Here is a 113208-nt window from a genome sequence, read left to right as displayed (position 1 = left end):
AGGCGAGGGGCAGGGTGAGGTCGACGGTCAGGCCGCGACCGGTCTGCGGGTCGGTGGGCCGGCAGGCGAGGTCGCCGCCCATCCGCTCTATCAGGTATGCCGCGATGAACAGCCCCAGCCCGCGGCCGGGTTTGCCGTCGGCGTTGGTGCCGCGGATGCCGCGGCCGGTGAGCAGGTCGAGTTCGCGGGCGGCGACCCCCGGGCCGGTGTCGGCGATGGCGAGACGCAGCATCCCGCCGGCCGCGGGGAAGGTGGCGGTCACGACGACGGGCGTGCCGGCATACTTGGCGGCGTTGGCGAGGATGTTGTCGAGGATCTGCTGCATCCGGCGGGCGTCATAGCCGAGCAGGCAGGCGGGCAGGTCGATCCGGGCGACGCGGCCATCGGTGTCGACCAACCGGATGAGTGCCTCGAGTGCGCCGCTTGAGTGTTCGGCGACCGTCACCGGGAGGGCCTGGAGTTCGTCGGCGCTGGCGTCGAAGAGTTCGGTGACGAGGGAGTCGAGCTGGGCGCACTTGGCGAGGATCTGCTCCAGCCGCCGACGGCGGTCGGTGGCCGGTTCACCGAGCGCGAGCACCTCGGTGGCGGCGGTGATCGACGCGAGCGGGCTGCGGATGTCGTGGCTGAGCTGGGCGAGCAGTTCCTTCTTGCTCTCCTGGGCCACGCGTTCACGCTCCCGGGCCGCGGCCAGCTCGGTCCGCATCAGATCAAAGCTCTCCGAGAACGCGCCGAACGCATTGCCGCGGTCCATCGCCAGCGGGACCGCGAGATCGCCGCCGGCGACCCGGCGAGCGAAGTGTTCGAGCGTGCGGAAGGGGCGCAGCATCCGGCGCTCGACCCAGGCGAGGACGAGGGCGGCGCCGGCCAGAACGGCGGCCAGCGCGAGGCCGGTCGCCCACAGGGCGGTGCGGCCGCGTTCGGCGACGCGGGCGGGGGTGTCGGGGGCGAGATAGAGCCGGCCGACGCCGCGGCCGGCGACCCGCAGGTCGAGCGCGGAAGCGCCGGCGCGCAGCGCGGCGAGCTCACTCGTGGCGTCCAGGTCGTGGGCGGCGAGGACCCGGCCGGTGGCGTCGACCACCGCCGCCCGCCCGTATGCCGCGAGCTCCCCCTCGCCGATCGCGCTCCCCCACGTGTCCTCCAGCCGGCGTTGCAGCGCGTGTGCGGCGACGACGTCCGGCGGTGGGAGCGGCCGGGTCACGGCGAACGCGAGAGCGCCCCAGGTCAGTGCGGCGAGCACGGCAAGGGCGGCGAAGACGCGCCAGGGCCTCACCCGAGGGCGTCCTCGAAGAGGTAGCCGCGGCCCCAGACGGTGCGGATGTAGCGGGGGTGGTCGGGGTCGGGCTCGATGCGTGTGCGCAGCCGGGAGACGTGCACGGTCAGCGTGCCGTCGCCGGTGATCGCCTCCTCCCAGACGTCCCGGAAGAGTTCGGCCTTGGTCAGCACCCGGCCGCGATGCTCGACGAGGTAGCGCAGCAGCCGGTGCTCCAGCGCGGGCAGGCTCACCTCGGCGCCGTCGACGTAGACGCGGTCGTTCGCGGCGTCGATCCGCAGGTGCCCGTCGTCGTAGTCGGCCTCCCGGCGGGGCGCGGCACTCGCGCGTTCGAGGACCCGTCGGACCTTGGCCAGCAGGACGCTGAGCGAATAGGGCTTGCGGATGTAGTCGTCGCCGCCGAGAGTCAGGCCGAGGATTTGGTCGTCGTCGCTGCCGCGGGCGCTGACAAACAGGATCGGCAGGTCGGATTCGGCGCGCAACCGGCGGCACAGGTCGAAGCCGCTGCCGTCGGGCAGGTTGACGTCGAGCAGCACGAGGTCGACGTCGTGGCGCTCGAGGAAGGCCGCCGCCGAGGCGGCGGTGGCCACGTGGGCGGCGGTAATGCCGAAGTAGCCGAGGTACTCGGTCGTGCTGCGGGCCAGCTCGTCCTCGTCGTCGACCAGCAGGACCTGCACGCCCACCCCGCTCAGACCTCGGCGGCCGCGGCGACCAGGGCGGCATTGTCGGGGGCGAGCGCGCCGTCGGGCAGCCGCAGCGTGTCCTCCAGCCCGATGCGCGTGTCCAGGCCGAGGCGCCGGGCCAGGCGCAGCGCCGGCCAGGTGCTTTCGCCCTCGCCGTGCAGCAGGACCGGCACGACATCGCGGGCCTCGCGCAGCCGGCCGAGCAGGTGGCCGCTCAGCCGCTCGGTGACCTCGGCATCGCGGTCGGGCAGTTCGAGCAGCACGCGCAGGCAGCGCCCGCGCAGACCGGAACGCAACCACGAGTCGAGCGCCGTGGGGGTCCACAGGCCCGCCTCGACCCCGATCCCCCGCTCGAGCAGCGCGGCAGCGACCTGCTCGGCACCGTCCTCGTGCCAGTTGACCGAGGCATGGTCGGGCAGCGCCGACCAGGTGGAGATGTTGGCGAGCCGGGCCTCGACGTCGGGCTGGGCCCAGGCGCCGGTCGTCACCCCGACGGGCAGCCCGGGCGCGGCCCGCCGGATGGCTTCCAGAGTCGCGGCGAGCGGCCGGGCGGCGAAGGTGTCGGTGCCGGCGGCGGACTTGACGTGCACGTGCAGCGCGGCGGCCCCCGCGGCCTGCGCGGCAGCCGCGTCGGCCGCGAGCGCGGCCGGGGTCACCGGCAGCCGGGGATGCTCGCCCGGCATACGGGCACCGTTGAGGCACGCCTGGAGCACGCTCCCGACGCTACCGCGCGCGGGTGGCCGCGGCATACCAGCGGCAGGACCCGCCTGCCGAAGATGTGCGACTCAGCCACAGCTGAAGTGGCCCCGTGCCCGCGAAACGGCCCCCTAGCGCACCTTCGTGAAGGTCCCGATAGGCAGCACGGTGGTGGCCATCAAGGAAACCCTGCTAGCAGAAGTTGCACGGAGTACGCGGGTGGTGGACGGAGATCTCGCCCTCAGCGGACAAGGACGGTGCGGCCCATCGGCATCAGATTGCGGGCCCAGATCATGTCCATGGCGGCGTTGGAGACGCGGGCGCACCCGTGCGAGGCGGGATAGCCGGGGACGCTGGCCGAGCCGTGGACGGCGATGCCGCCGACGAAGTACTTCGGCCGCCACAGGTCCCCGAGCGGGCCCTCGTCGAGGCCGTCGATCTGCATGATCACCGAGAACGTCCCGCGCGGGGTGATCGCGGTCCGGGTCTCGCCCTCGTTGACGTACTGCTGGCCGCTGCCGGTGCTGGTGTTGAGGATGGCGACGATCGCGCCGTTCTCGACGATCGTCAGCACCTGGGTCGCCAGGTTGATTTGGACGGCGTTGCCGCTGACGTACAGCGTCGGCCGCACGCCCTTGGCCAGGGCCGCCCGGGTGGCCGGGCCATACACGCCGTCGCGCCCGAGGCCAGCGGTCTTTTGCAGGGCCATGACCGCCTGGCTGGTCTGGTAGCCGTAGGTCCCGTCGGGTGTGCCGAGCCAATAGCCGAGATCACTGAGCCGCTGCTGCATCCGTTGCACGGCCGGGCCCGTGGAGCCGACCTTCATCATGCTGGTGTCGGTCAGGGGAGGTGGCGTCGCGGTCGTGCTCGACGGCGTCGTCGGCTTCGCCGTGGTGGACGCCGAGCGCGATGCCGTGGGTGGGCGGGTGGTCGAGGAGGAGTTGGGGCCGCCCGTGCCGGTTGGGCCGGAACCGCCCGGTGTCATCGAACCGCCCGGTGTCGTCGAACTGCCGGAGGCGCCAGTCGCCGTCGAGGTGCTCGGCGAGGTCGCGCGCGATCCGGAGCTACCCGTGCCGGTGTCGCTCCCGCTGCCGGCCGAGCACCCGGCCAGGGCCCCGGCCGCCAGGGTCCCGGCGGCCACCACCGTCGCGATCCGTCGGCCCAGCGTGGTCATCGATCCGTCTCCTTTGCTGCCGGTCGCCTGACGGTCGGCTTTCACCGAGACTGACGCGCCGGGAGCGCGTCCGGTTGTGTCCGCGCAGATAACGGCCTCGTCACACCACAGCCCGGAATCGCCGGCAAACCGCCATCTGCCGGTCCGTGGGCCCGAAGCGCGGAATTCCCCTCAAACGATGTAGCGTTATCCCCACGACACGACACATTCCCGGGACCGCTCCGCGCCACCGGTGACGGCCAGGGTGCCGCAACCGGTCAGCGATGCCGTCCCGCTGACGACACAAGGGGGTCACGCCATGGGGCGCGGCCGGGCCAAAGCCAAGCAAACCAAGGTCGCCCGGGAGTTGAAGTACTACTCCCCGAATACCGACCTCAGCGCGCTTGAGCGCGAACTCCACCAAGGCGCCAGCGTGCGCCACGCCGAGGACTTCTCCGACGACGCTGAGATCGTGGAGGACGACGAGGACGACGACGACTACGGTCGTTGGGCTTCCGGGAGTCGCTGACCCCCTGAGTGCGCGCCGGTGCCCCTGCTACCGGCGTTTTTCTGGCACGCTCACGCCATGAGCACTGCCACCCCCTCCGGCACCGCTGAGCGCGTCCGTTCCCTGGGCGTCGAGACGACCGGGATCGAGATCATCGGCGAGGCCGAGCGGTCGGCCTCGCCGAAGGACCTCTTTTGGCCCTGGTTCGCGGCCAATGTCTCGGTCTTTGGCATCTCGTATGCCGCGTTCGTCCTCGGCTTCGGCATCTCCTTTTGGCAGGGGGTGTTGGTCACGGTCGTCGGGGTCGTGGTCAGCTTTTTCCTGTGCGGGATCATCGCCCTCGCCGGCAAACGCGGCTCGGCCCCGACGATGATCCTGTCGCGAGCCCCCTTCGGCGTTGTCGGTCAGAAGCTGCCGGGGATCATCTCGTGGCTGGTCTCCATCGGTTGGGAGACGTTCTTGGCGATCACCGCGACGTTGGCGACGGCGACCATCTTCGATCGGCTGGGCTGGGGCGGTGGCACGGCCACCAAGATCATCGCGGCGGCGGTCGTCGCGCTGATGATCGTGGCCGCCTCAGTGGCCGGCTATCACATCATCATGCGGATGCAGTCCTACCTGACCTGGATCACCGGGATCGTGACGATCGCCTTCATCATCCTGGCGGCAAGGCACATCGACTGGGGAACGGTCTCGGCGCTGCCGAGCGGGCCCTGGCAGGCGGTCATCGGGGCGCTGGTCATGGTCATGACCGGTTTCGGCCTCGGCTGGATCAACATCGCCGCCGACTGGTCGCGCTATCAGCGCCGCGACGCCTCCGGGCCCGCGATCATCTTCTGGAATACCTTCGGCGGCGCCGTCGCTCCGACCGCGCTCGTGGTCTTCGGCCTGCTGCTCGCCGGCTCGGACGCCACGGTGAACGAGGGCATCCTGAGCAACCCGATCGGTGCCCTCGCCGAGATCCTGCCGACCTGGTTCCTCGTGCCCTTCCTCATCGCGGTCATCCTCTCGCTGGTCAGCGGCGCGGTGCTCGGCATCTATTCCTCGGGCCTGACGCTGCTCTCGCTCGGCGTGCGCATCCCGCGGCCGGCGGCTGCCCTGGTCGATGGCGTCATCTTGACGCTCGGGACGATCTGGGTCGTGTTCTTCGCCGAGAGCTTCGCCGGCCCGTTCCAGTCCTTCCTCATCACGCTCGGGGTCCCGCTCGCGGCCTGGGCGGGGATCATGATGAGCGATATCGCCCTGCGACGGCGCGACTACGACGAGAACTCGCTGTTCGACCGGCGCGGGGTCTATGGCGCGGTCGACTGGATCTCGATCGCCACCATGGTGGTGATGTCGGTGCTCGGCTGGGGGCTGGTCGTCAACAACTTCGCCCAAGACGCCTCGTGGAACAACTGGCAGGGCTTCCTCCTTCAGCCCCTCGGCCTCGGCACCTGGAACGCCGCGGACGGCTACTGGGAGGGCAACTGGCCCTACGCCAACCTGGGCGTGCTGCTCGCCCTGGCCGGGTCGTTCCTGGTCACCTTCCTCGCCCGCCGCCCTTGGGTGCGCGAGCAGGAGCTGCCGCGGGGGTATGCGGCATACGGGCCAGGGTTGACAGGCCGCTGAGGTGAGCGCGTTGGCACCGCTCGGCGGCGACGATTGGCTCGTCGTCATCGACCCGCAGGCGATCTTCGCCGACCCGGCAACGAGCGCCTGGGGCTCGCCGATGTTCGCGACTGCGCTGCCGCGCATGGTGGCGCTGGCTGCGGCATACGGGCCGGAGCGGACGATCCTGACGCGCTTCGTCGCCGACCCGGGCGCCGGTGGGTCCTGGGGCGCCTACTACCGGGACTGGCCGTTCGCGCTTGTCCCCGATGACGATCCGCTCTATGTGCTCGTCCCCGAGTTGGCCGGTGCGGCGGGGCACGTGGTCACGTGCGCGACCTTCGGCAAGTGGGGACCGGCGCTGCGGGCGGTCGTCGGGGAGCATCCTCGCCTGACACTCGCGGGGGTTTCGACCGACTGCTGCGTGATCGCCACCGCGTTGCCTGCCGCCGATGCCGGGGCGAGCATCCGGATTGCCGCGAACGCGTGCGCCGGGTCGACCCGAGACGACCACGAGCACGCGCTCGCCGTGCTGGCGTTGTTCGCCCCGCAGATTGTCATCGCCGCCATGTCCGACAAGTCCTAAGTGGTAGAGGCTTCGGCGTCGAGGGCTTGTTCGAAGGCGGGTGACGGAACCTCAGGTCATGGTCGTTCAGGACGCGGCGAACGGTCGCTGGGAGGCCCAGAACAGGTTCTCGTAGGAGCCGCGGTGCGCCAGGCGGCGGTGGGAGAAGTCTTTCTCCCCGAACTCGGCGAACGCTTCCAGAATGGCCTCGACCTCGGCTGGGGTCAACGCCTTGACCGCCTCCCCCCGCCGGGCGATCTCTGCGTTCGCCTCGTCGAGTTCGACCTCCTTGGCCGAGCGTCCCGGGTGCCCGGGTTCGAGGTCGGTGACGCGGCCAACGCGCCGTCCTTGGCGACCTGGCGGACCCGGATGATCGTCAAGCAGTCCACCCCGGCCCCAGCCAGATCTCGTACTTCGCCGATGGTGAAAGGTCGCCGTTGTTTGCCGGCGGGTCACGCCGGGTAAGAGAGGTCGGTTCTGGCTGTCAGGCTGGTGGGGCCGGGGTTGGGCGGCGCCTCACGCCGGTCAGGGCCGGTCAGGTGGGGCGGTGTCCCCAGCCGAGGGCTGGGGGTGGGATGGAGAGGTAGGTGTGGCCGGTGGGGGTGGTGATCGCGGTGATGTGGGTGCGGGGCCTGGCGTTGCGGGCGATGTGGGTGTTGCGGTCGGTCTCGGGTCCGGCGGCGTAGGCGGCGATCTCGGCGCGGGTTAGGACGCGGGTGGTGAACCCGGGCAGGTCTTTGGTGTAGTTGCAGCCGGCGGACAGGCCTTGCCCGTTCTGGTAGCTGGTGGGCCCGCCCTTCGCGGCGGGGACGGCGTGGTCAGCGTGGCGGATGGGGGCATCGCAGTGGGGCATCCGGCAGCGATCGTCGCGCAGGATGAGCAGGGAGCGCAGCAGGGGTGGGAAGAGGCGGGCGGCGGATTCGAGGGCGATCAGGTCGCGCCGGTCGGGGCTGGTGAACGCCCGCCGCAGGGACACCGCGGCGGGGTGCTCGCCGGGGCCCGGCGGACCGTAGTGGTTGTCGGGGGTGTCGGTGTCGGTGTCGGGGGTGTCGCAGCCGTACAGGAGCCATTCGCGGGCGAGGGCGGCGGGGATGGTGCCGTGGCCGAGGATGCGGACGGGGTCGGCGGCGCCGGCGCAGCGGCTGCCCTCGCCGGGGCGGTGCCAGGCAGGCTCGGTGGGTGGGTGCTGGTCCGTCGGGGTTGGCGGCTCGCCCGCCGGGGCTTCGGTGATGGGGTCGGACTCGGTGGCGGGGTGGCTGTCGGGATGCGTGTCGGCGGGGTCAGGGGGCCGCTGGTCGGCGAGGACGCCGGCGGGGTCGGTGTCGTCGGGATCGGCGGCCTTGTCCGGGTCGCCGCGATCGTCACCGGGGGATGGCGCGGGCGCGGCGGGGCCGCTGGGGCCGCTGGGGCCGGCCGGCTGGGTCCTGCTGCCCGCACGGGTGTCGGCGGGCTCGGCGCCGTCATCGTTCGGCTCGCCGTGGGTGTCAGGCTCTCCAGGCGACGGCTGGTCGGCGGGCTCGCCGTCGTCGGTGGGGTCAGCGTCGGCGGTGGCATCGCCGGGAACCGTCTCGGCCGGCGAGCTGGCAGCAGGCTCGGACTCGGGCTCGGCAGCGTCGGCTTCGGCGGGCCAAGGTTCGGGTTCGCCGGCGCCGGCGTCGTCGCCAGTGCGGGTGTCGGCGGTCTCAGTCGCGCCGCTGTCGCTGCCGGTGGTTTCGGTGGCACGGCTGTCGGCGGTGCTGTCGCTGCCGGTGGTGTCGGGAGCGCCGGTGGTGTCGGTGAGCGCCGGTGGTGTCGGTGTCGGTGTTGTCGGTGGTGTCACTGGGGGCGGTGGGGGTGAATAGGTCGCTCAGGTCGTTGAGGTTCTTGCCGTACAGGTTGTCGGGGGTCATCACCAGGGTGACCGCGGCCGGGGGGAACTGCCCGGACGCCAGCCCAGACAGCCGCGCGATGGCGGTGTCGGCCAGCACCTGCGAATAGGTCCGCTCCCCCGGCGGGTCGTCCGGGTCGGCGCCGGCGAGCACGCCGGTGGCGTGCCGGTGCAAACACGCGTACGCGGACACGATCCGCGGCAACGTGTCCAAGAGGGTCAGGTAGGCCATCCCGTCCGGCGCCGGCCGGGTCCACGCTCCCCGGGAGGAGACCGCTTTGGCGTGCCTGGCCAGGACGGCGTCCGGGTCGAGCCGGGCGGCGACCTGGGCGGCGGCGGCCCGCGCCTGCGCCAGGGTCAACACCGGCAACCGCTCCCCGAGCTCGGCGTCCAGGAGGCGCTGGTCGTCCTCGGACAACCCGGCGGCTTCGGCGCAGACCGCGCCCGCGACCGCCGGGGAGATCAGGCCCGCGGTCAGGGCGGCCAGGGTGTGCGGTAACACGCTGGTCAACGCCCGCGACTGGGACAGCTGCGCCTGCGCCGCCGACGGGCTACACCCGCGGGCCAGCGCGAGTTGCGGGGTGATTCCCCGCCCCGCCGCCCGCGGCGAGAGCCCGCGGGCGTGCGCGTCGGCGGTATGGGTGTCGGCGAACGCGACGCTCACTCGCGCCTGGGCCGCCGCCAGGGCCGCTTTGAGGCGTTCACACACGCTCAACACCTCGATCCGCTCCCCCTGCCCCGCGTCCTGGGCCAGGCCGTCGACCTCGGCCAACGCGTCGGTGATCGCGGTCAGCCAGGCCACCTGATCGCTCGCCCGCTGTGGTGCCCCCACCAGCTCCGCGAACCGGGCGCCGCACTCATCCCCACCCTCGCCGCCGCCGGGGTAGCCGCCGCGGCCGCGGCGGGGGAACTGGGCGGCCTCGTAGTCCTCCATGTCCGCGCGGATCTGGGCGAAGAACGCGGCCTCCTCGGCCGCGTCGGCGAACATCGGCTCCTCATCCCCGCGTTGCAGCAGCGCCAGCTCTTCCTCCGGAGTCAGCTGACCGGCCAGCCCGTCACAGTCATCAAAGAAGTCATTCACGGTGTGGTCCCAGCCGCCATCGTCCCCGGGGGTTCCGGGGGTGGTGGGTAGGATCGCCGTCATGCCACAATTGTACTACATTACCTGTCGGTAGACAAGAACAAACGGAGGAATTATCGCTGTGGGGACGGGGCTTTTGGTCGCGTGCCGCGGCTGCTTGGCCGTTCGATGTTGCTGGGGGGTGGGGCCTTTGGTTGGTGGCGGGGGAGGCTGCGATCTGGTGAGGATGTCTGGCTGGGCTTGGCGGGTTGGGACTGTTCGGGCGACAGGACCCTCGCGGCTGCTCGCGCCCGACGCTGAGTGGCGCCCAACGCTAAGTGGCGGCCAAAGCTGGCGCCCTGCTTGGTCTTGCCGGACACCGCCATAACGGCCCAACTGGAGACCCCTTCGTGAAAACCTGGGCAGACCAGCGGCCCACCCCAGCCCACCCACATCCAGCCCGAACCAACAGTCCCAAAGACAGCCACGGAGACCGAATCCACCGGGTCTTCCACGGATCGAGGCTAAGTACCCGACCGACGAGGGAGGGCGGCCACTTCCTGGCGTGTCCTAGGGTTGGCCCATGGCAGACGACGCGCGGGTGCTGGTGCCCGCGGCCGACCAGTCGTGGCTGCACATGGACCGGCCCACGAAGCTGATGTACGGCCACGGCCTTTTCATTCTCGACGGTGAGCCGGACTTGGCGCAGTTCCGGGAGGTCTGCCGCGAGCGGATGATCAACCGCTACCGAGTGTTCAGCCAGTGTGCCGTCCAGAGCGGGGCGCAATGGTATTGGGAGGACGATCCGGCCTTCGATCTGGCCCGGCACCTCACCCGCGTCGAACTCCCCGGCGCATCCGACGCGGCGGCCCTCCAAGACCACATCGGGCGCGCGTTCGCGACCCCCTTCGACCATGACCACCCGTTGTGGAATATCGACCTCATCGTCGGTGTGCACGGATTCGGACCGACGCCCACCTCCGCGATCCATTTCCGCGCCCACCACGCGATCACCGACGGCATCCGCATCGTCCAGTTGATCTTGTCCCTCTTCGACCATGTCGGGGACGAGCACGAGCTGCCGCCGCGGGTCGGGCGCGACAACGAATCACACGGGCTGTTGGCCGCCGGGCCCGAGGCGGTCAGGCGCGGGCTGGCCGACGCCGGCGACATCGGCCGTAGCCTCGTCGACGGCGCCCTGCACCTGCCGCGGACCGTGGCCGGTCACCTGCGCCCGAGCGCCCTGCAGAGCGACCTGGCCGCGCTCATCCATCCGGGCCGCCTGGTCGACGTCTTCGAGCTGCTTGGTTCCACCCAGAACGAGAGCATCAACACCGTCGGCGAAATGAGCCGCGTTCTCGCCTCCGGTCACGAGGTCACCACGGCGTGGAGCGGCACGCCGGGCATCGACAAGCTCGTCGCCTGGGTTGACGGTCTCGATCTGGCGGCGATGAAGACGGTCGCGCGGCGACACGACGCCACGCTCAACGATCTCTACATGACCTTGGTATCGCTCGCGTTGACCGACTACCTTCGGGAGCGGGATGCGCTCGTGGAGGAGATCCACTGGATGATGCCGATGTCGCTGCAGCCGCTCGACATCGAGTCGGCGCCGACCGAGCTGGGCAATCACTTCTGTCTCGTCTTCGTGCCGATGCCGCTTGGCAGCGACGACTTCGGCGAGGTCGTCCACGCGGTTCAGACCCGGATGCAGCGGGTCAAGAATAGCCAGGAACCGGTGATCACCTTCGGCTTACAAAAGGTGATGGCCCGGTTGCCCCGCGCCATGGCCAACGCGTTGACCGACCTGTTTGCCAGCAAGGCCGCCGGCGTGTTGAGCGCCGTCCCCGGGCCGGCCACGCCGATGTCGGTATGCGGGGTGCCCGTCGCCTCGATCTTAGCCTGGCCACCCAACAGCGGTGACCAGGCGATGAGCATGTGCATGTTCTCCTACAGCGGAGAGGTGACGATCGGCCTGGCCTGCGATGCGACCTTGCTCCCGGATCCCCAGGTAATCACCGGCTACCTGCGGCGCGCCTACGACCGGCACGTCGTGGGCGCCATCTGAGCGCGACCGGTCACAGGTCGAACCAGGCCACCGCCGGCTCGACGAGGCTACCGAGCCACACCCGGCCGTCGTGCTCGCGCACCCCGGTCGCCATCTGCCAGCGGCGCGCGTCACAGTCGATGTCGTGCACGACCTGCCCGTTCAGGTCGTATGCCGCGACGCGCGCCACCCGCTGCGGCGCCGGCTGCAGCCACTCGGGGGCGCGGCGGACGAGCCCACGCAGCAGCGCCGGGAAATGCTGCAAAACCCCGAGAATCGGATCGCTCGGCGAGGTGTAGGTCACCCAGATCAAACCGTCCGACCCAAGCGCGATGTTGTCCGGGTGTGACGGCAGGTCCTCGGCAAAGACATCGGCGTTCCCGGCGAGCCGACCGGACAGGTAGTGCCGGCGCAGCCGCCGGTGCCCGGTCTCGGCGACGACGACGAAGGACCCGTCGGGTGCCTTGGCGACACCATTGGCGAAGCTCAACCCGTCGAGGACGACGTCGGGTTCGGTGCTGCCCGGATCGAGCCGCAGCAGCCGGCCGGTGCAGGTGTCCTCGATCAGGTCGGCCTTCCACCGCTCGATCGACCACCGGGTGCTGGAGTCGGTGAACCAGATCGTACCGTCCGAGAGCACGGCGGCGTTGTTGGTGAAGACCATCGGCACGCCGGCGACGGTGCGCGCGAGCACGTCGACCCGGCCGTCGTGGGTGTCCATGGCCACCAGGCCGCGGTGGGCGTCGCAGACCAGTAGGCGCCCATCGGGCAGCCACTCCAGCCCGAGCGGGCGCCCGCCCGTGCCGCCGACCCGCCAGACCTCGTCGCCCCCGGCGCCGAGGGCATAGACATAGCCGTCGGCGCAGCCGGTGTACACGGTGCCGTCCTCAGCGACCAGGACGTCTTCGGCGCCCACGCCGGGCACCGGGATCACGGTGAGGTTGCGCTGCTGCATACCCACCGAGGTTATGCCCGCCGGCCGGTCAGCTCAGCGTGATGTCGGCGACCGATCGCAGCCCGTCATCAGCAGTCCCGGCCCACCAGCTCAGGCGAAGGCCCCGCCCGCAAACCTCACACACGGCGACATTGTTGTCGAACCAGGGGCCGTGGGTGACCGTCCAGGGATACTTGGGGTCGCCGATTCGTGCCGAACGATTGGCGAGGAAGCGCATCGGCCGCACGAGCCGCTTGGCCACGAGCGAGATCGCGATGCGCAGCCAGCGTGGCATCGGGTTGCGCATCGGTGAGGCGACCGCCTGGATGATCCGGGACTGGGCGGCATACCGCCCTAGCTCGGTCACCTCGGCGAGATAGGAGTTGTGGACATCTCCGGAAAGGAAGGTGATCGTGGCCGGAGCCGGTCCACGCCCTCCCCGAGCGAGGTCGATGACCATGGCGAAGACGTCGTCGAAGCCGCTGGTGAACGCGGCCCAGTGCTCCAGGTCGACCGCCTGGCGCAGCTTCTCCCCCAGCCGGGCCAGGCGCGGGCCGAAGCTGCCGTTGGCGAGTTGCTCATCGACCGCCTCGAGGTCGTGCAGGCCGGGCGGTAGGAGAAAGGGGAGCGAGGTGCCGATGAAGACGTGGTCGCACCCGCCGCGCAGCTGATCGTCCAGCCAGGCCAGCTCGCGCTCATCGAGCATGGAGCGCCGTTCGGGCTGCAATTCACGGGCTGCGCGGGAGTCGAGGACGATCAGCAGGCTGTCCCCGAGGTCGCGGGTGTAGCTCCACCGATAGGTCTCGGGATGCTCGTCGGCCCGGTCGGCCAGGGCGTCGAGAGCGGCGGTGATGTCGACCTCTCCGCCGTCCTTGGCGGCCTGGACCCGACGCCAGATCTCGTCCGCGGCGAGGTCGCGCGGGGCAAGGTTGCCGGCGTGTTGGTAGACCCAGTAAGAGGCGAGCGCGCTTTCGATGCGCAGCTGCCACCACGGCAGCTGGGTGATCTCGTGGCGCCAGGCATAGGAGGTGTTCCAGTCGTCCCGGACATCGTGGTCGTCGAAGATCATCGCGCTCGGGATGGTGGAGAGCAGCCAGCGGACGACCGGGTCGAGCCAGGCGAGCTGATAAAGGTGGTCGTATTCGACGTAGTCGCGGATCTCGTCCTGCGGCTCCTCGCCGGGCGCGCGGCGAGCGTGGATGACGGCCAGCATCTCCGGGTTGACGACCTCGTCGGCATAGACCTGGTCGCCGAGGAAGAGCAGCACGTCGGGCCAGTGAACGGCGGCGCGATCGCGGGCAAGAGCCATGCCATACGAGCGCAGGGCGTCGATCCCGTGCATCGCGACCGCGTCGGGGTCGTGGCCCGCCGTGGTGCGGCACGAGCCGAACGCCAGCCGCGTGGGCCGCGCCGGATCGATCGTGCGGATCACGCTGGGCGGGAAGGTGCTGGCCGGCGGGGGCCAGACCTCGGCCCCGTCGATAGCCACCGTGTAGGGCAGCCGGCTCGCCGGCGCCAGCCCGGTGACCAGGACGAGCGCGTAGTGGAAGCCGTGCGCCGTGAACGTGCGCGCGGACCACTCCCGGCCGTCGGCGTGGACGGAAACGGTTGCCGCCTGGTGGGTTTGGACCCAGATCGAGACCGAATTCTCGTCGGCGTAACGGAGCATCGGACCGAGCCGCAGGGGGCTGTCGCGCTCATCGGCGGCCATCTCGGCAGCTTAGGACATCTCCTCGCTCCACGGCTGAAATTCCCGGACGCCGACGTTCCTATTCCTCGCCTCGGCTGCCAGACTCGCACCCAACGGGTTGACCACACGGGTCGCCCGAGACGAGGAGGTCGCGCATGTCCGACACGACAGTTCCGGTTGCCGGCGACGGTGGAGCCGACGGCGGGGCCGATGGCAGCGCCGCGGACGCGGTGCTGGGCGACGACGCCTTGGGCGGCGACGGCGGCGCGGACAGCGGCGCCGGCGGTGACGGTGGGGCCGATGGTGGCGCCGGCGACGGTGGGGCGGATGGCGGCGCCGATGACGGCGCGGTTGGTGACGGCGGAGCCGACGGCGGCGCGGCTGGCGATGGCGGCGCGGATGGCGGAGCCGATGCTGGCGGCGATGGCGGCGCCGGCGGCGACGGTGGGGCCGACGGTGGGGCCTGACCTAGCCCGGCTACGTTAGCGAGCCCAGGGCGCTGCCCCCGACCGGGGGGCAGCGCCCTGGGCTTTGTCCGGTCACGCCTTGGTGTGGCGTGGTGGTGCGATCAGGAGCGGTATCCCGGCATGCGCGGGTTGCACACGTCGAGGGTCCACGCGTCGAACTTCTTCAGCCAGGTCTTCAGGCGGGTCATGTCGAGCCTTTTCGATGAGTGTCGGTTGTCCGTGACGGGCATTTCTGTTGGCGTTGCACGTCCTTGTGACACCACGACAATTGTCTCGCTCTCCAACCGATAACACAATTAACGTGCGGAAATATGTCCCATGCGTCAGGAGCATGCATTAACGCCTCGGGGGCGCCGCGCAGAGGCGCCTGGCGCCATGCTGTCCGCCGGAAGGCTGGGCCTGCCTCTGGCGCGCTCTCCCTAGCGCGGGTGGGTGTTGACCAGCTGGACCGAGCCGCCGTGCACGCCCTTGGCGCCGCGCACCACCTCGACGTCGTCCCTGATCGGGGCGTCCTCGGCGTTATACACCTGACCGAGGAGCCAGCTGACGATACCCCGGCCGGCAAGCACCTGCCGGGCCGCCTCCGCGGCACCCGGCGGAAGCACGGCGACGAAGCCGACACCCATATTGAGCGTGCGCTCCACGTCGTCCCGGGGCACCCGGCCCAGCGTCCCGATCGCCTCGAAGACCGCCGGTGGCGTCCAGGTCGTGCGGTCGATGCGGGCGTGCACCCCCGCCGGCAGCACGCGGGCGAGGTTAGCGGCCAGGCCACCGCCGGTCACATGCGACAGCGCGTGGATGCCGCCACCGGCGATGACGGCGGGGTCGCGAATGACGTCGAGCAGGTCGGCGGCATACACCCGGGTGGGGGTGAGCAGCTCCTCGCCGAGCGTGCGGCCGAACTCCGGGACCGACCGTTCCAGGCTCCAGTCCGCGGCGGCGATCACCCGCCGGACGAGAGAAAAACCGTTGGCGTGCAACCCGGATGACGCCAACGCCAGCACGACGTCGCCCGTGGCGACGCGCTGCGGGCCGATGATCTCGGCATACTCCACGACGCCGGTGGCCGCGCCGGCGAGGTCGTATTCGTCCGGCTCCATCAGCCCGGGGTGCTCGGCCGTTTCCCCGCCGACGAGCGCGACCCGCGCCTGGACGCACGCGGCGGCGATCCCGCCGACGAGGGCGGCGATGCGCTCGGGCACGACGCTGCCGCAAGCGATGTAGTCGGTCATGAACAGCGGCTCGGCCCCGCACACGACGATGTCGTCCACCACCATGCCCACCAGGTCGAAGCCGACGGTGTCGTGCCGGTCGAGCGCCTGCGCGATGGCCACCTTGGTGCCGACCCCGTCGGTGGACGTGGCCAGCACCGGACGGGTCATTCGCGCAAGGGCGGAGGCGTCGAAGAGGCCGGCAAACCCGCCGAGACCGCCGATCACCTCCGGCCGGGTCGCTCGCGCGACGGACGCCTTCATCAGCTCGACGGCCTTGTCACCGGCCTCGACATCGACACCAGCGGCGGCATACGTGATCGGCGTCGGCTCCACGCCGCCAGCCTATGTCCCCCGTTGAGTGTCCCCGTTGGGCCGCTCCCGGCGAAGTCGCTTCTGCTCAGTCCTCCCTCGCTGCACCCCCGGCTTCCGCGCCGGTGTCGTGGGCGAGCAGCTCGCGCAGGATCGGGCCGAGTCGCTCCCAGTCCGCCTCCAGGCCGAGGTCGCGGCCGATGTCCCGGACGGTGGCGGCAAAGAGCGCTCCGGAATCCGCGAGCGCCGGGTGAATGTGGCCGAACACCTCGAGGATCACCGTGCCATAAAGCCGGACCCAGGCCCGCTGGAAGATCCACAGCATGCCCGGCCCGACGGTGGGCAGTGCGCCGACGACCTCGACCTTCTCCGCGGGCGGAGCCGCCAGGGCCGCAACCACGTTCGCGCCGAGTTCGCTCGCCAACTGCTCCGCGCCGGGCACGGGGAAGTGCACCTGCTGCCACAGCCGGGTGAAGATCTCAGCGAAGAACACCCCGAAGCTTTCGTGTCCCTCCAGGCTCGTCGTCACTCCCGGGATCGTCGGGCAGCAGGTCGTCTCCTCACCATCGGCCACCGACTCGGCACTGGCAAAGACCAACCGGAACTCGGCCGGCTCGCGCAGCGCCCAGCTGCGGAAGGCCACCGCCGCGGCGACGATCTGGCCGGCCGGATCGGTGGCGGGGAAGCGGTCCCGCGCGGCCGCCATGTGCTCCACGACGTCGACGAAGATCGCCCGCCCGAGCAGCGCGAGCAACTCCGCGTGTCCGTCGACATAGCGGTAGAGCGCCGGCGGGGTCATCCCCATCTCGCCGGCCACCGCGCGCAGCGAGACCTCCTCGCCGCGCGCGAGCAATGCCCGGCTCACGACGACGATTTCGTCGTAGGTCGCCAGCCGCTGCCGTTCGCGGCGGGTTAGGCCGCCCCCCATCGGCCCGCCGAGCCCCGACTCGCTCGTCATCGAACTCGTCACCGTTCCCTCCTCGCTGTTCACCCGGTGAATCCAGTCTAACGCTTGACAACGGTAGTTACGACCAATAACAGTTATCTCTGTAAACATCAGCGATGTTCCATCGCAGATGCGTCGTCCACTTACAGGAGGCAGGGGTATGGACAGTTGGGGTCGGTACGTGGCGCGCCGCGCCAAGGCGGTGCTCGCGTTCGTCGCGGCGGTCGTCGCCGTCGCGGCGGCATACGGAATCGGGGTCTTCGGGTCGCTGCACGACGGCGGGTTCGAGGATCCGGCGAGCGAGTCGGCGCGCGGCGCCGCGATGATCACCGAACACTTCCCGGACAGCCAGGTCGACGCCGTCGCGATCTATCGTGACCCGGCCCGGGCGGCCACGGACCCGAGCGTCGAGCATGCCGTCACCGCCGTCGTGGACGCGCTCCCGGCGACGGCGGTCCGCTCGGCGGTCACCTACTACGACAGCCGCAATCCGGCACAGCTCGGCGACAACGGCCACGCGACGCGCGTCTTCCTCACGCTCACCGGCGACAGCGAGGACGAGAAGTCCGCGGCATACGACGCGATCAAGGACCGACTGGCGGCTCCCGGGCTGGAGACACATGTGGCCGGGGCGTGGGCGGTCTATGCCGACGTCAACGCGCAGGTCGGTGACGACATCGCCCGCGCCGAAAGCCTGACGATGCCGATCGTGTTCGTGCTGTCGCTGCTGATCTTTGGCTCGCTCGTCACCGCGCTCATGCCGACGCTGATCGGTGCCATCGCCGTCCTCGGCGCCTTCGCGATCGTCCGGCTGCTGACCGGGCTGACCGACATCTCGGTCTTTGCGATCAACGTCATCACGCTGCTCGGGATGGGGCTGGCGATCGACTACGCGTTGTTCGTCGTCGCCCGCTTCCGCGAGGAGCTGGCCGGCCAAGCGGACGCCTCCCGGGATTCGGTGCGCCGGGCCAGCGCGGCCGCCGTCGCGACGGCCGGGCGGACCGTGCTCTTCTCCGGCCTGATCGTCACCGCGTCACTCGGCTCGCTGCTTGTCTTCCCGCAGAACTTCCTGCGCTCGATGGGCCTGGGCGGCATGGCGGCCGTGCTGGTCGCGATGCTCGCCGCGCTCACCGTGCTGCCTGCGCTGCTGACGATCCTCGGCCCGCGCATCGACTGGGGCAAAATGCCGTGGCGGCGCGGTCTGACCGACCGGGTGGCCGGTCGGCACGCTGGCGCCCCGGCCGGGATCTGGGCGCGTCTCGGGCACAGCGTCATGCGGCGTCCGGTCAGCTATCTGCTGGCGGTCGGGGCCGTCCTGCTCGTCCTCGCGGCGCCGTTTTGGGGTGCCCGCTGGGGTGGCGTCGACGAAAGGGTGCTCCCGGCGAGCAGCCCGAGCCACGCGGCAGCGATTGCCCAGTCCGATTGGTTCGGCGGGCCGGACGCGAGTGCACCGATCGTCCTGACCGGGGCCACCCCGGAGCAAGCTCAGTCGTATGCCGCTCGCGTCGACGCCCTACCGGGTGTTTATGCCGTCACGCCGGGTGCCGAGGCGAGAATCGACGGGCAGCCCGCGGCACTGCTGACCGCCCACTGGATCGGCGAGGCCCAGTCGCCGGCGTCCCAAGACGTCGCCCGGGCGATCCGGGAGGTGACGCCGGGAGGCGAGGCGGCGGCATACGTCACCGGCGCGAGCGCCGCGACCGTCGACCTGGTCGACTCCGTCGGCGCGCACCTGCCGTGGATGGGGCTGCTGGTCGCCGGGGTGATGCTCGTCATGCTGTTCCTGGCGTTCGGCTCGATTGTGTTGCCGCTCAAGGCGATCGTCGTCGGGTTGGTGTCGATCAGCGCATCGTTCGGCGTGGTGACCTGGATCTTCCAGGACGGCCACCTGTCCTCGTGGCTCGGCTTCACCGCGCCCGGCTACCTCGATGCGACCCAGCCGATTCTCATGCTCGCCATCTTGTCGGGCTGTCCATGGACTATGAGGTCTTCCTGCTTTCCCGGGCCCGCGAGGAGTGGGACCGCACCGGCGACAACCAGGGCGCGGTGGCGGCGGGGCTGCAGCATACGGGCGCGATCATCACCAGCGCGGCGGTGCTGCTCGCCGTTGTCATCGGCGGGTTCGCGACCTCGGGGATCGTCTTTTTGAAGATGATCGGTATCGGGATGCTCGTCGCCGTGCTCATCGATGCGACGATTGTCCGCTCGATCCTCGTCCCGGCGACGATGCGCCTGCTCGGCCGGGCCAATTGGTGGGCGCCGCCGGCGTTGACGCGGGTGTGGGAGCGCTACGGCCACCGCGAGGGGCCGGGCGACCTGGGCCCCGCGTTCCGCCCGCAGCCGCTGCCGTCCGGGTCATGACGTCCCGGGTCATGACGTCGTGTAGCCGCGGCGGGTCAGCTTGCGCCAGATCCACGTGCTCGGGACCTGGTTGCCGGTGACGACATACTCGATGACGCCGTCGTTGAACAGCACTTCGCTGAGGTCACGATGGGAGTGGCGGCGAGAGCCGAGCAACCATTCGTCGCCCTCCTTGACCTCGGTGTCCTCCCCCGGATCGAAGTAGCTGCGCCCCTCGCGGGTCAAGGAGACCGGGAAGTTCGCGGTGACCTGGTCCCGGTCGTCGGGGCGGCGCAGCAAATCCCCGATCGTCGCCGGATGGTGACGCAGCCAGCGAACCACGGCGGGCGCCGACTTGGCGTTGAGGACCAGCCCGTAGGGCTCGGGTGACCCCGAGCCGCACCGGTCGACGAGGCGGCGGACCAGGTCCTCGGCCCAGGCGTCGTCCTGCTCCATCGCGTGCTCGAGAAAGGCCCAGGTCCGCGGCGTGCTGATCCGGGCGAAGGCTTCCCGCCCGACCAGGTCGGTCGGCACAAAGAGACTGTCCGGACTAAACGCCTCGTAGAGGCGGGTGCGGGTCGTGCTGCTCTGGCGCAAGCAGATGAATACCTCGGGGAACTCCGTGCGGACCTCGGCGGCCAGCGCCAGGTTGACCGTGTCGCGGTCGGTGCCGCCGACGAAACCGACGGCCCGGCTGACGTCGGGATGACCGTTGTCGGCGGATGCGAACTCCACCTCGAAGCCGGCGGCCCGCAGGTCGCGGGCGATCTCGTCGCGGAACTGCCCCTCGGCACAGACGACCCACAACCCCTCCGACTCCACCTCACCCCGGTCCGGCAGCGCCGTCCCGGGGGGGCTCATCAGCCAGGCGACCAGTTGATAGACGGCTGGACGCCGCAGCGCCAGCGTCAGATAGCCACCGAAACGGTCATAGGCGTTGATGATGGCCGCCGCCCCAAACGCCGCCATGTGCTCGGCGATCTCCCGGTTGGCGCACCGGGCGACCACCGGCACGTCGGGCTTGAGCAGATGCACCGCTTGGACGATCGCGAGGTTGGCGTCGTCGTCGTCGGTCAACGCCAACACTCCCTGGCAGTTGGCGCTACCCAACCCGGCCATGCCGAGCACCGCCGGATTGGCGGCATCGGCCTCGAGGCCGGGCACGTCCGCGGATAGCCCGTCGGTGCCGAGGGAATCGATCCGGCCGCCGTGCCGGTCGACGGCGACGAACCGGCGCCCGAGCCGGTCCAGCCCGCGACCGACCATCCGGCCGGCCTGGCCGTACCCCGCAAGGATATGGAAGTCGTCGCGTAGCACGCGCACCTTGCGGGCAAACCGCTGACCGTGCACGGCATCGCGGAACATCTCGTCCTGGAAGAGCGCCAGCATCGTCCCGATCGCAAAGGCCCATACGATGACCGTCGCATAGATCGTCATCGTCACCCACAGCCGTTGCTGCGTCGTGAACGGATAGGGGATCTCGCCGAAGCCGATCGTCGTCGCGGTGTAGCTCATCACGTAGAACGACTCGAATACGGTCAGCTTGCGCGGATGTCCGTCGGGGTCCAGCCCCGGGGTGGCCGCCAGGCCGAAGACGGAGAAGCTGAACACGAGGATCAGGCTGATCAGCGGCCAGCGCATCCGGCGCAGCATGAGGAAGATCGCATCCGTCGTCGGCGCATCCGTGGGGATCGCGACCGGCAGCCGGCGCAGCACCGACTGCAGCCGCAGCAGCGGCCGGACGAAAAGGAGGGGGTTGGCCACGGATCAGCGGCGCTGATAGGTCGCCGTCTCGATGACGAGCAGCATGATCGAGACGAGATTGGCGAGCAGCGCTCCGCCGGACAGCGACACGACGCTGCTCATGTGCTCAATGGTCAGGCCGGCCGTGGTCGCCTCGCTCGCCCAGATCCACACCGCCGCAGCGGCGATCAACTGGATGACGGCGACCAGGCTGGTGGCCAGGTGCAGCGCCCCGATCTGGGTGCGGTCGCCAAACTTGAGCACGAGCGCGATGATGTTGACGATCACCGCGGCATACAGCTCGTAGACGTTGTGCACCCGGGCATCGGTCAGGTCGCCGACGAAAAAGCCGAAATTCAGCGTGGCTGCCAGGACCACGAAAAACGCGAAGACCACCTTCTCGAGGTTCACACCGCCGAGCGTAGCCACCCGACGGCCCCGTGGTCGCGCCGCCGGGCATCCCCGCCGCCCGGCGAGGAAGTTCTGCTAGCAGCAGTTAGTCGGCCTCCCACTACGTTGCTGCCTATTGGTGGGCAAGCAAGTTCTGCTAGCAGAAGTTCCACGGGGGCGCCCCAGTGGGCGCACTGGCCCTCAGCCGCTGACGATCTCCACCGGGAGCTGCATCTCCAACAGCGACTTGCCCAGCCGGTCCTCCGAGGGCAGCGGGATGGGGTAGTCGCCGGTGAAGCACGCCGTGCACAGGGCGGCTCGATCCTGGTGGGTGGCGGCGACCATGCCGTCCTCGCTGATGTAGCCAAGCGAGTCGGCGTCGATCGAGCGGCATACCTCCTCGACGTCCAGGCCAGTGGCGATCAGCTCGGCCCGGGTGGCGAAGTCGATCCCATAGAAGCATGGCCAGCGCACCGGGGGTGAGGAGATGCGGACGTGGACTTCGGCGGCGCCGGCCTCGCGCAGCATCCGGACCAGGGCTCGCTGGGTGTTGCCGCGGACGATCGAATCGTCCACCACGACCAGGCGTTTGCCGTGAATGACCTCGCGCAATGGGTTGAGCTTGAGCCGGATGCCGAGCTGGCGGATCGTCTGGTTGGGCTGGATGAAGGTGCGCCCGACATAGGCGTTCTTGACCAGACCCTGGCCGTAGGGGATGCCGGACTCCTGGGCATAGCCGATCGCCGCCGGCGTGCCGGACTCGGGGGTCGGGATGACGAGGTCGGCCTCGACGGTATGCTCGCGCGCCAGTGTGCGCCCCATCTCGACCCGGGCCTCGTGCACGACCCGGCCGTTGATCGTGGTGTCGGGGCGGGCGAGATAGACGTGTTCGAAAACGCAACCCTTGGGCTGCGGGCTGGCCCAGTGGCGCGAGCGCAGGCCGTCCTCGTCGATCGCGACGAGTTCGCCCGGCTCAACCTCGCGGATGAACGCGGCACCGACGATGTCGAGGGCGGCGGTCTCGGACGCGACGACCCAGCCGCGGTCGAGGCGGCCGAGGACGAGGGGCCGCACGCCCTGCGGGTCGCGGGCGGCATACAGCGTGTGCTCGTCCATGAAAACGACGCTGAAGGCCCCTCGTAGGAGCGGCAACACCTCCAAGGCGCGCTCCTCGATGGTCTTGCTCGGGTCATCGACAAGCAGGGCCGTGACCAGCGCGGTGTCGGTTGTGTTGCCGCGACGCAACTCACCGGCGTGGACGTCGAAGCCCTGCTCCGCGCGCTCCATGACATGCTCACGCAGCTGGATGGAGTTGGTGAGATTTCCGTTGTGCGCCAAGGCGACCGTGAACCCAGAATGCCCGCCGAGCGTCGGCTGGGCGTTCTCCCACGTCGAGCCGCCGGTCGTCGAATAGCGGCAATGGCCGACCGCGATGTGGCCGGTCAGGCTGGCGAGGGAGCGCTCGTCGAAGACCTGACTGACCAGGCCCATGTCCTTGTAGACGAGCAGCCGGCGCCCGTCGGACGTTGCGATCCCGGCCGACTCCTGCCCGCGGTGCTGCAGCGCGTAGAGACCGTAGTAACAGAGCTTGGCGACGTCCTCGCCGTGGACCCACAGGCCGAATACCCCACAAGCGTCTTGAGGCCCGCGCTCACCGGGGAGCAGGTCGTGGGTGAGGCGTCCGTCTCCGCGTGGCACGACCCCAATGGTCTCATGGATCGTATGCCGCCCGTCGCGGGACCTCGCGCCACCGGCCTCTCCGGGCACGACGCCGACCCTCCCTGGGGGGCCGAGCGCGCCCGGATGCCACCCCCTGCCGTGACACCCGAGCACCGGCCCGTCGTAGGGTGGCAACCGGGGTGGGTAATCCGCCACCTGGCCCGGCGGATGTGGCCGAATCGGTATTGAAGGTCAACCGTCCGGTGGACGCCGGCGGCGTTTTCCCGGGTCCGAGGGACCCCATAAGGCCATCAACGGAAAACCTGAGGCGCGCGCCCAATGTGCCCGGATGGGCTCCAGCCGCACCGTTGTGGCAATCGCGCCGCCCGGCGCGAATCCACCATCCGAAAGGAACCACCATGCTTATGCGCTCCAGGCTTATGCGCTCCAGCACGCGCCGCACCCTCTCCGCCACCACTGCCATCGCCGGCATCGGGTTGGCCGTGGCCGGACCGGCCTGGGCGGGTGCCGACGAGCCCGCCGGCATCGTCCGGCCGCCCGCCGCGAACGCACGGATCACCGTGTTCAGCAAGTTCGAGGTCAAGCACAGCGGCCAGGTCATGGGTATCTCCGGCGGTTCGACCAGCAACCAAGCGCGGGCCATCCAGGCCCCGTTCTTCGGCGACCTCAACCAGCAGTGGACCCGCACGCCGGTCAGCAGCACCCCGGCGAACAACAACAATGCCAACACCCCGCCGTTCAACCTGGTGGACCGCAAGTCGGGCAAGTGCCTCGACACCGCGAATCTCGGCTCCTTGCAGGCCGGAGCAGCCGTGGTCCAGGCCACCTGCGACGGCACAATCAGCCAGCGCTGGTATGTCCACAAGCAGGCCGATGACGGTCTGCTGACCGGCAAGGGCTACCGCTTCATCTTCAACGACTGGAGCGAGCTGGTCCTGGACGTCTCCGGCGCCTCCACGTCCGTCGGCGCCCCGATCATCCAGTGGCCCGCAAAATCGGTCTTCAACGGGGCCAACCAACTGTGGCACGAGGACATCGGCGGCTTCGCCTGATCTGCTTACCCGAGCGACAGGGCGCGTGCATCACGATCGGCCAAGCGGGGTCCTCTTCGACCGGAGGGGCCCTGCTTCGGCAGTCGGCGCTCCTGCTGCGATGCTGAGGGTCAGCGAGCGGCATACGGTGGAGGCATGCGTGTTCTCGTCTCCGGAGGTGCTGGCTATATCGGCTCGCACACGGTCGTCCACCTGGTCGCGGCCGGGCACGATGTCGTGATCGTCGACAGCTTCGCCAACAGCAAGCCGGCGGTGATCGGGCGGCTGGAGGCGCTGACCGGCCGACACCTGCCGGTGCATGCCTTTGATCTGACCGACCGGGACAAGACCGAGCGGCTGTTCGGCGACGAATCCTTTGACGCGGTGGTGCATTTCGCCGGGCTCAAGGCAGTCGGCGAGAGCGCGCGAATCCCGTTGGACTACTACGAGAACAACCTCGATGCGACGTTCTCGCTCGTGCGCGCGATGCGCCGGCACGGGGTCAAGCTGCTGGTGTTCTCGTCGTCGGCGACCGTCTATGGCGAGCAGGCGCCGCTGCCTTATCGCGAGGACTATGCGCCGCTGCAATCCTCGAGCCCGTATGGCCGGACCAAGGTGATGATCGAGCAGGTGCTGACCGATGTCGCGGCCGCTGACCCGTCGATGCGGTTTGCGCTGCTGCGCTACTTCAACCCGGTGGGCACGCACCCGTCCGGGACGATCGGCGAGGACCCGCAGGACATCCCCAACAACCTGATGCCGTTCCTCGCCCAGGTGGCCGTCGGGCGGCGCGACAAGCTGATCGTGTTCGGCGACGACTATCCCACCGACGACGGCACCTGCGAGCGCGACTACATCCACGTCGAGGACCTCGCCGCCGGGCACGTGGCCGCACTGGGCCGGCTGACCACAACCAATTCGCCTGTTTCCGTGTGGAATCTGGGAACAGGTCGGGGCACGAGCGTGCTGGAGTTGGTGCACGCGTTCGAGCGCGCGGTCGGGCGCGAACTGCCCTATGAGATCGGGCCGCGCCGCCCGGGCGACCTGCCCAGATCGTGGGCCGACCCGGGGCGCGCCCACGCCGAGCTCGGCTGGTCGACCACGAAGAGCGTCGACGACATGTGCGCCGACACGTGGCGCTGGCAGTCGGCCAACCCGATGGGATACGAGGGCTGATGGCGCGTCGACACCAGGCGGGGGCGGCCGGGCTGGCTGCCGCGGCAGGCGCCGGACTCGCCGCCGGAGCCTTCATCGGAGCGAGCAAGATCAGTGGGCCGCAGCGGCCGTGGCCGGACTATCGGTTCAGCCCCTTTGAGGTCGGTATGCCGTTCGAGGACATCGCCTTTCACGCCGCGGACGGGACGCGACTGGCCGGATGGTGGTTCGACCGGCCGGGCAGCGACCGGGTGGTGATCGTGTCGCACGGGCACCGTGGCAACAAGTCCGACCTGCTCGGCATCGGGCCGGGCCTGTGGCGGGACGGGCACTCGGTGCTGCTGTTCGACTTCCGCGGAAATGGCGATTCCGAGGACGGCCCCCAGTCGCTGGCTCACTACGAGCAGGCCGACCTGCGGGCGGCGATCGCGTATGCCGTGGCTCGCCGCCCCGAGGCCGGCCTGGTTCTCGTGGGCTTCTCGATGGGCGCTGCCGTGAGCATTCTCGTGGGCGCGCAGGAGCCACGGGTCGGTGCCTTCGTCTTGGACTCGCCGTTCGCCGATATGCGCGGGGTCGTCGCCAACGCGATCGGCACCCTCCGGTTGCCGCCGGTCCCCCTGCTCTGGCTGGTGGACCGGGCCACCCGGCTGCGCTATGGCTATGGCTTCCACGAGGTCGCGCCGATCGAAGTGATCGGCGCGCTCGCTCCCCGGCCGGTGCTGCTCCTGCACGGGGACCAGGACCGCGTCATCCCGGTCGAGCACGCCCATCGGCTGTATGCCGCGGCCGGCGACCCGAAGCGACTGCACATCTTCGCCGGCGCCGACCATTGCGGCGGCTACTTCCAAGGCCGCGCGGCATACATCGACTTAGTTGCCGGGTTCTTGCGCGAGGGGTCCCGCGGCTGAGGTCACGCCGTCGGTCGCAGCGTTGGTCGCGGCGTCGGGCGGGATCTTCGTGCGGTCAGTGATCTCAGCGAGCATGCGGCCGTCGGCGGCGAGGCGCGGACCTCGGCGACCTCGGTGAAGCCCGGCGTGAGGAAGAGGACGGCGATGTCGTCCCGCACCGTGCCCTCGACCGAGCGCCCGTCCGGGTCGCTGGCCACAACGGTGGCGGTCGCCGGGTCGCGGACCCACCCGGCCAGAACCCGGTGGGCGCCCGACGACCAGCCGCCCCAGGACTGCCATACCGGATCGTCGCCCTGCGTGCTGTTGGCTCCGCGATTCGAAGCCATTCCCATGATACCGAGTATGCCGCGTACCGTGGCCGCGTGCCCCAGGCGCCGATGTCTCCGACCGACTACTCCTGGCTGCGCATGGACCGGCCGACCAACCTGATGCACATCCGTTGCGGGCTTTGGTATGCCGGCGACATCGCCGTGGGCGACCTCAAGAGCGTTCTGCTCGAGCGGATGGTCAACCGCTACGCGGTGTTCAAGCAGCGGGCCGTGCCGGTCGGTGGCGGTTGGTCGTGGGAGGACGCCGAGGACTTCGACATCGACCGGCACGTCCGTGAGGTCGCCCCGCCTGGGGCCGGCGACAAGGACGCGATGCTGGCCTACCTCGCCGCCCTCTTCCCCGAGCAGTTCAACTTCGATATCCCGTTGTGGGATGTCGAAGTATTCCGCGGCGTCACCGGCTTCGTCGACGAGCCGTGCACCTTCGTGATCCAACGCTTCCATCACGCGATCATGGACGGGATCCGCTATGTGCAGTTGCTCGTTCACCTGCACGACTTCGCGGGCGAGAGCGCCGACGCGCTGCCCGCGCCGGTGGGCCGGCAGGCCTCCGGCGGCATGATCACGGCCGGGCTCCAGGGCCTGCGCCGCGGTGTCACCGATGCCGTCGACGTGGCCCGGCATGCGCTGTGGAGCACTGCGCATCTGCCGCAGACGGCTGCGGCGCACCTGAGGCACGGGGAGTTCGCTTCCGATCTGGCGGTGCTCGTGCATCCGAGCCGGCTGATCGACGCCGTCGAGCGGCTGGGGTCCGTTGACAACGAAACACTCAACACGGCAAGTGAATTGGCGCGCTTTGCCGTGTCGGGGCACGAGCCGCATACGGCCTGGTCGGGGCCCCCGAGTATCCGCAAGCGCGTCAGCCTGGTCGACGACATGGAGCTGGCACGGATCAAGCAGTTTGGCAAGCGCCATGGAGGCACCGTCAACGACGTCCTGCTCGCGATGATCTCGCGCGCGCTGACGCACTATCTGGCGGAGCAGGGAGCCGAGTCGGTGGACGAGATCCATTGGATGGTCCCGGTCTCGTTGGCGCCACCGGATCGGGATCTGCCGGCCGAGTTGGGCAACAATTTCGCGCTGATCTATCTGCCGATGCCGCTGGGGATCACCGACGAGGAGGAACTGATCGCGGCCGTCAAGGAGCGGATGTCGCGGTTGAAGCACAGCCAAGAGAGCACGGTCGCCTTCGAGATCCAAAAGGTCATCGCCCGCGCGCCCCGGCCGTTGTCGGTGGGGCTGTCGAATCTGTTCGCCAGCAAGACGGTTGGCGTGCTGACGAACGTCCCGGGCCCAACGGAGCCGATGTATCTCGCCGGCGCCGAGGCCCTGGGCTGGTTCGGCTTTGTCCCGACGAGCGGCGACGAACCGCTCGGCCTGTGCATCTTCAGCAATAACGGCAAAGTCCTCGTTGGGGTCTCCACCGACGCCGCCCGCATCCCTCATCCGGAGCGGATCGCCGAGCTGATCAAACAGGAGTATGCCGCCCTGGTGGACTGAGCCTGCCAGGGGTGACCGCTCCTAGAGTTCTCCTGGGCCAGAGGTCACGCATTTTCGCAGTGGTGGTGGGGTTTGCAGAGGTCGTGGAATTCCGTGTGACCCTGCAAAACTGCGTGACCTCTGCCAAACGCAACCGGCCGGGGCGGTGGCCGATTACAACCGTGCCGACAGGCTCCTCTCGACCCTGCCCCAGCGTCGGCTCTTGCCCGTTACGCGCCTGCCCTTCGGCCCCTGGCCTGCCAACAAGTTAGCGAGTGTGGCGAAACAACTCGTCCAGGATCTCGCCCTCATGGTGGTAGCCGTAGAGGTGGCCCACCTCGTCGGGCCAGGTGACGAAGCGCGCACTGGGCAGCCGGGCGACGAGCCGGCGGGCGGCCGATTGGGGGCAATTCGCGTCGGCGGCAGCATGCTGCCAGGTGATCGACGTCGTGATCGCGCCCGGGTCGATCTCGTTCCAGGACTGGTGCATCGCCATGGCTTCGTCGACCCAGCCGTCGACGCCGGCGCCCAGGGCCTCGCTGACGGAGCGCTCGTGCGCGGCCTGCCAGTTCGGGTCGGTCATGACGGCCTGGTCGTCGGCAGGCGCGTGCTGCATGATCTCACGGAAGGCACTCAGCGGGTCGGCGAGGATCGCCGCGCGCATCGGCTCGAGAACGGCGCGCACGCCCTCCCGGTCCCCGGCGCTGGCCAGATGCCACACCTGCTGATTGAGGGGGATCATGCTGGCCACCTCGTCCGGCTCGAGCGGAGCGATCCCCACGAGGATCGTGGCCGCCACGACCCTGTCGGTATGCCGCTGGCAGAACATCAGCTCGTGCGGCGCAGCGCCGCTGCCGCCGGTCAGGTGAGCCTGCTCGATCCCGAGGTGATCGAGGATGGCGGCCAGGTCGTCGGCATGTTCCGCGAATCCCCTGCCCGGCAAGGCGGTTGATGCCCCAAACCCCGGCCGCTCGGTTGTGATCACCCGCAGCCCGCGCTCGCGCCAGGGGGTGCGATCGGCCCGCACGTTCCACCGGCACCCGGGCGTTCCCGGCACTCGCAGCACGGGCCGACCCTCCGGATCGCCCCACTCGGTCCAGGCGACCATCCGGCCGTCCGGTCGCATGAGCGAGTGATCAGCAACGTCCCCAAACGCATTCACCCCGCCATCCTCTCCCACGTTCGTTCGGGCCGAATCCGCCACTTGGAGGACAACCGCGTCGTCGCCGAGGCTCGCCCAAGCCCGTCACCCCAGCATGCGCGGACTTGCGCAGGTCCGCACGCACCTGTCCTGACGACCTCTCTGGACTGGCACGCTGGCAACGTCCTGGCAAACTGGGCCGCATGGCCGAGGCGACCCGCTACATCACCTGTGTCCTCTGCGAGGCGAACTGCGGCCTCGAGGTCACGGTCGACGGGCCAATGATCCGGTCCATCAAGGGGCACCAGGACGACCCGCTTTCCCGCGGCCACATCTGCCCCAAAGCGATTGCGCTGCAGGATCTTCACACCGATCCCGACCGCCTGCGCACCCCGATCCGGCGCCTGGGCGAGCCGGGGGCGGAGGCGACCTGGGAGCCGATCGGCTGGGACGAGGCGTTCGACTTGGTCGCGGAGCGAATCGTCGGCATACAGCAAGAGCATTGCCGGGACGCCGTCGGGATCTATCTCGGCAACCCCAACATCCACTCCCTCGGTGCACTGACGCACGGGCTCGGCCTGGTCCGGACGATCAAGTCCCGCAACACTTTCAGCGCGACCTCGGTCGACCAACTCCCGCATCAGCTGGTCGCGATGCTGCTTTACGGTCACCAATTCCTGCTGCCGGTCCCCGACATCGACCGGACCGACCTGCTCGTGCTGATCGGCACCAACCCGATGGCCTCCAACGGCTCGCTGATGACGGTGCCCGACTTCCCCGGTCGGCTGCGTGAACTCCGCTCTCGCGGTGGCAAGTTGATCGTTATCGACCCGCGACGCACCGAGACCGCGGCCGTCGCGGACACCCACCACTTCATCCGGCCCGGCACCGACGCCCATTTCCTGTTGGCGATTATCCGCACACTACTAGCCGAAAACTTTTCCCGCCCAGCGGCATACGTCGACGGCATCGGCGCCGTTAGGGACGCGGTCGAGCCGTTCACGCCCGAGCGCGCGGCGGCGGCGAGCGGCATACCTGCGGAAGCGATTGTCGACCTGGCGAGGCAGATCGCGATTGCGCCGAGTGCCGCGGTGCACGCGCGGATGGGGGCGTCGACGCAGGCATACGGGACGGTCGCGCAGTGGGCGGCGCAGGCGATCAACATCCTCACCGGCAATATCGACCGCCCCGGAGGGGCGATGTTGACCTCGCCGGCGATCGACATCGTCGGCAAGGGCCTGGTCGGCAAGGGTCACCTCGGCGCGTGGCGCTCGCGGGTGCGCGGGCTGCCGGAGTTCAGCGGCGAGCTGCCGGTCAGCGCGCTCGCCGAGGAGATCACCACCCCCGGGCCCGGGCAGATCCGCGCACTGGTCTGCATCGCCGGCAACCCGGTCTCCTCCACGCCCGCTGGCGGCCGGCTCGGCGACGCCCTGGCCGGGCTCGACTTCATGGTCATTCGCGCCCGCTCCCAAGAATGCTTTCCACCCCAGAGCCGTGAGGTCAAGTCCTGATGCGTGGTGTTTGAAGGTTTTTCATCCTTCGGTGTTGACCGTCGCTCTGGGTGACGACGTGGGGGCCGTGATCTGTCATCGAGGTTGCCGACGGGCGGTCGCATTGGTTTGAGTGTGGTGTTCGTGGTCCTCGGCGCCATCACTGTGCCGGGCTCGGGCAAGATGGGTGGGGTATTGGACGTTCACGGCCCTCGCGCGTGAGGTGTCGTGGAAGACGTCGCGGGAGGGCCGTGCCGGATGCGCGGAGGCATCGGTGCTCACAGTAGAAGGTGATCAGGCTCGGGTCGAGTCGCGGTTGGTGTCCGGACAGATCGGTTGTCCGGGGTGTTCTGGAGAGCTGCGCCCGTGGGGGTGGGCGCGGCCGCGGCGGGTGCATGGCATCGAGGCGGTGGTGCGTCCGCGGCGGGCTCGCTGTCCGGGGTGTTTGCTGACGCACGTGCTGTTGCCGGTGACGCTGTTGTTGCGGCGGGGGTACGCGGCCGGGGTGGTCGGTGCCGCGCTGACCGCTCGCGCGAGGGGGTTGGGACACCGGCCGATCGGGCAGGCGTTGGGGGTGCCGGGGGCGACGGTCCGAGGCTGGCTGCGGGTGATGGGCTCCCGGCTTGACCCGGTCCGGTCGTGGTTGCTGCAGGTCGCGGCCCTGGCCGGGGTGGACTGGGTGGTGCCCCAAGCGCAGGGGTGTCGGTGGCGGGACCTGTTGGCTGCCCTGGCCGCGGCGAGCGAGGCGGTCACGGGCCGGTTCGGCCGGGATGGGGTGCTCGGCCCGGTGACGGGCTGGCAGGTCGCCGTCGCCTGTTCCGGTGGTCGGCTGTTGGCGCCGGGGTGGCCGCCGGTCTGGCCGGGGCGGGGCGGCAACACGAGTTGCCCCTGACGCCTGGCCCGGGCAGGCGGCATCGTCGTAAGGGTTGTCCCTGACCGTGCCGCGGTCAGGTATTCCCCTTGCTTCAGAGGAGTTGTCGTGGAGTGCACACCCGAGCAGGAGGCGCACAAGCGGCGTGAGCGCGCGCAGCTGGTGGCGTTGTTCCGCTACCAGCTGATTAGTCCGGCCCTGGATCCGGGCTTGTCGCGCAAGGCCCGCGGGAAGGTGGTGCGCGCGATCGCGGCCCGCAGCCACGTCGGCCCGTTCGGTGGGCAGCACACCTACTCGCGGGACACATTGGATCGGTGGATCCGCCGGTACCGCGCCGGCGGGTTCGAGGCGTTGACGCCCTCGCTGCGTCAGCCGGGTTCCCGGATCGACACGGCGGTGCTGGAGCTGGCGGTCGCGCTCAAACGGGAGAACCCGGCCCGGACAGCGGCGCAGGTCGCGCGGATCCTGCGGGCTTCCTCGGGGTACTCCCCGTCCGAGTCGACGCTGCTGCGGCTCTTCCACCGGCACGAGCTGATCGGCCCAGCGACCGGGCAGGCGCCGGTGTTCGGCCGGTACGAGGCCGACGCGCCGAACCAGCGGTGGGTCGGGGACGCGTTGCACGGGCCGAAGATCGGCGGGCGCAAGACCTACCTGTTCGCCTTCTTGGACGATCACTCCCGCCTGGTGGTCGGCTACCGGTTCGGGTTCGCCGAGGACGTGATCCGACTGGCCGTCGCCTTGGAGCGCGCGTTGGCCTGCCGCGGGGTGCCCGGCGCCTGCTATGTCGACAACGGCTCGGCCTACGTCGATGCGTGGCTGCTGCGAGCCTGCGCCAAGCTCGGTATCCGGCTGATCCACGCCACCCCACACCGACCCCAAGGCAAAGGCAAAATCGAACGATTTTTCCGCACCGTACGCGAGCAGTTCCTCGTCGAGGTCCCCGACACCAGCGCCGCCGACCTGGCCGAACAGGCCACCACCGCCGCGGCGGCGCTGCTGGAACTGAACGCGCAGTTCACCGCCTGGGTCGAGTCGCTCTATCACCACCAGGTGCACTCCGAAACCGGTCAGAGCCCACTGACCCGCTGGAACGACGGCTGGCAGGCCGCCGGGCACGGCCCGACCATGCCAGCCGCGGACGCGTTGACCGAGGCGTTCTTATGGTCCCAGCTGCGCACCGTCACCAAGACCGCCACCATCAGCCTGCACGGCAACACCTACCAGGTCGAACCCGCCCTGGTCGGACGCAAGGTCGAACTCGTCTTCTCCCCGTTCAACCTCGAACAGATCGAGGTCCGCCACAGCGGACGCTCCTACGGCCAAGCCGTCCCATGAGTATGTCAACCTGATTTGGCCCCACTGTGACGGCTTGAACTGGCCCCAGGCTGGTGGTTCTGTCTTAGTTCTTGCGGGTGTGGGCGAGTCGGTAGCTGGTGGTGCCGGTTTGGATGATGTGGCCGTTGAAGGTGAGGCGATCGACGATCGCGGCACAGAGGCGCGGGTCGGTGAATGTTGTTGTCCAGGAGGAGAATGGCTCGTTCGCGGCGATGGCGATGGAGGCCTTTTCCTCGCGTTCGGTGAGTACTTGGAAGAGGAGTTCGGCGCCGTGGCGGTCGAGGCTGAGGTAGCCGAGTTCGTCAATACAGAGCAGGTCGAGCCGGCCGTAGCGGGCGATGGTTTTCGCGAGTTGGTGCTCGCTGGCGGCTTCGGCGAGTTCGTTGACCAGTTTCGAGGCCAGCACGTAGCGGACCCGGTGGCCTTGTTCGGCGGCGGCGGTGCCGAGCCCGATGAGCAGGTGGGTTTTCCCGGTGCCGGAGTCCCCGATCAGGCATAGCGGGGATCCGGTGGTGATCCATTCGCCGGCGGCGAGGGTGTTGATGGTCGCGGGGTTGATCGCGGGGTTGGCGTCGAAGTTGAACTGTTCCAACCGTTTCGGTCTCGGGAACCCGGCTTCGCGGACGCGGCGGGCTTGCCGTCGGGTGGCGCGGTCGTCGCATTCGGCGCTGAGGAGGTCGGCGAGGAATCCGGCGTAGGAGAGGTGTTCCCGTTCGGCGGTGGCGAGGTGTTCGTCGAGGTCGTCGCGCACGGTGGGCAGGCCCAGGGTGCGGGCGGCGATGGCGACGGCGGCGATCGCGGCGGCGTCGCCGCCGCCGATGCTGCTGGTGCCGCGGGCGTGGGTGGCAGTTCGTGCTGGCATGAGGATTCTTCTTTCTGTCTCAGTGTGTTTCGGTGGTGGTGGCGGGGTTGAGCAGGGTGTCGTAGGCGGTCAGGTCGGGTACCGGGCGCGGGTCGGTCTCGATCCGGGCGGGGAGGGGGATGACGATCCCGCTGTCCGGGGCGGTGGCGGCGTGGCGGGCTTGGACGGCCACGACATCGGGATTGGTGGCCCCGATGGCCAGGGCGGCCTGGATCCCGGCCAGCACGGCCGCAGCCGGGAGGTTCCGGTGCAGCAGGAGCACCTCGATCATGGAGCGGGTCGCGGCCGCGTCGTCGTCGGGGTGGGCGCGGCGGGCCGCGTCCCACCAGGCGTCATGGGTGGAAGTGAACACCCCGGAGGTGCGGGCCTGGGCCAGCGCCAACGCGCCGGGCAGCGCCCCGGGTTTACGGGCCAGCACATCGAGGTAGTGATCGAGCACCAGCATCTGGGAGCCGCGATTGGTGGAGCGGGCATGGACCGCGACCAGGGCTTGCCCGTCATAGACACTCACGTGCTCGTCGTCGAGGACCACCCGCACGCGCCGCCCGACCAGCCGGGCCGGGACGGAGTAGGAGACCTGCCGCACGCTGACCCGGGCGTGTCGATCAACCCGCGGGGTCAACGTGGTCGCGACCTCATACGGTTCAGCCGGCAGCGGCCGCAGCAGCGGCTTCTCGTGGGCGAAGTCGAACCCCACTGTGCTGGTGCGCGATCCGACCCGCCGGGCATCGTCGGCGGTGTCGTACCCGGCCAACAACGCGTTCAGCTCCCCGACACTGGTCACCGCCGGGACCGGGACCAGATGGGTACGGCGGAACCGGCCGCCCTCACCCTCGACACCGCCCTTCTCGTGGGCGCCGTCGCGGCCAGGACGGCAGTAGAAGGCGTCGAAGCCGTAGTAGGAGCGGAAGATCGTCCACCGGTCGGTTTCGACCCTCGAGCGGCCCTGGCAGATCTTCTTCACCGCGGCCGAGAGATTGTCATACCGGATCGCGCCCACCGGGACCCCACCGAGCTCGGTGAACGCGGCAACATGCCCAGCCAGGAAAGACTCCTGCGACGCGGACTGGTACACCCGGTGAACCGCTTTGCCCGAGTACGACATCCGGAACGTGAACAAATACCACTTGACCCGCTGCCCCTGGCAGTCAACCCACAAATCAGCGAAGTCGACCTCGGCCTCCGCGCCCGGTTCGTGCCACTGCGGCACGAACACCTCATCCAGACTGCGGCCGGCCTCCGCGGCGATCCGCGGCCGCGCCACGCGGACATAATCACGGACCGTGGAATACGAGATCACCAGCCCGTGCTCGGTCACCAGCCGGTCCCGGACCCGGACCGCGGTGTGCCGCTGCTTCCGCGGCGCGGTCAGGTCCGCGGTCAACATCGCGTCGATCAACTCCCGCGCCCCATCCAGCACCGGAGCCCGACGCTCCGCCAATTTCCGTTGCGGCGGAACAGGATCCGCCAACGCCGCCCGGACCGTACGGCGATGGACCCCATACCGATCCGCGAGCCCCCGGATCGAGATCGACTCATCCAGCCGCCTATCCCGGCGGATCTGCTCGAACAACTCCACCCTCGACCTCCACACGACCCCGCGCCCCGCTTTCGACTCGACGACACCTGTCACATCGAGCCAACCCGGGTTGGGGCCAAATCAGACCGTCACGACACCCCCACACAGACACACAGGTGGGGCCAGTTCAAGCCGTCACAGTGGGGCCAAATCAGGCTGCCAAACTCAGTCCCACACGTGATCACCCGACACACCCACCCCAAGGCCCGACCCGAGACCCCCGAACCAGCCCCCGCCACGACCGGGATCAACTACCTGAACCTGCTCACCGACACCCACCACACCCACGTCGCCGACGACGAACGGATCGGCTTCCACGCCCTCTACGCCAACAGCCCCGAAGCCACCACCGAGCAGATCCCCGGGCAACTGTCCCTCGATGAAATGCTCACCGACACCACCTCGCGGCAGGACGCGGCCCGGGGAGTATCCAACGCCTGCAATCCTACTGGGGATTCACGGCCATGCCGTTCGGCCGGTCCCTGGCCCCCTCGATGCTGCACCGCCACGCCGGGCACGCCGAGGCCATGGCCCGCATCGACTGGTGCATCAGCCAACACGCCCTCGGGGTGATCACCGGCGAGGTCGGCGCCGGCAAGACCGTCGCCATCCGCGCCGCCACCGCCGCCCTGGACACCTCCCGACACGTGGTCATCTACCTGCCCAACCCCTCCGTCGGCGTCCGCGGCATGCTGCACCACATCACCTCCGCCCTCGGGCAAACCCCCACCTTCTACACCGCCACCCTGGTCCCCCAAGCCGCCGAGGCCCTCGCCGCCGAACACGCCGAACGCGGCCGCACCCCCGTCCTGGTCTTCGACGAAGCACACCTGCTCGACAACCCCCAACTCGAAGCCGTCCGCATGATGACCAACCACGGCATGGACTCCGGCGCCCCGTTCGCCGCGCTGCTAGTCGGACAACCCACCCTGCGCCAACGACTCCGCCTCGGCGTGCTCGCCGCCCTCGACCAACGCATCGCCGTCCGATACACCCTCACCGGGATGACCCCCGACGAAACCAGCGACTACATCACCCACCACGTCAAGATCGCCGGACGCACCGACACCCTCTTCAGCAACGACGCGATCACCCTGATCCACAACGCCTCCCGAGGATACCCACGCGCCATCAACAACCTCGCCGTCAACGCCCTGATGGCCGCATTCGCCAAAGACACCAACATCGTCGACGAGAAAGCCGCCCGCATCGCGATCTCCGAAACCGGCGCGGACTAACCAACCCCCGTCACCACGCCGAGCACCCCGTCACCACGCCGACCACGGCCCCGCCCGCCAACCGCGGACGGGGCCGTTCCACACCCAGACCATCGGCAAACCCGATGACGCCGCCATCCGCAGAATGAGCGACGGTCAACACTTCGGGCGTGTCGGGGTTACGCGGTGATCGCGGTGAGTGGGTTCTGGGCGGGGGTTTCCTCCTTGGGGGTGAGGGCTTTGCGGCATTGGGCGAGGAGTTCGAGGCCGAGGTAGCGGCGTTGTTCGGTCCACTCGTCGTGTTGTTCGGCTAGGACCGCGCCGACCAGCCGGATCAGGGCGTCGCGGTTGGGGAAGATCCCGACCACATCGGTCCTCCTGCGGATTTCCCGGTTAAGCCGCTCCTGGGGGTTGTTCGACCAGATCTGCTTCCAGGCGCCTTTGGGGAAGACGGTGAAGGCCAGGATGTCGGCGCGGGCGTCGTCGAGGTGCGCGGCGACCGCGGGCAGTTTCTCGGTCAGGGTCTCGACGATCCGGTCGAACTGGGCGTGCACGCTTGCAGCGTCGGGCTGGTCATACACGCTGTGCAGCAACGCTTTCACCCACGGCCAACTGTTCTTCGGAGTCACCGCCATCAAGTTCGCCGCGTAGTGAGTACGACAACGCTGCCACGCCGTCCCGGGCAGCGTCGCGCCGATGGCCTCGACCAGTCCGGCGTGGGCATCGGAGGTCACCAGACCGACCGGGCCGGCGCTGGTCAGGCCGCGGGCGACCAGATCCCGGAAGAAGGTGAGCCAGCCGGCGCCGGTCTCGGCCGTGGACGCCTGGACACCGAGGATCTCCCGGTACCCCTCGGCGTTGACGCCGGTGGCGAGCATGGTCGCGATCTTGACCACGCGCCCGCCTTCACGCACCTTGATCGTCAACGCGTCCGCGGCGACAAAGGTGTACGGCCCGGCGTCCAACGGGCGGGTCCGGAACGCCTCGACCTGACCGTCGAGATCCTTGGCCATCTCACTGACCGTGGACTTCGATAGGCCGGTGATCCCGAGCGCTTGGACCAGCCGGTCCATCCGCCGGGTCGAGACCCCCAGCAGGTAGCAGGTCGCGACCACGCTGGTCAGCGCCTTCTCCGCCCGCGAATGCCGGGTCAACAACCAGTCCGGGAAGAAGGTGCCTTCCCGCAGTTTCGGGATCGCCACATCGATGGTGCCGACCCGGGTGTCGAGATCACGGTGGCGGTAGCCGTTACGACGATTCGACCGTTCCGGGGTGCGGGAGCGGTACTCCGCCCCGCACACCGCATCGGCCTGCGCGGACAGGATCGTGTGGATGAACGTGGACAACATCTCCCGCATCAAGTCCGGGCTCGCCTGCGCGAGCTGTTCGTCCAAGAAACGGGCAGGGTCGATACTGGGCAATGCGACGGTCATCGGGACCATCCTTTCGAGAGTGCTGTGATGGGTTCACTCGAAGGATGCCCGGTGGCCGTCGTGTCTCCCGGGAAGGACACGAACAACCACCGGCCTCGTACACCAACGTTACGGACTCAACTAGCCGTGATCTCAACCCGTCCTTGAAAGACTAACTCCCCTGATCAGCTCGCGCTCGCTCAGTCTGTCGCTGCCATCCCGGATTTGGACCAGGTCGGTGAGCAGATCCTCGCCGGGATGGCGGCGCCGCACGACCGACTCCAGCCCATCTGTGGGGGTACCGACCCGGTGGGCCGCTGCTTCCCAGCAAGGCCCGCGGGCACGCCGGCAACCGGCGGCTGCACTCCAAGTGGGTGCAAATTCGATGCCCGGAAGAAGCAGTCCACCATCGCCAACGTCGCCATCGCCCGCGAACTGGCCGGCCGGTGCTGGTACTTGGCCGTCATGGACGACTAACCCCGGCCACCAGGGAACCGTGACCCCTGTCCAGGTGACTGGGTGGCAGCGCCTGCAACGACCCGCGATCTGGCCATGAGCAACTGTCCTGCAACGCTTTCCGCCGAAGGACGGCGACGCTCGCTCTCGAGGCAAGCGGAGGACAGTGGCCACCACCCGATGCACTTGACAAACATGCCCCCCACTTCAGCCAGCGCGTCGGCTGTGGATCACCAGTTCGGTGGAGGAAAGCTCAACGCGGTCTGCGAGTTCGAAGGCAGTCTCGATCTCCGCGAGGTGCGTACTCAGGAGCGCCAGCGATTCAGCGTTTCGGATGCTGCCCGTCGTCACTTCCAGCAGTCTGCGCGGCGTGCCGCGGAGGATGTGGCTGTCGCGGAAGTCAGTGTCCTTGCTGACGACGATCCGGTCTTCGGCGTCGGCCAGGTGGCTGATGGTGCTGTCCGTGGTGCGATTGCGATCGGGAAGATCAAGGGTGTGGACCGCGTCGTGGCCAGCCTCAGCTGGGGGCGTGGGCGACGCGAACAGGCAACTGGGCGTCGATAAGGAACTTCACGCAGCGCCAAGGGGAAGGCGTTGGCCGCTGATCGTGAGTGCCCCGTACTCAAGGGCGGCGAGGAGGTCTTCGCGCTCTAGGTCCGCATAGTCGTCCAGGATCTCCTCGTAGGTCATGCCGGATGAGAGCAGCCCGAGGAGCATCGAGACCGGGTATCGCAGGCCGCGCACCACGGGCTGACCATGGCAGATCTCCGGGTGGGAGGTGATGCGGTCCAAGCGGGACATGGCGCAAGGATACTGAGGTCGGCGCGGGGAACCCCAGCAACCTAACGAGAAAACAACCTACGCGAGTCGTCCTCAGGTCGAATCGGGCCGGCGTTGTCCCAATCGATCAGCGCGTAGTGGGGCGCGGGGCGGCCAAGAACCGGGCCCGAGCCAAGCCCCTCTGGTGGGGTTGGATGGCGGGATGCAGGCGTGGCGGCAGGCGTGGCAGGAGGCCCTGTATGGGGCTCGGGGCTTCTACCGGCTCGGCGCCGGGCCGGCCGGCCACTTCGCGACCTCGTGCCACGGCGCTCTGGGCGGGGTTTTCGCCGAGGCGATCGCCCGGTTGGCCGAACGGGAGGGGCTGACGACGATCGTCGACGTGGGCGCCGGCCGCGGGGAGTTGCTCGGCCACCTGGCCCGGCAGCCCGGCCGGGCCGAGCGGCTGATCGGCATCGACGTCGTGCGGCCAGCCGAGCTGCCCGGCGGGGTGGAGTGGCGGCTGGCCGCCGGGGGACCCGACCCGCCGGACTTAGGTGGGCTCGGCCCGGCGCTGGTGATCGCCAACGAGTGGCTCGACGTCATCCCGTGCCCAATTGCCCAGATCGACGACTCCGGACGGCCGCGGGAGGTCCTCGTCGGGCCGGACGGGACCGAGGCGCTCGGAGACCCGCTCGGCGCCGCCGACCTCGCCTGGGCGCAGCGGTGGTGGCCTCCCACTGCGCCCGGGAACCGGGTGGAGGTCGGTCGTCCCCGGGACGAGGCGCTCGCCGGCCTGCTCGCCAGGCTCGACACCGGCCTGGTCGTGGCCATCGACTACGGACACCGCCGCGGCGAGCGGCCACCCGGCGGGAGCCTGACCGGATACCGCGACGGCGTCCAGGTCCCGCCGACCCCCGACGGCACTTGCGACCTGACCGCGCACGTCGCCGTCGACTCCCTCCCCCACGACCGGCTGCTGCGCCAGCGCGACGCGCTCGGCGAGTTGGGGCTGGGGGGCGAGGCGGCGGCATACGAGATGGCGCGCAGCGACCCGCCCCGGTATCTCGCCGCGCTGGCCCGCTCGAGCGCTCTCGCCGCGCTGCGCGGGTCGGGCCTGGGTGACTTCTGGTGGATCGTCAACCGCGTGGGCTGAGCACCAGCCGCTCGAAGCCGCGCAGCACGAACGTCGGGCGGCGCTCGGCCGCGACGAGCGCCAGCCGCGGATAACGAGTGAGCAGCACGCGCGTCGCGATCTGCATCTCCAGGCGGGCCAGCGGCGCGCCGATGCAGAAATGGATCCCGAGCCCGAACGCCAGGTGGGTGTTGGGCGTGCGGTGTGGGTCGAAGCGATCGGGATCGGCAAACACCTGCGGATCCCGGTTGGCCGCCCCGAGCAAGGCAATCGCCTTCTGCCCGCGCGCGATCCGCACGCCGCCGATCTCCAGATCCGCCGTCGCGGTGCGCTCGAAGAGATGCAGCGGGCTGTCGTGGCGCAGGAACTCCTCGACGGCCAGCTCGATCGCGGCCGGGTCGGCGCTCGCCAGCGCCGGCTTGCCCGCCGCCAGCCACGAGTGGATCCCGTTGCCGAAGCCGTTGACGCTCGCCTCGTGCCCGGCGTTGAGCAGCAGGACGGCGGTCGCGATCAGCTCGCGCTCGCTCAGTCCGTCGCTGCCGTCCCGGATTTGGACCAGGTCGGTGAGCAGATCCTCGCCGAGATGGCGGCGCCGCTCGCTCGCCAACTCCTGGACGTATGCCGCGAACTCCCGGCACGCGACCCGCGCCTCCTCCTCCTGGGCCGGCGTCCGGTCGACCTCGTACATCTTGACGATCGCCTGACTCCACGGCCGCAGCAGTTGCCGGTCGATATCGGGGAAGCCGAGCAACTCGGCGATGACCAGGACCGGGAGCGGCTCGGCATAGGTCGCGATGAGGTCGAAGCTCGCGCGGGCGTCGGTGGCGTCATCGAGCAGCCCGGCCGCGAGTTCCTCGACCCGGGGCGCGAGCCGCTGGACGTGGCCGCGGCCGAAGGCGCCGGCGACCAGCCGCCGCAGCCGGGTGTGTTTGGGTGGCTCGGAGTCGAGGATCGAGTCGGCGTGCAGCCAGTTGAACGTCTCCCAGTCCGCGGCCGGCTCGCGGGCGGCGAAGATCCGTCCCAGGCGCCGCTCCCGCAGCACCGCTGAGACGGCGGCATGCGAGGTGGCCACGAACGCCTGCAGCCCCTCGTGCCAGGCGAGCGGGGCGGCCGCGCGCTGGCGGGCGTAGGCGGCATACGGGTCGGCGATGAAGGCGGGGTCGGCGAAGTCGAGCAGATCGGCGGTCACGGGCATCAGCTTCGCGCACCCCCTGGTGCGAGCGGGCCCGGTGGGCGAGACTCGAGCGATGACCAGCACCCGACCGCTCTCGGCTCTCGCCGCCGGATTGCTCATCGCGGCGCTCACCTCCACGACCGCGGCCACCGCCGCCGCACCCGCCGAACGCCTCTGCCGCGCCGGCCCCCACCGGGTGGGGCAACACCGCCGCGACCAAACTCGGGCAGTGCCGCCTGCTGTGAGTGGCGACGTCCTAGCATGGGCGAGGTGAGCGCCTCCACGACCGGGTCCGAGCTGACCGTCGGTGTGGGGGCGGGCGGGCTGGCGACCGCCGACATGGTGCTCAACATCGGACCGCAGCATCCAGCCACCCACGGGGTGCTGCGGCTGCGGATCGTCCTCGACGGCGAACGCATCGTCAGCGCCGAGCCGATCATCGGCTACATGCACCGGGGCGCGGAAAAGCTCTTCGAGGTGCGCGACTACCGCCAGATCATCGTCCTGGCCAACCGGCACGACTGGCTCTCGGCGTTCGCCAACGAACTCGGCGTCGTCCTTGGCGTCGAGGCCATGCTCGGCATGGAGGTCCCGGTCCGCGCGGTCTGGGCGCGCACCCTGCTCGCCGAACTCAACCGGGTACTCAACCACCTGGTCTTCCTCGGCTCCTATCCGCTGGAGCTCGGCGCGATCACGCCGGTCTTCTATGCCTTCCGCGAACGCGAGGAGATCCAGGCGGTCCTGGAGGAGGCCTCCGGCGGGCGGATGCACTACATGTTCAACCGGGTCGGCGGGTTGAAGGAGGATCTGCCGCTCGGTTGGCTGGGCCGGGTCGCGGCCGCGATCGCCGCGGTGCGCCGTCGCCTGCCCGACATCGAGTCCCTGCTCGTCGGCAACGAGATCCTGATCGCCCGCACCCGCGGCGTCGGCGTCCTGTCCCCCGAACAGATCCGCGGCTACGGCGTCTCCGGCCCGATCGCCCGCGCCTCCGGCGTCGATGTCGACCTGCGCCGCGACGCCCCCTATCTCGCGTATGCCGAGTTGTTCGCCCCCGGCGGTCCCGGCCGGGTGGTCACCCGCACCGACGGCGACTGCCTGGCCCGGCTGGAGGTGCTGCTGGAGCAGGTCCACGTCGCGCTCGACTTGGCCGAGGCGTGCGTCGAGCGCCTCGGGATGCTGCCGCAGGGCCCGGTCAACGTCAAGCTCCCCAAGGTGCTTAAGGTGCCCGAGGGCGATCTCTACACGGCGACCGAAAACCCGCTGGGCTTCAACGGTTATTACCTGGTCTCGCGCGGGGAGAAGACCCCGCACCGGCTCAAGCTGCGCTCCGCGTCGTTCAACAATGTCGCCGTGCTGCGCGAGATGCTGCCGGGGTGCCTCGTCGCCGACATGGTGGCGATCCTCGGATCGATGTTCTTCGTCGTGGGAGATGTGGACAAATGAGCGCGATGGACCCCGCCAGCTTCACCGCCCCGATCGAGGAGCAGGTCGCGATCTTCATCGACGATCATCGCCGGGCGCTCGGCCATTGCCTCGACGGGCTCACCGAAGAGGAGGCCCGCACCAGCCTGGTGCCGTCGCTGACCACGCTGCTCGGGCTGGTCAAGCACGCGACGATGGTCGAGCGAGTGTGGTTCGTCGAGGCCTTCACCGGGGCCAGCCGCGCCGAACTCGGCATCCCGCTCACCGTCGACGACTCCTTCACACTCACCGAGCAGGACACGATCGCCACCGTCTCGGCGGGGTATGCCGCGGCCTGCGCCACCTCGCGCACCGCGCTCGCCGGGCGCGAGCTCGATGAGGTCGTGACCGGCAATCGTCGTGGCCCGCTGCCGATCCGGTGGATCCTGCTGCACGTGTTGCGCGAGCTGGCCCAGCACTGCGGGCACGCCGACATCCTGCGCGAGCAGCTCCTCGCCCGTCGCGCGGCGTCTTCGCCTCAGACTCGCTGATCGCCGGCGGCCACCGGCGCCGACTCCAGGCGTTCCCCGAAGCGGCGGTCCTTCAGCCGCAGCAGCGGCTGCTCGACCACCCGGTAGGACGCCGCGGTCACCACGAGCGTGACGCCGATGGCCAGGACGCGCCGGGCGAGCGCCGGTCCGGCCGTGAGCTGATGCATGGCCAGGCTGAGGATCGGGAAATGGTAGAGGTAGAGCCCGTAGGAGCGCCGCCCGAGCCAGACCAGCGGGCGAGCGCCCCACCAGCCGCCGCGCCCGTCCGGGCCGGCCACGGTGGCCAGCACGACGACCACGGCGAGCAGCCCGGCCAGCCCGCACGGCCCGGTGACCAAGGCTTCGGGAAGCCTGCTCGGCAGGGCCAGCAGGACGAGCAGCGCCGCCGAGGCGAGGACAAGGACGGCCGGGCGCGCCCGATCCCACGCCGGCCGGGTGGGGCGGCGTTGCAGGACGATCGCGATCACCGCTCCCCAGACGATCGGCACCCCCCGGGCATACGAATCCCGGACCGCGTCGGCGACCGGCCAGCGCACGATCAGCAGCGCCGCGGCCACGGCGATGACGACCGCGCCCCACCGGCGCCGTCCGGGGCGCCCCGAGAGCAGCAGCATCAGCGTCGGCGGCCAGATCAGATAGAAGTGTTCCTCGATCGCCAGCGTCCAGGTGTGCTCCAGGAGCGGCGCGGGCCGGCCGAGGTAGATCCACCAGTTCGAGACATAGCCGAGCGCGGCGACGGCGGCCGGCGCCACCCGGTCGGCGCGGTGGGTGAGCACGCCCAGACCGATGACGCCGACGCAGGCGAGCAGCAGCGCGGGATACAGCCGCAGGATCCGGCGGGCATAGAAGCGCCCGAGGCTGACCCGGCCGCGGGCGGCGTGTTCGCGCAGCAGCAGCGAGGTGATCAGGAAGCCGCTGAGCGCGAAGAAGACGTCGACCCCGGCATACCCGTTGGCGAACCACAGCTGGGCGTGGAAGAGGACAACGGCCGCCGCAGCCACTCCTCGCAGGCCGTCGAGTCCGGCCCAGTGCGCGCGCTCCACGAGCGGACAGCTTAGGCCGGGCCGGTCAGCCTTCTCGGGGAGGCTCGTCCGTGGGTGGCGGGATGCGGCACCAGCTTTGGGCCAGCATGCCGCAGCCCAGCACGAGCAGCCCGGCACCGATGCCGATCGCGAACCGCCACAGCAGGCCCGAGACCGCGTTCAGATCACGGTCGGGCAACAGCGCGACCACCTGACCGGCATAGAAGCCGACCAGGGCGGCACCGGTCAGCGCGGCGGCCTGGGCGAGCGCGAGCGTGCGGGCCGCCCGGATCGGACTGAGTTCGGCCTTCAGACCGCGCTGATAGGCGCGCACCGCCGAGCCGAACCACAACACCAGCCCGCTGATCGCGACCAGCAGGGCGACGGTCAGCCACGGGACCCGCGCCGGGAAGTTGCCCGCGTCGATCCAGCGCTTGGTCAACAACGCGGACAAGATGGCGATGAACACCGCGAACACGACCGGCACCCGCCACCGCAGGCCGCTGTCACGCGTCCCCATCGTGGCCTCCTGCCGTCCAGACCGCTCCCGACCAGACCGGTCCCGGGCGCACGCCGGTGGGATCGATCGATTGCGTATGCCGCGCCAGCGCCACCACGTTCGCGCCGACGCGAAGCCGCGCCGCGGGGTCGGCGTCCAGCCACGGGAGCAGGACGAAGGCCCGTTCGTGGGCGCGGGGGTGCGGCAGGGTCAGCGCCGGGTCCTCGGCGCGGCCTTCGGTGGGGGTGCCGGGCGTGCCGAACTGGATCAGGTCGAGGTCGAGCGTGCGCTCCCCCCAGCGGACTGCGCGGATCCGCCCGTGGCGGGCTTCGATCCGGTGCAGGGCGGCCAGCAACTCGGCGGGGGCCAGCGCGGTCGAGCCGACGACGACCGCGTTGAGGTAGTCGGCCTGCTCCGGGCCACCGACGGGATCGGTCTCCACGAGCCGAGAGATGCGGGTCAGGGTCACTCCGGGCTCGGCGGCCAGGGCGCGGACAGCGCTCTCCATCGTGGCGACCCGGTCGCCGAGGTTGCTCCCGAGCGCGACGACAAAGGCGCTCGCCGGCGCCCGCGCGACGCGCACCGCGACATCGGCGAAGTCGTGGGCGATCGGTGCGCCCGGCTTGTGCACCGTGACCTCGACCCGGCGCACCCCGGCAAGCCCGGCCGCGTCCGTCGCGATCGCCTCGGCGAGAGCCTCGATCAGGTCGTATGCCGGGCCGGTGATCCGCGCCATCGCCAGCTCGGCCAGCGTGCCGTAGTCGACGGTGTCGGCCAGCGTGTCGGACGCGCCGGCGGCGCGGAGGTCGACCTCGAGAACGATGTCGACGAGGAAGTCCTGGCCGTCGCGTTTCTCATGGTCGAAAACCCCGTGGAAACCCCGGCCACGCAGCCCGGTGAGGGTGATTGTGTCGCCGGTCGCGCTCATCGCCCGTCCTCGGATTCGCCGCGCCATGCGCGGCGGACAGCGAGGGCGTCCCGGGTCGCCACCACGTCGTGCACGCGGACCCCCCACACGCCGGCGTCAGCGGCATAGGCGCTGGTGACCGCCGTGGCGATGTCGCGGGCATCGGCGGGCCGGATGGTCTGCTCGTCGCGGCCGGCCAGCCCGAGGAAGCGCTTGCGGGAGGAGCCGACGAGCACCCGGTGGCCGGTCGCGACGAGGTCGGGCAGCGCACGCAGCAGCGCCCAGTTGTGCTCGGGAAGTTTGGCAAACCCGAGCCCTGGATCGAGGATGATCCGCTCCGGCGCAACACCGGCGGCGGTGAGCGCGGCGACGCGGGCGGCGAGTTCGCGGCATACGTCCGCGACGACGTCGTCGTAGTGCGCGCGGGACTGCATGTCCACGCTGTGCCCGCGCCAGTGCATGGCCACGAAGTCGACGCCGGCGGCCGCAACCACCTCGGCCATGGCCGGATCTCCCAGCGCGCCGGAGACGTCGTTGACGATTCTGGCCCCCGACGCGACCGCCGCCTGCGCGACCGCGGCCCGCATCGTGTCGATCGAGACGACAACTTCCGCGCCGGCCAACTCGGCGACGACCCGCAGGATGCGGCGCATCTCCTCGGGCTCATCGGGGCGCAGGGCACCCGGACGGGTGGACTCGCCGCCGACGTCGATGATGTCCGCGCCCTGCTCCCACAACCGCAGGCCGTGGGCGATCGCCGCCTCCGGGTCGAACCAAACGCCGCCGTCGGAGAAGGAATCGGGCGTCACGTTGACCACGCCCATGACCAGCGGGCTGGTCACCGATCCCCGCTGACCAGCAGCGACATCGCCTCGGACCGGGTGGAGGCGTTCTTGGCGAGCGATCCGCGGACCGCGGAGGTGATCGTGCGGGCCCCGGGCTTGCGGACCCCGCGCATCGACATGCACAGGTGCTCGGCCTCGATGACGACGATGGCGCCGAGGACCTGGAGGTGTTCGACGAGGGCGTCGGCGATCTGCCCGGTCATCCGTTCTTGGACTTGGGGCCGGCGGGCATAGACGTCGACCAGCCGGGCGAGTTTGGACAGGCCGGTGACCTTGCCGCCACGGGGGAGGTAGCCGATATGAGCGACCCCGTGGAAGGGCAGCAGGTGATGCTCGCAGGTGCTGTACATCGCGATGTCCCGGACGATGACCAGCTCCTGGTGGTCGACGTCGAACTTGGTCGCCAGCACCTCGGCCGGGTCGGAGTGCAGGCCCGCGAAGGCCTCGGCATAGGCCCGGCCGACCCGGGCCGGGGTCTCCCGCAGGCCTTCCCGGTCGGGGTCCTCGCCGATGGCGGCGAGGATCTCGCGGACGGCCGCCTCGATGCGCGCCTGATCGACCGCGCCCATGCTCAGGCGTGGCCGTCGGGGTCGACCGGCGCGCCCTCGGGGGTCTCGATCACCTGGGTGACGGGAGCGTCCTGGGCATAGGGCGAGGCGCCGACCTCGGCCGCCCGGTCGATGGCGGCCTCGGTGGAGCGGTCGCCCGGGTTGGGGACCGCACCGGCGGGCGCACCGGAGCCGTTGAGTGCGGCCTGCTCGGCCGCCGTCAGCACCGGCGGCTTGTCGGAGAGCAGCCGGTGCTCGGCCGACAGCCAGGTCGCGCGTTCCGGGCGCTTGCGAACGTGCTTGAAGACCTCGGCGATGTCCTTGTGGTTGAGGGTTTCCCGCTCCAGCAGTTCCAGGACGAGGTTGTCGAGGATCTCGCGGTTGTCGTTGAGTGCGTGCCACGCCTCGTCGTGGGCGGCCTCGATCAGGCGGCGCACCTCCTCATCGACGATGCCGGCGACGTGCTCGGAGTAGTCGCGCTGGTGGCCGTAGTCGCGGCCGAGGAAGACCTCGCCCTGGGACTGGCCGAGCTTGATCGCGCCGACCCGCTCGGACATGCCGTATTCGGTGACCATCTTGCGGGCCATCGCCGTGGCCTTCTCGATGTCGTTGGCGGCGCCGGTGGTGGGGTCGTGGAAGATGATCTCCTCGGCGACCCGGCCGCCGAGGGCATAGGCGAGCTGGTCGAGGATCTCGTTGCGGGTGGTGCTGTATTTGTCGTCGCTCGGCAACACCATCGTGTAGCCGAGAGCCCGGCCGCGAGGCAGGATGGTGATCTTGTTGACCGGGTCGGTGTGGTTCATCGCCGCGGCGACCAGGGCGTGACCGCCTTCGTGGTATGCCGTGATCTTGCGTTCCTTGGCGCTCATGATCCGGGTGCGCTTTTGCGGACCGGCCATCACCCGGTCGATCGCCTCATCGAGGGTGGCGTCGGTGATCAGGTGACCGGAGGAGCGGGCGGTGAGCAGGGCCGCCTCGTTGAGGACATTGGCCAGGTCGGCGCCGGTGAACCCGGGGGTGCGGCGCGCCACGGCGAGCAGGTCGACCCCGGGGGCCATCGGCTTGCCCTGGGCGTGCACCTCGAGGATGCGGTGGCGGCCGATCATGTCGGGCGCCTCGACGGCGATCTGCCGGTCGAAGCGGCCCGGGCGCAGCAGCGCCGGGTCGAGGATGTCGGGCCGGTTGGTGGCGGCGATCAGGATCACGTTGGTCTTGACGTCGAAGCCGTCCATCTCGACCAGCAACTGGTTGAGCGTCTGCTCGCGCTCGTCGTGACCGCCGCCGAGGCCGGCGCCGCGGTGGCGGCCCACGGCGTCGATTTCGTCGACGAAGACGATCGCCGGGGCGTTGGCCTTGGCCTGCTCGAACAGGTCACGCACCCGAGAGGCACCGACACCAACGAACATCTCGACGAAGTCCGAGCCGGAGATCGAATAGAACGGCACGCCCGCCTCGCCGGCGACGGCCCGGGCGAGCAGGGTCTTACCGGTGCCGGGCGGGCCATACAGCAACACGCCCTTGGGGATCTTGGCGCCGACGGCGAGGAACTTCGCGGGCTCGGCGAGGAACTCCTTGATCTCCTGCAATTCCTCGACGGCCTCATCGACCCCGGCGACGTCGGCAAAGGTGACCTTGGGGGTGTCCTTGGAGGCGAGCTTGGCGCGGGATTTGCCGAACTGCATGACGCGGGAGCCGCCGCCTTGCATCTGGCTCATCATGAACCAGAACAGCCCGATCAAGATGATCAGCGGCAGCAGCGAGAACAGCAACGACCCGAGCACGCTCGGGTGCTCGATCTTGTCGTTGTAGTTGTCGGGGACGTTGTCGTTGACCAGGGTGACCAGGGCCTCGGCGCGGGCGTCGATGAACTCGGTGCGCACCTTGGTCGCGTCCTTGACGCCGTCGCCGGAGTATTTCTGCCCGTCCTTGAGCGTCAGGTCGAGAACGTTGTCGCTGGTGAAGCGGGCCGAGGCGACCTTTTGCTCCGAAATCAGCTGCTCAGCCGCCGAGGTATCGATCCGGGCAAAGCCGCCGTCGCCGTTGAAGGAGAACAGGACGACCATGAGCGTGAGCATGGCCATGACCCACAACAAGGGGTTGCGGAAAAGTCGCTTGGCATTCATCGATTCGGCTGGCCGAGAGGGGGCCCACTCCTTGTCGGGTCGTGGCATCACCGCCTGGCGGCGGACGGTTGGGGGACGACGCTACACCGATGTGGTGACAACCGGCTGACGCCGTCCGAAGGCAGCAACGCGCGACGAGGGCCCGGTTGTTCCGCGGCGTTTCGGGCCTTAGGAGTAGACGTGCGGCGCGAGGGTTCCGATGACGCGCAGGTTGCGGTAGGCCTCGGCGTAGTCGAGGCCATAACCGACGACGAAGTCGTTGGGTATCTCGAAGCCGACCCAGCGGCAGTCGATCTCGACCTTGGCCGCCTCGGGTTTGCGCAACAGGGCGCAGATCTCGACGCTGGCCGGTCCCCGTGACTTCAGGTTGGCCCGGATCCAGGACAGGGTCAGCCCGGAGTCGATGATGTCCTCGACGATCAGCACGTGCCGGCCGGTGATGTCGGTGTCGAGGTCTTTGAGGATGCGCACGACACCGGATGACTTCGTGCCCGACCCATAGGAGCTGACCGCCATCCAGTCCATCGGGGCACTGCCGGGCATCGCCCGCAGCAGGTCGGCCATGACCATGACGGCACCCTTGAGGATCCCGACGAGCAGGAGGTCCTTGCCCTCGTATTCGGCCCAGATCTCGGCGGCGAGTTCGTCCAGGCGAGCAAGGATCTCCGTCTCGGTGATCAGGACCTTCTCCAGATCGGCACCCATGTGCGCGGCGTCCACGGGATCAGTCAACCGCAGGCCGGGGGGTGATGACCACCTGGCCATCGCGTCGGTGGACACTGAGGCCACCGGGGATGGCGATCGCTCCCTGCCCCCGCCAGCGGGTCAACAGCCGGTCGCAGGCGTCGGTATGCCGCAGGGCCAGCCCACCGGCCGGGGCACCGGCCGCGATCAGCCCGGCCCGCCAGACCCGCCCGCGGATGGCTGGTTCCAGGGCGGCGAGGGCCGGGACCGGCCAGGGGGGCGCGCCCAGCCGCTCCAGCGCTTCGCCCGCCTGGGCATCGAGGTAGTCGGCGTCGACGCGCGCCAGGGCGGCGGTGCGGGCCAGGGCGGCGCCGATGGCCGGATCGACCCGCTCGGTGAGGTCGGCGAGCAGGCGCCGCACGCGCACCCGCGCAAAGCGGTCGTCGGCGTTGTGCGGGTCGTTCCACGGGGTCAGTCCCAGTTCGGCGCAGCTGGCCGCGGTGTCGGCCCGGGAGAGCCTCAGGAAGGGGCGGCGCAGCAGGCCGCGGGCCGGCGGCATACCGGCAAGGGAGCGGACGCCGGCGCCGCGGATCAGGCCGAGCAGGACCTGCTCGGCCTGGTCGTCGCGGGTGTGGCCGAGCAGGATGGCCGCGGCGCCGAGGTCGGCCGCGGCGGCGCCGAGGGCGGCATACCGGGCGCCGCGGGCGGCGGCCTCGGGTCCGTCGCCGGTGCCGACCGGCACATCGACCGAGACGATCTGGACCGGACCTAGGCCAAGCCTTCGGCAGTCTTCAGCCGCACGCCTCGCCACCTCCCATGACCCGTCCTGAAGCCGGTGATCAACGCAGACCGCTCCCGCGCTGACGCCGCGCCGCTCGGCCACCCAGGCCGTGGCGGCCGCGAGCGCGAGCGAGTCCGGTCCGCCGGAGCAGGCGATAAGCACCTGGCTGCCCGCGGGCAGATCGGCGAGCGCCTCGCGCACCGCGGCCCGGCACGCCATGCTCGCCGGCTCGCGCATGGGCCGACCCTATGCCGCGCCGTGACCTGGGTGGCTCACTCCGGGCTTCCTGGCGTCGGCTCCGGCTGGGGTGGAACGTGCAGCCAGGCTCGCAGTTGCGAGACCTCTTCCGGAGAGGCATCCCCTGCCACGGATGCCTGCCCGAAGACGCGGGCCTCGAGGGCCCGCGCAACTCATCCGCGGACGGCGGATTCGTTAGGCCTAAGGGGTCCGAGTGGCGAAGCTTCGCACCGATTTAGGACTTCGTTAAGGACTGCCCGCTGCGCCGCTCCTAGCGTGAACGACAAGTCACCGGCCGATCCACAGCGCATCCAGGAGCACCGATGCCCAGCATCATCACCACCGAGAAGCTGTCTCGGACCTTCTCCAACCAGGGCGTGCAGCAACACGTCCTGAAGAACCTCGACCTGCACCTCGCCGCCGGGGAATTCACTGTCATCATGGGCCCGTCGGGGGCGGGCAAGTCCACGCTGCTCTACCAGGTCTCCGGCATGGACCGCCCGACCCTCGGAGAGATCACCTTCGCCGGCACGCCACTGTCGGGCCTGTCCCAGGACCAGTTGGCGCTCTTTCGACGGGAGCACTGCGGCTTCGTCTTCCAGCAGATCCACCTGTTGGACTCAATGAGCGCGCTCGACAATATCCTCGCCGTCGGGCTGCTGCGCCGCCGCCGCGACCGCCGCGCGCTGGTCGCGAAGGCGCGCGACCTGGCCGCCTCGGTCGACCTCGACCCGGTGCTGCTGGAGAAGTTTCCGAGCATGCTTTCCGGTGGGGAGAATCAGCGGGTTGCGCTCGTCCGGGCGCTCGTCAACGACCCGGACGTCCTGTTCGCCGACGAGCCCACCGGGCAGCTGAACTCCACGAGCGGCCAGGCCGTCCTCGACCAGCTCACCCGGGCCAGCCAGGGCGGCCAGACCGTCGTCATGGTCACCCACGACCTGCGCTCGGCCCTGCGCGGCGAGCGGATCCTCTATCTGCGCGACGGGACGATTCACGGCGATCTGCCGCTGGCGGCATACGACCTCGCCGCCGGGGACACCGACGACCGGCTGACCCGGCTGCGCGGCTTCCTCACCGAGATGGGGTGGTGACCATGGCCGTCACCGCGATTCTCGTGCGGCGGGCGACCCGCAAGCACCGGGGACGGTTCGTCGCGCTCTTTCTTCTTGTCCTCGTCGCCGCGCTGCTGCTCGACATCGCGATCCTCAGCGGCAGGCAGTATGCCGAGAACACCCGCGAGCGGGCTCGCGCCCTGGACACCCCCGACCTCGCCCTGCTGATCGCCGATCGGTCGGCGGCCACGCAGCTGGCTGACGGGCTCGGCCGTGACGATCGGGTCGCACAGGTCACGACGACGGCCGTCGGCTGGCGCACCGCGCAACTGCGAATGGGCGGCGGCACGACCTCGACGCTCGTCGTCTACACCGACATCGACCACGCCGCGACCCTCGGCCGCTGGCGCGTCCTCGACCAGGCCACCCCGGCCATCACGAACGGCGTCTACCTGCCCTACCGCTTTGAAGCGGGCGGCGACTACCGCATCGGCGACTCGGTGACGGTCGGCGGCCCAACCGGCGGGACGGCATACCGGATCCAGGGGTTTGTGGAATATCCGATGCTCGGCTCGGTCTCGCTCGGGGCGGTCGGCATCGGCATGCACCACGACCAGTTCGCGGCCCAGCTCGCCGCCGGTGGCACCTCCCCGGGATGGTTGATCCAGGTCGGGCTCGCCGACGCCGCGGACATCCAGGCGGTCTATACCCAGGCCAATGCCCAGCTCGCGAGCATCGACGACGCCGCCGGGCAGCAACCCTCCCGGGTGATCACTTTGTCGCTGCCGGACCTGGTCACCACCGGAACGGTCAGCTCCAGCTTGTATGCCGCGTTGTTCACCGCGTTCGCCATGGTCATCGCGCTCGTCGTGTGGGCGGTCATCCGGTTCCTGCTGCGCACCACCGCCGTCGAGGAGTTGCCGGGGATCGGGACGCTGAAGGCGATGGGCTACACCTCGGGACAGGTCATCCGCGGCTTCGCCGCCCCCTATGTCGCGGTCGCGTCCGCCGCGGCCGTGGCCGGCATCGGGCTCTCGTATGCCGTACTGCCGGTCTTCGCGGGCAGCCTCGCCGCGCAGAGCGGGGTGCCCTGGCAGCCCCGGTTCAGCCCGCTCGCGGCCGCGCTCACGCTGCTCCTGCTCGTCGGCGTCGTGCTCGTCGTCTCCGCGCTGTCGGCCCGGCGGGTGCGCCGCATCGCCCCGGTCGACGCCCTGCGTGGCGGGCTGGCCACGCACAACTTCCGGCGCAACCACCTGCCGTTGGCGGCCTCCCGGGGCCCGGTCGACCTCGTGCTCGGTGTCAAGGCGCTGCTGCAGGCGATCCCGCGCTCGCTGCTCGTCGCGACCGTGGTCGGGCTGGTCAGCTTCGCCGGCGTCTTCGCGGCCGGGTTGAACCGCAACGCGGTGCAGGACCCGCAGGCCTTCCGGGACCTGGTCATCGGCGAGATGGAGGACGTCGTCGTCCTGCTGCCGCGCGGCGATGACGGCCGCGCCCAGCTCGCCCGGATCCAGGATGTGCCCGGGGTGCGCACCGCGGCGTTCGTGGACTACCGCAACGCCACCGTCGGCGACCTCACCGTGCAGCTCAAGGTCGCCGACTTCGCCGGTCTGCGCAATGTCGGCCTGTATGCCGGCCGAGAGCCCCGCGACGGCGAGGAGGTCGCGGTCGGCGGCGCCCTTGCCGGCGCCCTCGGCAAGACGATCGGCGACAGCATCGAGGTGTCCACGCGCGGGCAGACGGCCTCCTATCTGATCACCGGATTGACCCAGTCGGCCCGCTACACCGGGCGCACGGTCGATATGACCTCTCCCGGGTTCGACCGGATCGCCCCGGACACCCTGCCGGTCTCGATCGCGGTCTACCTCGACCAGCCCGCGGACAGCGGCGCCGCCGTCCGGCGGATCGAACAGGCGGTCGGGCAGCAGGTCGCCGCGGTGATCGACCAGCGCAGCAGCATGGACAGCCAGCTCTCCGTCTTCTTGACGATGATCAAGATCCTCGCGCTGATCATCGTCGCTCTGACGATCGTCGTGCTCTTCTTGGTGATCGGCTTGGTGATCGACACGCTGATCGCCGCCGAGCGCCGCGCCCTGGGGGTGCGGACGGCGCTCGGGTTCACCAGCCGCGACCTGACGGCGCAGACACTGACGGCGGTGCTGCCGGCGATCCTCGCCGGCGCGGCGCTCGGGATCGCGGCGGGTGTGGTGGCGATGAACCCGCTGCTGTCGCTGCTGCTGCGCGGCCTCGGTATGGTGCGCGTCGGCTTCGTCGTGACGCCCGCTGATGTGATCGTGCTCGGCCTGGGGATCGTCGGCTGCGCCCTGCTGTGCCTGCTGGTTGCCGCCCGGCGGCTGCGGCGCATCCAGCCCACCGAGCTGCTGGCGTGATCACCGCTGCCGGGCATGTCTGGGGTATTTCGTGGGGTTGGTCAGCCCTCCCTGAGGAAGCCGCGCAGTGTGGCAGTGAACTCCGCGCCCGCGCTGCCCCAGTCGTATGCCGCCTTGGCCGCCGCGTGCCCGGCCGCGCCGAGGCGCGCGGCCCGGTCGGGGTCGGCGCGCAGCTCCACGATGGCCGCCGCGGCCGCGTCGGGGTCGCGGAACGGGACGACGAGACCCGCGCCGGCCGACTCCACGAGTTCTACGGCGACCGGCAGCGGCGTGGTGATCACCGGGACCCCGTGGGCGAAATACTCGATGATCTTGGTCGGCCGGGAGTGGCGGTAGTTCGGCAGGTCGTGCAGCAGGGACAGGCCGGCAACGGCGCCGGGCAGCAGGTCCAGCGCCACGCTGGCGGGCTGGAAGCCGTGCCATGTCAGCAGATCCTGCCCCGACGCCGCTTCCAGCAGGCGCGCCGACTCCTCGTCTCGGGCGGCACCGATGACCTCCACCCGGCAGGCCGCATCGGTCGCCGCGGCCAGCAGCCGGGCGACCTCGACCATCTCGCGGGCGCCCCGCGCCATCGTCACGGTCCCGAGATAGACCACCCGGGCGGTTCCCGGCGGCGGCACGAGATCGGGCACCAACACGGTGTTGGGCACCACCGGGTGGGGGCGCTCGAACCGCTCCTGATACGCGTATTCGGCGAGCAACAGCCGGTGGGAACGCTCCGCCACCCGCTCCGCGCGGCGCCACCCCCAGCCGATCAGCCCCCGAAGCGGCCGGGGTAGCCAGTCCTTGGCCACCAGCGCCGCCGCCGGATCCTCGTGGACATCCCAGACCAGGTTGGCGAGGCCCAATCCGGTCACCGCCGCGAGCAACTCGGGGTCGTGGACCAGCACCAGGTCGTGCCGCGGCGCCTCGGCCGCGATCAGCGCCCGTGCCGCCTTCCCGGCGGGCACCCGGTCGCGGCCGACCGCCCGCGGCAGGTCCACGGTGCGCAACCCGGGCAGCAGCGGCCCGGGACGGTCATAGGCGGCGAAGGGAGCGGCATACGTGACCTGCCAGCCGTCGGCGAGCAGCGCGGGGATCTGCCGGTGCCGGATGCGGGAGTCCTCGGGATCGTGCACGATCGTGACGACGAGGATGCTCGGCACGCTCACGCCTCCGGGGCCGGATTGGGCGCCGGTTTCGGCTTGGGCTTGGGCGGGGTCTTCTTCTTGGGCAGCGTCGCCTCGTATGCCGCGACGACCTCCTCCACCGGCCCGTCGGCGATCAGCACGCCCTTGTCCATCCACAACGCCCGGTCGCACATGTCCCTGACAGTGGCGTTGGAGTGGGAGACAAGGAAGACCGTCGAGGCCTCCTGCCGGATCTGCTGGACGCGCTCGGCACTGCGCTCCTTGAAGTGCGCGTCTCCCGTTGCCAGGGCTTCGTCAATCATCAGGATGTCCGGGGTCGTGGCGGTCGAGATCGCGAACCGGAGCCGGGCCGCCTGCCCGGAGGAATAGGTCGACATCGGCCGATTGACGGCTTCGCCGATGCCGGAGAACTCGACGATGTCCTCGAACCTCGTGGCGACCTCGCTGCGGCTAAGACCCTGCGCCTGGCCACCGATGAAGATATTGCGGGCGCCGGACAGCTTGCTCATGAGCACGGCGTTGACACCGAGCAGCGTCGGCTCGCCGGATACCCAGACCTGGCCCCGTGACGGCGGGATGAGACCGGCGATGGCACGCAGCAGCGTCGACTTGCCCGACCCATTGCGCCCGATGATGCCGATCGACTCGCCGTGATAGGCGACGAAGCTCACGTCCTTGACCGCCTCGACGCTCTGGATCGTGCTCATCTCCTTGCTGCGGCTAAGGAGGCTCTTGAACAGCGACTCCTCCTCATCCTCGGGGGTCAGCGCGCCCACCCGCTTCGATCCCTGGACCCGGTAGGTGACATCGAGGTGGGAGACGATCACCGCCGGTCCTGGCGCGTCGGCCGGGTCGCCGGGACGCTCAGCCGCGGCCATACTTCGCCTCGTCGACCCAAAAGAGCCAGAGCCCGGCGACGAACAAGCCGATCGCCCACAATGCCGCGATCCCCCAATAGGACCACACCAGGGGATATTCCTTCATCAGGCATTGGCGCACCAGGGTGATCGGCAAGGCAAAGGGTTGGAACTCGAGGATTGCCGAGATGATCTCGTGGTTACGGGTGCGGTGTTGGATGCTGAAGAAGACGCCGGAGACATAGCGCAGCAGCCGGATCATCACCGGAATGAGATTGCCCAGGTCGCGGGAGATGTTGAGCAGCCGGGCGCCCATCATGACCAGGCCGGCGAGAATCAGGGTCTGCAGCGCCAGCGCCACCGGAAGAAGTAGCCAATGCCAGGTGAGCGGCTCGTGGGTAAACAGCATGAGCGCGATGAGCACGATGAGCGCGGGCGCGGTCATCAGGCCCTCGGTCAAGGTCGTGGACAGCGGCAAGATGGCGCGCGGGAAGCGCAGCGCGCGCACCAGGCTGGTGTTGCCGACGATCGCCTTGGTCCCCCGGGTCATCGCCGCCGAGCTGAAGCCGTAGATGATCACGCCGATGGTCAAGAAGCCGATGAAGTTGCTGGAGTCGTGCCGGGTGTTCATCAGCAGCCCAAAGATCAGGAAGTAGCTGATGATCAACAGAATCGGGTTGAGCACCGTCCACAGGATGCCGAGCCGGTCCTGGGAGGTCTTCTCCTCGGCCTCGGCGCTGGACAGAGTCCAGACGAAGGAGCGGCGCCGCCACAGCTGGCGGCAGTAGTCGACGAACGGCGGGCGGGCGCCCAAGGGTTTGAGGCCGTGGGCCTTCGCGAGGGCGGTGGCCTGTTCCGGGGAAAGCGCCTGGGGCAGGCCCACCCCGGGCGGGGTATCCGTCACAGGCGGGCGACCTTCTCGCTCTCGGTGGCAACACCGCGGGTGTCGAAGAACCGCTGCGACCCGGCGGCGAGCGCATCGACGTCGTAGTCCTTGTGGTTCTGCACGAGGATCACCAGGTCGGCCTCGCGGACGGCCTGCTCGAGGTCGTCGACGCGCCGGGCCCGGTCGCCGAGCGCGCTCCAGTCGTGCACGTGCGGGTCGTGGTAGGCGACGTCGGCGCCCTTGTCGGCGAGTTGGCGCGCCAGCGGAACGGCCGGCGACTCGCGCTGGTCGGCGATATTGGGCTTGTAGGTCACCCCGAGCAGCAACACGGTCGAGCCGCGCAGCGGCTTGCTGTCCTCGTTGAGCAGGTTCTGCGCGCGCTGGACGACGTAGGCCGGCATCGTCGCGTTGATCTCCTGGGCCAGCTCGACGAACCGGAAGGGGTAGCCCAGCCGGGCGCGGACGTTGTGGGAGAGGTAGTTGGGGTCGATCGGGATGCAGTGCCCGCCGACGCCGGGGCCGGGATAGAACGCCTGGAAGCCGAACGGCTTGGTCTTGGCGGCGGCGATGACATCCCACAGGTCGATGCCCAGGTCATGGCAGAACCGGGCCATCTCGTTGACGAGCGCGATGTTGATGTGCCGGTAGGTGTTTTCCAGCAGCTTGGCGGTCTCGGCCTCGCGGGTGCCCTTGGCGCGCACGACGGTGTCGACGAACTGCCCATAGAAGGCCGCGGCCGCATCGCCACAGGCCTCGGTGTGGCCGCCCACGACCTTGGGGGTGTTCTTGGCCCCGAATTTCTCGTTGCCCGGGTCGATCCGCTCGGGCGAGAAGGCGAGGTGGAAGTCGGTGCCGGCGACCAGGCCGGTCTCTTCGAGGATGGGGCGGACGACCTCGTCGGTGGTGCCGGGATAGGTCGTCGACTCCAGGATGACGAGCATCCCCGGCCGGAGGTTGTCGCGGATGGTGTTGACCGCGGAGACGACCGGGCCCAGGTCGGGGCCACCGTCCGCGGACAGCGGGGTCGGCACGCAAATGACGATCGCCTTGGCCTCGGTGAGGCGGCTGGCGTCGGTGGTGGCCGCGAATCCGGCGGCGAGCATCTCGGCGATGTCGGCGTCGGAGAGGTCATCGACATGGGAGGTGCCGGCGGTGAGGCCGTCGACCACCCGCTGGCCGATGTCAAAGCCGAGCACCGTCAACCCGACGCGGGCGGCTTCTTGCGCGAGCGGCAGGCCGACATAGCCAAGACCAACGATGGCAACGTCGACGGACATTGCGGCGACTCCTCAGGAGCGGGCAGGGGCGGGGGAACCACGGGCTCCGGCTCGCCGAGGCGTCCGGAGCGTCGGTCAGTCTATCCCCGCCCGTGGGAGGATGCCCGCACCATGACCGCAAGCCCCCTCGTGATGCTCATGTCGAGCAATGGTGCCGGGATGGGCCACCTGACCCGCCTGCTCGCGTATGCCGTCCGCCTCCCCCCGCCCGTGCGGCGCTATGTGCTGGCGATGTCGCAAGCGGTCCCGGTCGTCTCCCAATACGGCTACCGCTACGAGTACCTCCCGTCCGCGGGCGCCGTGGGGATGGCGAACTCGTCCTGGCAACCGCTCTTTCAGGAGCGGCTGGAGGAGATCGTCGGCCGGGTCGGCCCCGACCTGGTCGTCTTCGACGGAACACATCCGTATGCCGGGATGGACGTCGTCCGCGCGGCTCACCCGGGCACGCGGTGGGTGTGGTCGCGGCGCGGGATGTGGAAACCGGGCCGCAGCGCCGACCAACTCGCCAAGGCCTCCTGGTTCGATGAGGTGATCGAGCCGGGCGATCTCGCCGCGCCCTATGACGAGGGTGCCGCGGCTTCGGCTCTGGCTTATCGGGTCGGGCCGGTGACCCTGGCCGACCCGGGCGATCTGCTGCCGCGGGAGGAGGCCCGCGCCCGGCTTGGGCTTCCGGCGCAGGGCAGGATCGGGCTGATCTCGTTGGGCGCGGGCAATATCAACGACACCAGCGGCGACGTCGGAGCGGCGGCGGCGGCGCTGCGGCATACCGGATGTGGGGTGGCCGTGACCCAGGTGGACATCGCCCGCGAGGCGGTCGGCGGGGATGTCCACGCCGTGCGCGCCTATCCGCTGGCGCCCTGCTATTCGGCGTTCGACGTGGTCTTCGCGGCAGCGGGTTATAACTCCTTCCACGAGCTGCTGCGGCTCGGGATACCGACGGCGTTCGTGCCCAACCGTGACACCGCCCTGGACGACCAGGACGCCCGGTCGCGGTATGCCGCCGACCAGGGCTGGGCGGTGCGCCTCGACCACGTCAGCGTCGATGCGGCGAGTGCGGCCATCTGGACGCTGTTGGAGCACGGGAGCGATATGGCGGCCGCGGCGGTGGGGGCCGATCCGGGCAATGGCGCGGCCGAGGCCGCGGGGCGGCTGGTGGCGGTGATGGGCGCGTGATCCGCCGGCGGGAGCCATCGAGTGGTGCACCGGCTTCGGGTGGGGCATCCTCGGGCGGGGCGCCGGGCTGGCTGCAGGCGACGGCGCGCACGATCCGCAACTCGCCGCGGTTGCTGGCGGCCACCGACCGCACCTTCGGCGCCGTGCAGGGAAACCGGACGCTGGTCGACATCGCCACCCGGGTTTTCGCGTGGGACGGCGCGGTTCCGGTCGTCTTCCTGCACGCCGGCCGGCCGCTGCGGGGGATGGCCGAGGTGGAGCGGCTGCCGATCATCGTCATCGACGCGGTCCTGCTCGATGCCGCGCGGGTGGCGCATGTGCTGCGTGAGGTCAGCATCCTGCAGGAACGCACCCGCGGTTTCCGGCCGGTCTTCCTGCTGTCGGTGCCCGAGTTCGCGGCCGTCCGCGCCTATGGCTACCCGGTGGAACTCGTCGTGCCGGCCGCCGACTGGGACTTCGAGCGGCCGTGGCCGGAGTATGTCGCCGAGCGCCTGGCGATGATGCTCGCCCGCTATCGCGCCTGGACGATCGTCGGCGTGCAGGACGACGGCACCCTCGAGCCCGGCGGCCGCCGCCTGCTGGAGGTGCTGGAGACCTATCGGCCGTGGGAGGCGCGCACGATCTGATCCGCGTTCCTGTTCCCGGGCTGGGGCAAAACTGTTCGGGGCACGGCATACAGTGGCCGGATGGGCCAAGCCGCGGTGTCGGTGCTGCGGCACGAGGAGTTCCCGGCCGCGAAACTGCTGGAGGCCAAGGGTGAGCAACGGGTCTCGGTCGTCATTCCCGCCCGTGACGAGGAAGCCAGCGTGGGAGCGGTCGTCGCGCGCGTGATCGCCGACTGGGTCGAGGCGGTGGCGTTGGTGGACGAGGTTGTCGTCATTGACAGCGACTCGGTGGACGCGACGTCGCGGCAGGCCCGGGAGGCCGGGGCAACGGTTTATGCGGCCGGGCAGATCCGGCCCGATCTGGGGCTGGCGCAGGGCAAGGGCGAGGCGCTGTGGAAGGCGATGCACGTGGTGCGTGGGGACGTGCTGGTCTTCATCGACGCAGACCTGGTCGAGTGGGGCGGCCACTTCGTCTCCGGGCTGCTTGGGCCGCTGCTGACCGACACGGATATCCAGCTCGTCAAGGCGGTCTATGACCGGCCGATGCTCGCCGCCGACGGGCACGAGGAGGAGCAGGGCGGCCGGGTGACCGAGCTGGTCGCCCGACCCCTGATTGCCTTGCACTGGCCGCAGCTGCGCGGGATCGTGCAGCCGCTCTCGGGCGAATGGGCCATCCGCCGCCGGGTTCTCGCTGAGCTGCCGATGCCGACCGGGTATGGCGTGGAGATCGCCGCACTCATTGATGTCGCCGAGCGTTTCGGGTCCGGTGCGATCGCGCAGGTCGACCTCGGCCGGCGCGCCCATCGCCACCACCGGCACGACACGCTCGGGCCGATGGCGGTGCAAGTCCTCGCGGCCGCCGAGGCTCGGCTGGGGCAGCACTCGGCGGCGCGCCCGGCCGAGGTCGTCGAGTTGGTGCAATACGGCCCCGGCACGGAGGACTTCGCTCCGCGGCCGCGGCGGGTGGACATTGGCGAGCGCCCGCCGGCGGCGAGCGTTCCCGGATATCGAGGTCCGGCGGCGGGCCGGGTGCCCACGTGATGCAGTTCCGCTTGGGCCGACACGTGTTCGGCGAGGATGCCCGGCTGGTGATGGCGATCGTCAACCGGACGCCCGACTCGTTCTATGACAAGGGCGCGACCTGGGCGACCGACGCGGCCAAGGACCGCGTGCGTGAGGTGGTCGACCAGGGCGCCGACATCGTCGACATCGGCGGGATCAAGGCGGCCCCGGGCACGGACATCGATGCGGCGGAGGAAAAAAGGCGGGTTGTCGACTTCGTCTCGTGGGTGCGCGGCGACTACCCGGATCTCATCATCTCGGTCGACACCTGGCGTGCCGAGGTCGCCGAAGCCGTCTGCGCTGCGGGCGCCGACCTGATCAACGACGCCTGGGGTGGCGCCGACCCGGCCCTGCCCGAGGTGGCCGCCGCCTTCGACGCCGCCCTGGTGTGCACGCACACCGGCGGGGTTCCCGTCCGGACCAGGCCGTTCCGCGTCGAATACGACGACGTCGTGGCCGACATCATCGATTCCGTTGTCGGGCAAGCAGAGCGAGCCGTGTCGCTGGGTGTGGACCGGGAGCGGATTCTCATCGACCCGGCGCACGACTTCGGCAAGAACACCTGGCACTCTCTGGAGGCGACCCGCCGGTTGGGCGAACTTGTCGCGACGAGATGGCCGGTGCTGGTCTCGTTGTCCAACAAGGACTTCGTTGGCGAGACACTCGACAAACCGGTGGGGGAGAGGCTGATCGGCACGCTCGCGACGACCGCCATCTCCGGCTGGCTTGGTGCCAAGGTCTATCGGGTGCACGAAGTTGCCGAGACCCGCCAGGTGCTCGACATGGTCTCCAGCATTGCGGGACAACGGCGCCCGGCTATCACGACGCGGGGGCTGCAGTGATCGTTGCCGCGCTCGTCGTGCCCAGCGCGCCGATGCTGTTGCCGGAGTATGTCGGGATCGCCGATCCGCTGACGGAGGTCCGGGCGCGTGCCGTGGCGGCGCTGCGCGCGCGCCTCGACGATGTCGAGCGGGTGGTCGTCGTCGCGGCCGGCGAGCGGGAGCCGCGGCATACGAAAGGATCGTTGGCCGGGCGGGTCGCGCGGGTGCTGCTCGCGGAGGCGGGGTGGGACGGGCCGGTGACGGCGGTCGGCTTGCCGCTCGACGCGAGCGCCGACGAGATCGTCGCGGCGGCAACGGCGATCGCCGGCGGGGCGGACCGGTCGCTGCTCCTCGTTCCGGCGGACGGCAGCGCCAAGCGCACCGAGAAGGCGCCGGGACACTACGACCCGCGCTCCGCCGGGGTCGACGCGGCGATCGTCACCGCGCTGCAGGCGGGTGACCCGGCGGCCCTGGCCGGCTTGGATGCTGCGCTGTGCGAGGAGCTTTGGGTCACCGGGTGGGCCGCGCTGCAGGTGCTGGCCCGGTGTTTCGACGGCCAGTCCGTAGCCGGTGAGGTGATCTGGTCGGGCGATCCGGTTGGGGTCCTCTATGTCATCGCCGCGTGGCGTCCTGCGCGGGCAGGGCCCCGCGCACCAGCGGGCGCAGCCGCGCGCTGACTGGCGGGGAGCAGAACCAGCGGCGCAGCCCGCCGTCGGCGAGCCGAGTGGCGAGTGCCCCCAGCAGCATCGCCTGGTCGATCGCCAGATGACGTTCGGCTCGCCGGCCAGTGGGTATGCCGACCGAGTCGACGAAGCCTCCCGGGCCGAAGGCTCCCGGGAGCGCGGCGATCCGCCGCAGATTGTCGCTGGCGGCCTCGGGGTCGTGCATCATCGCCAGGGCGCTGGCGTGCGGCGTGACGACCGCCTCGCCACGCCGTTTGCTCGGGTAGCCCCGCGGCAGCCACGCGATCGGCGGGACGCCCCATTCGGCATACCCGCCACCGGGATTGGCGCATGGCGAGAATCCCCACAACCCGTAGCGTTTGTCGTCCAAGCCATATTCGCGTTGCAGCGCAACCGTGTCGGCGTGATTGGCGCCCCAGGTCGCCGGCGCCCAGTCGGCCTCGGGGACGAATAGCTCGGGGGAGAGGGCCTCGAACATCGAGCCGCCGCACGTCGCGACGACCGTGCGCCCCCGATAGGTGCGCACGGGGGCGTCCACGGCGGCGATCGAGCTGGGCGGAAGCTGGCCCAGGACGATCCCGACATAGGACGTCAGCCGCGGCTCGGAGTTCAGCAGCCCATAGTGGTGGGCGGTGTAGCGCAGCGGCTGCTCGATCGGACCGTAGGCCGCGACGACGTGCTTGCGCAGCGTCTTGCCGTCCCAAAACCCCCCGCGCAACCGGCCGGCCTCCGGGTCGAAGAGGGCGTCAAAGCGCATCCGGTCGAGAATGTGCCGCGCGGGCTCAGCCAGGGCGGGCTCGGCAGCTGCGACGACGAGCAGGGTGGCGGCGAGCCAGCCGTTGTCGACGCTGGAGACGAACGGGATCACCCGCCGGCCCGAGTTGGGCCAGCGGGTGATCACCTCACCGGTGTCCGCGGCATACCAGTTGGCGAACATGCCGCTGGCGACGTGGCGGCGCAGGCGAGCGAGGGTCCCGAGCGTGACAGCCAGCCGCTCGCGGCACTCCCGGGCCGGGATCAGGCCGAGGTCGCGGGCACAGATCGCCGACCAGAGATAGCCGGCGACATTCGTCGGCGAGGTGTGCACGCGACGTCCGCTCGGGCGTAGGCCGGCGTCGATCGAGTCGCACGGCAGCCCGGTCTCCTCGTGCGCCATCGCCGCCAGCGACGCCCAGGTTCCACCGGCCCAACGCTCCCACTCGCCCTGGTGTGTGGCGACCCGGCGCGGGGCTTGCCGGACACGTTCGTGCACGGCCGCATCGTATGCTGCCCCACCGCCGGGACCGCTCAGGACGGCTCCGGGAAGACCCGCGCCGTGGGCGAACCACCCGCGGGGACCAGGTCGCCTGGCGAGGTCATGCCCGGCAACTCCTCGGCGGGCTCCGGGGCGCATGGGGCGACGGACCCCGTCGCGAGCGCGACCTTCATGACGAACGTCTGCCCGCCCTGCGGGGCTTGCGGGCCGTCGGCGCCCGTGGTCTTCGGCGGGAGCGTCATGGACTCCAAGACCAGGGTCTCATCCGGTCCGACCAGGCCCAGGGGAATCGTGATCTTCTCGCCGCTCGGCCCGGCTTCGAAGGCGAACGGCCGGTCCGTCCGCGTCGCCGCCGGCGCCTCGGTGTATCGACCGTCGCGGCACTGCATGCCGTCGGTGGGGAAGACGACGTCCGCCCGGATTCCCTTGGCGGCCAGGGCATCTTCCAACGCCTGCGCGCCTTCGGGGCGGTTGACGGTGACCGTGACATCACCATTGGGCTCGCTCGTCACGGCGAAGGCGGGGCTGCTGCCGAGCGGGGTGGCGAGATAGCCCGCGATGCCCGCGGCTGCTGCTGCTGCGGCGAGAACGCGCACGGCCGGGCGTTGCCAGCCGGGGCGGGGTTGCGACATTCGGGCACCGGCCCACGCGGGAGCGGGGTGCTCGTCGGCGATGGCCTTGAGTTCCCGCAGCAGCGACTCCTCGAAGTGGTCGAGCGGCGCGTCGTCGACGCGGGCCGAAGCGGTGCGGGCCGGGGTGTTCTGGGAAGGGGTGTTCTGGGGCGGAGTGTTCTGGGTTGGTGTGTTCATGAGCGGACCTCCTGAAGGTCGGCGGCCGGGGTGACGGCGTCGCCGGGAAGGGTGATCTTGCGCCGGGCCCGGTGCAGCCGGACCCGCGCGGTGACCGGCTTCACCCCCAGCACAGCGGCCACATCGGTGAGCGACAGGCCGTCGAGGGCAACAAGTTCGAGGACGGCTCGCTCGTCCGGTGGCAGCGCCGCGAGCGCGGCATAAAGATGGCGGGCGGCGCGCTCGGCGTCGAGGCGTTCCTCGACCCGGGCGAGAGAGTCGGGATCGAGCAGCGCGCGCCCGGAGATCTTGCCGGCGAGCCGGAGCCGCCGGGCCGCGCCGCGCTGGTGGTCGGCGATCGTGTTCCGGGCGATCCCGAACACCCAGGCCAGCGGAGAGCCGCGTTCGGGCCGGTAGGCGTGCGCCTCCTCCAGGACGGCGAGGAAGACGTCGGCGGTCAGGTCCGCCGCCTCGTGGGGGTCAGCCACCCGGCGGGCGATGAACCGCTCGACCTGGCGCACGTGGGCGCGGTAGAACGTCTCGAAGGCCGCCGGGTCGGCGCCGACCCCGTCGAGCGCGTCGTCGGTGTGTGCTCTCATGCCCCTACTTCGCCGCCCCGCCGCCGAGTGTTACCGCACGTTCGCGCCGAGCCAGGCGAGATAGTTCGCGGCCGCCTCGGCGCGCAGGATCACCACCTGCGGCACCGCATAGGGGTGCTCGGCCGCGATCCGCTGCTGCAGCAGCTCGAGCGCGGCGGCCGTCGTATGCAGGATCGCCAGCGCCTCCTGGTCCTCGGCGACCTGGCCCTCCCAGCGATAGACCGACCGGATCGCCGGGATGATGTTGGCGCAGGCGATCACCCGCTCGGCAACCAGACTGCGCGCGAAGCCGGTCAGCCAGTCGATGTCGCCGGCGCTCGTCGTGACGATGACCAGATCGCTTCCTGCGGTATTCACGGGATCCACTGTGCCGCACCCGGGCCGCCAGCGGTGGCGGCGACGGTGGCGCCAGGCGGCCGGACCCGACACACTGAGGAGTCACCTTGTCCCAGCCGGGACGGTGCGCGCGGAAGGAGCACCAGATGAGCGGGAACACCTATGGCGTCTCAGAAGTCGTCGGGACCTCGGACGAGTCAGTCGACGCCGCCATCCGCGCGGCGATCGCGAAGGCTTCGGAGACCGTGCGGAATCTGGACTGGTTCGAGGTGTCCAGTGTCCGCGGTCACATCGCCGACGGGGCCGTGGGCCACTTCCAGGTGACCCTCAAGCTCGGTTTCCGGATCGAGTAGGCGACACGGATGAGTCCAGCTAGCCGGCGCAGCAGCCACCGGATTGAGGTTGGGTGGCCAGGGGCGGGGTCGAACCGCCGACCTTCCGATTTTCAGTCGGACGCTCGTACCAACTGAGCTACCTGGCCGGATGTCTGCCGCTGGGCAACCCGGGCAAACGGATAGCCGGATCGCTCCGGCCGCAGGAACTATACCGTATGCGGCGCGCCCACCAGCCGGCTGTGGGCGAGGTCCGCGTCCTCTGCCGCGGCTGGGGTGGCGCCGGCCGAGGCCTCGGTCGCCTTCTCGTCCGGGTTCGTTTCCCTGGACTCGGGATTGGCGTCGACGTGCGTGGCTTCGGCGTCGTCGGCCGTGGCCTCGGCGTCGGCCGCGGTCTCCGGTTCGCCGTCGGCGGCGAGTTCGGGCGGGTTGGTCTCGGCCCAGGCAACATACGCCTCCTCGGCGACCGGCAGGGTCGGGAAGAGCATGTCCTCGCCGAGCAGGTCGATGATGCCGGCGCGGCGCAGCGGGAGGTAGAGGTCCTGCTTCAGGCGCACCAGGCCGAGCTTGACGCCCTGGGCCTGGAAATCGTCATACAGATCCTTCAACCCGTCACAGGCGGTGACGTCGACCTCGGTGTTGGCCTCGACGTTGAGCAGGAACCAGCGCGGCGGTGCCTCGGGGTAGCCGTGGAACTCCTTGTCCAGGACCCGCTGCGCCCGGCGCTGCAGGTCACCGACGTTGGCGAAGAACAGCGGCGCCTCGTAGCGATAGATGACCAGCCCGGGCAGGGTCTCGGCGTCGTCGTAGTCGGCGGTGTCGTGCATGCCGGCCACGCCCGGAACTCGCCCGAGCACGGCGTCGTGCGGACGGGCCAGTCGTTGCGCCATCTCCAGCAGCGAGATCGCGATCGCGACCCCGACACCGGCGAGCAGCCCCAGCCAGATGGTGCCGAAGAGCGTGACGAGCGCGAGCAGCACCTCCCGCTTGCGGAAGCGCCACATCCGGGCGAACTCGCGGCCCTCGACCAGCTTGGTCGCGGCATACAGCACCACCGCGCCGAGGGAGGCCTGCGGGAGGTGCTCCATGAGCGGGCCGGCGACAAAAAGCACGAGCAGCACACAGAGCGCGGCGATCAGGGAATACATCTGGCTGCGCGCCCGGCTGGCCACCGCAAGCGCCGTCCGCGAGCCTGAGGACGAGACCGGGAAGCCGCCGAACAGGCCGACACCGATGTGCACGCCGCCGAGCGCGACCAACTCGACCTGGGGATCGACGGCCCGCTCGCTCGGGCGTTCACCGGGGATCTCCGGCGACGGGAAGGCCCGGGCGCCGAGCATATTGTCGCTATAGGCCAAGACCGCGACGCCGAGGGCGGGCAGCATGAGCGACTGCCATTCGGCGCCGCTGATCGCCGGCAGGCTCGGCATGGGCAGCCCGCTCGGGATCTTGCCGACCTCGGCGACGCCGCGGTTGACCAGGTCCAAGGCGATGGCGGCAATGGTGGCGCCGATGACCGCAAGCAGCGCGGCCGGCCACCTCGGCTTGACCCAATGCACGATGAGGATGAACGCCAGGGTCGCCAGGCCGGCATAGACGGTGATCAGGTGGGCCTCGCCGACGACGTCGACGAAGCCGCGGACCTGGTCGACGATGCTCTCGCCCTCGACATGGGTTCCGGTCATCTTGCCCAGTTGACCGACCACCATGAGCACCGCGGCGCCGGCGAGGTAGCCGATGAGCAAGGGTTGGGAGAGCAGATCGGCCATGACGCCGAGCCGGAAGGCGCGGGCGATCAGGCACCACACGCCGACGAGGATGCTCATCGCGGCGCTGAGCACCAAGACCTTCGCCGGATCGGTGGTGATGGTGGCGATCGCCATTCCCGCCAACAGGGCGATCGTCGACTCGGGACCGACGGACAGCACCCGAGAGCTGCCCATCGCCGCATACAGGACGAGCGCGATGAGCGCGGTGTAGAGCCCATAGACGGGCGGAACGTTGACGATCGCGGTATAGGCCATGACCTGCGGAATCAGGTAGGCGGCGACGGCCAGGCCGGCGATCAGGTCGTTGCGCCACCAGGACCGCTGATAGCGGTGGGTCAGGAAGTGCAGCCCGGGCGTCGCGGCCTGGAGCGCGGCCAGCACCCAGTGGGTGTGCTGGGGATTGAGGTCGTAGTCGATGGCCTTGTGCCGGGCCATGTCGGTCACGTCGTCGGCGCCCGTGCTGACCTCTATCCGCTCGCTCACGTGCGTGCCCCTTCCCGCCCGTTCAGATGCAGTTCATGTGATGTTCACCTTGAATTTAACGGAGGACCTGTGTTTGCGCGAGGGGCGACTTGTCCTACGGACGACCGGGAGAGCCTCGAATGTCACAAAGGCGGCGGCTCCCAAAGGAACCGCCGCCGTCAACTGCGACCCCGACGGGACTCGAACCCGCGACCTCCGCCGTGACAGGGCGGCGCGCTAACCAACTGCGCTACGGGGCCTTGGGTGGCAAGGCACGCGTATCCCCAACGGGATTCGAACCCGTGTTGCCGCCGTGAAAGGGCGGAGTCCTGGGCCGCTAGACGATGGGGACCCGATCCTTGATCGGAGACCCCCGCCGCTTGGCGAGCCGGGCTCGATTCCGTCGAGGACAGCGGAAAGCATACGGCCCGCGGTCCTTAGGACCAAACCGGGTGCGGGTCAGCCCCCGCGTGCCCAGTCCACCAGCCGCTCGGCAGGCCAGGTCGTCACGATCCGCTCCGGCGCGATGCCGAGACGCTCGGCCCGCTCGCAGCCGAGCGCGGTGAAATCGAGCTGGCCGGGGGCGTGCGCGTCGGAGTCGATGGCAAAGAGGCAGCCGAGGTCGCGGGCCAGCGTGAGCAACTCGTCCGGCGGGTCGCAGCGTTCGGGACGGGAGTTGATCTCGACGGCGACAGCGTTTTCCTGGCAGGCGGTGAAGACCACACGCGCGTCGAACTCACTTTGCGGGCGCGTGCCTCGGTTGCCGGTGACCAGGCGCCCGGTGCAGTGGCCGAGGATGTTGACCCGCGGGTTCTGCACGGCGCGGACCATCCGCCGGGTCATCGGCTCGGCGTTCATCCGCAGCTTGGAATGAACGCTGGCGACGACGACGTCGAGCTGGGCGAGCATGGCCGGGGTTTGATCGAGGCCGCCGTCGTCGAGGATGTCGACCTCGATGCCCTTGAGCAGCCGGAAGCTGCCGCCGAGCGAGGACGTGATCGCATCGACGATCGCGATCTGCCTGGTGAGGCGCTCGGCGCTGAGTCCGCGCGCGACCTTCAGCTGCGGCGAATGGTCGGTGAGCACGAGCCAGTCATGCCCGGTCTCGACCGCGGTCAGCACCATCTCCTCGATCGGCGAGCCGCCGTCCGACCAGTTCGAGTGGCTGTGGCAGTCACCGGCCAGAGCGGCATACAGGCTCTCCCCGCCGCTGGTCAGCGGCTGGCCCGCGCTCTCCTGCAAACTGGCAAGGTATGCCGGCAGCTCGCCGCCGAGCGCCTCCTCGATCACCCCCGCGGTCGCCTTGCCGATCCCGGGCAGTTCCCGGATCGTCCCGGCCGTATGCCGCTGGGCCAGATCCGCCCGATCGAGCGCCGCCACGGTGGCCGCCGCCTTGCGGAAGGCCTCGACGCGGTAGCTGCCGGCGCGGGTGCGCTCGAGCAGGAAGGCGATGCGGCGCAGCGCGTCGACCGGGTCGACCGGCGCGGTCAGGGGCTCGGCGAGGGCTGCCATGGGGAGGTCAGGAGAACTGCCGGCGCACGATCGCATCCCAGACGGTGTCGCCGCCCAGGCGGCGGGCGTGGACGAGCCCACGCGCGGTGGCCGTCACCAGATAGCGCGTGCGCGGTTTGGACGACTCGACGGCCTTGAGGATGACGTCGGCGACCGCTCCGGCGTCGGCGGCGAGCAGCTTGCTGTCATACGCGCCGGAGTTGACGTCCTGGACCTTGGCGACCAGATCGGCATACGGAGAATCGGGGTTGCCCACTGCCGCAGAGGAATTGATCGTCTCCTCGAAGCTGGTGCGGATCGGGCCGGGCTCGACGAGCGCGACATCGATACCGAAGGAACCGACCTCGGCGCGCAACGCGTCGCTCATCGCCTCGACGGCGTATTTGGTCGCGTGGTAGTAGCCGCCGACGGGGAAGGCGACGCGGCCACCCATCGAGCCGATGTTGATGATCAGGCCGGCGCCGGCAGCGCGCATCCCGGGCAGCACCAGCTGGGTCATCCGCGCGAGCCCGAAGACATTGGTCTCGAACATCCGGCGCACCTCGTCCAGGCCGACCTCTTCGATCGGGCCATAGACGCCATAGCCGGCGTTGTTGACCAGCGTCGCAACGTGGCCGTGGGTGTCCTCGACCGCGCGCACCGCGGCGGTCATCGACTCCTCGTCGGTGACGTCGAGGGCGAGGGTGTGGGCACCGGCCGCGGCGAGATCGGCGAGGGTCTCGGGACGCCGCGCGGTCGCATAGACGGTGTAGCCGGCCTTGACGAGCAGGTCGGCTGCGGCGCGGCCGATGCCGCTCGAGCAGCCGGTGATCAGCACGGGATTGCGGGATGCGGGCACCGGCTCAGCCTATGCGTTGGTTGGTTGGGTGTTGGTTGGTTCGGCGCTGGTCACAACAGCAGGATCTCGCGCAGGGCGGCGAGCAAGCGGTCGACGTCGTCCTCGCTGGTGTAGGGCGCCAGGCCGATGCGCACCCCGCCGGCGTCGCCGAGGCCGAGGTGGCGCGAGCACTCGACCGCATAGAAGCTGCCGGCCGGGGCGTTGATCCAGCGCGCAGCCAGCTCGATCCGCAGCTGCTGGCTCTCCCAGCCGTCGATCGTGAACAGGATTGTCGGGGTGCGTCGTTGGGCGTTGGAATAGACCCGCACGCCCGGCAAGGCCCGCAGCGTCGGCTCGAGTCGGTCGCGCAGCTGCTTCTCGTGCAGGTCGATCAGCGCGTATGCCGCGACCAGCCGGTCGCGGCGGGTGCCCGCATGCACGCCGGCGAGGTCGGCGAGGAAGTCGATTGCCGCAGTCGTGCCCGCCATCAGCTCATAGGGGAGGGTGCCGAGCTCGAACCGTTCGGGGACCTCGTCGCTCGACGGCAGCAGCTTGTCCGGGTGGAGGGTCTCGAGCAGGGCGGGCGCGGCGGCGACGGCGCCGCAGTGCGGGCCGAGGAATTTGTAGGGCGAACAGGCCCAGAAGTCGGCCCCGCTGGCGGGCAGGTCCACGCTGTGATGGGCGGTGTAGTGGACGCCGTCGACGTAGAGGAGGGCGTCGCTGCGGTTGTGGACCAGGCTGGCGATCGCGGGGATGTCGGGGGTGGTGCCGATGAGGTTGGAAGCGGCGGTGACGGCAACGAGTTTGGTCTGCGGCGACAGGTGCGCGGCGATGTCCTCCGGCGCCAGCTCTCCGCTCGTCGGATCGAAGTCGGCAAACCGGGGCAGGGCGCCCACCGCGTCGGCGGCCTGGACCCAGGGCCGGACGTTGGCGTCGTGGTCGAGCCGGGTGACGACGACCTCGTCGCCTGGCTTCCAGGTCTTGGCCAGCGCCCGGGCGAAGTCATAGGTCAGGTCGGTCATGCTGCGGCCGAAAACGACCCCGCGCGGGTCGGCGTTGAGCAGGTCGGTCAGCGCCGAACGACAGTGGGCGACAGCGTCTTCGGCACGACGTTCGGCTCGGGTGACGATGCCGCGGTTGGCGATAGCCGACGTGAGCGTCCGCGCGACCGCCTCGCCGACTTCTCGCGGTGACTGCGTCCCGCCCGGCCCGTCGAAGTGCGCCGCCCCCTCCTGAAGGGCGGGGAAGTGCGCGCGGACCGCGGCGACGTCGTAGGTCATCCAGCGAGCCTACAAAACGCCCTCACATACGCTGAGGTCTGCGGTGTTGTGCCGGGGTCCGGGTGCGGGTTTGCCGGCGGGTGGCGCGGGCCGGAACGCGGTGGTGACGAGACCGGCTCACCACGAGGTATGCAGCGGGCGGCCCTCGGCGAAGCCGGCCAGGGACTGCACCCCGACGACCGCGCGGTCGGCGAACTCGGGGAGGGTGGCCGCACCGGCATACGTGAAACTGGAGCGCACGCCGGCGGTGATGGAGTCGATCAGGTCCTCGACGCTTGGGCGCTCGGGGTCGACGAACATCCGGGCGTGGCTGATGCCTTCCTCATAGAGCGCCTTGCGCGCCCGCTCGTAGGAGGAGTCGGTGGAGGTGCGGCGAGCGACGGCGCGGGCGGACGCCATCCCGAAGGATTCCTTGTATGCCCGGCCGTTCTCGTCGGTGAACAGATCTCCCGGCGACTCCAGCGTCCCGGCGAACCACGAGCCGATCATGACGTTGGACGCGCCGGCGGCGAGCGCGAGCGCGACATCGCGCGGGTGCCGCACGCCGCCGTCGGCCCAGACGTGCCGACCGAGTTCTCTTGCGGCGGTGGCACATTCGAAGACCGCTGAGAATTGGGGCCGGCCGACGGCGGTCATCATCCGGGTGGTGCACATCGCGCCCGGACCGACACCGACCTTGACGATGTCGGCTCCGGCTGCGATGAGGTCTCGGGTCCCCGTCTGGGTGACGACATTGCCGGCGGCGAGCGGGATACCGAGGTCGAGGGCGCGGACGGAGGCGAGCGCCTCCAGCATCTTCTCCTGGTGCCCGTGGGCCGTGTCCAGGACGAGCAGGTCGACGCCGGCCTCGGCGAGTTCCTTGGCCTTGGTCGCGACATCGCCGTTGATGCCGACTGCGGCGGCGATGCGCAGCCGGCCGTGGGCGTCGGTGTTGGGGCGATAGATCGTCGCGCGCAGGGCGCCGCTGCGGGTCAGCAGCCCCACGAGGGTGCCGTCCGCGCGGACGACGGGCGCGAGCCGGTGCCGGGCCGAGGCCAGCAGGTCGTATGCCGCTTGCGGCGAGGTGTCCTCGGGCAGCGTGGTCAACTCGCGGGACATGACCTCGCGGACTTGGGTGAACCGGTCGACCCCGGTCAGGTCGGCCTCGGTGACCAGGCCGATCGGCTTGTCGTCGCTGAGGACGAGCGCGGCTCCGTGGGCGCGTTTGGTGAGCAGGACGAGCGCTTCGCCGACGGTCTTCTTGGGTCCGACCTTGATTGGGGTGTCAAAGACGGTGTGGCGGGACTTGATCCACGTGACGACGTCGGCGACGACCGGCGCCGGGATGTCCTGCGGGATGACGACCAGACCGCCGCGCCGTGAGACGGTCTCGGCCATCCGCCGCCCGGCGATCGCGGTCATATTGGCCACGACGATGGGGATCGTCGTCCCCGTGCCGTCCCCGGTGGACAGGTCGACGTCGAAGCGGGAGGTGACGCTTGAGCGGCTCGGGACGAGGAAGACGTCGTCATAGGTCAGGTCGGTGCTCGGCTGGGAGCCCGGCAAGAAGCGCATCCGCTCATCCTCTCATCAGAACCGTTTCGCCCCGGGACATGCGCTGAGGTCTGTGCTTTTGGCTGAGGTCGTACTGCAGAACATCAGACCTCGGCGAAAAGCGCAGACCTCAGCGGGTGTGGTGGGGAGGGGCAGGGCGCAGTTAGGGGGTGACGGCCATCGCGGCGAGGAAGCGGGCGGCCAGGTCGCGGTCGCCGGTGATCTCCAACCGGGCGGTGGGCGGCAGATTATCCGGGGTGCGGCGGCCGGCGCCGAGGATCGTCAGGGTCTCGCGGTTCATCGTGATTGTGGTGTCCGGGGCGCCGCCGGCGGCCGGATCGACCGGGCGCGCCCGTCCGTCCTCGTCGAGCACCAGGTCGGCCGGTATGCCGTCGACCACCACCGCCACGCGCGTCCCTGGCGCGGCTCCCGTCTTGCGGGCCAGGGCGAAGGGGAGCGCGGCGGCGAAGGTCGCCGCCGTGATCTGGGCGGCCGGGGAATCCATCCCGCCGGGCAGGCCGATGGCGCGCCTGATGTCCTGCTCGTGCACCCAGACGTCCAGCACCCGGTTGCGCAACAGGGTCGCGTTGTCCCACGGCACGTTGCCAGGCCGCGGCTCGGGGATCGCGGCAGGGTTGGTGGGCGGGTCGGCCGCGAGGGTCTGCCGGCGGCTCGCGGCGGCGTCGCGGAACTCGGCGATCAGCTGCTCTGGCGTATTCTCGCGGCGCTCGGCGACACCGGCCTCGGTCCAGGCGCTCGAGACGGTCTTGCCGCTGACGTCTGGCACGTCGCGCGGCCGGCGGCCGGTGGCCAGCTCGGTCTCGAGCGCGGCCAGGTGGGCGACGACATCCTGGACGCTCCACCCCGGGCAGTCGCTCGGGGCGGCCCACTGATCCGCAGTCAACTCATCGATGATGGCGGATACGTCCGCGCACGCCTGGGACCAGGCGGCGATATAGGCATCGAGCTCGCTCATGGCCCCAGGCTATTGCCCCGATCGACAGCTGACGATCGCCTCGCGGGTCAGCCGCCGAGGACAGAACCGAGCAGGGTGAGGTCTCGGGAGAAGGCGAGCTGGGCGGCGTCGGCGCGATACGCATCCGGCCGGTCCGACTCGGCGAACCAGTGCCCGCACCCGGGATAGTCGTGAGCGGCATACGTGCAGCCGGACCGGTTGATGGCGGACTCCATCCGCGAGCGGGCCGCCGCGCTGACCCAGGGATCGGCGTCGGCGAAGTGCGCCAGATAGCGCGTCGGCGGCGTGAAGGTTCCGGCCCGGGCCGCGTAATAGAGGCAGGCCGCGGCGATGTTGTAGCCGCGGCGCTGGGCGAGCCACACGGCCCAGTGCCCGCCCATGGAGAAGCCGACGACGCCGACGGGCTCGCCGTCGCGGCCAGCGCGCAGAATGTCGAGGCCCTCCTCCAGCAGGCGATAGCGCGAGACGCGGCCGGTGCGGGCGCGCAGCCGACGAGCCTCCTCCTCCGTGGCGGCTGTCGCGCCGCCGAACAGGTCGGGAACCACCACCCGGAAGCCGGCCGCGGCGAGCGAGTCGGCATACCGGCGGAAGGAGTCGGTCAGCCCCCACCACGAGTGAATCACCAGCACCCGGCCCCGGCGCCGCCCCGCCGGGTCGCAGACGATCACGATCCCCACTGTGCCACGATCCCCACTGTGCCACGGGCACGGGGAATCCCCGGAACGGTCCCCGAAGTTGTCATCGTCGCGCGACCCTGCGGCATACGAGCACGGGTTTGTTGGAGAGGATGACGAGCGTGAGTTTCTTGGAGCCGTCAGCGGCGGACGAGGCCCGCCGGGCCGGGCTGCGGCAAATGCGAATCGTCGCGACCTCGCTGCTCGGCATTGCCTTCGTCATTTTCCTGCTGACCAATGGTCACCAGGACGGCGCCTGGGGCTACGTCCATACGGCCAGCGAGGCGGCCATGGTCGGCGCGCTCGCCGACTGGTTCGCGGTGACGGCGCTGTTCAAGCATCCGCTCGGCGTGCCGATCCCGCATACGGCGCTGGTCAAGAAGCGAAAGGACGAACTCGGGCGCAGCCTCGAAGAATTCGTCGGCGACAACTTCCTCACCGAGGAGATCGCCCGCGAACGCCTGGCCGCAGCCAATGTCGGACTGCGCCTCGGCGCCTGGCTGGGCGAGCCGGAACACCGGCAGCGCACGCTCACCGAAGGCGCGCGGATCGCGACCGCCGCCTTGACCCGGATGCGGGATGAGGACGTGCGGGAGTTCGTCGAGCAGGTCTTCTTGCCGCGCCTGATCAAGGAGCCGGTCAGCCCGATCGCCGGGCGCTTCCTCGCCGGGATCGTCGAGGACGGCGCCCATCATGGGCTGGTCGACCTCGGCCTGAGCGAGTTGCACGACTGGCTGGTCGCCAACCCGCAGGTCTTCTCGACCCTGATGAACGAGCGCGTCCCGTGGTGGACGCCGCCGTGGGTAGACGAGCGGGTCATCAACTGGACCTACAACCAAGCCGTCGCCTGGGTCCGGGACATGCGCGCCGACCCCAACCACCGTGCCCGCCTTGCCCTGGACGGCCTGCTAACGACCCTGGCCCAGGACCTCCACGACAATCCGGAGGTGCAGGCCCGGGCCGAGGCCCTCAAGGAGCGCGTGCTGACCCACCCGCAGGTCGGCACCACCGTCTCGTCGCTCTGGTCGTCGGTGCGCACATCGCTCCTCGGCGCCCTCGAGGACCCGGATAGCTCGGTGTGGGAGCGGGGCGATGCCTGGCTCGTGGAGATCGCCAATACGCTCACCACTGACGACGAGGTTCGTGCCCGCCTCGAGGGCCACCTCGCCGACATCGTCGCGTTCTTCGTCAACACGTATGGCGATGAACTCGCCACGGTCATCTCGCACACCGTCGACCGCTGGGACGCCGACGAGGCCTCGCGGCGCATCGAACTGTTCGTCGGCCGCGATCTGCAGTTCATCCGGATCAACGGCACGATCGTCGGGGCGTTGGCCGGCGTGATCATCCACGCGATCGGGCAACTGCTCTGATCTGACTTCGCCGAGGCGAGGAGGAGAACTCCGCAAATGTGATAACCGCGGAGTCGACAATGCGGCGAGACGGTTCGGCGACGAAGGAGGCGGGCCGCCGAGGCGAGGAGGAGAACTCCGCAAAAGTAATAGTCGCGTCGGGCCGGGAGCGCCTCACGGCGCGTGGCCGCTCGTAGCGGCTATGAGTTGGGACCCGGGGCTGCCGCGGCCCGACGCATCCGCAAGGCTAACCCACCGATGGCCCTTGCGCTCAATCGGCGCGGGATCGCTCCCGGCGCCTCAAATCAAGCTTCCTCGGCGCCAATCCGCCGCGGCGCCGTCGAGGTCGTCGGCGGTACCCAACAGCGTGGCCGCCTGCAGGGTCTCGGCGCGACCCCGCTCGGGATCGTCCACGTCGGTGTCGTTGGCGAGTTCGGCGCGGCCGGCCGAGACGACCCGGCAGAACGCCCCCGCGCGCTCGAGCGCGACCGCGAGGTCGCCGCGATAAACCCGCCGCAGGATGTCGTCAACGAGGTCGCGCAACTCCTTGGGGCCGGGCGGCTCGGCCGCCCCGGCGACGACATGATTGAGATGGGTATGCCGCATGCCCGCGGCATACTCCCGGCTCGCCTGCGCCGGGGATCGGGTGACCCACTCCCGCAGGGCATAAAGCCGCCATAGTGCCCCGGGGAGGGTGCGCGCCGGCATGACCGACCACAGCTCGGCGATCGTGTCGAGGCCGAGCTCGTCGACCAGCCCGACCAGCCGCGCGGTGATCTCGGGATCGGCGGCATCCCGGCCGACGCCGAGGACGACCGCCGCGCTTTGGTGGGCCACCTCGGTGACCTCGGCCGGGCCCGGCGTGGTCCCGGCGTGTTTGGTCATCTCCTCCAGGCTCAGCCGAGCCGGACGGCGGGGCCGGTCTCGGCCCGGCGGCATACTCACGCAGTCAGTGTGTCAGTCGTCGAACAGTTCCGACAGGAAGCTGCGCTTGCGTTTGTGACCGTAGCCGTAGCCCTTGCTGTGCGAATAGCGGGGCGCCTTGGAGTGGGCGTAGTAGGGGGCGGCGCCGTAGGGCTGGACCGGCGGCTGCCCATAGCCGGGCTGCGGGGCGTATCCGGGTTGCTGTTGCGGGTAGCCGGGCTGCTGGGCATAGGGCTGCGGCTGCCCGCTGTAGGGCTGCGGGCCGGGAGCGGGTCGTGGCGGAGCGCCTTGGTCCTGGATGCCGGGCCCCGACTGGCCTTGCTGGGGGCCGTGCCAGGCGTTCTCGGCCGCCACCAGCGCTTCGAGTTCCCCGCGGTCGAGGAAGAGGCCACCGCATCCTGTGCACTGGTCGACGTGCACACGGTTGCGCTCGTAGGTGCGCATGGGAGCCCCACACTTGGGACAGGTCAGCGAAGCGTTCATGGCCGATCAACGTAGCAGCCGGCCCAGGGCGTTCCATCGCGGTCGTCGGTGGGCCCCGTGGGACTCGAACCCACAACCTACGGATTAAAAGTCCGCAGCTCTGCCATTGAGCTAGAGGCCCCGCGTGCAAAGGGTATCCGGATGGCCCGATTGCGCCGACATCGTGGCCCCTGGCCAGGACAGCGTGGGTGGCTAGGGTCCAAGACGGCGTGCCCGATCACCGGGTCGGCCAGCAACTGAGTGCACGAAGGGAGTAGTCAGAAATGCGTGTTGAGAAGTCCATCGCCACGGCAGCCCTGATGGTGGGGGCGCTCGTCCCGGTCGCTGTGACAGCCGGGAGCCAGCCGACGCCCAAGCCGCAGCAGGGCGCCTCGGACTCGGCCAAGATCGTCAATCCGACCTGGAAGACGTTCACGACCGCCACATCCCGGGGCACCAAGATCGTCGTCTCCACCGGCGGGAACATCACCGGCTATGCCTCGCCGACCGCGGCCGGCGCCTTCTACGAGCACATCGGCGTCGGAGCCTACAGCGAGGGCTATGTGCTCTGCTACAACGGCGTCAACGCCTGGGACACCGGCACATCCTCATCCGGATTCGGCACGCCCACGACGTCGAGCAACGCCATTGTGCGACGCACGAGCGACAACCGGGTTCAGTTGACGCAGACCTTCCAGCTGTTCACCGGGTCGCCGACGACATTCGTCGTGCAAATGTCCGTGAAGAACGTGTCCAGTTCGCAGTTGACCGGCGTGGTGCTGCGCCGTCAGGTCGACTTCGATATCGACACCGGTGGGGCGCAAGGCTGGGCGGGGTTTGTCAGCAACCACAGCCGCACCCGGGCAACCGTCTCCGCGTTCCACGACCCGGCAGAGGCGCCGAGCGGGAAGGAGTCGCACGGGATCATGCTGGCGGTCCTGAAACAGACCGGCAACTGGTATACCCGCGTCACCGCGGACATCCTGCCGACCGGTTGTGACCCCGCGTCCGCTCCTCTCGACGCGAACTTCATCTCGCGAGGGGACTACGGGGACACGATCGGATTCCCGATCGGTTCGATTGCCCCCGGCCAGACCAAGGTCGTCTCCGTTCGCTATATGCGCTACTGAGCGGCGGCTGCACCAGTGCGACGGGCCAGGTCCTCCACTGCCGGGGAGGGGCCTGGCCCGCCCGGCATTCGGCAAGTCGCCGGGGACTGGCCCGTTGCCCCGGCCCCATCAGGCATAGGGTTTTGCGGTATGACGTGGTGGAAGTCACCTCGATACTCTCGCCCGGTGCGCCGTCGTCCGCGCGGCGGCCAGTCAGGAGGAAAAATGAGCGGCCGGAACTGGGTGTTGCTGATCTTGGGCGTCGTCTTCCTGGGCGTGGTCTGGTGGTTGCTGCGGAATTCGCGCCGTGAGGACGACCTGGATGTCGCGAGTCCCGCGACTGCGCGCGTGCCCGGGGGCGGCGACGTCCCGGTTGGTCCGGCCGTGGAACCCGGCGCGGTCCCGACAGCTGCTCCAGCAGACGTGGCGGCACCGAGGCGCCCCGACGCCGACCTTGGCGACGTCGAGCCTCCCGATGCCGACCCCGGCGAGGTCGACCGACCCGAGTTGGTCCCCGGTCGCGACGACCTGAGCGACCTAGGCCGATTGGAAGCCGAGCGCTCGGGCGCCATCGCCAGCGCGGATGGGGAATCGGCCGTGGCAACGGAGGAACAGGTCATCGTCCATTGGGACGGGGTGGAAGGATCCGCCGAGGATGAGGCTGGTCGAGCCGAGCCCGTCCTTGACGGCGAGGCCGTGCTCGACGCCGAGGACGTCGAGACGAGTTCCGCCAACCTCGTCCACGACGAGCAGGTCGCTCCCGTCAACGTAGACCGGGCCGAGCAGGTCGCGGGTCGTGATGACCTCGCCGACCCCGGCCGGCTCGAAGCCGAGCGCGCGGGAGCGGCGATGAGTGCGGGCGGGCTGGCGCAGCCTGCGGCATACGACTTGGTGGATAACGATGAGCCGCCGGCGGCGGAGGAGCAGATCAACGTTCATTGGGACGGCGTGGAAGGCACCGACGGCGACGAGGACACGGGCACGGAAGAGTCGGCACCCAACGCCGAGGAGAACCGCAGCGCGATCGGCGCGCAAGGTGAGTCGGTGAGCGAGATCCCCGAGGGTGAAGGACCGGGCGCCCCCGACTGGCAGCGGCCGGAGAACACCGAGAGCGGCGCCGACCAGTCCCGTGGGGACGCCGACCCACCCCAAGGGGACGCCGACGAGCCCCATGACCACGCCGTCTGGGACGGCGGTTGGGGCGTCGGCTCGGCCGCGCCCAATGACGATGGCTGTATGCCGCTCGGCCACCCGATCAAGGGTGTTCTCGCCTACGGCGTCTATCAGGTGCCGGGGTCCGACTGGTATGCGGCAACGACTCCTGACGTGTGGTTCATCGATGAGGAGACCGCGCAGCGGGCCGGTTTCCGCCGCGGCGACGGGTGACCTGCGTCTGGGGTGGCGTGGTGAGGGATGCCACGTGCCCCGGTGCTCTCGGCGGGCGCGCCGCGCGATTAGAGTTGCCCCGAGTTACTGACTGGTAGTGAGGAGAACCTAATCCATGCCGCGCTATGACCCCGACACGACGACGCTCGCGACCTTGCTGGAGGACCCGGAGGTCGTCGCGATCTTCGAGAAGCATTCCCCGGGAATCACCGCCAACCCGATGCTGGAGATGGTCAAGCCGATGTCGGCCACCCAGGCCATCGCCATGGCGGCAGCGATGCTTCCCGCCGGCCACGTTGAGGCGATCAAGGCCGAGGTCGACACCCTCGAATAGCTGCCGCGCCTGACCGCTGGGGCCGGATCCGTGACGGGATCCGGCCCCCTGGCGTTTCCGGGAGGCCCCCTGTTCAGGGGGCCCGCGTCGACGAGCACGAGAGCAACGCCACGTCGCCGACGCGCCGCCCGGCCTTGTGCGGCCACCCCTGTCGGCACCACGCTGGGAGGGCGTCGAACCGAGGGGTGCCCATGACCGAGATGCTGGCTGGTATGCGCGTAGTGGAGGGGTCGGCGTTCGTGGCCATGCCCCTGGCGGGGATGACGCTTGCCCAGATGGGTGCCGACGTCATCCGCTTCGACCCGATCGGGGGCGGCTTGGACTACACGCGGTGGCCGATCACCTTGGACGGACAACACAGCCTCTTTTGGCATGGGTTCAACAAGGGGAAGCGCTCGATCGCGGTCGACTTGCGCAACCCGCGGGCTCAGGAACTCCTCACCGCGCTGATCACCGCACCGGGCGAGGACAACGGGCTGTTCATGACCAACTTCCCCGCCCGCGGCTGGCTGGATTACAACCGGCTGCGTGCTCAGCGCGCCGACCTGGTCATGGTCAACCTGCAAGGCCGCCGCGACGGCGGCTCCGAGGTCGACTACACGGTCAACCCACAGACCGGGCTGCCCTTTGTCACCGGTCCCACCGACTTCCACCGGCCGGTCAACCATCTGCTCCCGGCGTGGGATTGCATCGCGGGACAGATGTCGGTGATCGGGTTGTTGACCGCCGAGCGCCACCGCCGCCGCACCGGTGAGGGGCAGTTGGTGCAACTCGCACTCAAGGATGTCGCACTCGCCATGCTCGGGCATCTCGGCAAGATCGCCGAGGTGCAGATCAACGACGCCGACCGGCCCAAGGACGGCAATTATCTGTATGGCGCTTTCGGCCGGGACTTCGGCACCCTCGACGGCAAGCGGCTGATGGTTGTGGCGCTGACGCGCAGCCAGTGGAAGAACCTCGTGGAGGTGACCGAGTTGGCCGAGGAACTGGCGGTTCTCGCTAAGCGGCTTCGCCTGGACTTCGATAAGGAGGGCGACCGGTTCCGGGCACGACGGGAGATCGCCCGGGTGTTCGAGCCGTGGTTCGCGACCAAGCTGCTGGCCGAGGTGCGGACGCTCTTTGAACGCTCCGGCGTCACCTGGGCGCCCTATCGAACCGTCCGCGAGGTCGTCGAGCACGACCCGGACTGCTCGAGCGACAACCCGATGTTCCACCTGATCGAGCAGCCGGGTATCGGCAGCTACCTGATGCCGGGGCTGCCGCTGAACTTCAGTGGCCAGGATCCCGAGCCCGCCCACCGGGCGCCGATGCTCGGTGAGCACACCGACGAGATCCTGCTCGACCTGCTCGGCTTGGACAGCGCCGAGGTCGGCCGACTGCACGACGACGGCGTGGTCGCCGGGCCGGAGCGATCGGCATACAACACCGCGGTCGATTGATCTTTGAGGGAGATGCGACCGCTCGAGCTACGTCACTGCTTCCAATTCGGAAGCAGTGACTACCCACTGCTTCCAAATTGGAAGCAGTGACGTAGCAGCGAGGGAGCACATGTTCGTTGCGGCCCGATCGGCCCCAGGGCCGCCTACGATGCGGGAAACGCCAAGGAGTGCCCCGTGCCCGCAATTGTCCCCACGTTCTCCGTGGTCCTCGCGCCCTCCCAGTCCGGACGCCGGCGTGTCCTCGCCCTCCTCGCCGCGGCCGCCGTCACCGTCCCGGCGGCCGCCGCCCAACCAGCGGGAGCGAGCACCGCGTGTGACCCGCTGACCCAGCCGGTCCATCAGGTCGTCAACCCCACCAGCGCGGCCTCGCTTCTCACCCCGTCCCGTGCCGAGGCGGACACCTTCGCGGCGACCAAGGGGTTCACCGTCGACAACGGGACCGTCTTCCGGGCCGCGGCCACCCGCTCGGGGACGATGGTGCGCATCCATCGGATGTTCAACCCCACGACCGGCGACTACCACACGGTCCGGGCCAAGTTCGTGCCGACGTGGGTCGCCAAGGGCTATCGCGACCAGGGCAAACGCTTCTTCGCCCTCGACGCCGCCCGCGGCTGCGGGGTCGCGGTGCACACCTACGCCAAGGGCACCAAGACCCGCCAGGTCGTGACCGCCGCGGCCCGCGACCAATTGGTGGCTGCCGGCTGGAGTTACCAGGGGATCGCCTACTACGCCGCGGCGGTAACCCCGCCAAGCGACGACCCCGACGCCGACGGCCGGTTCTCGATCGCCGTCATCCCCGACAGCCAGCAGGAGGTCTTCGGCACCGACACGCGATTCCCGCAGCGCACCCAGTGGCTGGTCGACAACCGCGGCCCCCTTGACCTGCGCTTCGTCGGCCACACCGGCGACGTCGTCAACTGGGGCTGGCTCGTGCCGAGCCAGTTCGCGATCGCCTCCCAGGCGGCCGCGGTCCTCGATCAGGCCGGTATGCCGTATGCCTGGGCCCTCGGCAACCACGACACCCGGGCCGTCGGCCATGACGGCGTCCCGGGCTCGCGTGGCTATGGCGGCTCGGCCTATGTGAACAATCCGGAGTGTGTCGAGCGGTTCAGCCCGGCCGAGTGCAACACCCTGCTGCTCGTGCGGCATACCGAGGAATACAACGCCGTCTTCACCGCCGGCCGCTACACCTCGGTCACCGGAGCGTTCGAGGACGGGAAGGTCGACAACATCTATTCGACCTTCACCGCGGCCGGCCGCAACTGGATGGTCCTGACCCTGGAGTTGTGGCCGCGCACCGAGGTCGTCGCCTGGGCCCGGGACGTCGTCGCCGCCCACCCCGACACCAACGTCCTGGTGCAGACGCACAGCTACCTGACCAGCACCGGCGCCATCTCGCAGGACAACGGCGGATACGGCGCGAACACCCCGCAGTACGTCTTCGACAACCTGATCAAGCTCTACCCGAACATCAAGGCGGTCTTCTCCGGCCACGTCGGCTCATCGGCGCAGCGCACCGACACCGGCGTCCACGGCAACAAGATCGTCTCCTACCTCGGCACCTTCCACTCCGCCACAACCAACCCGGTGCGCCTGGTCGAGTTCGACGTCCTCAGCGGCACGATCACGACCAAGGTGGTCGCGCCCTACACCGGCCAGACTGTGGTCGCGCCGAGCACGGTCGGCGGAATGAGCTTCCCGTAGGCACACCGACGTCGGCGGGTTCACTTGGGCAGGAAGAGGCCGAGGTCGCCGCCAATCACGGCAGGCTCGCCGCCGTCGCGGATGGTGAAGGCGATGGACAGGCCGTCGCGAGTGCGGATTCTCCCGTCCACCAAGCGTTTTCGGTAGAGGACGTCGGTGTTGCCCTCGCCGTGGATGCCCCCGTAAATCGGCGTGGTCATGGTGCGCACCAACTGGGCGACGCCGATGAGACCGTCGGCGGCCGGGACGATCGTGATCGGCGCTCCCGCTCCGACGCCGGCGACACCCGTGTCCAACAGCGAGACGTCCACGTCGCTATCCGAATCCCAGAGCCCACGCTTGATCGCCTGGCGCCAGTCATATGGCTCGGGCCCCATCTTGGCATCACTCGGCACGGTGCCGTCCTCCAGGTAGTCGATCACGCTCTCCACGAATGATCTGGCCTGGGTCTCCTCGCTGTCGGTTGGGGGCCGCGGGGCACCCGCCGCCTCGGGGAGTTGGTCGACATAAGGCACCCCGATCAGGGACGCCGCTTTCCAGGTGGACGACCCCTGGTTCTGCACGAGTAGGATCAGCCCGTCGCGGCGGTTGCCACCCTCATCCGACTTCCCCTTCCCCTGAAAGCGCATGAAGGCTATCGCCGCATTTCGGCCGGCAGATCGCGGCAATGAGTAGAGCGGCCCCGTGCTGGTGAGCGTGTAGCGGACCAGGCCACCCTTCGCGTTCAGCCGATCGGTGCGGTAGTACACCGACTTGAACCGAGTTCCCTCCCACCAGTCCCCCGTGAAGACGTCGCGCAGACCGGCCGTGTCATAGGGCGGGCGGATCGAGGCGTTGATCGCCGCACCGGCCGTTGTCGCAAAGAACTTCTCGTATGCCGCCAACTCGGCGATCGACATCGCGGGCGCCATGGCTGGCTCGGCCGGCGTCGGCAACGTGGTGGAGTCCGTTGGCGCGGTGGCCGTCCCCGGCTTGCTCGCGGAGTCCGCTATCGCCGGGGCGGACCCGGACGAACTGCACCCGACCGCAACGGGCGCGGCGACAACGAGAAGGGAAGTGAGGAGGAGACGAACAGGCGTCATGCGGCCAGCCTGCCCGTCGTGGCCAGTCACCGCACCCGGAAACGCCCGCCCCTGTGGATAAGTTGCCACCCTCGGCAGCGACGATCAGGACCGGAACGAGCCTGGCGCAGGGGTGAGTTCCTCGATCTCGTCCCAATCCGCGCCACTCATGGCGACCGCGGCGGCCGGGAATAGTCCGTTGTCCTCGCGATCGATGTGCACCCGCAACGCGTGCTCGAACGCGTCGAACCGCTCGTGCGCACCCCCACGGATCTCGGCGAGCACGTCGTCGAGTTGGGTGTGCTCGGCGCACAGGCTGGCGATGTGATCGGTGAAGACCGGGTCGCGCCGCATGACCGTGAACAGGCCGACTTCCTCGGCGTGCGTGTGCGGGTCGAGGACGTGGATCATCGCATCGACTGCAGGCACGACTGCCGGCCTGTCGTCGGCGTGACAAGCCGCTCGCAGCGCCGTCAGCGCGTTGATGACATCGACGTGCTCGGCCATGAAGCGGCCGATTATCGTGATCTGGTCGCAGCCGCAATAGGAACACATGGCGGTCAGCCGGAGCGCTCGGCCGGAGCCTGCATTGATCCGGTCATCGTCGCGAATCCTCCTGCAGCGCCGGACGGTCCCACCCGCGTTGCGGCGCCCGGGTGCCCATGCCGCCCGGCCGCGAATCGCGGCTGCGATAGACGATGTAGGGACGGGTGAGGTAGCCGACGGGTGCGCTGAAGACGTGGACCAACCGGGTGAACGGCCACATCGCAAAGAGAAGGAAGGCGAGGACGCCGTGCAGCTTGAAGCCGACCGGCGACGCCGCCATCAGGGCCGTGTCCGGCCGCAACTCGAAGATGCTGCGGAACCACGGCGAGACGCCGTCGCGGTAGTTGTAGTGCCCACCGAACTCCAGCCAGCTACCGGCGATCGTATTCCAAATGCCGAGCAGGATCACCGCTGCAAGAACGACATACATCGCCTTGTCATTGGTGGTCGTCGCGCTGAACACCGGCCCGGTCGTGCGGCGACGATAGACGAGGATCGCCAGCCCAACGAGGGCCATCACCCCGGCGGGTATGCCGCCCACCAGTGCAAGCACGTGATAGGCCTCCCGGGACAGCCCGATCTTGTCGGTCCACGACTGCGGGATGAGCAGGCCGATGATGTGCCCGCCAACAACGCCGAGCATCCCGAAGTGGAACAGCGGGCTGCCGATCCGCAACAACCGGTCCTCGTAGAGCTGGCTGCTGCGGGTGGTCCACCCAAACTTGTCGTATCGGTAGCGCCAGATATGCCCGACCACGAATACCGCCAGGCAGATGTAGGGCAGGATGCCGAACAGGAAACGGTTCACGAGTGCGCTCCCACGGGAATCGTCGGGCCGAGTGCATAAGGCTCCAAACCCACGTCCTCGCTCGGTGGCCCCTCGGCGATGAGGCGAGCTAACGCCTCCTCGTCCGATCCGTCGAGCACAGGAAGCGTGGCGCGGAGAGCGGCGAGCACCGGCAGCCAACGCGACGAGCGATCGGTCAACGCTCGGTGGAGGAGCTCGATGCCGACACGGTTGTCGCACAGCAGCTTCCAGGCGATGTCGAGATCGTGCTGGGCGCCGAACTCGAGAATGACTGCGAGGTGATCGGGCAACTCCGCGTCGCTCACCTCGACTCCGGCGCCACGATAGGCCTGCTTGACCCGCACGAGTTCAACCCCTCGCTTGCGAGTGTCTCCGTAGGTGTAGTAGGTCAGGTGCAGGGCGCATCGGCGGGTCACGTCGAAGGTGTCGACATAGTCCGCCTGCAGCGCGGCGAGCGGGGTGCTGACCACCAGATCGAGGTATGCCGATAGGTGGCCACGCGCCGGCTCCGGCACGTTCCCGAGCGCGGCGCGCAGGGCGGGCACACGGCATACGAGATCCTCGGTGGGATAGTCGATCAACAGCGAGGCAAGCTGCCACGTTGTGCGGATCTGGTTGCCGGGCAACGACGGCCGGCTGCCGCGATGACGCCTCCAGAGCATCGTCACTCCCGTCCCTCGCCGTCGGGGAACATTCCGTCGGGCATGCCCTTGCCATCCCAGGTCAGCAAATTGACTCGTCCGCGCAAGGGGTTCTCGCTCGGGAGAGCCTCGAACGAGTCGGCGGTCTGAGCCTCCTTCAGGACCCGCAGATTCTCAACGGCGACCGGGGTCAGTGCGCGCGAACCCGATCCTTCGCCAAAGGCCGCCGATTGGCCGCCGCCATGGTCCGAGACCGGGCAGTCGGTGGCCAACTCCTCCAAGGCGTGCGCCTGCTCCGCGTGCGCGGTGGGGATGACGTAGCGTTCGGCATACTTGGCGATCGCCAGCAGCCGGAACATCTCGTATAACTGCTCGCCGCTCATGCCCACGGCGGCAGGGATCTCCTCCTGGGGGTCGCGCCCGAGGTTGATGTCCCGCATGAACGCGCGCATGGCGGCAAGCTTCTTCAGCACATCGTTGACCGGTCCGACGTCGCCCGCGGTGAACAGGTTGGCCAGGTATTCGACCGGGATGCGCAGGGTGTCGATGGCGGCGAACAGGTTGCCCTGATCCTCGGCGTCGTGACCGGTGTCTTTGACGACGTCGACGACCGGCGACAACGGCGGGATATACCACACCATCGGCATCGTGCGGTATTCGGGATGCAGCGGCAGCGCCACCTGGTAGTCGAGGATCAGCCGCTTGACCGGCGAGCGCCGGGCCGCCTCGATCCAGTCGCCCGGTATGCCGGCGCGCTCGGCCGCCGCACGCACCTGCGGATCCTCCGGGTCGAGGAAGACATTCCGTTGCGCAGCATACAGATCGGTGTCCTTCTCGACGCTGGCGGCGGCGAGCACGGCATCCGCGTCATACAGCATGATCCCGATGTAGCGCAGCCGGCCCACGCAGGTCTCGCTGCAGACGGTCGGTATGCCGACTTCGACGCGCGGGTAGCAGAAGGTGCACTTCTCGGCCTTGCCGGTCTTGTGGTTGAAATAGACCTTCTTGTATGGGCAGCCGCTGATGCACATCCGCCAGCCGCGGCAGCGCTCCTGGTCGACCAGGACGATGCCATCCTCGCTGCGCTTGTAGATCGCCCCGCTCGGGCAGGACGCGGCGCAGGAGGGGTTGAGGCAGTGCTCGCAAATGCGGGGCAGGTAGAACATGAAGGTCTGCTCGAACTCGAACGTAACCTTGTCCTCGATGCCCTTGAGCATCACGTCGTGGGGCCCGTATTCGGTCGCACCGCCGAGGTCGTCGTCCCAGTTCGCCGACCAGTTCACGGCCATCTTGCGTCCGCTGATGAGCGAATAGGGTTGGGCAACCGGGAAGTTCTTCGTCGCCGGTGAGTTGAGCAGCGTCTCGTAGTCGTAGGTCCACGGCTCGTAGTAGTCCTCGATGCTCGGCATCTTGGGGTTGGAGAAGATGTTGAACAGCTTCTTCAACCGGCCCCCGGCGCGCAGGGCAATCCGGCCGTTGGGCTTGCGGATCCAGCCGCCTTGCCACTCCTCCTGGTCCTCGTAGCGGCGCGGGTAGCCGAGGCCGGGGCGGGTCTCGACGTTGTTGAACCAGACGTATTCGGTTCCGGTGCGGTTGGTCCAGGCCTGTTTGCAGGTAACCGAGCAGGTGTGGCACCCGATGCACTTGTCGAGGTTCATAACCATTGCCAGCTGAGCCATCACGCGCATTGTTTTCTCTCCCTTCGCTTCGGGTGCCTTCAGTATTGGACGTGCTGGTTGGTGCGCCGGCGGATCATCGTGACCTCGTCCCGGTTGGAGCCGATCGGGCCGATGTAGTTGAAGAAGTAGGCCAGCTGCGCATACCCACCGATGATGTGGCTCGGCTTGATCATGATCCGGGTCAGCGAGTTGTGGATGCCGCCGCGTTTGCCGTCGCGCTCGGTCAGCGGGACATCGATCAGGCGGTCTTGGGCGTGATGCATGTAGACGGTCCCCTCGGGCATCCGGTGGCTGACCACCGCGCGCGCGGCGACGACGCCATTGCGGTTGACCGCCTCGACCCAGTCGTTGTCCTTGATCCCGACCTTGGCCGCATCGACATCGGACATCCAGATCGTCTGCCCGCCGCGGGAGAGGCTGAGCATGAAGAGGTTGTCCTGGTATTCGCTGTGGATCGACCACTTGTTGTGCGGCGTCAGATAGCGGACCGAGACGCCGTCGTTGTTCTGCTCGCCGATCGGTTTCTCCCCGAAAAGGATCGTCATGTTGAGCGGCGGCCGGTAGACCGGCAGGGACTCACCCATGCCGAGCACCCAGTCGTGGTCGAGATAGAAATGCTGCCGCCCGGTCAGGGTGTGGAAGGGCTTAGCGCGCTCTACGTTGATCGTGAACGGGCTGTAGCGCCGCCCACCGGACTCCGAACCGGACCACTCCGGTGAGGTGATGACCGGGACCGGCTGGATCTGGGTGTCGGCGAAGGTGATCTGCTTGCCCTCGTGCTCGGCCGACAGGTCGTGCAGTTCGGTGCCGGTGCGCTTCTCGACGTTCTTGAAGCCCAGAGTCGCCAGATGCCCGTTGGTCGTCCCGGACAGGTGCAGGATCGCGTCCGCCATGTGGATGTCGGTCTCGAGCCTCGGCTGGCCCGCGCCGACGCCACTGGCCACGGTGCCGTTGCGGTGCCGCAGGATCTCGACCTCGCGCTTCACGTCATACGGCACGCCCTTGGTCAGCATGCCGACGTTCTCCATCAACGGGCCGATGGAGGTGAACTTCTCGTAGGTCGCGGGGTAGTCGCGTTCGGCGACCACGAGAACCGGCATGGTCTTGCCCGGAACCGGCTCGACGTCGCCGGTGCGCCAGTCGAGGACGCGTCCGTGGACCGTCGCCATCGCCTCCGGCGTGTCATGCCACAGCGGCTTGGCGACGACATCCTTTCGGACACCCAGGTGATCGGCGGCCAACGCGGAGAAGCGTTTGGCGATCGCCTTCCAGGTCTCCCAGTCCGACTTCGACTGCCACGGGGGCGCGATGGCGGGGTTGAACGAGTGGACGAAGGGGTGCATGTCCGTGGTCGAGAGGTCGTGCTTCTCATACCAGGTCGCCGCCGGGAGGATGACATCGGAGAAGAGCGTCGAACTCGTCATCCGGAAGTCGAGCGTCGTCAGCAGGTCGAGCTTGCCGGTGGCCGCCTCCGGTGCCCACGCCACGGTGGCCGGACGCTTGCCCTCGGGCGCCTCGGCCGCGGTCGCGCCGTCGTCGGTGCCGAGGAGGTGCCGCAAGAAGTACTCGTTGCCCTTGGCGCTGGAGCCGAAGAGGTTCGAACGCCACAGGCTGAGAATGCGCGGATGGTTCTCCTCCGCCTCCGGGTCCTCGACGGCGAACTTCAGCTTGCCCGACTTCAGTTGCTGGACAACATATTCCGGTGGTGTCAAGCCGGCGGCCTCGGCCTCGTCGGCGAGCGTCAGGCTGGACGTGGTGAACGTCGGGTAGCTCGGCGTCCAGCCCAGCCGCACCGACTGGGCGAGCAGGTCGATGATGCTCTTGCCCGCGAAAACCTCGGTGCCGCAGTCGATCTCGTTGGCGTTGAACGTATCGTAGCGGTACTGGCTGGTGTTGACATACCAGTAGGCCGTCTGGTTCATGTGCCGCGGCGGGCGGTGCCAGTCCAGCGCGAAGGCCATGTGCTGGAAGCCCATGATCGGGCGGATCTTCTCCTGGCCGACATAATGCGCCCAGCCGCCGCCGTTGCGGCCCTGACAGCCGGTGATCGTCGTCAGGAGCAACATCGCCCGATAGATCTGGTCGGAGTGATACCAGTGATTCGTCCCGGCGCCCATGAGGATCATGCCGCGACCCTGGGTGGCGACGGCGTTCTGGCCCCATTCGCGGGCCAGCCGGACGACCTGTTGCGCGGGCACGGAGGTGTAGCGCTCCTGCCAGGCGGGCGTCGCGGGCACGCTCGGGTCGTCGTAGCCGGTCGGCCAAACGCCCGGGAGCCCCTCGCGCGCAACGCCGTAGTGGGCGAACAGCAGGTCGAGGACTGTGGTGACCAGCCGATCGCCAAGGCGCTTGACCGGCACCCCGCGCGTCTCATAGGCGACCTGCCCGTCGGCGGCGTCGAACCGTGGGAACCGGACGAGCGCGGTGTCGTCCCGCACGGCATACAGACTCAGGGCGGGCGTGATCTCGCCCAGGTCGAGGTTCCACTTGCCCCAGCCGTCCTCGCCGTAGCGGAAGCCGAGCGAGCCGTTGGGGACCGCGATCGCTCCGGTCGCCTCGTCAAAGACGACCGGCTTCCACATCGCGTTCTCGGAGTCCTTCTCCGGGATGTCCAGGTCACCGGCGACGACATTCTTGCCCGCGGTGTAGCTGCCGTCCTCGCCCGGCTCCACCGCGATGAGGAAGGGAAGATCCGTGAACCGGCGGTTGTAGTCGACGAAGAAGTCGACCTGCTTGTCCGCGAAAAACTCTTTGAGGACAACATGTCCCATGGCCATCGCCAGGGCGCCATCCTCACCGGGGTTGCAGGTGACCCACTCGTCGGCGAACTTGACGTTCTCGGCGTAGTCGGGGGCGACGGCGATGACCTTTTGCCCGCGATAGCGCGCCTCGGTCATCCAGTGGGCGTCCGGGGTGCGGGTTAGGGGAACATTCGAGCCCCACATGATCAGGTAGCCGGCATCCCACCAGTCGCCCGACTCCGGGACGTCGGTCTGGTCTCCGAAGACCTGCGGGGAGGCGTTGGGCAGATCGGCATACCAGTCATAGAAGGAGAGCATCGGGGCGCCGATGAGTTCAAGGAAGCGCGCTCCCGAGGAGTAGGACACCGGCGACATCGCCGGGATCGGGGAGAAGCCGGCGATCCGGTCCGGACCCCAACGCTTGACCGTGTAGACGTGCGCGGCGGCGACGATGTCGACGACCTCTTCCCACGTGGAGCGGACAAGGCCGCCCTTGCCGCGCGCGCTCTTGTAGCGCTTGGCCTTCTCGGGGTCCTGGACGATCGACGCCCACGCGAGGACGGGATCGCCATACTGCTGACGCGCCTCCCGGAACATCTCCAGCAGCACACCACGGACATAGGGGTAGCGAATCCGGTTGGGAGAGTAGGTATACCAACTGAACGCGGCACCCCGAGGACACCCCCGCGGTTCATACTCCGGCTTGTCCGCGCCGGTTGACGGATAGTCCGTCTGCTGCGCTTCCCAGGTGATGATGCCGTCCTTGACATAGACCTTCCACGAGCACGACCCGGTGCAGTTGACGCCGTGGGTGGAACGGACGACCTTGTCGTGACTCCACCGGTCACGATAGAAGGAGTCACCCTGTCGACCCCCGATGGCATGCAGCGTGCGCTTATCGGCGGACACCTCGGCCCGCGTGAAGAATCGCCGGGTCCCGACGAGTGCGTCGGCGAGCGGCCCGTCGAACCCCTGGCGGGATGTCGTGTCGGTCATGACGAAGTGCTCTCCTGACGGCTCGGATTCGGCGCCTGGGGACCGCGCGCCTCGAAGGGGGTGGATGTGGACACGCGCGCCCGGCATACGTTGGGATGCACGAAGGGCTCCAGACTGCTTTGGGCGCCGGTCTCGCCGAGCTGCTGCAGCGTCCCGGTGATCAAGCCGCGGTGGATGCCGCAGACGACAGCCGGGTGGGTTCTAGCGAGTTCCAGGAACGGGCAGTCAACAATCGTGATCTCGGCGGTGCGCCCGTCACGGGAGGTGCTGACCTCGGGGGTGTAGCCGAAGTCGCGCAGCACATCGACCATCTGGCCGATCTTGCTCAGCCATTGACCGGATGTCGCTGCGGGTGACCCACCGCCGTTGTGGACATGCGTGCGGGCCCACTCCTGCCCGGCCTGCTCCGGCGTCAGGCTTTCACCGGTCTCGGTGTGGCGGGTGAAGGTCCGGGTGAGCAACTCCGCCAGGACACGAAAGGCGCCCTCCGGGTGCTCGCCGAGATCGAGGGAGCCGGGCGCCACGGCATACCTTTTGTGGGGCCGGCCGGCGGCCCCGCTGCGGGCGACCCAGGTGGTGACGATGCCGGCGGTGACGAGCTGATCGAGGTGGAAACGCACGCTGGTGACGTGCATATCGAGCATGTCCGCGAGTTGGCTGGCGGTCAGCCCCGAGGGCTCGCCGGGGTCACCTCGGCCGTAGGCGTGGAGCAGGTCGACGATCCGCCGGCGCACGGGCGAGGCGAGTAGTTCTGCGCCCACCGGCTCGTCCGTGGCATCCATGCGTCCGTTCCCATGATTTGGAGGAATCGTCTCTGGACCCCAATGAAACCACACCGGTCCGCGGGCGTACGAGGGTAGGGAACCCGGCGCATGCGGGGCCGCGAGCCGCGTGTAGTCTCGGGGATTGGAGAATTGATAGGAATTCGACCTCCATACCCGAGGAGCGGAACCGTCCATGAGCACCGCATCCACCCGAACCTCCGGGGAGTGGCTCCAGGCCTGGGATCCCGAGGACGAGGCCGGCTGGGATTCCGGCCTGGCGTGGCGCACCCTGTGGATCACCACCTTCTGCCTGACCCTCGCCTTCATCGCGTGGTTCCTGCCGAGCGCGATCATTCCCAAGCTGAACTCACTGGGCTACACGTGGACCAAGAGTCAGCTCTACTGGATGGCCGCGATGCCGGGCCTGGCCGCCGGTCTGTTCCGGCTGGTGTGGATGGTGCTGCCCCCGATCATGGGCACCCGGAAGATGGTCTCGCTAAGCACCGTGCTGCTGATCGCCTCCACGCTCGGCTGGGGAGTCCGCGTGCAGCAGCCGACGGCGCCCTATTGGGAGCTGATGGTGCTGGCCTTCCTCGCCGGCATCGGGGGCGGCGTCTTCTCCGGCTTCATGCCCTCGACCTCCTTCTTCTTCCCCAAACGGATGCAGGGAACGGCGCTCGGTCTGCAGGCCGGGCTCGGCAACTTCGGGGTCTCGGTCGTCCAGTTGCTCACGCCCTACCTGATCGCGATGTCCGGGCTGGCCATCTTCGGCGCCTCGCAGGTCCTGAAGACCGCGGGCAAGCCGGACAAGGAGGTGTGGTTCCAGAACGCCGCGTTCGTGTGGATCCCGTTGATGATCATCGGCGGCCTGCTCGCGTGGACGATGCTGAAGTCGGTGCCGATCAAGGCCAACATCAAGCAGCAGTTCGACATCTTCGGGGGCCAGGACACCTGGTGGATGACGCTGATCTATATCATGACGTTCGGCACCTTCTCCGGCCTGGCCGCGCAGTTCGGTCTGCTCATGGCCAACCTCTATGGCTCGGGCAATGAGCAGGTCGTCTCCGGAACCGGCGCTGCCGCAAAGGTTTTGATCGAGGGGTATGCCGTGCCCGACCCGGTCAAGTACGTCTTCCTCGGCCCGCTGATCGGCGCCGGAGCCCGCGTCGTCTTCTCGCCGTTGACCGACCGGATGGGTGGCGCCAAGTGGTCGCTCGTCTCCGGAATCGGCCTGATCGCCGCGATCATTTACACGATCCCGTCATTGTCGCCGGACTACTCCTCCGCGGCCGCCCTTAAGGGTGACTTCACCCAGTTCCTCTGGGGCATGCTGGCGATTTTCCTGTTCTCCGGCATCGGCAATGCCTCGACGTTCAAACAAATGCCGATGATCTTCGAGCGCCGCCAGGCCGGTGGCGTGATCGGCTGGACCGCGGCGATCGCGGCCTTTGGGCCGTTCTTCTTCGGGGTCGGCGTCAACCTGCTCGGACCGGTGGCCTTCTATTGGATCGGGGTCGCCTGGGCGATCATGTGCACCGCGATCGTCTGGATGCGCTATGCCCGTCCCGGGGCGCCCAAGCCCAGCTGAGCACCGCTGTCCGGCGGCGCTACCGGGCCCGGGAGGATTCTGACTACGATCGCAGGCGCCCCTTCCACGGACCCGCCAGCGAGGACTTCACCGATGAAGATTGCGCTCGATCCCACCCCCTTCCACCATGACTACGCGCTGCTGGAGTTCCCGGCCCTGGTCGCCGAGCTCGGGTTCGAGCACATCCAGCTCACGCCGCACCGCGACTTCATTCCGTTCTTCAAGGCGCCCAAGGCCAACGACGACCTGGCCAAGAAATTCAAGCGGGCCTGCGACGCCGCGGGCATCACCGTCGCCTCGGTGCTGCCAGTGCTGCGCTGGTCGGGCCCGGAAGAGTGGCAACGCGAAGCCGCGGTGCGCTACTGGAAGCGCGCAATCGCGCTGACCACGTTGTTGGACTGCAACGTGATGAACACCGAGTTCTCCGGGCGCCCGGAGGACCAGGAACGCTCCGAGGCGTGCTTCTACAAGTCGATGGAGGAGTTGTTGCCGATCTTTCAGACCGAAGGCATCGACGTTCGCATCGACCCGCATCCCGATGACTACTGCGAAGACGGCCTCGAGGCCATCCGGGTGATCCGCGGCCTGAACTCCCCGAATGTCGGCATGGTCTATGTCGCCTGCCACACCTACCATATGGGTCACCCGATGGCCGAGATCATGCGGGAGGCGGGCGACCTCATCCGGCTGGTTCACGTCGCCGACACGATGGATCACCACGCCAGTCACGGCCTGCGCTATATCTCCAACCCGCCCGGCAACACCGTGCGGGTTCACCAGCACCTCAAGATCGGCGACGGCGACCTGGACTGGGACGAGTTCTTCGCGACCTTGGGCGAGATCGGCTTCTATGACCGCGAGGGCACGGTGATGTGCTCCTCGGTTTTCGCCGAGGACGAAAGCGCCCACGAGGTCTCGCGCTACCAGCTCAAGACCATCCAGGACTACGTCGCGGCGCACCGCGGCGGGAACGCTGAGGACGCGACGTGAGCGAGCACCCGCAGGCCGACCCCAGCAAGGCGGTCAATCCGCAGGAGCGCTATTCCAAGCTGACGATGGGCGTCTGCCCCGACCAGTGGGGCGTTTGGTTCCCGATGGACGACAAGCAGATCCCGTGGGAGAAGGCTCTCGACGAGATGGCCGAGGCCGGGTTCTCGGTCATGGAGACCGGGCCGTTCGGGTACTTCCCGAAGGATCCGGACCGCCTCGCCGAGGAGATGGGCAAGCGTGGCTTCCGGGTCGTGGCGGGAACGGGCTGGGGGATCTTGCACAAGGCCGAGGCCTGGCCCGAGACCGAGCGCTTCTTCCGCGAGATCGGCCAGACACACGCCGCCGTCGGGGCGCAGTTCGTCGTGCACCTGCCGCCAATGTACCGCGACGAGAAGACCTGGGCATACACCGACGACCGGGAGCTGTCGACCCAGGCGTGGAATCTCTACATCACCAACGCCAACAAGCTCGGCCGGATCATGAAGCAGGACTATGGGTTAACGATGGTGCTGCACCCGCATGGTGACTCGCACATCGAGACCCCGGAGGAGATCGCCCGCGTCTTCGAGGCCACCGACCCCGAGTACGTCTCGTTTTGCCTGGACACCGGCCACATCGTCTATGGCGGCGGCGACCCGATCGAACTCGCCAAGCGATATCCCGAGCGGATCGGTTATGTCCACATCAAGGCGATGGATCCGGTGCTCGTCAAGCGAGCCCACGACGAGGACTGGCCGTTCGGGAAGGCCGTCGCCGACGGTGTCTCGGTCGCGCCGCCGGCGGGACTGCCCAGCATGCCGGACCTGATCGAGGCGCTCGCCGAGCTCGACAAGGAGCTGTATGTCGTGACCGAGCAGGACATGTACCCGATCGCCGAGCCGGGCCAGCCGCTGCGGATTGCCACGGAGACCCGCAAGTTCCTCGCCGAGCACGGACTCGGTCAAGTTTGATCCCGAGAAGGGCTCTTAGCTTAGCCGAAGAGGGAGACGGTCTGGCGGGAGATGGCGACCGGCTCGCCAGCGGCCGTGTAGACCCCGGCGTGCGAGTGCGCGTAGCCATTGTGGGCCGCGTCGGTCGTGACGTCGTAGCGCCACAGGGCGCCCGGGTCCGGGTCGGGCGGGCGCAGCAGCTCGATCGTCCACGTGAGCGAACTCAACCCGGCCGGGCGGGTCAGCAGCTGACCGGCCGAGGGCGGCCAGACGTCGACGAGCGCCACGAACAGCGGCAGGCTCAGCGTGCGCGGTGGCTCGCGGAAGCGCATGAAGCCGGTCAAGTCGCCGGTGGCGGCTGCGCTGAACGGCAAGCCGCCGGTGGCGATCCGCATGTCGATGTGGGCGAAGAACTCGGGAGCCAGCCCGGCGACATACGGGATGGGCGCAAGCGAGTGCGGGTCGGGAGCGGGCCGGCTCGGGCCGGGGGCGGTGACCTCGACCGCCGACTCCCGCTCAACGCCGCACGCGGCCAATAGGACCGCGCGCACCGTCTCAGCGCCGCTGGGCTCGTCCGGCTGCACCAGGTGCACCTCAACCTGAGTTGCCGAGCTGCCGCGGCGCAGCAGCGTCGCCTCCAGCCGGGCCGGCCCCGGGGCCACCGGGGCGACGAACGAGGTCGTCGCGGCGCGCAGCGTTGCCGGGTCGAGGTCGAAGGCGCCGAGTGCCCGGGCGAGCAGGACCCCGGTGACCACGCCGCCGAAGGTCGCTCGGCCCTGGCCCCATCCCTGGGGAACCTCCACGCGGTCGCCGGTGGTGGCCGCGTCGAAGAGGGCATCGAGGGGGTGAGTGGTCATTCCGCGATGCTAGGTCACGCGGTTTAGAGTGGGGCAACGTGTCTGCTTCTGCCTCTCGGCACCTCGGAATGGGCGCGATCCCGCACGATGGTGGCGTGACCTTCCGGGTGTGGGCGCCCCATGCCCGGCACGTCGCGGTCGTCGGCGACTTCTGCGGCTGGGACCGGAACCGCAAGACGATGCTCCGCCGCGACTCCGCCCGATCCGGCACGTGGTCGGCCTTGGTCCCGGGGGTGGACGTCGGCAGCGAGTATCGCTTCCTGGTGCGCCGAGGCGGACCCTACCTATCCAAGATCGACCCCTTTGCCCGAGCAGTGACCCACTCCGCCGGCAATGCCGTGGTCTTTGACCCACGGCGCATCGACTGGGGCACAGAACAGTTCACGATGCCGGGCTGGGACGAGCTGGTCATCTATGAGATCCACATCCCGACCTTCGCGGCGGACCCGGACGGCCGCGGCGACTTCGATCACGCGATTGCCCGCCTGGACCATCTCGCCTGGCTCGGGGTCACCGCCGTCGAGGTGATGCCGCCCTTCGAGTTCGCGGGGACGATCAGCTGGGGTTACAACCCCGCCCACCTGTTCGCGATCGAGAGTTCATATGGCGGTCCACTCGCCTTCGCCCGGTTCGTCCGCGAGGCCCACGCCCGCGGAATCGCCGTCATCCTCGACGTCGTGCATAACCATCTGGGCCCCAGCGATCTCGACTTGTGGCGCTTCGACGGCTGGGGCAAGCGCCGCTACGGCGGGGCCTACTTCTACAACGACCGTCGCGCTGACACCCCGTGGGGAGCGACCCGACCCAACTACGGCCGCAAGGAGGTTCGCAACTTCCTGCGGGACTCCCTGGTGATGTGGCTGGAGGACTTCCGGGTCGACGGGTTGCGCTTCGACGCGACCAACTACATTCGGTCGCGGTGGGGCGATGTGCACTACGGGGCGCACCAGATTGCCGCCGGGCACCGCTATCTCGCTAGCGTTACGGCGGATCTGCGCTCGCGGCAGCCGTGGAAGTTGCTCATCGCCGAGGACATGCAATGCGATCCGGTTGTCACCCAGCCGAGTTCGTCCGGCGGGCTGGGTTTTCACACCCAATGGGACGCCGGCTTCGTCCACCCGGTCCGCGCGGCCCTGCTCGCGCCCAGGGACGAGGACCGGAATGTGCACGCCGTGGCTGCCGCGATGGCCGGGACCGGTCTGTCCACCGCCCATGAGCGGGTGGTCTTCACTGAGTCGCACGACGAGGTCGCCAACGGCAAAGCCCGTGTGCCCGAGGAGATCACGCCCGGGAACGCCGATTCCTGGTATGCCCGCAAGCGCGCGGCGCTCGGTGTCGCGATCACCATGACGTCCCCCGGAATCCCCATGCTGTTCCAGGTCCAGGACTTCCTGGAGGACGGCTGGTTCGACGACACCCGACCCCTGACGTGGGACAAGCGCCACTGGCACAGCGGCTTCCTGCATCTGGTCAGGGAGTTGATCTCGTTGCGCCGCAACAGGGCCGGCGTGACTCGAGGGTTGACGGGACGGTGTGCGCGGATCGTGTCGCTCGATGACCGGCGCAAGCTCATCGTCGTGCACCGCTGGGATCGCGGCGGGCCGGGCGACGACACGATCGTCGTCCTTAACCTGTCGACGCAGCTGGTTCGCGGCCACCGGGTCGACTTCCCACATGACGGGTGGTGGCGGCTGCGGTGCAACACCGATTCGCCGCAGTTCGGCGTCGGCGTCGGCTTCGGCTCGGCGTGCGCGGGTGACGTCGAGGCGCGGTGGGGAACAGCCGAGGTCGACATCGGCCCGTATGCCGCACTCGTATACTCGCAGTAGCGAGTTCGGCTAGGTGCCGCAATAGGTGACGTGCCGCTCGGTGAATCCTGACGGCGCAGGCTCGGCGAGGTCGGCGAGTCCGGGGCGAGCTGCATACGGATCACTAATGGCGGCAAGCAGCCGCTCGAACGGGCCGAGGTCACCCGCGAGTGCCGCGGTGAGCGCCCCCTCGACGAGGTGGTTGCGCGGGACGTATGCCGGATTGACGGCATCCATGGCCGCGGCCGTCGCGCTCGGCTCGCCCGCCAACCGCGCCTCCCATCGTGCGAGCCAATCCGGCTGCACCCCAGGGACATTATCCGTGCCGCCGCGCAGGTGGTCGGCCAGCAGGCGCCAGGTGGTGGTGTAGTCGGCCTGCGCTCCGGCCATCGCTGCGAGCAGGTCGGCGATCAGCCTTTCGTCCTGTGGCTGGGCGTCAGGCAGACCAAGTTTGGTCCGCATCAACTCCAGCCAGGCCGCGTGGTATCGCTCGCCGAACGCGTCCAGCACGGCGGTTGCATCGGCGATGGCGCGCTGCGGGTCGGAGCCGATGAGCGGCAGCACCGTCTCGGCGAGCCGGCTGAGATTCCACACCGCGATCGCCGGTTGGTGGCCGAAGCGGTAGCGGCCGCCGGTGTCGATCGAGGAGAAGACCGTGTTCTCGTCGTAGCGCTCGAGCCACGCGCACGGACCGTAATCGATCGTCTCCCCGGAAATCGTGGTGTTGTCGGTGTTCATGACGCCGTGGACGAACCCCACGGCCATCCACCGGGCGATCAGCTCGGCCTGGGCGGTGACCACCGCGTCGAGGAAGCCGAGCGCTCCGTCGGCGCCGGGATGGTGGCGGGCAGCGGCATACGCGAGCAGGCGGGGGAGCAGGGTAGCGCGCAGCTCGGGCTGCAGCGAGCGGGCGACGACCTCGAAGGTGCCGACCCGCAGGTGCGAGGCGGCGACCCGGGTGAGCACGGCGCCGGGCACCATCGTCCCGTCGCGGAAGACGCGGTCGCCGGTCGTGACCGCGGCCAGCGCGCGGGTGGTCGGAATCCCGAGGGCGTGCATGGCCTCCCCGAAAAGGTATTCGCGCAGAACGGGTCCCAGCACGGCACGGCCATCGCCGCCACGGGCGAAGGCGGTCCGGCCCGAGCCCTTGAGCGCGATGTCGCGCAGCGCTCCGTGACGGTCGCGAACCTCCCCCAACACAACCGCCCGGCCATCCCCGAGGAGCGGCGAGAATCCCCCGAACTGGTGGCCGGCATACGCCTGCGCGACCGGCGTGCTGCCGGGGAGGACCTCGCGGGCACCGAGGACGGCCAGGGCCTGGGCACTGCCCAGCCAGGCCGGGTCGATGCCCAGGTCGCCAGCCAGCGCGTCGTTTGCGGCCACCAGCCGTGGCGCCGGCCCGTCGTCCGCGACCGGCGGGAGGAGGGGAGCCCAGGGTTGGACGATCTCCGGCAGCGCGGCCGCATAGTCGCCGAGCAGGACCGGTGTCGTCATCCGGCCACGCTACCCCGGCGGCCTTCCGGTTCGAGGTGTCGGCGGCGACGGCTCGATACCATTCCGCGTGCCCATGCGTCGAGAGCTGCAGGATGTGCTCACCACCTTCGGCGGGGACTACCGCTTCCGGCGCATCGGCTGGACCGACGAGATCGTGTTCTCGCTGTATGGCGACCCCGCCACGCTGGAGAGCAAGGAGGTGGTCGCGCTGGCCGACACGGTGATGGAGAACGAGTTCCGGCTTGCCGTGACCGTTTCGGCGACCGCGGCGTTCGGGCTGCGGATGACCGCCCGTGCCGAGCAACACAAGACGCTGTGGAGCTGGGATCGGCGTCAGAAGATCCGGTGCGAGTTCGGCGACCCTCGGCTCGATGCCGGGTATCGCTGCCGGACCACCGATGTCCAGCTGGCCGGTCGGGTCCTGGCCGACCCGTTGCTGCGGCAATGGATGGCGTTCATCTGCGCCAAGGACGTCAACGTCGAATATCACGCGGCGGCGCCCGGCCCGGACGGCGTCATTGCGTTGGTGATCGAGCCGATGCGGCGCAGTTCGCCGGCACCGGTCCACCTGTGCCAGGCCGTCGGCAGCGTCATCCGGGCGCTACGCACCACCGGTCTCGTCCGCTGATCGCGGCCGGCGCGTGGCACACTCGGTCGGCATGGATATCACCACCGTCATCCTCGAGGAGCACGCCGAGCAGCGGCGCCTCTTTGCGATGTTGCAGGAGATCGGCGACTCCGACTTAACCGCGTTGCAGGCCGTATGGCAGCGGCTGCGCGACCTGCTCGAGGCGCACGCGGAGGCCGAGGAGCGGGTGTTCTATCCCGAGCTGCTCAAGTCGGGCAAGGGCGCGGCCGACGCCGACAGCGCGGAGGACGAGACCGAAGACGCGATCGAGGACCACAACGACATCCGCGACGCGGCCGCCGCGGTCGCGGCCGAGGATCTCGGCAATGCCGCCTGGTTCGACGCGCTCGCCGAACTCGACGAGGCCAACGGCGACCACATGGCCGAGGAGGAACGCCAGGGCCTGGCCGACATGCGGGTCAACTTCTCACTGCAGCAACGCCACGACCTCGCGATCGCGTTCATGTCCTTCATGAACCGCCACCGCGACGGCGTCACGCCCGTCGACAAGGACCCCGAAGCCTATGTCGCCGAGGGTGGCGACGTCACCAAGAGCGCCAAGGACTAACCTGCCCGCTCTGCCCCCCTTCTGGCCGCCTGAGCAACTTCTGCTAGCAGAACTTCCTTGCCCCCCAATAGCTTGCAACCTACTGGGAGGTCGACTAACTGCTGCTAGCAGAAGTTCGTTAGTTAGTTAGTTAGTTGTCACGTATGCCGTCCCGCGCCCCCTCGCCCACCCGGGCCCGCGTCGGCGTCTCGACGCTGTTCTTCACCAACGGTGTGCTGTTCAGCGCGATGCTGCCGCGCTATCCCGAGATCAAGGCGGCCTTCGGGCTGAGCGACACGGCATTCGGCTTCCTGGTCGTCGCCTTTGCCGTCGGGGCATTGACCGCGGCAGGGGCGGCCGGGCCACTGGTGCGCCGGTTCGGGGCACGCCTGGTTGCCGGTGGCGGGTCGGTGCTGCTCGCCGCCGTGCTCGCGCTCGCCGCGTCCAGCCGCACGGTCGCACTCTTTGCGGTGGCGCTCCTCGTCGCGGGGTTGGTCGACGCGATTGTCGACGCGGCGCAAAACGTCCAGGGGATTCTCGTCGAGGAGTGGTTCGGACGCTCGATCATCAATTCGCTGCACGCGGTGTGGAGCTTGGGCGCGACCGCGGGCGGGCTGATCGGCACCTGGGCGGCGGCGCAGGACGTCCCGGTGGGGACGCAGGTCCTCGTCATCGGCATCCTGTTTGGGGCGGTCGCGGTGGTGTCGGCGATCCTGTCGTCGACGCCGCTGGACGGCGGGGTTCCCGAGCCGCAGGACGCCGAGGCCGACGAGGGCTCCACGGTGGGACGCCCGTGGCGGCTGCTGATCCCGCTCGTTGTCCTGGCGATCTGCGGAGCGCTGATCGAGGATGTCGCCAACAGCTGGGCGACGCTGTTCATGATGCGGGAGGCCGGGGCGGCGGCGGGGATCGCCGGGTTCGGCTACACCGTGGTGCTCGCGAGTCAATTCGTCGGCCGGCTGCTCGGCGACCCGATGACCGACCGGTGGGATCGCGACGTCGTGGCCCGCGCTGGTGGGCTGGTCATCGCCGCCGGTGTCCTTCTGGCCATTCTCGGGGCTGGACCGGCGCCCGCGCTGATCGGGTTCGGGCTGATGGGCTTTGGCTGCGGCACGCTCGTCCCCGCCGCGTATGCCGCCGCCGGTCGCCTCCCCGGCTTCCCGCGCGGCACCGGGGTGGCGATTCTCGGCTGGCTGATGCGGATCGGCTTCCTGGTCACCTCGCCGGCGATCGGGGCGATCTCCGACTGGGCCGGCCTGCGGATCGCCTTCGTCGTCCCGCTGGCCGCCGGCCTGATCGCCGCGGGCATCGCCCACCGGCTGGCGCTCGCCAATCGGCGGACCCCCTGAGCCGGCACGCGATCAGGTCAGGTCGAGTTCGACCGTCACGCGGGTGTGGTTGCGCCGCACCTCCCTAAAGCCCGCGTCCGCGAAGGTGCTCAACACGCCGGTGAACAGGTCGGAGCCGGGACGTTTGCCGGCCGAGGTGTCCGTCGGCCGGGCCCGCAGCGTCCGGGCGCCCTGCTCCCGCGCGAGGTCGATCGCCGCTGCCAGCAGTGCTGCGGACACACCCGTGCGCCGGTGGCCGACCCGAACGACGAAGCAGGTGAGGAACCACTCTCCGGCCTGCGGGTCGTGCCGGGCGTTCAGCCGCGGGAAGCGGTCGCGCGGGCCGACCTGGGCCCACCCGACCGGCTCGTCATCGGCATACGCGATCAGGCCGGCGGGCGGATCGCAGGCAGCCACCTGCTTCTTGAGCGCTGCGCGGTTGGCGTTCTTGCCGCGGTTCCACTCCGGATCGGCGAAATACTGGCAAAAGCACCACGACGGGTCGCCTTTGCTGCCGAACACCGTGCGCACGTCGTCCCAGCGGGCCGCCTCGGCGGCGTGGACGGTGATCATCGGGCGGCCTCCAGGGTGGGTGTGAGCGCGGCCTCGGCCGCCCGCAGGCGGCTGGTGGTGACGCGCGAGGCAAAGACGAACGCCGCCAGGGTCAACCCGATCGCCGCGGCGGTGAACGGGGCGTGGACCCCCATGCTGCGCCCGAGCACGCCGCCGGTCAATGCCCGAGCGGCACCACGCCGAGGACGATCAGCCGGTATGCCGCGGTCACCCGCCTCAGCGCATCATCACGCCCTTGACGCCAACCGTAAAGGCACAACCCATCACGACCGTCGAGACGACTTCCTCAGCCCCACTGTCGCCACCCCCAAGCCCCCTCCGCACCCGAGGTGTCGCTCAACAGTTGACCCGAACCGGTGGCGTCCAAGACGCGGATTTCTCGCCGGACGGCAAGACGATCGTCTTCGATCATGGAGATCCCAACGGGACCAGGGACCTCTACCTGATGCGCTCCGACGGCACCGGCGTGCGCCGGCTGACCAACACACCGAATCGCACCGAGGGGAAGAGACCTACTCCAGCCAGGCCTTTTCGCCGGTCTGGTCGCCGGACGGCCGCAAGCTTGCCGTGCCATGCGACCGGAAGGGGGCGCCCACATGGGCCGCGTATGACCGCGCGTCATGAACGCGGACGGCAGCAACCGGGTGGTCGTCAAGTACGGAATCAACGACAAGCGCGAGATCGCCCCGGTCGCCTGGCGCGCCGGCTGACGGCTGCTCGCCACCGCGCGGCGATCAGCCGGTCGTCGGGGCTCGGTCGAGCAGGGTGTTGAGCAGCGCGGCGCCGGTCTGGGCGTCGGGGACGGTGATCGTCAGGTCGGACGCGCCCGAGCGGGTGATCCGCAGCCCGGGTCCGCGGCGGGTCACGATGGCCTGGCCGTTGCCGGAGAGGCGATAACCCCACCCGCCATACTTCATCGGATCCACCTTGACCGCGCGCGCAGAGGTGATGTGGGACAAGGGTATTCGCCGGTGGAAGACGCCCATCCGCCAGGTCAGCCCCTCCTGATCAACCCGCACCCGCACCCCCGTCAGGCTGGCCACGACCGCCGCTGCGGCGAGGGTGATTCCGCTGCCGACAAGTTCGTGAGTGAGCAGATAGATCCCGCCCGCGAGGATCACCAGGGCGCCGGCCGCGACCAGGACGATCGGGCTGGCGTCGTGGCTGGTCCACACCGCGCGCTCGTCCCGGCGCAGCGGCAGATGGGGCAGTTCCGAGCTGGCCGGCCGGGGGCCACCGGGCGAGGGCGGTGCCAGCCAAAACGTGAGGCCGGCCGCCGCGAAACCCGCGGCGACCGCCAGTGCGAGCCCGACGCCCGGAAGCCGGGCCTGGTGCGCATCGGTCAAACCGCGCTGGGCATGCACGCCCGACAACGACAACACCGTGATGAACACGGCTAAGCCGCTGGAGAGCGTGGCCCCGAAGCGGCGCAGTTGGCCGCGGCCGACGAGGGCGAACGTCGCGAGCAAGACCAACGGGAAGCCGACGGTGAAGCCCAGCGTTGCGATCAGGTTCCCGGTCCAGGACATGAACCCGTTGGCTCGCCCGGAACCGTCGAAATGTGTGGCCAACGGGCTCGGCAGGTCCGCCCGCCACCGGCGCAGGAGGACGATGGTGACGGCAGTGCAGGCCAGCAGCACGGCAAGCGGGACGCCGATGTCCCGAAGTCGAGCCGGACGGCCACCGGTCGCACCAGTGCCGCCCGGTTGGGCCTGGCGGGTATCGCCGGTCATGACTGCGCTCCTTCATCGACTACCTGGTGAATTTGGTTGAGGGACATCCCGTTTCGACGTCCCACGGCGAGAAGTTGGCGGACTGCTTCGGCGACCTCGACGCGGCTGGAATCCACATCGGCGACCACCGCCCCGCGCCCGCGGCGCACCTGGAGGATCCCCTCGTCGCGCAGTGCGGCATACGCCCGAAGGACGGTGTGCATGTTGACGCTGAGCGAGTCGGCGAGATCGCGGGCCGGAGGCAGGCGCTCCCCGGCGCCAAGCTCGCCGCGTGCGATGGCGCCCCGGATTGACGCGGCCAATTGGTCGTATAGCGCCGCCGAGGAGTTCGGGTCGACGCGGAGCAGCATACGATCATCCTAGTTGTTCTAGGAAAACTAGAACAAGATAGCTTGGTCACAACTGGCCACCAAGTGGCGCCGAAGGGTGGCGGCGAGGTGTGCCGATGACCTGGTGAGCGGTAGGTTCGGTGGCAACCGCTCATCTCCTGAGAGGAAGACCGTGCGCATCGTCGTGCCCAAGGAGAGCCGCCCCGGCGAAACCCGCGTGGCGGCCACCCCGAAATCTGTCGAACAATTAATCAAACTCGGCTACGACGTGGCCGTCGAGAGCGGCGCCGGACACGCCGCGGCATACGAAGACAGCGCGTATGCCGCGGCCGGCGCCGACGTCGTCCCCGCCGAGCAGGCCTATGACGGAGACATCGTCTTCAAGATCAATGCCCCCAACGACGAGGAGCAGGACCGGCTGCGGCAAGGCCAATTCCTCATGTCGCTGATGGCACCGGCGCTCAACCCCGACCTCGTCGAGAAGCTGCGTGCCCGCGGCGTCACGGCGATGGCGATGGATGCCGTGCCCCGCATCAGTCGCGCCCAGGCGCTCGACGTGCTCTCCTCGATGGCCAACCTCGGCGGCTACCGGGCGATCATCGAGGCGGCCAACGAATACGGCGGGATGTTCACCGGCCAGGTCACCGCCGCCGGCAAGATGCCGCCGGCGACCGTGCTCGTCGTCGGTGCCGGCGTGGCCGGGCTCGCGGCGATCGGCACGGCCAACAGCCTCGGCGCGGTGGTCAAGGCCTTTGACGCCCGCCAGGAGGTCGCCGACCAGGTCGAGTCGATGGGCGGGGAGTTCCTCCGGCCCAACCTCGAGGGCCTGGACACCGGCCCGTCCGCCGACGGCTACGCCAAGGAGATGGGCGAGGAGTTCAACCAGCGCACGACCGAGATGTATCGCGAGGTCGTCCCCGGCTGCGACATCATCGTCACCACCGCGCTGATCCCGGGCCGGCCCGCGCCGCGGATCATCGACGAGGCGATGGTCGCCTCGATGAAGCCCGGCTCGGTGATCGTCGACATGGCCGCGTCCAACGGCGGCAACGTCGCCGGCGCCAAGGCCGACGAGGTCGCGGTCACGGACAATGGCGTCAAGATCCTCGGCTACACCGACCTGCCCGGTCGGCTGCCGACCCAGGCCTCCCAGCTGTATGGCACCAACCTGGTCAACCTGATGAAGCTGCTCACCCCCGAGAAGGACGGCCAGCTCGTCCTCGACATGGACGATGTCGTCCAGCGCGGTATGACGGTTGCCCGCGACGGCGAGCTGCTCTGGCCGCCCCCGCCGGTCCAGGTCTCCGCGGCGCCAGCTGCGGCACCGGCCGCTGCGGCGCCCGAGCCGAAGCCGGTCAAGAAGCCGATGGCGCAAAGCACCCGGCTCGGCATCATCCTCGCGCTGGCGTTGCTCTTCCTGCTCCTCGCGGCCTTCTCGCCGCCGCCCTTCCTTGGCCACTTCATGGTGTTCATGCTGTCCGTGGTCATCGGCTTCTATGTCATCGGCAATGTCCACCACGCCCTGCATACGCCGCTGATGTCGGTGACCAATGCGATCAGCGGGATCATCGTCGTCGGCGCCCTGCTTCAAGTGGGGCATCACGGAAAGCTGTGGGTCTCGATCCTGGCGTTTATCGGGGTGCTGGTCGCCACGATCAACGTGTTCGGCGGGTTCACCGTCACCGACCGAATGCTCGACATGTTCAAGCGGGAGGACGCAGTCTGATGGACATCGCATCGACCCTCGTCCAAGGCGCCTATATCGTCGCCGGGCTGCTGTTCATCCTCGCCCTGTCGGGCCTGTCCAAGCACGACACGGCCCGCATGGGCAACCGCTACGGCATCGCCGGTATGGCGATTGCCCTCGTCGTCACGATCCTCGCCGCGACCATTGGCGTGAACGATGGCGGGGTCGTGGAGACGGGTCTGACCGGCCTCACGTGGATCCTCCCTGCCATGATCATCGCCGCGATCATTGGGGTGACGGTCGCCAGACGGGTCGAGATGACCCAGATGCCCGAGCTGATCGCGATGCTGCACAGCTTCGTCGGTCTGGCTGCGGTGCTGGTCGGCTGGAACTCCTCCTATGAGACCGAGGTCGCCTATCCGAAGGTGCACGACGTCGAGGTCTTCGTCGGTGTGTTCATCGGTGCGGTCACCCTGACCGGCTCGATCGTCGCCTATCTGAAGTTGTCGGCCAAGATCCGCAGCGCCCCGATGATGCTGCCGGCGCACAACATGGTCAACCTCGGGATCATCGTCGCGTTCATCGTCATGACCGTCATCTATGTGGCGATCCCGCACGACAACGATCTGGCCCGGCAAAGCCTGCTCGGCGTCATGACCTTAATGGCGCTCTTCCTCGGCTGGCACCTGGTCATGTCGATCGGCGGCGGCGACATGCCGGTCGTCGTCTCGATGCTGAACAGCTACTCCGGGTGGGCCGCGGCCGCCGCGGGCTTCCTGCTCAGCAACGACCTGCTGATCATCACCGGCGCGCTGGTCGGCTCCTCCGGTGCCTTCCTGTCCTACATCATGTGCAAGGCGATGAACCGCTCGTTCATCTCGGTGATCGCCGGCGGGTTCGGTGTCGAGGGTGGCACGGCCGCCGCCGATACCGACTACGGCGAGCACCGCGAAATCCAGGCCGAGGGGGCCGCCGAGCTGCTCGACGGCGCCAAGGACGTCATCATCACCCCCGGCTACGGCATGGCCACCGCCCAGGCCCAGCACGCCGTCGCCGAGCTGACCAAGGTGTTGCGGGCCAAGGGCGTCAACGTCCGCTTCGGCATCCACCCGGTCGCCGGCCGGTTGCCCGGCCACATGAACGTGCTGCTCGCCGAGGCCAAGGTGCCCTATGACATCGTCCTGGAAATGGACGAGATCAACGACGACTTCCCCGAGACCGACGTCGTCCTGGTCATCGGCGCCAACGACACCGTCAACCCGGCCGCCCTGGACGACCCGGGCAGCCCAATCGCCGGTATGCCGGTGCTGCACGTCTGGGAGGCCAAGGACGTGATCGTGTTCAAGCGCTCGATGGCGACGGGGTATGCGGGTGTGCAGAACCCGCTGTTCTTCAAGGAGAACACGCAAATGCTCTTCGGTGACGCCAAGGCGCGGGTGGAGGACATCCTCAAAGCGCTGTGAGCCCTCGCTGGGACAGCGGGGGGAGCGGCCCAATCCGGGCTGTTCCCCCCGCTCGCTTTGTTCCCGAGTCCTGTCCTTAGGTGCCGGTCATGCTCGGCAGGCGGCCATCCTGGGGATCGCCGGGATATCCGGCGAGGCGGCTGCTGCGGTAGCCGTAGAGGAAGTAGACGACGAAGCCGAGCACGAGCCAGATCAGGAAACGCAGCCAGGTCTCGACCGGCAGGGTCAGCATCAGATAGGCGCAGATCGCGGCCGACAGCCACGGCAGGAAGGGACTGAACGGCACCCGGAATGGCCGGTGGAAGTCCGGCCGGCGCTTGCGCAGCACCGGGACGGCCACAGACACCAGGAAGAAGGCCGACAGCGTGCCGATGTTGATCATGTATTCCAGCTTGCCGACCGGCGTGAACGCGGCGGTCAGCGCGATGAGCGTGCCGAGGCCGGCAGTGATCTTCAGCGGGGTGCCGGTCTTGGGGTTGACCTTGCCGAGGTTGGGCGGCAACAGCCAGTCGCGCGACATCGCAAAGACGACCCGGCTGGCACCGATGATCAGCGTCATGACCACCGTGGTCAGGCCCGCGACAGCGCCCGCCGAGATCAGCGTCGCATACCCCGGCTTGCCGACCTGCTCGAATGCCCCTGCGAGGGAACCGGCCGCCTCCAGGTCGGTGTACTTGACCATCCCGGTGAGCACCAGCGCGGTGGCGCAATAGAGGATCGTGCAGATGATCAGTGATCCGATGATGCCGCGGGGCAGATCGCGTGCCGGGTTCTTGGCCTCCTCGGCGGTCGTGGCGACCACATCGAAGCCGATGTAGGCGAAGAAGACCAGGGAAGCGCCGGCCATCACGCCGAGCCAGCCGTAGTGCGCCGGGGTGTAGCCGAAGGCCCACTGGATCAGCGGTGACTCCATGGTGGAGACGGTCTTGCTCGGCTGGCTCGGCGGCACGAACGGCGAGTAGTTGTCGCGGTTGATGTAGCCGATCCCGGCGATGATCACGAACAGGACGATGAAGACCTTGAGCGCGACGAGCGCCATGTTGACGCGCATCGATTCCTTGATGCCGATGCTGACCAGGATCGTCAGCACGGTGACCAGGAGGAAGGCCGGCAGGTCGAAGTGCGAGCCATAGCCGATCGACGCCGGGATCGTGATTCCGAGGTGGTCGAGGAAGATCCCGAGGTAGGCCGACCAGCCCTGCGCGACCACGCTGGCCCCGAGCAACAGCTCGAGCAGCAGGTCCCAGCCGATGATCCACGCGATGATCTCGCCGAGACTGGCATACGAGAAGGTGTATGCCGATCCGCTGACCGGGATCGCCGAGGCGAACTCGGCGTAGCAGAGGGCGGCGAGCCCGCAGCATACGGCAGCGATGACGAATGAGATGATCACGGCCGGGCCGGCCTGGTCGGCGGCGGCGCGGCCGGCGACGGTGAAGATCCCGGCACCGATGACGACCCCGACACCGAAGACGGTCAGGTCGAGAGCGGTGAGCTTTTTCTTGAGCTGGTATTCGGGCTCATCGCCTTCACGGATGGTCTGCTCGATGGACTTGGTCCGCATCACGCTCATGACCGCTCCTTTCCTCGCTTCTTGATGGGCTTGACGTGCGGTGCTCGGTAGGTGGGGATTTCGTCGGTGTCCGGCCCTTGGCGCTGGACCGGGCTGCGGTTGTCGGGCGGCGTGCCGGGAGGCGGCGAGTAGTGGGCGACCTGGTGGCCGGTCAGGCGGCGGGCCTGTCTGCGGGCCTGGCTGGCCGCTCGGGCCGCGGCGCCACGCCGCGGGGTGTCGACGTGGACCATCTCGCCGCCGGTCACGGCGTCGTTGAGGCGGCGATAGACCTGCGTCGGATAGCGAGTGAAGCGAATGTCGTGCAGCGACTGGTCCTGGCCGGCGCTCTCGATCGTGATCGTGCCGAAATTGAACAACCGGCCGATCAGCGAGCGCTCCAGGCGCAGGTCGGTGACCTTGCCCAGGCGCATCACCGGCACCTTGCGCACGATGATGCCCTCGGTCTTGAGCACCCGCTGGTCGGTTGCGACGAAGCAGTTGTTGCGTCGCTCCAGCTCGCTCCACCCGAGCCAGCCCAGCGCCCCCAGCCAGGCGAAGAGCAACAGCGGGCTCGGCAGCTCGTTGCCCAGCAGCGTCGAGATCAGCACGAAGCTCATCAACAGCAGCAACGCCACCGGCTTCCACAACACCATGACGTGCTGGTGGACGTTGAGCTTGACCTCCTCACCGGCGGTGAGGTTGCGCCGCAACTCGCGGGAGGGCTCGGCGATGAGCGGGTACTCGACCCAGCCGGGGCGTTCCGCGTCGACCGCCATAGGCAGACCTTAGTGAGTTAGGTGCGCCGCAGGAGGGCGTCGAAGAACTCGAAGATGTTCCGGACCGCCTTGGCGATGATGTTCCACGCCGTCCCCACGATGTCGGCCGCGTCCCGGGGGTTGGTGAAGATGGCGTAGAGCAAGAAGATCACGATCAGCCACAAGACGATCTTCTTGATCGGGGGCGAGTTCACCGGTAAAACCTCCTGGACGGCCGCGGGTGGGTCGGGGCGCGGCGGCGAGCATACTCAGGGTAGGTGCGGGTGAGCACCTCTGGGGCCAGTGTGCCGCATGTTACGCCGGTGTCCGGACGTTGGGTGCGAATCGTTACCTGTCGAGCCAGGCCAGTCGGTGCCGGCTGACGCCGCCCAAAGACCGGTCAGACGACGCCATAGAGCCGGTCGCCGGCGTCGCCAAGGCCGGGGACGATGTAGCCGAGTTCGTTGAGCTTTTCATCGATCGAGCCGGTGACGAGCGTGATCGGCGGCGAGACATCGGCGAGGTCGGCTTCGAGCCGGGCGATTCCCTCCGGCGCCGCGAGCAGGGTCACCGGGGTGATGTCGCGCGCGCCGCGGTCGACGAGAAAGCGGATCGCATCGACCATCGAGCCGCCGGTGGCGAGCATCGGGTCGAGCACGAAGACCTGCCGGTCGGTCAGGTCATCGGGCAGGCGGTTGGCATAGGTCGTCGCCTCCAGGGTCACCTCGTTGCGCTGCATGCCGAGGAAGCCGACCTCCGCGCTCGGCAGCATCCGGACCATGCCCTCCAGCATGCCCAGACCGGCGCGCAGGATCGGGACAATGAGCGGCTTGGGTTTGGCCAGCTTGATCCCGGTCGTCGGGGCCACCGGGGTCTCGATCTCGAACGGCTGGGTCCGCACCTCCCGCGTCGCCTCATAGGCGAGCAGCGTCATCAGTTCCTCGGCCAGGCGGCGGAAGGTCGGGCTGTCGGTGCGCTTGTCGCGCAGATACGTGAGTTTGTGCTGGATCAGCGGATGGTCGGCGGTCAGGACGCGCATACCGGCAACCTATCCGGTGCTCGCCGAGCCGGGCGAGGCGGCAGACTGGCCGGGTGCCACCCCGTGATCCGTATGCCGCTTGGGTCGGCCGCGCGCTGATCGCGGCCCGCGCGTGCCTCGCCACGGGCGATGTGCCCGTGGGCGCGGTGGTGGTCGACGCTGGCGGCGCGGTGGTGGGCACGGGCTGGAATGTCCGTGAGGCCGAGGGCGATCCGGCGGGGCACGCGGAGGTGGTGGCGCTGCGCGAGGCGGCGCGGCATACCGGCTCGTGGCGGTTGGCCGGGTGCACGCTGGCGGTGACGTTGGAGCCGTGTCCGATGTGCGCGGGCGCGCTCATGCTCGCCCGGGTCGACCGGGTGGTTTTCGGCGCGTGGGACCCCAAGCTCGGCGCGTGCGGCTCGGTGTGGGACATCCCCCGCGACCGGCGAGCCACCCACCGGGCCGAGGTGGTCGGCGGGATCCGCGAGGCCGAGTGCGCCGCGCTGCTAACCGATTTCTTCGAGGCCCACCGACTCTAGTACCCTGCTCGGCGGTGGCGTGTCCGAGCGGCCTAAGGAGCGCGCCTCGAAAGCGCGTGTGGGGGCAACTCCACCCAGGGTTCGAATCCCTGCGCCAC

Annotated in this window: 107 protein-coding genes, 4 tRNA genes and 1 pseudogene (1 of these 112 only partly in view); 45 read left to right on the top strand and 67 right to left on the bottom strand. The window is 69.3% G+C overall.

Features of this window, described 5'->3' with window-relative positions:
• From V9G19_RS00665 to V9G19_RS00650, 4 genes are all read right to left on the bottom strand, one after another.
• Positions 1-1270, bottom strand: the 5' portion of a protein-coding gene (locus V9G19_RS00665; protein WP_462283570.1) for a HAMP domain-containing sensor histidine kinase. Its footprint begins 2 nt before the window's first position; the window shows 1270 of its 1272 coding nt (coding positions 1-1270); it begins with the start codon at positions 1268-1270; only part of the stop codon is in view: it crosses the left edge, with 1 base visible at position 1.
• Positions 1267-1953, bottom strand: coding sequence for a response regulator transcription factor (locus tag V9G19_RS00660; RefSeq protein ID WP_462283569.1), 687 nt, complete (start codon positions 1951-1953; stop codon positions 1267-1269). The genes V9G19_RS00665 and V9G19_RS00660 overlap by 4 nt, the downstream gene beginning before the upstream one ends.
• Positions 1954-1958: 5 nt before the next feature.
• The gene (locus V9G19_RS00655) at positions 1959-2666 is read right to left on the bottom strand and encodes a 3-keto-5-aminohexanoate cleavage protein (RefSeq protein WP_462283568.1); all 708 of its coding nucleotides are present in this window, start codon (positions 2664-2666) and stop codon (positions 1959-1961) included.
• Positions 2667-2890: 224 nt separating this feature from the next.
• The gene (locus V9G19_RS00650; RefSeq protein WP_462283567.1) at positions 2891-3475 is read right to left on the bottom strand and encodes a L,D-transpeptidase family protein; all 585 of its coding nucleotides are present in this window, start codon (positions 3473-3475) and stop codon (positions 2891-2893) included.
• Between V9G19_RS00650 and V9G19_RS00645 the strand changes: the two genes are divergently transcribed.
• The 4 genes from V9G19_RS00645 (at position 3459) to V9G19_RS00630 (ending at position 6486) form a co-directional block, all read left to right on the top strand.
• Positions 3459-3854, top strand: a complete 396-nt coding sequence (locus V9G19_RS00645; protein ID WP_462283566.1) for a hypothetical protein — start codon at positions 3459-3461, stop codon at positions 3852-3854. The genes V9G19_RS00650 and V9G19_RS00645 overlap by 17 nt on opposite strands.
• 267 nt (positions 3855-4121) lie before the next feature.
• Complete coding sequence (locus tag V9G19_RS00640; RefSeq protein WP_462283876.1) at positions 4122-4331, top strand: DUF3073 domain-containing protein; 210 nt, start codon at positions 4122-4124, stop codon at positions 4329-4331.
• Positions 4332-4388: 57 nt separating this feature from the next.
• Positions 4389-5921 (top strand): purine-cytosine permease family protein, encoded by a 1533-nt coding sequence (locus V9G19_RS00635; RefSeq protein ID WP_462283565.1) that lies wholly within the window; start codon positions 4389-4391, stop codon positions 5919-5921.
• Position 5922: 1 nt separating this feature from the next.
• Complete coding sequence (locus V9G19_RS00630; protein WP_462283564.1) at positions 5923-6486, top strand: cysteine hydrolase family protein; 564 nt, start codon at positions 5923-5925, stop codon at positions 6484-6486.
• A 66-nt stretch (positions 6487-6552) separates the two neighbouring features.
• Here the strand turns inward: V9G19_RS00630 and V9G19_RS00625 are convergent, their stop codons facing one another.
• Positions 6553-6921 carry a hypothetical protein gene (locus tag V9G19_RS00625; RefSeq protein WP_462283563.1) on the bottom strand — a complete coding sequence of 123 codons (369 nt, stop codon included), beginning with the start codon at positions 6919-6921 and terminating at the stop codon, positions 6553-6555.
• A gap of 1226 nt (positions 6922-8147) precedes the next feature.
• Positions 8148-9476, bottom strand: coding sequence for a DUF222 domain-containing protein (locus tag V9G19_RS00620; protein WP_462283562.1), 1329 nt, complete (start codon positions 9474-9476; stop codon positions 8148-8150).
• Between the two features lie 499 nt (positions 9477-9975).
• Between V9G19_RS00620 and V9G19_RS00615 the strand changes: the two genes are divergently transcribed.
• Complete coding sequence (locus V9G19_RS00615; protein ID WP_462283561.1) at positions 9976-11460, top strand: WS/DGAT domain-containing protein; 1485 nt, start codon at positions 9976-9978, stop codon at positions 11458-11460.
• A gap of 10 nt (positions 11461-11470) precedes the next feature.
• Here the strand turns inward: V9G19_RS00615 and V9G19_RS00610 are convergent, their stop codons facing one another.
• Together V9G19_RS00610 and V9G19_RS00605 are read right to left on the bottom strand one after the other, a co-directional pair.
• Positions 11471-12394 (bottom strand): SMP-30/gluconolactonase/LRE family protein, encoded by a 924-nt coding sequence (locus tag V9G19_RS00610; RefSeq protein WP_462283560.1) that lies wholly within the window; start codon positions 12392-12394, stop codon positions 11471-11473.
• A gap of 28 nt (positions 12395-12422) precedes the next feature.
• Positions 12423-14084 carry an alkaline phosphatase D family protein gene (locus tag V9G19_RS00605; protein ID WP_462283559.1) on the bottom strand — a complete coding sequence of 554 codons (1662 nt, stop codon included), beginning with the start codon at positions 14082-14084 and terminating at the stop codon, positions 12423-12425.
• Positions 14085-14218: 134 nt separating this feature from the next.
• Here V9G19_RS00605 and V9G19_RS00600 point away from each other — a divergent pair, with 134 nt between their 5' ends.
• Positions 14219-14530 (top strand): hypothetical protein, encoded by a 312-nt coding sequence (locus V9G19_RS00600; RefSeq protein WP_462283558.1) that lies wholly within the window; start codon positions 14219-14221, stop codon positions 14528-14530.
• A 419-nt stretch (positions 14531-14949) separates the two neighbouring features.
• Here the strand turns inward: V9G19_RS00600 and purM are convergent, their stop codons facing one another.
• Together purM and V9G19_RS00590 are read right to left on the bottom strand one after the other, a co-directional pair.
• Entirely contained in the window at positions 14950-16077 is a 1128-nt protein-coding gene (gene purM / locus V9G19_RS00595) for a phosphoribosylformylglycinamidine cyclo-ligase (RefSeq protein WP_462283557.1), read from the bottom strand.
• Between the two features lie 64 nt (positions 16078-16141).
• Entirely contained in the window at positions 16142-17023 is an 882-nt protein-coding gene (locus tag V9G19_RS00590; RefSeq protein WP_462283556.1) for a TetR/AcrR family transcriptional regulator, read from the bottom strand.
• Between the two features lie 106 nt (positions 17024-17129).
• Here V9G19_RS00590 and V9G19_RS00585 point away from each other — a divergent pair.
• Positions 17130-18872: pseudogene (locus tag V9G19_RS00585) on the top strand (MMPL family transporter); the annotation flags it as partial.
• A gap of 101 nt (positions 18873-18973) precedes the next feature.
• Positions 18974-19360 (top strand): MMPL family transporter, encoded by a 387-nt coding sequence (locus V9G19_RS00580; RefSeq protein WP_462283555.1) that lies wholly within the window; start codon positions 18974-18976, stop codon positions 19358-19360.
• Positions 19361-19369: 9 nt separating this feature from the next.
• Here the strand turns inward: V9G19_RS00580 and V9G19_RS00575 are convergent, their stop codons facing one another.
• From V9G19_RS00575 to purF, 3 genes are all read right to left on the bottom strand, one after another.
• A complete protein-coding gene (locus V9G19_RS00575) occupies positions 19370-21103 on the bottom strand; it encodes an NAD-binding protein (RefSeq protein ID WP_462283554.1) in 1734 nt (577 codons plus the stop codon).
• Positions 21104-21106: 3 nt separating this feature from the next.
• On the bottom strand, positions 21107-21493 hold the full coding sequence (locus V9G19_RS00570; protein ID WP_462283553.1) for a DUF6394 family protein: 387 nt from the start codon (positions 21491-21493) through the stop codon (positions 21107-21109).
• A 180-nt stretch (positions 21494-21673) separates the two neighbouring features.
• A complete protein-coding gene (gene purF / locus V9G19_RS00565) occupies positions 21674-23170 on the bottom strand; it encodes an amidophosphoribosyltransferase (RefSeq protein WP_462283552.1) in 1497 nt (498 codons plus the stop codon).
• Between the two features lie 149 nt (positions 23171-23319).
• On the opposite strand from purF, the gene V9G19_RS00560 reads away from it, so the two are divergent.
• The 3 genes from V9G19_RS00560 (at position 23320) to V9G19_RS00550 (ending at position 26246) form a co-directional block, all read left to right on the top strand.
• Complete coding sequence (locus V9G19_RS00560) at positions 23320-24204, top strand: RICIN domain-containing protein (RefSeq protein WP_462283551.1); 885 nt, start codon at positions 23320-23322, stop codon at positions 24202-24204.
• A 135-nt stretch (positions 24205-24339) separates the two neighbouring features.
• Positions 24340-25359: a UDP-glucose 4-epimerase GalE gene (gene galE / locus V9G19_RS00555; RefSeq protein WP_462283550.1), complete on the top strand. Its 1020-nt coding sequence runs from the start codon at positions 24340-24342 to the stop codon at positions 25357-25359.
• Entirely contained in the window at positions 25359-26246 is an 888-nt protein-coding gene (locus V9G19_RS00550) for an alpha/beta hydrolase (protein ID WP_462283549.1), read from the top strand. The genes galE and V9G19_RS00550 overlap by 1 nt, the downstream gene beginning before the upstream one ends.
• A 2-nt stretch (positions 26247-26248) precedes the next feature.
• Here V9G19_RS00550 and V9G19_RS00545 read toward each other — a convergent pair whose 3' ends face one another.
• Positions 26249-26578: a hypothetical protein gene (locus tag V9G19_RS00545; protein WP_462283548.1), complete on the bottom strand. Its 330-nt coding sequence runs from the start codon at positions 26576-26578 to the stop codon at positions 26249-26251.
• A gap of 30 nt (positions 26579-26608) precedes the next feature.
• Between V9G19_RS00545 and V9G19_RS00540 the strand changes: the two genes are divergently transcribed.
• Complete coding sequence (locus tag V9G19_RS00540) at positions 26609-28075, top strand: WS/DGAT domain-containing protein (protein ID WP_462283547.1); 1467 nt, start codon at positions 26609-26611, stop codon at positions 28073-28075.
• 247 nt (positions 28076-28322) lie between these two features.
• On the opposite strand, the gene V9G19_RS00535 is transcribed toward V9G19_RS00540, so the two are convergent.
• Entirely contained in the window at positions 28323-29180 is an 858-nt protein-coding gene (locus tag V9G19_RS00535) for an alpha/beta fold hydrolase (RefSeq protein ID WP_462283546.1), read from the bottom strand.
• A 218-nt stretch (positions 29181-29398) separates the two neighbouring features.
• Between V9G19_RS00535 and V9G19_RS00530 the strand changes: the two genes are divergently transcribed.
• The 3 genes from V9G19_RS00530 (at position 29399) to V9G19_RS00520 (ending at position 32891) form a co-directional block, all read left to right on the top strand.
• Positions 29399-30706, top strand: a complete 1308-nt coding sequence (locus tag V9G19_RS00530) for a molybdopterin-dependent oxidoreductase (RefSeq protein WP_462283545.1) — start codon at positions 29399-29401, stop codon at positions 30704-30706.
• Between the two features lie 436 nt (positions 30707-31142).
• The gene (locus V9G19_RS00525) at positions 31143-31577 is read left to right on the top strand and encodes a hypothetical protein (protein WP_462283544.1); all 435 of its coding nucleotides are present in this window, start codon (positions 31143-31145) and stop codon (positions 31575-31577) included.
• 87 nt (positions 31578-31664) lie between these two features.
• On the top strand, positions 31665-32891 hold the full coding sequence (locus tag V9G19_RS00520) for a DDE-type integrase/transposase/recombinase (protein WP_462283543.1): 1227 nt from the start codon (positions 31665-31667) through the stop codon (positions 32889-32891).
• 64 nt (positions 32892-32955) lie between these two features.
• On the opposite strand, the gene istB is transcribed toward V9G19_RS00520, so the two are convergent.
• Both istB and istA read right to left on the bottom strand, forming a co-directional pair.
• Positions 32956-33753, bottom strand: a complete 798-nt coding sequence (gene istB / locus V9G19_RS00515; RefSeq protein ID WP_462283542.1) for an IS21-like element helper ATPase IstB — start codon at positions 33751-33753, stop codon at positions 32956-32958.
• A 19-nt stretch (positions 33754-33772) separates the two neighbouring features.
• Complete coding sequence (gene istA, locus V9G19_RS00510; protein ID WP_462283541.1) at positions 33773-35347, bottom strand: IS21 family transposase; 1575 nt, start codon at positions 35345-35347, stop codon at positions 33773-33775.
• A gap of 162 nt (positions 35348-35509) precedes the next feature.
• On the opposite strand from istA, the gene V9G19_RS00505 reads away from it, so the two are divergent.
• Together V9G19_RS00505 and V9G19_RS00500 are read left to right on the top strand one after the other, a co-directional pair.
• Entirely contained in the window at positions 35510-35905 is a 396-nt protein-coding gene (locus tag V9G19_RS00505; RefSeq protein WP_462283540.1) for a hypothetical protein, read from the top strand.
• Complete coding sequence (locus V9G19_RS00500; protein ID WP_462283539.1) at positions 35797-36570, top strand: ExeA family protein; 774 nt, start codon at positions 35797-35799, stop codon at positions 36568-36570. Before V9G19_RS00505 ends, V9G19_RS00500 begins: the two co-directional genes overlap by 109 nt.
• A 158-nt stretch (positions 36571-36728) precedes the next feature.
• Here V9G19_RS00500 and V9G19_RS00495 read toward each other — a convergent pair whose 3' ends face one another.
• On the bottom strand, positions 36729-37982 hold the full coding sequence (locus V9G19_RS00495; RefSeq protein WP_462283538.1) for an IS256 family transposase: 1254 nt from the start codon (positions 37980-37982) through the stop codon (positions 36729-36731).
• A gap of 204 nt (positions 37983-38186) precedes the next feature.
• Here V9G19_RS00495 and V9G19_RS00490 point away from each other — a divergent pair, with 204 nt between their 5' ends.
• The gene (locus V9G19_RS00490; RefSeq protein WP_462283537.1) at positions 38187-38438 is read left to right on the top strand and encodes a hypothetical protein; all 252 of its coding nucleotides are present in this window, start codon (positions 38187-38189) and stop codon (positions 38436-38438) included.
• Between the two features lie 186 nt (positions 38439-38624).
• Here the strand turns inward: V9G19_RS00490 and V9G19_RS00485 are convergent, their stop codons facing one another.
• Both V9G19_RS00485 and V9G19_RS00480 read right to left on the bottom strand, forming a co-directional pair.
• Entirely contained in the window at positions 38625-38963 is a 339-nt protein-coding gene (locus V9G19_RS00485; RefSeq protein WP_462283875.1) for a DUF5615 family PIN-like protein, read from the bottom strand.
• Between the two features lie 24 nt (positions 38964-38987).
• Entirely contained in the window at positions 38988-39218 is a 231-nt protein-coding gene (locus V9G19_RS00480) for a DUF433 domain-containing protein (RefSeq protein WP_462283536.1), read from the bottom strand.
• Between the two features lie 181 nt (positions 39219-39399).
• On the opposite strand from V9G19_RS00480, the gene V9G19_RS00475 reads away from it, so the two are divergent.
• A complete protein-coding gene (locus tag V9G19_RS00475) occupies positions 39400-40329 on the top strand; it encodes an SAM-dependent methyltransferase (protein WP_462283535.1) in 930 nt (309 codons plus the stop codon).
• Here V9G19_RS00475 and V9G19_RS00470 read toward each other — a convergent pair.
• Positions 40313-41632, bottom strand: coding sequence for a cytochrome P450 (locus tag V9G19_RS00470; RefSeq protein WP_462283534.1), 1320 nt, complete (start codon positions 41630-41632; stop codon positions 40313-40315). The genes V9G19_RS00475 and V9G19_RS00470 overlap by 17 nt on opposite strands.
• A gap of 189 nt (positions 41633-41821) precedes the next feature.
• Here V9G19_RS00470 and V9G19_RS00465 point away from each other — a divergent pair, with 189 nt between their 5' ends.
• A complete protein-coding gene (locus V9G19_RS00465) occupies positions 41822-42925 on the top strand; it encodes an NADH-quinone oxidoreductase subunit D (RefSeq protein ID WP_462283874.1) in 1104 nt (367 codons plus the stop codon).
• Positions 42922-43434, top strand: coding sequence for a DinB family protein (locus V9G19_RS00460; protein WP_462283533.1), 513 nt, complete (start codon positions 42922-42924; stop codon positions 43432-43434). Before V9G19_RS00465 ends, V9G19_RS00460 begins: the two co-directional genes overlap by 4 nt.
• On the opposite strand, the gene V9G19_RS00455 is transcribed toward V9G19_RS00460, so the two are convergent.
• From V9G19_RS00455 to tilS, 8 genes are all read right to left on the bottom strand, one after another.
• The gene (locus V9G19_RS00455) at positions 43422-44477 is read right to left on the bottom strand and encodes an acyltransferase family protein (protein WP_462283532.1); all 1056 of its coding nucleotides are present in this window, start codon (positions 44475-44477) and stop codon (positions 43422-43424) included. The two genes, V9G19_RS00460 and V9G19_RS00455, sit on opposite strands and share 13 nt — an antisense overlap.
• Positions 44478-44502: 25 nt before the next feature.
• Positions 44503-44976 (bottom strand): DUF3180 domain-containing protein, encoded by a 474-nt coding sequence (locus tag V9G19_RS00450; RefSeq protein WP_462283531.1) that lies wholly within the window; start codon positions 44974-44976, stop codon positions 44503-44505.
• Positions 44963-45883: a 2-amino-4-hydroxy-6-hydroxymethyldihydropteridine diphosphokinase gene (gene folK, locus V9G19_RS00445; RefSeq protein ID WP_462283530.1), complete on the bottom strand. Its 921-nt coding sequence runs from the start codon at positions 45881-45883 to the stop codon at positions 44963-44965. The genes V9G19_RS00450 and folK overlap by 14 nt, the downstream gene beginning before the upstream one ends.
• Complete coding sequence (folP, locus tag V9G19_RS00440; protein WP_462283873.1) at positions 45880-46686, bottom strand: dihydropteroate synthase; 807 nt, start codon at positions 46684-46686, stop codon at positions 45880-45882. The genes folK and folP (V9G19_RS00440) overlap by 4 nt, the downstream gene beginning before the upstream one ends.
• 14 nt (positions 46687-46700) lie before the next feature.
• Entirely contained in the window at positions 46701-47276 is a 576-nt protein-coding gene (gene folE, locus V9G19_RS00435) for a GTP cyclohydrolase I FolE (RefSeq protein WP_462283529.1), read from the bottom strand.
• 2 nt (positions 47277-47278) lie between these two features.
• Positions 47279-49378: an ATP-dependent zinc metalloprotease FtsH gene (gene ftsH, locus V9G19_RS00430; protein ID WP_462283528.1), complete on the bottom strand. Its 2100-nt coding sequence runs from the start codon at positions 49376-49378 to the stop codon at positions 47279-47281.
• 168 nt (positions 49379-49546) lie between these two features.
• Positions 49547-50098 (bottom strand): hypoxanthine phosphoribosyltransferase, encoded by a 552-nt coding sequence (gene hpt / locus V9G19_RS00425; RefSeq protein ID WP_462283527.1) that lies wholly within the window; start codon positions 50096-50098, stop codon positions 49547-49549.
• Positions 50099-50102: 4 nt separating this feature from the next.
• A complete protein-coding gene (tilS, locus tag V9G19_RS00420) occupies positions 50103-51080 on the bottom strand; it encodes a tRNA lysidine(34) synthetase TilS (protein ID WP_462283526.1) in 978 nt (325 codons plus the stop codon).
• A 323-nt stretch (positions 51081-51403) separates the two neighbouring features.
• Between tilS and V9G19_RS00415 the strand changes: the two genes are divergently transcribed.
• Together V9G19_RS00415 and V9G19_RS00410 are read left to right on the top strand one after the other, a co-directional pair.
• Positions 51404-52171 carry an ABC transporter ATP-binding protein gene (locus V9G19_RS00415; RefSeq protein ID WP_462283525.1) on the top strand — a complete coding sequence of 256 codons (768 nt, stop codon included), beginning with the start codon at positions 51404-51406 and terminating at the stop codon, positions 52169-52171.
• Positions 52172-52173: 2 nt separating this feature from the next.
• Positions 52174-54519, top strand: coding sequence for an FtsX-like permease family protein (locus V9G19_RS00410; RefSeq protein WP_462283524.1), 2346 nt, complete (start codon positions 52174-52176; stop codon positions 54517-54519).
• Between the two features lie 41 nt (positions 54520-54560).
• Here the strand turns inward: V9G19_RS00410 and V9G19_RS00405 are convergent, their stop codons facing one another.
• Genes V9G19_RS00405 through V9G19_RS00390 form a run of 4 tightly spaced genes read right to left on the bottom strand, consistent with a single transcriptional unit; the run spans position 54561 to position 58669 of the window.
• Complete coding sequence (locus V9G19_RS00405) at positions 54561-55664, bottom strand: glycosyltransferase (RefSeq protein ID WP_462283523.1); 1104 nt, start codon at positions 55662-55664, stop codon at positions 54561-54563.
• A gap of 2 nt (positions 55665-55666) precedes the next feature.
• On the bottom strand, positions 55667-56527 hold the full coding sequence (locus V9G19_RS00400) for an ABC transporter ATP-binding protein (protein ID WP_462283522.1): 861 nt from the start codon (positions 56525-56527) through the stop codon (positions 55667-55669).
• Positions 56514-57410 (bottom strand): ABC transporter permease, encoded by an 897-nt coding sequence (locus V9G19_RS00395; RefSeq protein WP_462283521.1) that lies wholly within the window; start codon positions 57408-57410, stop codon positions 56514-56516. The genes V9G19_RS00400 and V9G19_RS00395 overlap by 14 nt, the downstream gene beginning before the upstream one ends.
• Positions 57407-58669 carry a nucleotide sugar dehydrogenase gene (locus tag V9G19_RS00390; RefSeq protein ID WP_462283520.1) on the bottom strand — a complete coding sequence of 421 codons (1263 nt, stop codon included), beginning with the start codon at positions 58667-58669 and terminating at the stop codon, positions 57407-57409. The genes V9G19_RS00395 and V9G19_RS00390 overlap by 4 nt, the downstream gene beginning before the upstream one ends.
• Before the next feature lie 111 nt (positions 58670-58780).
• On the opposite strand from V9G19_RS00390, the gene V9G19_RS00385 reads away from it, so the two are divergent.
• Genes V9G19_RS00385 through V9G19_RS00365 form a run of 5 tightly spaced genes read left to right on the top strand, consistent with a single transcriptional unit; the run spans position 58781 to position 63007 of the window.
• Positions 58781-59842 carry a glycosyltransferase gene (locus V9G19_RS00385; RefSeq protein ID WP_462283519.1) on the top strand — a complete coding sequence of 354 codons (1062 nt, stop codon included), beginning with the start codon at positions 58781-58783 and terminating at the stop codon, positions 59840-59842.
• Positions 59839-60468, top strand: coding sequence for a hypothetical protein (locus tag V9G19_RS00380; protein WP_462283518.1), 630 nt, complete (start codon positions 59839-59841; stop codon positions 60466-60468). The genes V9G19_RS00385 and V9G19_RS00380 overlap by 4 nt, the downstream gene beginning before the upstream one ends.
• 60 nt (positions 60469-60528) lie before the next feature.
• The gene (locus V9G19_RS00375; protein WP_462283517.1) at positions 60529-61488 is read left to right on the top strand and encodes a glucosyl-3-phosphoglycerate synthase; all 960 of its coding nucleotides are present in this window, start codon (positions 60529-60531) and stop codon (positions 61486-61488) included.
• Positions 61488-62351: a dihydropteroate synthase gene (folP, locus tag V9G19_RS00370; protein ID WP_462283516.1), complete on the top strand. Its 864-nt coding sequence runs from the start codon at positions 61488-61490 to the stop codon at positions 62349-62351. The genes V9G19_RS00375 and folP (V9G19_RS00370) overlap by 1 nt, the downstream gene beginning before the upstream one ends.
• Positions 62348-63007 (top strand): class III extradiol ring-cleavage dioxygenase family protein, encoded by a 660-nt coding sequence (locus tag V9G19_RS00365; RefSeq protein WP_462283515.1) that lies wholly within the window; start codon positions 62348-62350, stop codon positions 63005-63007. Before folP (V9G19_RS00370) ends, V9G19_RS00365 begins: the two co-directional genes overlap by 4 nt.
• On the opposite strand, the gene V9G19_RS00360 is transcribed toward V9G19_RS00365, so the two are convergent.
• Genes V9G19_RS00360 through cutA form a run of 4 tightly spaced genes read right to left on the bottom strand, consistent with a single transcriptional unit; the run spans position 62943 to position 66012 of the window.
• Positions 62943-64265 carry a glucoamylase family protein gene (locus tag V9G19_RS00360; RefSeq protein WP_462283514.1) on the bottom strand — a complete coding sequence of 441 codons (1323 nt, stop codon included), beginning with the start codon at positions 64263-64265 and terminating at the stop codon, positions 62943-62945. The two genes, V9G19_RS00365 and V9G19_RS00360, sit on opposite strands and share 65 nt — an antisense overlap.
• Positions 64266-64300: 35 nt before the next feature.
• Entirely contained in the window at positions 64301-65077 is a 777-nt protein-coding gene (locus tag V9G19_RS00355) for a hypothetical protein (RefSeq protein ID WP_462283513.1), read from the bottom strand.
• Positions 65074-65655, bottom strand: coding sequence for an RNA polymerase sigma factor (locus tag V9G19_RS00350; protein WP_462283512.1), 582 nt, complete (start codon positions 65653-65655; stop codon positions 65074-65076). Before V9G19_RS00350 ends, V9G19_RS00355 begins: the two co-directional genes overlap by 4 nt.
• A 30-nt stretch (positions 65656-65685) precedes the next feature.
• Positions 65686-66012, bottom strand: coding sequence for a divalent-cation tolerance protein CutA (gene cutA / locus V9G19_RS00345; RefSeq protein ID WP_462283511.1), 327 nt, complete (start codon positions 66010-66012; stop codon positions 65686-65688).
• A gap of 125 nt (positions 66013-66137) precedes the next feature.
• Here cutA and V9G19_RS00340 point away from each other — a divergent pair, with 125 nt between their 5' ends.
• Positions 66138-66344 (top strand): dodecin, encoded by a 207-nt coding sequence (locus V9G19_RS00340; RefSeq protein WP_462283510.1) that lies wholly within the window; start codon positions 66138-66140, stop codon positions 66342-66344.
• A gap of 54 nt (positions 66345-66398) precedes the next feature.
• Here the strand turns inward: V9G19_RS00340 and V9G19_RS00335 are convergent.
• From V9G19_RS00335 to V9G19_RS00290, 10 genes are all read right to left on the bottom strand, one after another.
• Positions 66399-66472, bottom strand: a tRNA-Phe gene (locus tag V9G19_RS00335).
• A gap of 60 nt (positions 66473-66532) precedes the next feature.
• Entirely contained in the window at positions 66533-68575 is a 2043-nt protein-coding gene (locus V9G19_RS00330) for a SulP family inorganic anion transporter (protein ID WP_462283509.1), read from the bottom strand.
• 165 nt (positions 68576-68740) lie between these two features.
• Positions 68741-68814, bottom strand: a tRNA-Asp gene (locus V9G19_RS00325).
• A 19-nt stretch (positions 68815-68833) separates the two neighbouring features.
• Positions 68834-68906 (bottom strand) — tRNA-Glu (locus V9G19_RS00320).
• A 107-nt stretch (positions 68907-69013) separates the two neighbouring features.
• A complete protein-coding gene (locus tag V9G19_RS00315; RefSeq protein WP_462283508.1) occupies positions 69014-70066 on the bottom strand; it encodes a PHP domain-containing protein in 1053 nt (350 codons plus the stop codon).
• A gap of 7 nt (positions 70067-70073) precedes the next feature.
• Positions 70074-70904, bottom strand: a complete 831-nt coding sequence (locus V9G19_RS00310) for an oxidoreductase (protein ID WP_462283507.1) — start codon at positions 70902-70904, stop codon at positions 70074-70076.
• A 50-nt stretch (positions 70905-70954) separates the two neighbouring features.
• The gene (locus V9G19_RS00305; protein WP_462283506.1) at positions 70955-72163 is read right to left on the bottom strand and encodes a cysteine desulfurase-like protein; all 1209 of its coding nucleotides are present in this window, start codon (positions 72161-72163) and stop codon (positions 70955-70957) included.
• Between the two features lie 117 nt (positions 72164-72280).
• Positions 72281-73717, bottom strand: coding sequence for a GuaB1 family IMP dehydrogenase-related protein (locus V9G19_RS00300; RefSeq protein ID WP_462283505.1), 1437 nt, complete (start codon positions 73715-73717; stop codon positions 72281-72283).
• A 142-nt stretch (positions 73718-73859) separates the two neighbouring features.
• Positions 73860-74672 (bottom strand): maleylpyruvate isomerase family mycothiol-dependent enzyme, encoded by an 813-nt coding sequence (locus V9G19_RS00295; RefSeq protein ID WP_462283504.1) that lies wholly within the window; start codon positions 74670-74672, stop codon positions 73860-73862.
• Positions 74673-74719: 47 nt separating this feature from the next.
• Complete coding sequence (locus V9G19_RS00290) at positions 74720-75349, bottom strand: dienelactone hydrolase family protein (RefSeq protein ID WP_462283503.1); 630 nt, start codon at positions 75347-75349, stop codon at positions 74720-74722.
• A gap of 110 nt (positions 75350-75459) precedes the next feature.
• Between V9G19_RS00290 and V9G19_RS00285 the strand changes: the two genes are divergently transcribed.
• Positions 75460-76719 (top strand): DUF445 domain-containing protein, encoded by a 1260-nt coding sequence (locus V9G19_RS00285; protein ID WP_462283502.1) that lies wholly within the window; start codon positions 75460-75462, stop codon positions 76717-76719.
• A gap of 279 nt (positions 76720-76998) precedes the next feature.
• Here the strand turns inward: V9G19_RS00285 and V9G19_RS00280 are convergent, their stop codons facing one another.
• The 3 genes from V9G19_RS00280 to V9G19_RS00270 all read right to left on the bottom strand — a co-directional run bounded on the left by V9G19_RS00280 (position 76999) and on the right by V9G19_RS00270 (position 78226).
• The gene (locus tag V9G19_RS00280) at positions 76999-77637 is read right to left on the bottom strand and encodes a hypothetical protein (RefSeq protein WP_462283872.1); all 639 of its coding nucleotides are present in this window, start codon (positions 77635-77637) and stop codon (positions 76999-77001) included.
• An 18-nt stretch (positions 77638-77655) separates the two neighbouring features.
• Positions 77656-78105, bottom strand: a complete 450-nt coding sequence (locus tag V9G19_RS00275; protein WP_462283501.1) for a TFIIB-type zinc ribbon-containing protein — start codon at positions 78103-78105, stop codon at positions 77656-77658.
• 49 nt (positions 78106-78154) lie between these two features.
• A tRNA-Lys gene (locus V9G19_RS00270) sits at positions 78155-78226 on the bottom strand.
• 142 nt (positions 78227-78368) lie between these two features.
• Between V9G19_RS00270 and V9G19_RS00265 the strand changes: the two genes are divergently transcribed.
• From V9G19_RS00265 to V9G19_RS00245, 5 genes are all read left to right on the top strand, one after another.
• Positions 78369-79214 carry a hypothetical protein gene (locus V9G19_RS00265; RefSeq protein WP_462283500.1) on the top strand — a complete coding sequence of 282 codons (846 nt, stop codon included), beginning with the start codon at positions 78369-78371 and terminating at the stop codon, positions 79212-79214.
• Between the two features lie 204 nt (positions 79215-79418).
• Complete coding sequence (locus V9G19_RS00260; protein WP_462283499.1) at positions 79419-80579, top strand: sunset domain-containing protein; 1161 nt, start codon at positions 79419-79421, stop codon at positions 80577-80579.
• 115 nt (positions 80580-80694) lie between these two features.
• Positions 80695-80913: a hypothetical protein gene (locus V9G19_RS00255; RefSeq protein ID WP_462283498.1), complete on the top strand. Its 219-nt coding sequence runs from the start codon at positions 80695-80697 to the stop codon at positions 80911-80913.
• Between the two features lie 191 nt (positions 80914-81104).
• Positions 81105-82352, top strand: coding sequence for a CoA transferase (locus V9G19_RS00250; protein ID WP_462283497.1), 1248 nt, complete (start codon positions 81105-81107; stop codon positions 82350-82352).
• A gap of 174 nt (positions 82353-82526) precedes the next feature.
• Positions 82527-84056, top strand: a complete 1530-nt coding sequence (locus V9G19_RS00245) for a metallophosphoesterase (protein ID WP_462283496.1) — start codon at positions 82527-82529, stop codon at positions 84054-84056.
• Positions 84057-84076: 20 nt separating this feature from the next.
• Here the strand turns inward: V9G19_RS00245 and V9G19_RS00240 are convergent, their stop codons facing one another.
• The 7 genes from V9G19_RS00240 to V9G19_RS00210 all read right to left on the bottom strand — a co-directional run bounded on the left by V9G19_RS00240 (position 84077) and on the right by V9G19_RS00210 (position 93310).
• Positions 84077-85138: a hypothetical protein gene (locus tag V9G19_RS00240; RefSeq protein ID WP_462283495.1), complete on the bottom strand. Its 1062-nt coding sequence runs from the start codon at positions 85136-85138 to the stop codon at positions 84077-84079.
• 84 nt (positions 85139-85222) lie between these two features.
• Positions 85223-85672, bottom strand: a complete 450-nt coding sequence (locus V9G19_RS00235) for a hemerythrin domain-containing protein (protein ID WP_462283494.1) — start codon at positions 85670-85672, stop codon at positions 85223-85225.
• Between the two features lie 43 nt (positions 85673-85715).
• Positions 85716-86471, bottom strand: coding sequence for a respiratory nitrate reductase subunit gamma (narI, locus tag V9G19_RS00230; protein ID WP_462283493.1), 756 nt, complete (start codon positions 86469-86471; stop codon positions 85716-85718).
• On the bottom strand, positions 86468-87133 hold the full coding sequence (narJ, locus tag V9G19_RS00225; protein WP_462283492.1) for a nitrate reductase molybdenum cofactor assembly chaperone: 666 nt from the start codon (positions 87131-87133) through the stop codon (positions 86468-86470). Before narJ ends, narI begins: the two co-directional genes overlap by 4 nt.
• A 2-nt stretch (positions 87134-87135) precedes the next feature.
• Positions 87136-88800 (bottom strand): nitrate reductase subunit beta, encoded by a 1665-nt coding sequence (gene narH, locus V9G19_RS00220; protein ID WP_462283491.1) that lies wholly within the window; start codon positions 88798-88800, stop codon positions 87136-87138.
• A 29-nt stretch (positions 88801-88829) separates the two neighbouring features.
• A complete protein-coding gene (locus tag V9G19_RS00215) occupies positions 88830-92528 on the bottom strand; it encodes a nitrate reductase subunit alpha (protein ID WP_462283490.1) in 3699 nt (1232 codons plus the stop codon).
• Positions 92525-93310, bottom strand: coding sequence for a helix-turn-helix transcriptional regulator (locus tag V9G19_RS00210; RefSeq protein ID WP_462283489.1), 786 nt, complete (start codon positions 93308-93310; stop codon positions 92525-92527). The genes V9G19_RS00215 and V9G19_RS00210 overlap by 4 nt, the downstream gene beginning before the upstream one ends.
• A 175-nt stretch (positions 93311-93485) precedes the next feature.
• Here V9G19_RS00210 and V9G19_RS00205 point away from each other — a divergent pair, with 175 nt between their 5' ends.
• The 3 genes from V9G19_RS00205 (at position 93486) to V9G19_RS00195 (ending at position 96820) form a co-directional block, all read left to right on the top strand.
• Positions 93486-94880, top strand: a complete 1395-nt coding sequence (locus V9G19_RS00205; RefSeq protein WP_462283488.1) for an MFS transporter — start codon at positions 93486-93488, stop codon at positions 94878-94880.
• 93 nt (positions 94881-94973) lie between these two features.
• A complete protein-coding gene (locus tag V9G19_RS00200) occupies positions 94974-95870 on the top strand; it encodes a sugar phosphate isomerase/epimerase family protein (RefSeq protein ID WP_462283487.1) in 897 nt (298 codons plus the stop codon).
• A complete protein-coding gene (locus V9G19_RS00195) occupies positions 95867-96820 on the top strand; it encodes a TIM barrel protein (RefSeq protein WP_462283486.1) in 954 nt (317 codons plus the stop codon). Before V9G19_RS00200 ends, V9G19_RS00195 begins: the two co-directional genes overlap by 4 nt.
• A 20-nt stretch (positions 96821-96840) precedes the next feature.
• Here V9G19_RS00195 and V9G19_RS00190 read toward each other — a convergent pair whose 3' ends face one another.
• Positions 96841-97656: an acyl-CoA thioesterase gene (locus V9G19_RS00190; RefSeq protein WP_462283485.1), complete on the bottom strand. Its 816-nt coding sequence runs from the start codon at positions 97654-97656 to the stop codon at positions 96841-96843.
• 38 nt (positions 97657-97694) lie between these two features.
• Here V9G19_RS00190 and V9G19_RS00185 point away from each other — a divergent pair, with 38 nt between their 5' ends.
• Positions 97695-99485: an alpha-amylase family glycosyl hydrolase gene (locus V9G19_RS00185; protein WP_462283484.1), complete on the top strand. Its 1791-nt coding sequence runs from the start codon at positions 97695-97697 to the stop codon at positions 99483-99485.
• Between the two features lie 9 nt (positions 99486-99494).
• Here the strand turns inward: V9G19_RS00185 and V9G19_RS00180 are convergent, their stop codons facing one another.
• Positions 99495-100958, bottom strand: coding sequence for a protein adenylyltransferase SelO (locus V9G19_RS00180; protein ID WP_462283483.1), 1464 nt, complete (start codon positions 100956-100958; stop codon positions 99495-99497).
• 73 nt (positions 100959-101031) lie between these two features.
• On the opposite strand from V9G19_RS00180, the gene V9G19_RS00175 reads away from it, so the two are divergent.
• From V9G19_RS00175 to V9G19_RS00165, 3 genes are all read left to right on the top strand, one after another.
• Positions 101032-101586, top strand: a complete 555-nt coding sequence (locus V9G19_RS00175; protein ID WP_462283482.1) for a hypothetical protein — start codon at positions 101032-101034, stop codon at positions 101584-101586.
• A 31-nt stretch (positions 101587-101617) separates the two neighbouring features.
• Complete coding sequence (locus tag V9G19_RS00170) at positions 101618-102154, top strand: hemerythrin domain-containing protein (protein WP_462283481.1); 537 nt, start codon at positions 101618-101620, stop codon at positions 102152-102154.
• Between the two features lie 143 nt (positions 102155-102297).
• Positions 102298-103482, top strand: coding sequence for an MFS transporter (locus tag V9G19_RS00165; RefSeq protein WP_462283480.1), 1185 nt, complete (start codon positions 102298-102300; stop codon positions 103480-103482).
• A gap of 12 nt (positions 103483-103494) precedes the next feature.
• Here the strand turns inward: V9G19_RS00165 and V9G19_RS00160 are convergent, their stop codons facing one another.
• The 4 genes from V9G19_RS00160 to V9G19_RS00145 all read right to left on the bottom strand — a co-directional run bounded on the left by V9G19_RS00160 (position 103495) and on the right by V9G19_RS00145 (position 106117).
• Positions 103495-104034 carry a GNAT family N-acetyltransferase gene (locus tag V9G19_RS00160; protein WP_462283479.1) on the bottom strand — a complete coding sequence of 180 codons (540 nt, stop codon included), beginning with the start codon at positions 104032-104034 and terminating at the stop codon, positions 103495-103497.
• Positions 104031-104195, bottom strand: a complete 165-nt coding sequence (locus tag V9G19_RS00155; protein ID WP_462283478.1) for a hypothetical protein — start codon at positions 104193-104195, stop codon at positions 104031-104033. Before V9G19_RS00155 ends, V9G19_RS00160 begins: the two co-directional genes overlap by 4 nt.
• Positions 104196-104768: 573 nt before the next feature.
• A complete protein-coding gene (locus tag V9G19_RS00150; RefSeq protein ID WP_462283477.1) occupies positions 104769-105767 on the bottom strand; it encodes a hypothetical protein in 999 nt (332 codons plus the stop codon).
• Positions 105764-106117, bottom strand: coding sequence for a GntR family transcriptional regulator (locus V9G19_RS00145; RefSeq protein ID WP_462283476.1), 354 nt, complete (start codon positions 106115-106117; stop codon positions 105764-105766). The genes V9G19_RS00150 and V9G19_RS00145 overlap by 4 nt, the downstream gene beginning before the upstream one ends.
• A gap of 151 nt (positions 106118-106268) precedes the next feature.
• On the opposite strand from V9G19_RS00145, the gene V9G19_RS00140 reads away from it, so the two are divergent.
• Positions 106269-107822, top strand: a complete 1554-nt coding sequence (locus V9G19_RS00140) for a Re/Si-specific NAD(P)(+) transhydrogenase subunit alpha (protein ID WP_462283475.1) — start codon at positions 106269-106271, stop codon at positions 107820-107822.
• On the top strand, positions 107822-109246 hold the full coding sequence (pntB, locus tag V9G19_RS00135) for a Re/Si-specific NAD(P)(+) transhydrogenase subunit beta (RefSeq protein WP_462283474.1): 1425 nt from the start codon (positions 107822-107824) through the stop codon (positions 109244-109246). The genes V9G19_RS00140 and pntB overlap by 1 nt, the downstream gene beginning before the upstream one ends.
• Positions 109247-109322: 76 nt before the next feature.
• Here the strand turns inward: pntB and V9G19_RS00130 are convergent, their stop codons facing one another.
• The 4 genes from V9G19_RS00130 to upp all read right to left on the bottom strand — a co-directional run bounded on the left by V9G19_RS00130 (position 109323) and on the right by upp (position 112592).
• Complete coding sequence (locus V9G19_RS00130; RefSeq protein WP_462283473.1) at positions 109323-110819, bottom strand: amino acid permease; 1497 nt, start codon at positions 110817-110819, stop codon at positions 109323-109325.
• The gene (locus tag V9G19_RS00125) at positions 110816-111574 is read right to left on the bottom strand and encodes a PH domain-containing protein (protein WP_462283472.1); all 759 of its coding nucleotides are present in this window, start codon (positions 111572-111574) and stop codon (positions 110816-110818) included. The genes V9G19_RS00130 and V9G19_RS00125 overlap by 4 nt, the downstream gene beginning before the upstream one ends.
• A 17-nt stretch (positions 111575-111591) precedes the next feature.
• Entirely contained in the window at positions 111592-111768 is a 177-nt protein-coding gene (locus V9G19_RS00120; protein WP_462283471.1) for a hypothetical protein, read from the bottom strand.
• A gap of 185 nt (positions 111769-111953) precedes the next feature.
• Positions 111954-112592, bottom strand: a complete 639-nt coding sequence (gene upp, locus V9G19_RS00115; protein ID WP_462283470.1) for a uracil phosphoribosyltransferase — start codon at positions 112590-112592, stop codon at positions 111954-111956.
• Between the two features lie 53 nt (positions 112593-112645).
• On the opposite strand from upp, the gene V9G19_RS00110 reads away from it, so the two are divergent.
• Positions 112646-113110, top strand: a complete 465-nt coding sequence (locus V9G19_RS00110; RefSeq protein ID WP_462283469.1) for a nucleoside deaminase — start codon at positions 112646-112648, stop codon at positions 113108-113110.
• Positions 113111-113208 lie beyond the last annotated feature (98 nt).

The sequence above is a fragment of the Nostocoides sp. genome (genome assembly GCF_037045025.1).
Taxonomy (GTDB): domain Bacteria; phylum Actinomycetota; class Actinomycetes; order Actinomycetales; family Dermatophilaceae; genus Nostocoides_A.
Note: the sequence above shows the minus strand (reverse complement) of the source record. Positions and strands in the feature narration are given on the sequence as shown.

Bases quoted from the DNA above. Each gene is read 5' to 3' on its own strand.
- V9G19_RS00650 (WP_462283567.1), bottom strand. From the start codon at position 3,475: ATGAAGGTCGGCTCCACGGGCCCGGCCGTGCAACGGATGCAGCAGCGG.
- V9G19_RS00640 (WP_462283876.1), top strand. From the start codon at position 4,122: ATGGGGCGCGGCCGGGCCAAAGCCAAGCAAACCAAGGTCGCCCGGGAG.
- V9G19_RS00635 (WP_462283565.1), top strand. From the start codon at position 4,389: ATGAGCACTGCCACCCCCTCCGGCACCGCTGAGCGCGTCCGTTCCCTG.
- V9G19_RS00620 (WP_462283562.1), bottom strand. From the start codon at position 9,476: ATGACGGCGATCCTACCCACCACCCCCGGAACCCCCGGGGACGATGGC.
- V9G19_RS00615 (WP_462283561.1), top strand. From the start codon at position 9,976: ATGGCAGACGACGCGCGGGTGCTGGTGCCCGCGGCCGACCAGTCGTGG.
- V9G19_RS00610 (WP_462283560.1), bottom strand. From the start codon at position 12,394: ATGCAGCAGCGCAACCTCACCGTGATCCCGGTGCCCGGCGTGGGCGCC.
- V9G19_RS00605 (WP_462283559.1), bottom strand. From the start codon at position 14,084: ATGGCCGCCGATGAGCGCGACAGCCCCCTGCGGCTCGGTCCGATGCTC.
- V9G19_RS00600 (WP_462283558.1), top strand. From the start codon at position 14,219: ATGTCCGACACGACAGTTCCGGTTGCCGGCGACGGTGGAGCCGACGGC.
- V9G19_RS00580 (WP_462283555.1), top strand. From the start codon at position 18,974: ATGGACTATGAGGTCTTCCTGCTTTCCCGGGCCCGCGAGGAGTGGGAC.
- galE (WP_462283550.1), top strand. From the start codon at position 24,340: ATGCGTGTTCTCGTCTCCGGAGGTGCTGGCTATATCGGCTCGCACACG.
- V9G19_RS00550 (WP_462283549.1), top strand. From the start codon at position 25,359: ATGGCGCGTCGACACCAGGCGGGGGCGGCCGGGCTGGCTGCCGCGGCA.
- V9G19_RS00545 (WP_462283548.1), bottom strand. From the start codon at position 26,578: ATGGGAATGGCTTCGAATCGCGGAGCCAACAGCACGCAGGGCGACGAT.
- V9G19_RS00535 (WP_462283546.1), bottom strand. From the start codon at position 29,180: ATGCGACCGGACGGCCGGATGGTCGCCTGGACCGAGTGGGGCGATCCG.
- V9G19_RS00530 (WP_462283545.1), top strand. From the start codon at position 29,399: ATGGCCGAGGCGACCCGCTACATCACCTGTGTCCTCTGCGAGGCGAAC.
- istB (WP_462283542.1), bottom strand. From the start codon at position 33,753: ATGCCAGCACGAACTGCCACCCACGCCCGCGGCACCAGCAGCATCGGC.
- V9G19_RS00500 (WP_462283539.1), top strand. From the start codon at position 35,797: ATGCCGTTCGGCCGGTCCCTGGCCCCCTCGATGCTGCACCGCCACGCC.
- V9G19_RS00495 (WP_462283538.1), bottom strand. From the start codon at position 37,982: ATGACCGTCGCATTGCCCAGTATCGACCCTGCCCGTTTCTTGGACGAA.
- V9G19_RS00480 (WP_462283536.1), bottom strand. From the start codon at position 39,218: ATGTCCCGCTTGGACCGCATCACCTCCCACCCGGAGATCTGCCATGGT.
- V9G19_RS00475 (WP_462283535.1), top strand. From the start codon at position 39,400: ATGCAGGCGTGGCGGCAGGCGTGGCAGGAGGCCCTGTATGGGGCTCGG.
- V9G19_RS00465 (WP_462283874.1), top strand. From the start codon at position 41,822: ATGGTGCTCAACATCGGACCGCAGCATCCAGCCACCCACGGGGTGCTG.
- V9G19_RS00460 (WP_462283533.1), top strand. From the start codon at position 42,922: ATGAGCGCGATGGACCCCGCCAGCTTCACCGCCCCGATCGAGGAGCAG.
- V9G19_RS00450 (WP_462283531.1), bottom strand. From the start codon at position 44,976: ATGGGGACGCGTGACAGCGGCCTGCGGTGGCGGGTGCCGGTCGTGTTC.
- folK (WP_462283530.1), bottom strand. From the start codon at position 45,883: ATGAGCGCGACCGGCGACACAATCACCCTCACCGGGCTGCGTGGCCGG.
- folP (WP_462283873.1), bottom strand. From the start codon at position 46,686: ATGGGCGTGGTCAACGTGACGCCCGATTCCTTCTCCGACGGCGGCGTT.
- folE (WP_462283529.1), bottom strand. From the start codon at position 47,276: ATGGGCGCGGTCGATCAGGCGCGCATCGAGGCGGCCGTCCGCGAGATC.
- ftsH (WP_462283528.1), bottom strand. From the start codon at position 49,378: ATGAATGCCAAGCGACTTTTCCGCAACCCCTTGTTGTGGGTCATGGCC.
- tilS (WP_462283526.1), bottom strand. From the start codon at position 51,080: ATGCGCGAGCCGGCGAGCATGGCGTGCCGGGCCGCGGTGCGCGAGGCG.
- V9G19_RS00415 (WP_462283525.1), top strand. From the start codon at position 51,404: ATGCCCAGCATCATCACCACCGAGAAGCTGTCTCGGACCTTCTCCAAC.
- V9G19_RS00410 (WP_462283524.1), top strand. From the start codon at position 52,174: ATGGCCGTCACCGCGATTCTCGTGCGGCGGGCGACCCGCAAGCACCGG.
- V9G19_RS00400 (WP_462283522.1), bottom strand. From the start codon at position 56,527: ATGGCCGCGGCTGAGCGTCCCGGCGACCCGGCCGACGCGCCAGGACCG.
- V9G19_RS00390 (WP_462283520.1), bottom strand. From the start codon at position 58,669: ATGTCCGTCGACGTTGCCATCGTTGGTCTTGGCTATGTCGGCCTGCCG.
- V9G19_RS00385 (WP_462283519.1), top strand. From the start codon at position 58,781: ATGACCGCAAGCCCCCTCGTGATGCTCATGTCGAGCAATGGTGCCGGG.
- V9G19_RS00375 (WP_462283517.1), top strand. From the start codon at position 60,529: ATGGGCCAAGCCGCGGTGTCGGTGCTGCGGCACGAGGAGTTCCCGGCC.
- folP (WP_462283516.1), top strand. From the start codon at position 61,488: ATGCAGTTCCGCTTGGGCCGACACGTGTTCGGCGAGGATGCCCGGCTG.
- V9G19_RS00355 (WP_462283513.1), bottom strand. From the start codon at position 65,077: ATGAACACACCAACCCAGAACACTCCGCCCCAGAACACCCCTTCCCAG.
- V9G19_RS00350 (WP_462283512.1), bottom strand. From the start codon at position 65,655: ATGAGAGCACACACCGACGACGCGCTCGACGGGGTCGGCGCCGACCCG.
- V9G19_RS00340 (WP_462283510.1), top strand. From the start codon at position 66,138: ATGAGCGGGAACACCTATGGCGTCTCAGAAGTCGTCGGGACCTCGGAC.
- V9G19_RS00315 (WP_462283508.1), bottom strand. From the start codon at position 70,066: ATGGCAGCCCTCGCCGAGCCCCTGACCGCGCCGGTCGACCCGGTCGAC.
- V9G19_RS00305 (WP_462283506.1), bottom strand. From the start codon at position 72,163: ATGACCTACGACGTCGCCGCGGTCCGCGCGCACTTCCCCGCCCTTCAG.
- V9G19_RS00300 (WP_462283505.1), bottom strand. From the start codon at position 73,717: ATGCGCTTCTTGCCGGGCTCCCAGCCGAGCACCGACCTGACCTATGAC.
- V9G19_RS00295 (WP_462283504.1), bottom strand. From the start codon at position 74,672: ATGAGCGAGCTCGATGCCTATATCGCCGCCTGGTCCCAGGCGTGCGCG.
- V9G19_RS00285 (WP_462283502.1), top strand. From the start codon at position 75,460: ATGACGAGCGTGAGTTTCTTGGAGCCGTCAGCGGCGGACGAGGCCCGC.
- V9G19_RS00280 (WP_462283872.1), bottom strand. From the start codon at position 77,637: ATGCCGCCGGGCCGAGACCGGCCCCGCCGTCCGGCTCGGCTGAGCCTG.
- V9G19_RS00275 (WP_462283501.1), bottom strand. From the start codon at position 78,105: ATGAACGCTTCGCTGACCTGTCCCAAGTGTGGGGCTCCCATGCGCACC.
- V9G19_RS00265 (WP_462283500.1), top strand. From the start codon at position 78,369: ATGCGTGTTGAGAAGTCCATCGCCACGGCAGCCCTGATGGTGGGGGCG.
- V9G19_RS00260 (WP_462283499.1), top strand. From the start codon at position 79,419: ATGAGCGGCCGGAACTGGGTGTTGCTGATCTTGGGCGTCGTCTTCCTG.
- V9G19_RS00255 (WP_462283498.1), top strand. From the start codon at position 80,695: ATGCCGCGCTATGACCCCGACACGACGACGCTCGCGACCTTGCTGGAG.
- V9G19_RS00250 (WP_462283497.1), top strand. From the start codon at position 81,105: ATGACCGAGATGCTGGCTGGTATGCGCGTAGTGGAGGGGTCGGCGTTC.
- V9G19_RS00240 (WP_462283495.1), bottom strand. From the start codon at position 85,138: ATGACGCCTGTTCGTCTCCTCCTCACTTCCCTTCTCGTTGTCGCCGCG.
- V9G19_RS00235 (WP_462283494.1), bottom strand. From the start codon at position 85,672: ATGTGTTCCTATTGCGGCTGCGACCAGATCACGATAATCGGCCGCTTC.
- narJ (WP_462283492.1), bottom strand. From the start codon at position 87,133: ATGCTCTGGAGGCGTCATCGCGGCAGCCGGCCGTCGTTGCCCGGCAAC.
- narH (WP_462283491.1), bottom strand. From the start codon at position 88,800: ATGCGCGTGATGGCTCAGCTGGCAATGGTTATGAACCTCGACAAGTGC.
- V9G19_RS00215 (WP_462283490.1), bottom strand. From the start codon at position 92,528: ATGACCGACACGACATCCCGCCAGGGGTTCGACGGGCCGCTCGCCGAC.
- V9G19_RS00210 (WP_462283489.1), bottom strand. From the start codon at position 93,310: ATGGATGCCACGGACGAGCCGGTGGGCGCAGAACTACTCGCCTCGCCC.
- V9G19_RS00205 (WP_462283488.1), top strand. From the start codon at position 93,486: ATGAGCACCGCATCCACCCGAACCTCCGGGGAGTGGCTCCAGGCCTGG.
- V9G19_RS00200 (WP_462283487.1), top strand. From the start codon at position 94,974: ATGAAGATTGCGCTCGATCCCACCCCCTTCCACCATGACTACGCGCTG.
- V9G19_RS00190 (WP_462283485.1), bottom strand. From the start codon at position 97,656: ATGACCACTCACCCCCTCGATGCCCTCTTCGACGCGGCCACCACCGGC.
- V9G19_RS00180 (WP_462283483.1), bottom strand. From the start codon at position 100,958: ATGACGACACCGGTCCTGCTCGGCGACTATGCGGCCGCGCTGCCGGAG.
- V9G19_RS00175 (WP_462283482.1), top strand. From the start codon at position 101,032: ATGCGTCGAGAGCTGCAGGATGTGCTCACCACCTTCGGCGGGGACTAC.
- V9G19_RS00170 (WP_462283481.1), top strand. From the start codon at position 101,618: ATGGATATCACCACCGTCATCCTCGAGGAGCACGCCGAGCAGCGGCGC.
- V9G19_RS00165 (WP_462283480.1), top strand. From the start codon at position 102,298: ATGCCGTCCCGCGCCCCCTCGCCCACCCGGGCCCGCGTCGGCGTCTCG.
- V9G19_RS00160 (WP_462283479.1), bottom strand. From the start codon at position 104,034: ATGATCACCGTCCACGCCGCCGAGGCGGCCCGCTGGGACGACGTGCGC.
- V9G19_RS00150 (WP_462283477.1), bottom strand. From the start codon at position 105,767: ATGACCGGCGATACCCGCCAGGCCCAACCGGGCGGCACTGGTGCGACC.
- V9G19_RS00145 (WP_462283476.1), bottom strand. From the start codon at position 106,117: ATGCTGCTCCGCGTCGACCCGAACTCCTCGGCGGCGCTATACGACCAA.
- pntB (WP_462283474.1), top strand. From the start codon at position 107,822: ATGGACATCGCATCGACCCTCGTCCAAGGCGCCTATATCGTCGCCGGG.
- V9G19_RS00130 (WP_462283473.1), bottom strand. From the start codon at position 110,819: ATGAGCGTGATGCGGACCAAGTCCATCGAGCAGACCATCCGTGAAGGC.
- V9G19_RS00125 (WP_462283472.1), bottom strand. From the start codon at position 111,574: ATGGCGGTCGACGCGGAACGCCCCGGCTGGGTCGAGTACCCGCTCATC.
- upp (WP_462283470.1), bottom strand. From the start codon at position 112,592: ATGCGCGTCCTGACCGCCGACCATCCGCTGATCCAGCACAAACTCACG.